The sequence below is a fragment of the Streptococcus sanguinis SK1 = NCTC 7863 genome (assembly GCF_000194945.1).
GTDB classification, from domain to species: domain Bacteria; phylum Bacillota; class Bacilli; order Lactobacillales; family Streptococcaceae; genus Streptococcus; species Streptococcus sanguinis.
The window spans coordinates 230686-344134 of the sequence record NZ_GL878511.1 but is presented as its reverse complement, the minus strand read 5'-3'; the positions used below and the strand labels follow the sequence as shown (position 1 = coordinate 344134).

Annotated in this window: 115 protein-coding genes, 1 tRNA gene and 1 pseudogene (2 of these 117 running past the window's edge); 92 read left to right on the top strand and 25 right to left on the bottom strand. The window is 43.9% G+C overall.

Annotated features, from left to right (window positions below; all coding sequences use genetic code 11):
* The 10 genes from folE to HMPREF9378_RS00285 all read left to right on the top strand — a co-directional run.
* Window positions 1-191: the 3' end of a GTP cyclohydrolase I FolE gene (folE, locus tag HMPREF9378_RS00245; RefSeq protein WP_002901696.1), read on the top strand. The gene continues 364 nt to the left of window position 1, outside the view; only the last 191 of its 555 coding nucleotides appear in the window; its start codon lies off the left edge, out of view; it ends in the stop codon at window positions 189-191.
* Between the two features lie 87 nt (window positions 192-278).
* Window positions 279-1091, top strand: a complete 813-nt coding sequence (gene folK / locus HMPREF9378_RS00250; RefSeq protein WP_002901694.1) for a 2-amino-4-hydroxy-6-hydroxymethyldihydropteridine diphosphokinase — start codon at window positions 279-281, stop codon at window positions 1089-1091.
* A 94-nt stretch (window positions 1092-1185) separates the two neighbouring features.
* A complete protein-coding gene (locus tag HMPREF9378_RS00255) occupies window positions 1186-1893 on the top strand; it encodes an ABC transporter ATP-binding protein (RefSeq protein WP_002914477.1) in 708 nt (235 codons plus the stop codon).
* Between the two features lies 1 nt (window position 1894).
* Window positions 1895-2683: a lantibiotic ABC transporter permease gene (locus tag HMPREF9378_RS00260; RefSeq protein WP_002898614.1), complete on the top strand. Its 789-nt coding sequence runs from the start codon at window positions 1895-1897 to the stop codon at window positions 2681-2683.
* Window positions 2683-3405, top strand: coding sequence for a hypothetical protein (locus HMPREF9378_RS00265; protein ID WP_002914476.1), 723 nt, complete (start codon window positions 2683-2685; stop codon window positions 3403-3405). The genes HMPREF9378_RS00260 and HMPREF9378_RS00265 overlap by 1 nt, the downstream gene beginning before the upstream one ends.
* 12 nt (window positions 3406-3417) lie before the next feature.
* A complete protein-coding gene (locus HMPREF9378_RS00270; protein ID WP_002903588.1) occupies window positions 3418-4116 on the top strand; it encodes a response regulator transcription factor in 699 nt (232 codons plus the stop codon).
* Complete coding sequence (locus tag HMPREF9378_RS00275; protein WP_002903589.1) at window positions 4083-5120, top strand: sensor histidine kinase; 1038 nt, start codon at window positions 4083-4085, stop codon at window positions 5118-5120. The genes HMPREF9378_RS00270 and HMPREF9378_RS00275 overlap by 34 nt, the downstream gene beginning before the upstream one ends.
* A 149-nt stretch (window positions 5121-5269) precedes the next feature.
* Window positions 5270-5473 carry a helix-turn-helix transcriptional regulator gene (locus tag HMPREF9378_RS00280; RefSeq protein ID WP_002901686.1) on the top strand — a complete coding sequence of 68 codons (204 nt, stop codon included), beginning with the start codon at window positions 5270-5272 and terminating at the stop codon, window positions 5471-5473.
* Complete coding sequence (locus HMPREF9378_RS11705; RefSeq protein WP_002901685.1) at window positions 5470-5634, top strand: hypothetical protein; 165 nt, start codon at window positions 5470-5472, stop codon at window positions 5632-5634. Before HMPREF9378_RS00280 ends, HMPREF9378_RS11705 begins: the two co-directional genes overlap by 4 nt.
* A gap of 9 nt (window positions 5635-5643) precedes the next feature.
* Entirely contained in the window at window positions 5644-6078 is a 435-nt protein-coding gene (locus HMPREF9378_RS00285) for a hypothetical protein (protein ID WP_002901684.1), read from the top strand.
* Between the two features lie 54 nt (window positions 6079-6132).
* Here HMPREF9378_RS00285 and HMPREF9378_RS00290 read toward each other — a convergent pair whose 3' ends face one another.
* Window positions 6133-7617: a DUF1846 domain-containing protein gene (locus HMPREF9378_RS00290; protein ID WP_002901683.1), complete on the bottom strand. Its 1485-nt coding sequence runs from the start codon at window positions 7615-7617 to the stop codon at window positions 6133-6135.
* Between the two features lie 119 nt (window positions 7618-7736).
* Window positions 7737-8801 (bottom strand): glutamyl aminopeptidase, encoded by a 1065-nt coding sequence (gene pepA, locus HMPREF9378_RS00295; protein ID WP_002901682.1) that lies wholly within the window; start codon window positions 8799-8801, stop codon window positions 7737-7739.
* A 170-nt stretch (window positions 8802-8971) separates the two neighbouring features.
* Between pepA and HMPREF9378_RS0111005 the strand changes: the two genes are divergently transcribed.
* The 16 genes from HMPREF9378_RS0111005 to HMPREF9378_RS00365 all read left to right on the top strand — a co-directional run bounded on the left by HMPREF9378_RS0111005 (window position 8972) and on the right by HMPREF9378_RS00365 (window position 23325).
* A complete protein-coding gene (locus HMPREF9378_RS0111005) occupies window positions 8972-9259 on the top strand; it encodes a DUF4651 domain-containing protein (protein WP_032910658.1) in 288 nt (95 codons plus the stop codon).
* The gene (locus HMPREF9378_RS00300; RefSeq protein WP_002901680.1) at window positions 9256-9591 is read left to right on the top strand and encodes a thioredoxin family protein; all 336 of its coding nucleotides are present in this window, start codon (window positions 9256-9258) and stop codon (window positions 9589-9591) included. The genes HMPREF9378_RS0111005 and HMPREF9378_RS00300 overlap by 4 nt, the downstream gene beginning before the upstream one ends.
* Complete coding sequence (ytpR, locus tag HMPREF9378_RS00305) at window positions 9588-10214, top strand: YtpR family tRNA-binding protein (protein ID WP_002901679.1); 627 nt, start codon at window positions 9588-9590, stop codon at window positions 10212-10214. The genes HMPREF9378_RS00300 and ytpR overlap by 4 nt, the downstream gene beginning before the upstream one ends.
* A gap of 441 nt (window positions 10215-10655) precedes the next feature.
* On the top strand, window positions 10656-11051 hold the full coding sequence (locus HMPREF9378_RS0111000; protein WP_002896737.1) for a single-stranded DNA-binding protein: 396 nt from the start codon (window positions 10656-10658) through the stop codon (window positions 11049-11051).
* Window positions 11052-11330: 279 nt separating this feature from the next.
* Window positions 11331-12317, top strand: a complete 987-nt coding sequence (locus HMPREF9378_RS00310; RefSeq protein WP_002901675.1) for a substrate-binding domain-containing protein — start codon at window positions 11331-11333, stop codon at window positions 12315-12317.
* Window positions 12317-13630, top strand: a complete 1314-nt coding sequence (locus tag HMPREF9378_RS00315; protein ID WP_002901674.1) for a sensor histidine kinase — start codon at window positions 12317-12319, stop codon at window positions 13628-13630. Before HMPREF9378_RS00310 ends, HMPREF9378_RS00315 begins: the two co-directional genes overlap by 1 nt.
* On the top strand, window positions 13623-14306 hold the full coding sequence (locus HMPREF9378_RS00320; protein WP_002896732.1) for a response regulator transcription factor: 684 nt from the start codon (window positions 13623-13625) through the stop codon (window positions 14304-14306). The genes HMPREF9378_RS00315 and HMPREF9378_RS00320 overlap by 8 nt, the downstream gene beginning before the upstream one ends.
* The gene (locus HMPREF9378_RS00325) at window positions 14303-15586 is read left to right on the top strand and encodes an ABC transporter substrate-binding protein (RefSeq protein ID WP_002901673.1); all 1284 of its coding nucleotides are present in this window, start codon (window positions 14303-14305) and stop codon (window positions 15584-15586) included. Before HMPREF9378_RS00320 ends, HMPREF9378_RS00325 begins: the two co-directional genes overlap by 4 nt.
* Window positions 15587-15805: 219 nt before the next feature.
* The gene (locus tag HMPREF9378_RS00330) at window positions 15806-16243 is read left to right on the top strand and encodes a PTS sugar transporter subunit IIA (protein ID WP_002901672.1); all 438 of its coding nucleotides are present in this window, start codon (window positions 15806-15808) and stop codon (window positions 16241-16243) included.
* A 42-nt stretch (window positions 16244-16285) separates the two neighbouring features.
* A complete protein-coding gene (locus tag HMPREF9378_RS00335; protein WP_002896729.1) occupies window positions 16286-16780 on the top strand; it encodes a PTS system mannose/fructose/N-acetylgalactosamine-transporter subunit IIB in 495 nt (164 codons plus the stop codon).
* 27 nt (window positions 16781-16807) lie between these two features.
* Window positions 16808-17653 carry a PTS mannose/fructose/sorbose/N-acetylgalactosamine transporter subunit IIC gene (locus HMPREF9378_RS00340; RefSeq protein ID WP_002896728.1) on the top strand — a complete coding sequence of 282 codons (846 nt, stop codon included), beginning with the start codon at window positions 16808-16810 and terminating at the stop codon, window positions 17651-17653.
* On the top strand, window positions 17637-18491 hold the full coding sequence (locus HMPREF9378_RS00345; RefSeq protein ID WP_002896727.1) for a PTS system mannose/fructose/sorbose family transporter subunit IID: 855 nt from the start codon (window positions 17637-17639) through the stop codon (window positions 18489-18491). Before HMPREF9378_RS00340 ends, HMPREF9378_RS00345 begins: the two co-directional genes overlap by 17 nt.
* A 94-nt stretch (window positions 18492-18585) precedes the next feature.
* Entirely contained in the window at window positions 18586-18876 is a 291-nt protein-coding gene (locus HMPREF9378_RS00350) for a hypothetical protein (RefSeq protein WP_002914474.1), read from the top strand.
* Between the two features lie 203 nt (window positions 18877-19079).
* Complete coding sequence (gene groES, locus HMPREF9378_RS00355) at window positions 19080-19361, top strand: co-chaperone GroES (protein ID WP_002914473.1); 282 nt, start codon at window positions 19080-19082, stop codon at window positions 19359-19361.
* Window positions 19362-19384: 23 nt separating this feature from the next.
* A complete protein-coding gene (gene groL / locus HMPREF9378_RS00360) occupies window positions 19385-21007 on the top strand; it encodes a chaperonin GroEL (protein WP_002914472.1) in 1623 nt (540 codons plus the stop codon).
* Window positions 21008-21471: 464 nt separating this feature from the next.
* Window positions 21472-23325 (top strand): Cna B-type domain-containing protein, encoded by a 1854-nt coding sequence (locus tag HMPREF9378_RS00365; RefSeq protein ID WP_080555553.1) that lies wholly within the window; start codon window positions 21472-21474, stop codon window positions 23323-23325.
* Window positions 23326-23874: 549 nt separating this feature from the next.
* On the opposite strand, the gene HMPREF9378_RS00370 is transcribed toward HMPREF9378_RS00365, so the two are convergent.
* Window positions 23875-23947, bottom strand: a tRNA-Lys gene (locus HMPREF9378_RS00370).
* A 265-nt stretch (window positions 23948-24212) separates the two neighbouring features.
* On the bottom strand, window positions 24213-25481 hold the full coding sequence (locus HMPREF9378_RS00375) for a replication-associated recombination protein A (protein ID WP_002914470.1): 1269 nt from the start codon (window positions 25479-25481) through the stop codon (window positions 24213-24215).
* A gap of 87 nt (window positions 25482-25568) precedes the next feature.
* Here HMPREF9378_RS00375 and HMPREF9378_RS00380 point away from each other — a divergent pair, with 87 nt between their 5' ends.
* The 5 genes from HMPREF9378_RS00380 to HMPREF9378_RS00400 all read left to right on the top strand — a co-directional run bounded on the left by HMPREF9378_RS00380 (window position 25569) and on the right by HMPREF9378_RS00400 (window position 28817).
* The gene (locus HMPREF9378_RS00380) at window positions 25569-26039 is read left to right on the top strand and encodes a DUF3013 family protein (RefSeq protein ID WP_002903459.1); all 471 of its coding nucleotides are present in this window, start codon (window positions 25569-25571) and stop codon (window positions 26037-26039) included.
* A 9-nt stretch (window positions 26040-26048) separates the two neighbouring features.
* Window positions 26049-26501, top strand: coding sequence for an NUDIX hydrolase (locus HMPREF9378_RS00385; protein ID WP_002914469.1), 453 nt, complete (start codon window positions 26049-26051; stop codon window positions 26499-26501).
* Window positions 26498-26968 carry a GNAT family N-acetyltransferase gene (locus HMPREF9378_RS00390; RefSeq protein WP_002914468.1) on the top strand — a complete coding sequence of 157 codons (471 nt, stop codon included), beginning with the start codon at window positions 26498-26500 and terminating at the stop codon, window positions 26966-26968. The genes HMPREF9378_RS00385 and HMPREF9378_RS00390 overlap by 4 nt, the downstream gene beginning before the upstream one ends.
* Window positions 26969-27110: 142 nt before the next feature.
* Window positions 27111-28064 carry a 50S ribosomal protein L11 methyltransferase gene (gene prmA, locus HMPREF9378_RS00395; protein ID WP_032908271.1) on the top strand — a complete coding sequence of 318 codons (954 nt, stop codon included), beginning with the start codon at window positions 27111-27113 and terminating at the stop codon, window positions 28062-28064.
* Window positions 28065-28817: a 16S rRNA (uracil(1498)-N(3))-methyltransferase gene (locus HMPREF9378_RS00400; RefSeq protein WP_002898556.1), complete on the top strand. Its 753-nt coding sequence runs from the start codon at window positions 28065-28067 to the stop codon at window positions 28815-28817.
* 40 nt (window positions 28818-28857) lie between these two features.
* Here HMPREF9378_RS00400 and HMPREF9378_RS00405 read toward each other — a convergent pair whose 3' ends face one another.
* Window positions 28858-31269: a bifunctional 2',3'-cyclic-nucleotide 2'-phosphodiesterase/3'-nucleotidase gene (locus HMPREF9378_RS00405; protein ID WP_002914466.1), complete on the bottom strand. Its 2412-nt coding sequence runs from the start codon at window positions 31267-31269 to the stop codon at window positions 28858-28860.
* Window positions 31270-31520: 251 nt separating this feature from the next.
* Here HMPREF9378_RS00405 and HMPREF9378_RS00410 point away from each other — a divergent pair, with 251 nt between their 5' ends.
* The 9 genes from HMPREF9378_RS00410 (at window position 31521) to dtd (ending at window position 38415) form a co-directional block, all read left to right on the top strand.
* Window positions 31521-32180: a hypothetical protein gene (locus HMPREF9378_RS00410; RefSeq protein ID WP_002914465.1), complete on the top strand. Its 660-nt coding sequence runs from the start codon at window positions 31521-31523 to the stop codon at window positions 32178-32180.
* Window positions 32181-32445: 265 nt separating this feature from the next.
* Entirely contained in the window at window positions 32446-32574 is a 129-nt protein-coding gene (locus tag HMPREF9378_RS11825) for a hypothetical protein (RefSeq protein ID WP_260468515.1), read from the top strand.
* A 71-nt stretch (window positions 32575-32645) separates the two neighbouring features.
* Window positions 32646-33038 carry a DUF1310 family protein gene (locus tag HMPREF9378_RS00415; RefSeq protein WP_002914464.1) on the top strand — a complete coding sequence of 131 codons (393 nt, stop codon included), beginning with the start codon at window positions 32646-32648 and terminating at the stop codon, window positions 33036-33038.
* 105 nt (window positions 33039-33143) lie between these two features.
* Window positions 33144-33536 carry a DUF1310 family protein gene (locus HMPREF9378_RS00420; protein ID WP_002901647.1) on the top strand — a complete coding sequence of 131 codons (393 nt, stop codon included), beginning with the start codon at window positions 33144-33146 and terminating at the stop codon, window positions 33534-33536.
* A 6-nt stretch (window positions 33537-33542) separates the two neighbouring features.
* Window positions 33543-34904 (top strand): alpha/beta hydrolase family protein, encoded by a 1362-nt coding sequence (locus HMPREF9378_RS00425; protein ID WP_002901645.1) that lies wholly within the window; start codon window positions 33543-33545, stop codon window positions 34902-34904.
* Window positions 34889-35293 (top strand): hypothetical protein, encoded by a 405-nt coding sequence (locus tag HMPREF9378_RS00430; protein ID WP_002901643.1) that lies wholly within the window; start codon window positions 34889-34891, stop codon window positions 35291-35293. The genes HMPREF9378_RS00425 and HMPREF9378_RS00430 overlap by 16 nt, the downstream gene beginning before the upstream one ends.
* Window positions 35280-35564: a hypothetical protein gene (locus HMPREF9378_RS00435; RefSeq protein WP_002901642.1), complete on the top strand. Its 285-nt coding sequence runs from the start codon at window positions 35280-35282 to the stop codon at window positions 35562-35564. The genes HMPREF9378_RS00430 and HMPREF9378_RS00435 overlap by 14 nt, the downstream gene beginning before the upstream one ends.
* A gap of 131 nt (window positions 35565-35695) precedes the next feature.
* Window positions 35696-37915: a RelA/SpoT family protein gene (locus HMPREF9378_RS00440; RefSeq protein WP_002901641.1), complete on the top strand. Its 2220-nt coding sequence runs from the start codon at window positions 35696-35698 to the stop codon at window positions 37913-37915.
* A 56-nt stretch (window positions 37916-37971) separates the two neighbouring features.
* The gene (gene dtd, locus HMPREF9378_RS00445) at window positions 37972-38415 is read left to right on the top strand and encodes a D-aminoacyl-tRNA deacylase (RefSeq protein ID WP_002901639.1); all 444 of its coding nucleotides are present in this window, start codon (window positions 37972-37974) and stop codon (window positions 38413-38415) included.
* Window positions 38416-38507: 92 nt separating this feature from the next.
* On the opposite strand, the gene HMPREF9378_RS00450 is transcribed toward dtd, so the two are convergent.
* On the bottom strand, window positions 38508-39305 hold the full coding sequence (locus HMPREF9378_RS00450; protein WP_002914463.1) for a nucleotidyltransferase domain-containing protein: 798 nt from the start codon (window positions 39303-39305) through the stop codon (window positions 38508-38510).
* 474 nt (window positions 39306-39779) lie between these two features.
* Here HMPREF9378_RS00450 and HMPREF9378_RS00455 point away from each other — a divergent pair, with 474 nt between their 5' ends.
* Window positions 39780-40394, top strand: coding sequence for a CPBP family intramembrane glutamic endopeptidase (locus HMPREF9378_RS00455; RefSeq protein ID WP_002901628.1), 615 nt, complete (start codon window positions 39780-39782; stop codon window positions 40392-40394).
* A 113-nt stretch (window positions 40395-40507) separates the two neighbouring features.
* Here the strand turns inward: HMPREF9378_RS00455 and HMPREF9378_RS00460 are convergent, their stop codons facing one another.
* From HMPREF9378_RS00460 to HMPREF9378_RS00470, 3 genes are all read right to left on the bottom strand, one after another.
* Entirely contained in the window at window positions 40508-40933 is a 426-nt protein-coding gene (locus tag HMPREF9378_RS00460) for an EVE domain-containing protein (RefSeq protein ID WP_002901626.1), read from the bottom strand.
* A complete protein-coding gene (locus HMPREF9378_RS00465; protein ID WP_002901624.1) occupies window positions 40926-41387 on the bottom strand; it encodes a MarR family winged helix-turn-helix transcriptional regulator in 462 nt (153 codons plus the stop codon). The genes HMPREF9378_RS00460 and HMPREF9378_RS00465 overlap by 8 nt, the downstream gene beginning before the upstream one ends.
* 105 nt (window positions 41388-41492) lie before the next feature.
* A complete protein-coding gene (locus HMPREF9378_RS00470; RefSeq protein WP_002914462.1) occupies window positions 41493-42140 on the bottom strand; it encodes a metal-dependent transcriptional regulator in 648 nt (215 codons plus the stop codon).
* A gap of 199 nt (window positions 42141-42339) precedes the next feature.
* On the opposite strand from HMPREF9378_RS00470, the gene HMPREF9378_RS00475 reads away from it, so the two are divergent.
* From HMPREF9378_RS00475 to HMPREF9378_RS00485, 3 genes are all read left to right on the top strand, one after another.
* Window positions 42340-42726, top strand: a complete 387-nt coding sequence (locus tag HMPREF9378_RS00475) for a cysteine peptidase family C39 domain-containing protein (RefSeq protein ID WP_002901619.1) — start codon at window positions 42340-42342, stop codon at window positions 42724-42726.
* A gap of 278 nt (window positions 42727-43004) precedes the next feature.
* The gene (locus tag HMPREF9378_RS00480; protein ID WP_002901617.1) at window positions 43005-45245 is read left to right on the top strand and encodes an SEC10/PgrA surface exclusion domain-containing protein; all 2241 of its coding nucleotides are present in this window, start codon (window positions 43005-43007) and stop codon (window positions 45243-45245) included.
* A gap of 286 nt (window positions 45246-45531) precedes the next feature.
* Window positions 45532-46629, top strand: a complete 1098-nt coding sequence (locus HMPREF9378_RS00485) for a DUF3114 domain-containing protein (protein WP_002914461.1) — start codon at window positions 45532-45534, stop codon at window positions 46627-46629.
* A 20-nt stretch (window positions 46630-46649) separates the two neighbouring features.
* Here the strand turns inward: HMPREF9378_RS00485 and tpx are convergent, their stop codons facing one another.
* The 4 genes from tpx to HMPREF9378_RS00505 all read right to left on the bottom strand — a co-directional run bounded on the left by tpx (window position 46650) and on the right by HMPREF9378_RS00505 (window position 49811).
* Window positions 46650-47141 carry a thiol peroxidase gene (gene tpx / locus HMPREF9378_RS00490; protein WP_002914458.1) on the bottom strand — a complete coding sequence of 164 codons (492 nt, stop codon included), beginning with the start codon at window positions 47139-47141 and terminating at the stop codon, window positions 46650-46652.
* A gap of 151 nt (window positions 47142-47292) precedes the next feature.
* Window positions 47293-48222, bottom strand: coding sequence for a metal ABC transporter substrate-binding lipoprotein/adhesin SsaB (gene ssaB, locus HMPREF9378_RS00495; protein ID WP_002901614.1), 930 nt, complete (start codon window positions 48220-48222; stop codon window positions 47293-47295).
* Window positions 48223-48241: 19 nt separating this feature from the next.
* Window positions 48242-49090, bottom strand: coding sequence for a metal ABC transporter permease (locus HMPREF9378_RS00500; protein WP_032911395.1), 849 nt, complete (start codon window positions 49088-49090; stop codon window positions 48242-48244).
* Between the two features lies 1 nt (window position 49091).
* A complete protein-coding gene (locus tag HMPREF9378_RS00505) occupies window positions 49092-49811 on the bottom strand; it encodes a metal ABC transporter ATP-binding protein (protein WP_032911393.1) in 720 nt (239 codons plus the stop codon).
* A gap of 149 nt (window positions 49812-49960) precedes the next feature.
* Here HMPREF9378_RS00505 and HMPREF9378_RS00510 point away from each other — a divergent pair, with 149 nt between their 5' ends.
* Window positions 49961-51853, top strand: coding sequence for a M13 family metallopeptidase (locus HMPREF9378_RS00510; protein ID WP_002914455.1), 1893 nt, complete (start codon window positions 49961-49963; stop codon window positions 51851-51853).
* Between the two features lie 233 nt (window positions 51854-52086).
* A complete protein-coding gene (locus tag HMPREF9378_RS00515) occupies window positions 52087-52983 on the top strand; it encodes a DUF7916 family protein (RefSeq protein ID WP_002910768.1) in 897 nt (298 codons plus the stop codon).
* Between the two features lie 88 nt (window positions 52984-53071).
* Here HMPREF9378_RS00515 and HMPREF9378_RS00520 read toward each other — a convergent pair whose 3' ends face one another.
* Window positions 53072-54268 carry an ROK family protein gene (locus HMPREF9378_RS00520; RefSeq protein WP_002911134.1) on the bottom strand — a complete coding sequence of 399 codons (1197 nt, stop codon included), beginning with the start codon at window positions 54266-54268 and terminating at the stop codon, window positions 53072-53074.
* 204 nt (window positions 54269-54472) lie between these two features.
* On the opposite strand from HMPREF9378_RS00520, the gene HMPREF9378_RS00525 reads away from it, so the two are divergent.
* The 6 genes from HMPREF9378_RS00525 (at window position 54473) to HMPREF9378_RS00550 (ending at window position 60735) form a co-directional block, all read left to right on the top strand.
* Window positions 54473-54790, top strand: coding sequence for a PTS sugar transporter subunit IIB (locus tag HMPREF9378_RS00525; protein ID WP_011836400.1), 318 nt, complete (start codon window positions 54473-54475; stop codon window positions 54788-54790).
* Window positions 54791-54798: 8 nt separating this feature from the next.
* Window positions 54799-55116 carry a PTS lactose/cellobiose transporter subunit IIA gene (locus tag HMPREF9378_RS00530; protein ID WP_002914454.1) on the top strand — a complete coding sequence of 106 codons (318 nt, stop codon included), beginning with the start codon at window positions 54799-54801 and terminating at the stop codon, window positions 55114-55116.
* A gap of 5 nt (window positions 55117-55121) precedes the next feature.
* Entirely contained in the window at window positions 55122-56483 is a 1362-nt protein-coding gene (locus HMPREF9378_RS00535; RefSeq protein WP_002911136.1) for a PTS sugar transporter subunit IIC, read from the top strand.
* Window positions 56484-58262, top strand: a complete 1779-nt coding sequence (locus HMPREF9378_RS00540) for a glycoside hydrolase family 35 protein (RefSeq protein ID WP_002901602.1) — start codon at window positions 56484-56486, stop codon at window positions 58260-58262.
* Between the two features lie 9 nt (window positions 58263-58271).
* Window positions 58272-59201, top strand: coding sequence for an aldo/keto reductase (locus HMPREF9378_RS00545; RefSeq protein WP_002901601.1), 930 nt, complete (start codon window positions 58272-58274; stop codon window positions 59199-59201).
* Between the two features lie 118 nt (window positions 59202-59319).
* On the top strand, window positions 59320-60735 hold the full coding sequence (locus HMPREF9378_RS00550) for an LPXTG cell wall anchor domain-containing protein (protein WP_002901600.1): 1416 nt from the start codon (window positions 59320-59322) through the stop codon (window positions 60733-60735).
* 48 nt (window positions 60736-60783) lie between these two features.
* On the opposite strand, the gene HMPREF9378_RS00555 is transcribed toward HMPREF9378_RS00550, so the two are convergent.
* Window positions 60784-61755, bottom strand: a complete 972-nt coding sequence (locus HMPREF9378_RS00555) for a nuclease-related domain-containing protein (RefSeq protein ID WP_002901598.1) — start codon at window positions 61753-61755, stop codon at window positions 60784-60786.
* 210 nt (window positions 61756-61965) lie between these two features.
* On the opposite strand from HMPREF9378_RS00555, the gene HMPREF9378_RS00560 reads away from it, so the two are divergent.
* Window positions 61966-62835 carry a glycosyltransferase family 2 protein gene (locus HMPREF9378_RS00560; protein ID WP_002901596.1) on the top strand — a complete coding sequence of 290 codons (870 nt, stop codon included), beginning with the start codon at window positions 61966-61968 and terminating at the stop codon, window positions 62833-62835.
* Window positions 62836-62905: 70 nt separating this feature from the next.
* On the opposite strand, the gene HMPREF9378_RS00565 is transcribed toward HMPREF9378_RS00560, so the two are convergent.
* On the bottom strand, window positions 62906-63682 hold the full coding sequence (locus tag HMPREF9378_RS00565) for a glycyl-radical enzyme activating protein (RefSeq protein WP_032911390.1): 777 nt from the start codon (window positions 63680-63682) through the stop codon (window positions 62906-62908).
* Between the two features lie 124 nt (window positions 63683-63806).
* Here HMPREF9378_RS00565 and HMPREF9378_RS00570 point away from each other — a divergent pair, with 124 nt between their 5' ends.
* The 9 genes from HMPREF9378_RS00570 to HMPREF9378_RS00610 all read left to right on the top strand — a co-directional run bounded on the left by HMPREF9378_RS00570 (window position 63807) and on the right by HMPREF9378_RS00610 (window position 72868).
* Window positions 63807-64550, top strand: a complete 744-nt coding sequence (locus HMPREF9378_RS00570) for a DeoR/GlpR family DNA-binding transcription regulator (protein ID WP_002914451.1) — start codon at window positions 63807-63809, stop codon at window positions 64548-64550.
* Window positions 64551-64566: 16 nt separating this feature from the next.
* Window positions 64567-65538, top strand: a complete 972-nt coding sequence (locus HMPREF9378_RS00575; RefSeq protein WP_002914450.1) for a sugar-binding transcriptional regulator — start codon at window positions 64567-64569, stop codon at window positions 65536-65538.
* A gap of 101 nt (window positions 65539-65639) precedes the next feature.
* Window positions 65640-66131, top strand: a complete 492-nt coding sequence (locus tag HMPREF9378_RS00580) for a hypothetical protein (protein ID WP_002914449.1) — start codon at window positions 65640-65642, stop codon at window positions 66129-66131.
* Between the two features lie 329 nt (window positions 66132-66460).
* A complete protein-coding gene (locus HMPREF9378_RS00585) occupies window positions 66461-66784 on the top strand; it encodes a PTS lactose/cellobiose transporter subunit IIA (RefSeq protein ID WP_002896659.1) in 324 nt (107 codons plus the stop codon).
* 20 nt (window positions 66785-66804) lie between these two features.
* Window positions 66805-67116 (top strand): PTS sugar transporter subunit IIB, encoded by a 312-nt coding sequence (locus HMPREF9378_RS00590; RefSeq protein ID WP_002896658.1) that lies wholly within the window; start codon window positions 66805-66807, stop codon window positions 67114-67116.
* 17 nt (window positions 67117-67133) lie between these two features.
* A complete protein-coding gene (locus HMPREF9378_RS00595; RefSeq protein ID WP_002896657.1) occupies window positions 67134-68435 on the top strand; it encodes a PTS sugar transporter subunit IIC in 1302 nt (433 codons plus the stop codon).
* Between the two features lie 168 nt (window positions 68436-68603).
* The gene (locus HMPREF9378_RS00600) at window positions 68604-71045 is read left to right on the top strand and encodes a glycyl radical protein (RefSeq protein WP_002914448.1); all 2442 of its coding nucleotides are present in this window, start codon (window positions 68604-68606) and stop codon (window positions 71043-71045) included.
* 14 nt (window positions 71046-71059) lie between these two features.
* Window positions 71060-71728, top strand: a complete 669-nt coding sequence (locus tag HMPREF9378_RS00605) for a fructose-6-phosphate aldolase (RefSeq protein ID WP_002914447.1) — start codon at window positions 71060-71062, stop codon at window positions 71726-71728.
* 45 nt (window positions 71729-71773) lie between these two features.
* Window positions 71774-72868, top strand: coding sequence for a glycerol dehydrogenase (locus HMPREF9378_RS00610; RefSeq protein ID WP_002914442.1), 1095 nt, complete (start codon window positions 71774-71776; stop codon window positions 72866-72868).
* Window positions 72869-72935: 67 nt separating this feature from the next.
* On the opposite strand, the gene HMPREF9378_RS00615 is transcribed toward HMPREF9378_RS00610, so the two are convergent.
* Window positions 72936-73499: a methyltransferase family protein gene (locus HMPREF9378_RS00615; protein WP_002901585.1), complete on the bottom strand. Its 564-nt coding sequence runs from the start codon at window positions 73497-73499 to the stop codon at window positions 72936-72938.
* Window positions 73500-73663: 164 nt separating this feature from the next.
* Between HMPREF9378_RS00615 and leuS the strand changes: the two genes are divergently transcribed.
* Entirely contained in the window at window positions 73664-76165 is a 2502-nt protein-coding gene (leuS, locus tag HMPREF9378_RS00620) for a leucine--tRNA ligase (protein ID WP_032911385.1), read from the top strand.
* Between the two features lie 114 nt (window positions 76166-76279).
* On the opposite strand, the gene HMPREF9378_RS00625 is transcribed toward leuS, so the two are convergent.
* The gene (locus tag HMPREF9378_RS00625; RefSeq protein WP_032910654.1) at window positions 76280-77425 is read right to left on the bottom strand and encodes a low temperature requirement protein A; all 1146 of its coding nucleotides are present in this window, start codon (window positions 77423-77425) and stop codon (window positions 76280-76282) included.
* A gap of 182 nt (window positions 77426-77607) precedes the next feature.
* Here HMPREF9378_RS00625 and HMPREF9378_RS00630 point away from each other — a divergent pair, with 182 nt between their 5' ends.
* From HMPREF9378_RS00630 to HMPREF9378_RS00700, 16 genes and pseudogenes are all read left to right on the top strand, one after another.
* Window positions 77608-78435, top strand: coding sequence for an oxidoreductase (locus tag HMPREF9378_RS00630; RefSeq protein ID WP_002901581.1), 828 nt, complete (start codon window positions 77608-77610; stop codon window positions 78433-78435).
* Window positions 78436-78454: 19 nt separating this feature from the next.
* Window positions 78455-79435: a helix-turn-helix domain-containing protein gene (locus HMPREF9378_RS00635; protein WP_002901580.1), complete on the top strand. Its 981-nt coding sequence runs from the start codon at window positions 78455-78457 to the stop codon at window positions 79433-79435.
* Between the two features lie 154 nt (window positions 79436-79589).
* Window positions 79590-80306 carry an ABC transporter ATP-binding protein gene (locus HMPREF9378_RS00640; protein ID WP_002914439.1) on the top strand — a complete coding sequence of 239 codons (717 nt, stop codon included), beginning with the start codon at window positions 79590-79592 and terminating at the stop codon, window positions 80304-80306.
* Between the two features lies 1 nt (window position 80307).
* Window positions 80308-81390: an ABC transporter permease gene (locus tag HMPREF9378_RS00645; RefSeq protein WP_002901578.1), complete on the top strand. Its 1083-nt coding sequence runs from the start codon at window positions 80308-80310 to the stop codon at window positions 81388-81390.
* Between the two features lie 39 nt (window positions 81391-81429).
* Window positions 81430-82053 carry a TetR/AcrR family transcriptional regulator gene (locus HMPREF9378_RS00650; RefSeq protein WP_002901577.1) on the top strand — a complete coding sequence of 208 codons (624 nt, stop codon included), beginning with the start codon at window positions 81430-81432 and terminating at the stop codon, window positions 82051-82053.
* 168 nt (window positions 82054-82221) lie between these two features.
* Window positions 82222-82911, top strand: coding sequence for a VIT1/CCC1 transporter family protein (locus tag HMPREF9378_RS00655; RefSeq protein ID WP_002901576.1), 690 nt, complete (start codon window positions 82222-82224; stop codon window positions 82909-82911).
* A 243-nt stretch (window positions 82912-83154) separates the two neighbouring features.
* Window positions 83155-84351 carry a phosphoglycerate kinase gene (locus HMPREF9378_RS00660; RefSeq protein WP_002901575.1) on the top strand — a complete coding sequence of 399 codons (1197 nt, stop codon included), beginning with the start codon at window positions 83155-83157 and terminating at the stop codon, window positions 84349-84351.
* Window positions 84352-84666: 315 nt separating this feature from the next.
* The gene (locus tag HMPREF9378_RS00665; RefSeq protein ID WP_002914437.1) at window positions 84667-88758 is read left to right on the top strand and encodes an antigen I/II family LPXTG-anchored adhesin; all 4092 of its coding nucleotides are present in this window, start codon (window positions 84667-84669) and stop codon (window positions 88756-88758) included.
* A 171-nt stretch (window positions 88759-88929) separates the two neighbouring features.
* On the top strand, window positions 88930-89595 hold the full coding sequence (locus HMPREF9378_RS00670; RefSeq protein WP_002914436.1) for a COG3942 and LysM peptidoglycan-binding domain-containing protein: 666 nt from the start codon (window positions 88930-88932) through the stop codon (window positions 89593-89595).
* A 176-nt stretch (window positions 89596-89771) separates the two neighbouring features.
* The gene (locus HMPREF9378_RS00675) at window positions 89772-90296 is read left to right on the top strand and encodes an FUSC family protein (protein WP_002896642.1); all 525 of its coding nucleotides are present in this window, start codon (window positions 89772-89774) and stop codon (window positions 90294-90296) included.
* A gap of 80 nt (window positions 90297-90376) precedes the next feature.
* Window positions 90377-90742: a MerR family transcriptional regulator gene (locus HMPREF9378_RS00680; RefSeq protein ID WP_002898467.1), complete on the top strand. Its 366-nt coding sequence runs from the start codon at window positions 90377-90379 to the stop codon at window positions 90740-90742.
* A gap of 31 nt (window positions 90743-90773) precedes the next feature.
* A complete protein-coding gene (gene glnA, locus HMPREF9378_RS00685) occupies window positions 90774-92120 on the top strand; it encodes a type I glutamate--ammonia ligase (protein WP_002896640.1) in 1347 nt (448 codons plus the stop codon).
* 54 nt (window positions 92121-92174) lie between these two features.
* Complete coding sequence (locus HMPREF9378_RS00690; RefSeq protein WP_002914435.1) at window positions 92175-92594, top strand: GNAT family N-acetyltransferase; 420 nt, start codon at window positions 92175-92177, stop codon at window positions 92592-92594.
* A 68-nt stretch (window positions 92595-92662) separates the two neighbouring features.
* The gene (locus HMPREF9378_RS00695; protein ID WP_002914433.1) at window positions 92663-93082 is read left to right on the top strand and encodes a hypothetical protein; all 420 of its coding nucleotides are present in this window, start codon (window positions 92663-92665) and stop codon (window positions 93080-93082) included.
* A gap of 37 nt (window positions 93083-93119) precedes the next feature.
* Window positions 93120-93191 (top strand): annotated as a pseudogene (locus HMPREF9378_RS11590) (TetR/AcrR family transcriptional regulator); the annotation flags it as partial.
* Window positions 93175-93921 carry a DNA alkylation repair protein gene (locus HMPREF9378_RS00700; protein ID WP_002914431.1) on the top strand — a complete coding sequence of 249 codons (747 nt, stop codon included), beginning with the start codon at window positions 93175-93177 and terminating at the stop codon, window positions 93919-93921. The pseudogene HMPREF9378_RS11590 and the gene HMPREF9378_RS00700, both read left to right, overlap by 17 nt.
* Before the next feature lie 28 nt (window positions 93922-93949).
* Here HMPREF9378_RS00700 and rnjA read toward each other — a convergent pair whose 3' ends face one another.
* From rnjA to HMPREF9378_RS00720, 4 genes are all read right to left on the bottom strand, one after another.
* Entirely contained in the window at window positions 93950-95632 is a 1683-nt protein-coding gene (gene rnjA / locus HMPREF9378_RS00705; RefSeq protein WP_002898451.1) for a ribonuclease J1, read from the bottom strand.
* Between the two features lie 3 nt (window positions 95633-95635).
* Window positions 95636-95866, bottom strand: a complete 231-nt coding sequence (locus HMPREF9378_RS00710; protein ID WP_032906349.1) for a DNA-dependent RNA polymerase subunit epsilon — start codon at window positions 95864-95866, stop codon at window positions 95636-95638.
* Between the two features lie 232 nt (window positions 95867-96098).
* Entirely contained in the window at window positions 96099-97136 is a 1038-nt protein-coding gene (locus tag HMPREF9378_RS00715; RefSeq protein ID WP_002914429.1) for an SDR family oxidoreductase, read from the bottom strand.
* A gap of 226 nt (window positions 97137-97362) precedes the next feature.
* A complete protein-coding gene (locus tag HMPREF9378_RS00720) occupies window positions 97363-98415 on the bottom strand; it encodes an SDR family oxidoreductase (protein ID WP_002903702.1) in 1053 nt (350 codons plus the stop codon).
* A gap of 132 nt (window positions 98416-98547) precedes the next feature.
* Between HMPREF9378_RS00720 and HMPREF9378_RS00725 the strand changes: the two genes are divergently transcribed.
* From HMPREF9378_RS00725 to HMPREF9378_RS00760, 8 genes are all read left to right on the top strand, one after another.
* The gene (locus HMPREF9378_RS00725; RefSeq protein WP_000225125.1) at window positions 98548-99012 is read left to right on the top strand and encodes a MarR family winged helix-turn-helix transcriptional regulator; all 465 of its coding nucleotides are present in this window, start codon (window positions 98548-98550) and stop codon (window positions 99010-99012) included.
* Window positions 99013-99021: 9 nt separating this feature from the next.
* On the top strand, window positions 99022-99708 hold the full coding sequence (tsaB, locus tag HMPREF9378_RS00730; protein WP_002914428.1) for a tRNA (adenosine(37)-N6)-threonylcarbamoyltransferase complex dimerization subunit type 1 TsaB: 687 nt from the start codon (window positions 99022-99024) through the stop codon (window positions 99706-99708).
* Window positions 99705-100157 carry a ribosomal protein S18-alanine N-acetyltransferase gene (gene rimI / locus HMPREF9378_RS00735; protein WP_002914427.1) on the top strand — a complete coding sequence of 151 codons (453 nt, stop codon included), beginning with the start codon at window positions 99705-99707 and terminating at the stop codon, window positions 100155-100157. Before tsaB ends, rimI begins: the two co-directional genes overlap by 4 nt.
* Complete coding sequence (gene tsaD, locus HMPREF9378_RS00740) at window positions 100147-101157, top strand: tRNA (adenosine(37)-N6)-threonylcarbamoyltransferase complex transferase subunit TsaD (RefSeq protein WP_002914426.1); 1011 nt, start codon at window positions 100147-100149, stop codon at window positions 101155-101157. The genes rimI and tsaD overlap by 11 nt, the downstream gene beginning before the upstream one ends.
* Before the next feature lie 9 nt (window positions 101158-101166).
* Window positions 101167-101862, top strand: a complete 696-nt coding sequence (locus HMPREF9378_RS00745; protein ID WP_002914425.1) for an AzlC family ABC transporter permease — start codon at window positions 101167-101169, stop codon at window positions 101860-101862.
* Window positions 101852-102190 carry an AzlD domain-containing protein gene (locus tag HMPREF9378_RS00750; RefSeq protein WP_002914424.1) on the top strand — a complete coding sequence of 113 codons (339 nt, stop codon included), beginning with the start codon at window positions 101852-101854 and terminating at the stop codon, window positions 102188-102190. Before HMPREF9378_RS00745 ends, HMPREF9378_RS00750 begins: the two co-directional genes overlap by 11 nt.
* 113 nt (window positions 102191-102303) lie before the next feature.
* Window positions 102304-103050 carry a class I SAM-dependent methyltransferase gene (locus HMPREF9378_RS00755; protein WP_002914423.1) on the top strand — a complete coding sequence of 249 codons (747 nt, stop codon included), beginning with the start codon at window positions 102304-102306 and terminating at the stop codon, window positions 103048-103050.
* Between the two features lie 105 nt (window positions 103051-103155).
* Window positions 103156-103896 (top strand): MerR family transcriptional regulator, encoded by a 741-nt coding sequence (locus HMPREF9378_RS00760; protein WP_032911381.1) that lies wholly within the window; start codon window positions 103156-103158, stop codon window positions 103894-103896.
* Between the two features lie 108 nt (window positions 103897-104004).
* Here the strand turns inward: HMPREF9378_RS00760 and HMPREF9378_RS00765 are convergent, their stop codons facing one another.
* Window positions 104005-105180, bottom strand: a complete 1176-nt coding sequence (locus HMPREF9378_RS00765; protein WP_002914421.1) for a BaiN/RdsA family NAD(P)/FAD-dependent oxidoreductase — start codon at window positions 105178-105180, stop codon at window positions 104005-104007.
* A gap of 301 nt (window positions 105181-105481) precedes the next feature.
* Between HMPREF9378_RS00765 and HMPREF9378_RS00770 the strand changes: the two genes are divergently transcribed.
* Entirely contained in the window at window positions 105482-105976 is a 495-nt protein-coding gene (locus tag HMPREF9378_RS00770; protein ID WP_002896624.1) for a DUF536 domain-containing protein, read from the top strand.
* Window positions 105977-106066: 90 nt separating this feature from the next.
* Window positions 106067-107821: a glycerophosphoryl diester phosphodiesterase membrane domain-containing protein gene (locus tag HMPREF9378_RS00775; RefSeq protein ID WP_002914420.1), complete on the top strand. Its 1755-nt coding sequence runs from the start codon at window positions 106067-106069 to the stop codon at window positions 107819-107821.
* Between the two features lie 116 nt (window positions 107822-107937).
* Here the strand turns inward: HMPREF9378_RS00775 and HMPREF9378_RS00780 are convergent, their stop codons facing one another.
* Window positions 107938-108237, bottom strand: coding sequence for a YbaB/EbfC family nucleoid-associated protein (locus tag HMPREF9378_RS00780; RefSeq protein ID WP_002919734.1), 300 nt, complete (start codon window positions 108235-108237; stop codon window positions 107938-107940).
* Window positions 108238-108406: 169 nt separating this feature from the next.
* Between HMPREF9378_RS00780 and HMPREF9378_RS00785 the strand changes: the two genes are divergently transcribed.
* A complete protein-coding gene (locus HMPREF9378_RS00785) occupies window positions 108407-108820 on the top strand; it encodes a hypothetical protein (RefSeq protein ID WP_002914419.1) in 414 nt (137 codons plus the stop codon).
* Between the two features lie 37 nt (window positions 108821-108857).
* On the opposite strand, the gene HMPREF9378_RS00790 is transcribed toward HMPREF9378_RS00785, so the two are convergent.
* Entirely contained in the window at window positions 108858-111146 is a 2289-nt protein-coding gene (locus HMPREF9378_RS00790) for a Xaa-Pro dipeptidyl-peptidase (protein ID WP_002914418.1), read from the bottom strand.
* A gap of 104 nt (window positions 111147-111250) precedes the next feature.
* Between HMPREF9378_RS00790 and gla the strand changes: the two genes are divergently transcribed.
* Both gla and HMPREF9378_RS00800 read left to right on the top strand, forming a co-directional pair.
* Entirely contained in the window at window positions 111251-112114 is an 864-nt protein-coding gene (gene gla, locus HMPREF9378_RS00795) for an aquaglyceroporin Gla (protein ID WP_002914417.1), read from the top strand.
* Between the two features lie 63 nt (window positions 112115-112177).
* Window positions 112178-113449 carry the 5' portion of a hypothetical protein gene (locus HMPREF9378_RS00800; protein WP_002914416.1) on the top strand. It continues 12 nt past the right edge of the window, so the window shows 1272 of its 1284 coding nt (coding positions 1-1272); it begins with the start codon at window positions 112178-112180; its stop codon lies beyond the right edge, outside the window.

Genomic DNA, 113449 nt, shown 5'->3' with positions numbered 1-113449 from the left:
AGATTGCTGAGGCCTTGATGGACTATCTGGGTGCTCAAGGGGCCCTGGTCTGGGTGGAAGCTGAGCATATGTGTATGAATATGCGAGGAGTCAGAAAGCCTGGCACTGCAACGGTTACTACAGCAGCGCGTGGCGTTTTAGCGACGAATAAGGATCTGAAAAATGAAGCTTACAAGCTGATGGGACATTGATCTTATCAGTGGTGGAGCATGTTAGGAAAGGTTAGATAGTTTTATTAAGGATGAAATGCAGAAACTTGAATCAGAAAGGATAAGAGAATGGATCAGCTACGCATTAAGGATTTGGAAGTGTATGCTTATCACGGTCTGTTTGGAGCGGAGAAGGAATTGGGCCAGCGTTTTGTGCTGGATCTGATTTTGGATTATGATATGACTCGGGCTGCCAAAACAGGCGACCTGACAGCTTCTATCCACTATGGAGAATTGGCTCATGATTTGACCCACTGGTGTCAGGAGAGCAAGGAGGACTTGATTGAGACGCTAGCTTACAAGCTGATTGATCGGATTTTTCTGACTCATCCTTTGGTGCAAAAGGTCAGCTTGGAGGTCAAGAAGCCTTGGGCACCGGTTCCGCTGCCTTTAGAGACCTGCTCAGTCAAGCTAGTGCGTCAAAAGCGGAAAGCCTTTATCGCTCTGGGAAGCAATCAAGGCAACCCGACTGCCAATCTGGATGCTGCTTTGGAAAAAATGGCAGAGCAAAATATAAGAATGTTGCAGGCATCAAGTCGTATCGAGACGGAGCCTTGGGGTGGGGTTGAGCAGGATCCGTTTCTCAATCAAGTTGTTGAAGTTGAGACTTGGCTCAATCCTGAGGAATTAATGCAGACGCTCTTGGCTATCGAAGCGGATTTAGGGCGCGTGCGAGAGATCAAATGGGGACCTCGTGTGATTGATCTGGATATCCTTTACATAGGGCAGGAGGAGATATACAGTCCAGATTTGATTGTTCCTCATCCTTATGTGGCTGAGCGAGCTTTTGTCTTGCAATCTTTGGTGGAAATCGCTCCACACTTTGTCGATCCGGTGCAGAAAAAAAGCATCCGCCAGCTCTGGGATGTGGTTGAAAAATAAGAAAAGAAGCTTGTCGCAAGGCAAGTTTTTTTATTGTCTGAACTTTCTCTGAACTTGCCCCTGTATACTAAAGAAAAATCAAAAGGAGTTCAGTATGGAACATATAGTGAAAATAGAAGGAGTCTGCAAGAAGCATGGCAGCAAGCAGGTTTTAAAAGATATTTCTTTTACAGCTAAAAGCGGTCGGATAACAGCTTTTCTGGGCCCAAATGGCGCAGGGAAAAGTTCGACCTTGAGGATTCTCTTGGGATTGGATCGGGCGACATCTGGGACTGCGACTTTTGATGGGCAAACCTATCAGTCAATGACCTATCCGTTCAGAACGGTAGGTGCAGCCTTTGACGGCATTGGCGGTCTTCCAAATCGAAAGGTCTATGACCACCTGAGGATTATTGCAGCGAGTAATGCTATTTCCAAGTCTCGGATCGATGAGGTTTTGGAGATGACTGGAATCGCTCATAAGAGGAAGGAACTCTTGTCAAGCCTGTCTCTGGGGGAAGGTCAGCGGCTGGGTTTGGCAGCAGCTTTGCTGGGTGATCCTCAGTTTCTCATATTAGATGAGCCGACTAATGGGCTGGATCCAAGTGGGATTAAGTGGTTTAGAAAGTTCATCCGTCAGCAGGCTGATTTAGGGAAAACGGTACTTCTATCCTCCCACATCTTGTCAGAGGTGCAAATGGTGACAGATGATGTAGTCTTGATTCATCATGGGCGAATTATTGAGCAGGGACAATTGGAAGAGGTGTTGCAAGATTCAGAAAGCCTAGAAGATCTCTTCTTTGATTTGACAGAGGAGGTTTAAAATGAAAGAAACGATGTCTTTATTGCATTCAGAATGGTTGAAAATTTGCTCAACCAAGGCTTTCAAAGTGAGTATGGCCTTCATGCTGCTATTGGTGCCTGCCGTATCCTGGCTGGAGGGTCGACAGTATTTATCTGTCGGCTTGGATGCCACGCCTGAGACGGTTCCCGGCCTGGCAGAAGCCATTGACCCGCTGGAATATCTAGGCCTCAATGGGGCTTCTATGGCAGGCATGGTTTTGGTCATCTTAGCTGGAATTTTGGGAGCTATGGAATTTCAGTCTCATAGCTTGAGAACCAGTCTTTTGACCTGTAATAACCGCCTGAAGTTGCTTGTGGGGAAACTCATGACCTTTGCTTGCTTTTCTCTTGCCAGTAGCTTTTTATCAATCTACTTTAGTTATATGGTCATGCACCTGGCTTTAGGAAAGGAAGGGCTTAATCCAATTCTGCTCAATCAAGCAGCTTGGAGTTTGATTTTGTGGAAAACCTTATCTCTAACCTTATTAGGAATCCTTTCATTTTTGTTAGGTTTATTGGCTCGGACCATGCTGGTTCCTCTGCTTTTTCTCGTACCACAGATCTATAATCTGGGAAACTACCTAGCTGCTCACACGAGTTGGGGGGCTTATTTGCCACAGCCAGCAGGAGAGTTGTTTGCTGCAACGCCAACTTCCCAATATGCCAACAATCCCTTGCAAGGACTGTTGATACTTGGTGCATGGTTGCTAGTCATCGGCGGCATGGCCTCTCTGCGCTTTTTGAAGACGGATTTAGGAGGGCGATACTGATGATAATAGCTCTGCTTAAAAGTGAATGGATTAAGTTCCGTTCTTACTATCTCGCTCTTGGTGCAGCCTTGGTGGCTCTGGTAGCTGTTCCATTTTTTCTAATGAATCTTGACTACAGTCAGACAGCAGTTGGCCAAACGAAGGCTCTGAGCGAGGTTTTGCATGCCCTCTATCTGGCGCAGCCTGTCATTGTCATCTTTACTTCCCTCTATTTTGCCCAGGAGTTTGTCAAGTCTGGGATGCGAACGAATTTTCTAACCGTATCAAATAGAAAGACTTGGTTGGCTGGGAAATTCCTTTTTCTGTTCTTGCTGCTCTTGATCCTCTATAGTATCATGATAGGCAGCTGTTTCCTTGTTATGCTGGCTCGTTTTGACCTAGACTTTAGCTGGTCCTTACTGGGGAAATTCCTTTATTACAGCTCTTTTGGTCTTCTCAGCAATCTTTTTCTGGCTTTTTTAACTGCCGGCCTCGCTTTGCTATTTCAATCTTGGGTTGTGCCGGTGTCAGTGCTCTTTCCTCTCTTGATTGGTCTCAGTCGTTTGTTGGCAACGTTCATCAAGGAAGCAAAATACCTGCCCGATCTGGCTACCCTAAATCTCTTTGAGTATGAAGGGCTTCAGCATTCAATAGATTTATCAGGTCTGGGGATACAGCTGTTCTGGCTAGCTTTGGTTTGGAGCTCTGCTATATTCTTAAGCTTGAAACGAGATGTTCGCTAGAGGTATGCTATAATGGAAATTATGAGACAGTATCGTATTTTGGTGGTTGATGACGACCGGAGCATTTTGAAGCTGGTGAAAAACGTCCTAGAGCTCGATGCTTATGATGTGACGACGCTTGATCGGATAGAAGAGCTAGAGCTGACGAATTTTGTCGGATATGACTTGATTTTGCTAGATGTGATGATGGAGCCTGTTAATGGTTTTGAGCTGTGCTCCTACATTCGTCCTCATCTTTCGTGTCCCATCATCTTTCTGACGGCTAAGGAGTTGGAGGCGGACAAGGTGGAAGGGCTCTTTCGTGGGGCAGATGACTATATTGTCAAACCTTTTGGGACCAAAGAATTACTGGCGCGTGTCAGAGCTCATCTTCGTCGGGAGGAAAGACGTGAGGAGCGCTATTCTGAAATTGCTTCTTGTCAATTTTATCCAGAGCGCTATGAAGTTGCCTGTTTTGGTAAAGTCTTGAAATTTTCAGAGCGAGAGTTTAAGTTGCTACATTTACTAGCTAGCAATCCCAAGCAGACCTTTTCAGCTGAACGCCTGCATACCTTGCTTTACCCAGAAAGCTCAGAAACACAGCTTCGCTCTATTTCAGAATACGTATATCAGATTCGCCAAAAATGCAAACAAGAAGGGCTGCAAGCAATCGCAACAGTGAGAGGAGTAGGCTATAGATGGCAATTAGAACCCGAAATTTCAAAAGCCTAGTCTGGACAACCAGTTTAAAAATCGTCTTCTTTCATGTTTTGATTTTTGTACTTATAGGCTATGAATTTACGCAAGGAAGTAATCACGTTCTTTTCACCTTGTTCTTTTGGGCAGGGAGCTTGCTGCTGATTACTTTTTATCATATTTTGAAATTGCTCCGAAAAATCGACAGGGAAATAAAAATGCTAAAGAGCGAGAAGCTTTTAGAAGAAAATCAAAGTCAGCTTTTTCGGATTGAGGAAATGCTAGAAGTCTACAGCGATTTACGGAGCAGCCACCAAGATAATGCTCGTCTTCTAGAAAGAGAGCAGCAGCATAATCAGGAGTTGATTTTACAGCTATCAGCGACATCGCACGATTTGAAGACGCCCCTAACTGTGATTAAGGGGAATGCTGAGCTCTTGGAATTGGCGCAGTTAGGCCAGCCACAGGCAGACTATGCTGCTGAGATTTTGCAGGCCAGTCACAAGATGGAAGAGTATTGTGGCTCTTTGATTGATTACGCTAAGACTTTTCAGATTGATTCTAATCAGTTCAGTCAGCTTTCCTTGGAGGACTTTTTGGCTGATTTACAGGACGACTGGGCACTGTTCAGCAAACAGGAAAACTATCGTTTCTACCTCCAAGAAGATTGTGATCTTAGTCTGATTTTGTCAATTCATTTGGACTATCTCAAGCGAGCTTTGCTCAATATTTTACTGAATGCGCTTGAACATGCTGACCAGGACCAAAAGGAAGTCAAGCTAACGGTATCAGTGCAGCAGGACCAGTTGGTTTTTGCTATCTGGAACAATGGCCCTGCATTTTCAGAGGAGATGCTGCTGGGAGCGGAACAGCTCTTTTATCAGAGTGACCAAAGCCGCAATTCAGCTAATCCCCATCATGGAATCGGCTTAGCCTTTTCTAAGCAGGTAGCTCTCTTGCACGGTGGTCGTCTGACCCTGCTCAATCCAGACCAAGGAGGAGCTTGTGTAGAATTGGCTGTAGCTTTGGAAAGCAAATAACAAAGGAAATCAATAAAGATGATGAAAGGACTGCAATGTTTAAATTTTCAGTCCTTTTTTTGCCGCTTTCTTCTTGACAAAAGATGTAAAGAGAGCTATACTATATTTAAAAAGTAAAGTTTGTTTTACATCATGAAAAGGAGGCAGCCTTGGAAAATCGAATTCAAGAATTACGAAAAAGAAAAAATCTCAGCCAGGAGGAGCTGGCTGAGAAGCTAGAAGTTACGAGACAAACGATTATTTCTTTGGAAAAGGGCCGCTACAATGCCTCGCTGCTTTTGGCTCATAAAATTGCATCCTTTTTCAATTTAAGGATTGAAGAAGTGTTTCTCTTTGAGGAGGATGAATCATGAAATGGACTTATTTGTGTAAATGGCTATTGGCTATTTTGGTTGTTGTTGGCTTATTTTATCTCCATTTGCAAGCCAATTTTATCCCTAAGGAAATTCTGCCTTTTGTAGGAATGTTCCTGATTGTGGTGATGTTAAAAATTCTTCAAGCGTATGAAAAATAGGAGGCTGACATGGAAACATTAACTAAACAAGAATTTCGGAAAAAACTTCAAAGGAAAGTTATCGTGGGGCGTATCTTAACCTTTATCATCTTGCTAGGACTGGCCTGGAGCCACTTTCATTCTCTGGATGATCAGCAGGAAGGAGTCATGGTCGGCATCCTGCTGGGGCTTTCTTTGATGACCATTCGGTATAATCTGGTCCTAAGACGGGAGGAAAATTTTGAGAAGCTCTACATTCAGGTGACTGATGAGCGCAATCGCATGATTGACGAAAAGACTCGCACACTGCTTTTTAATATTCTTTTGCTTCTGGCAGCATGCTTGAGTGTCCTGTCTATGGTTTTCCCAATCATTTTAAATCTCAATCAGTTTCTGACCTTGACCATTATCCTGGTTTTGGGACTTTACTATCTCTTGCGTTTTCTCCTGTCTAGGCGTTATTAACAAAAAAAGCTGGCGTCGCCAGCTTTCTAAACAAGCTTTTAACAGAGCTTGTTTTTATTTTCTATAGAGTCTATCATACTGGTAAACGGGGTCCATTGTAACATGGATGCCTAGTTTGCGCAGGACGTTTTTGTCTTCATCTGTCAGAGTGACAGTGGAGTGGGCCTCACTGCCCTTGAGATTACCGAGTTGTTGCATGGCATTTGCCGCATCTTGATTTTCCATGGCTGTGATTGCCAGAGCCATCAAGATTTCGTTTGAGTGGAGGCGAGGATTGCGGCTGCCCAGATGATTGATTTTCAGGCCTTGGATTGGCTTGACATACTCAGGCTCGATCAGCTTGGTCTCTTTGGCAATATTGGCTAATTTCTTAATAGCATTAATCAATACAGCTGCCGTAGGACCAAAGAGCTCAGAGGTCTTACCAGTTACGATTTCACCGTTTGGCAATTCCAAGGCCAGAGCTGGCTCACCAGTGCTTTCAGCTTTATCGCGTGCAACAACTGTTACTTTACGGTCCAGCGGTGTGATACCCAGATCGTTCATCAAGAGTTCGATTTTCTTGACAGCAGATTCAGAAACGCGCTCCGCCTTGAAGTCCAGAATAGTTTGGTAGTAGCGACGGATAATTTCCTGTTGAGATGCCTCGATAGCAGCATCATTATCTACAATGGCAAAGCCGACCATGTTGACGCCCATATCCGTTGGGGATGCATAAGGTGATTTTCCAAGGATGCGCTCCAGCATACGTTTGAGGACTGGGAAAATTTCAATATCACGATTGTAGTTGACTGTAGTCTTGCCATAAGTTTGTAGGTGGAAAGGATCAATCATGTTGACATCGTCCAGGTCTGCCGTCGCTGCCTCATAAGCTAAATTGACCGGATGGTGTAGGGACAGATTCCAAACGGGGAAGGTTTCAAACTTGGCGTAGCCTGATTTGATGCCATTGATTTGGTCATGATACATGTTGGACAAGCAAGTAGCTAATTTACCAGAACCAGGACCAGGTGCGGTCACAACGACTAAATTACGGCTGGTTTTGATGAAGTCGTTTTTCCCCATACCTTCAGGTGAGATGATATGGTCCATGTCGGTCGGATAGCCCTTGATCGGGTAGTGGATGTAGGAGGCGATGCCATTCTTTTCCAGCTGACTGCGGAAGAGGTCAGCTGCTGGCTGGCCAGAATACTGAGTGATGACCACGGAGCCTACGTAAATATCCAGCTCGTTAAAGGTATCGATTAGTCGCAGCACTTCCTGGTCATAGGAAATGCCCAAATCGCCACGCGCCTTAGAGTGCTCAATATTATTGGCATTAATGGCAATGACAATCTCTACTTGGTCCTTGAGCTCTTTGAGAAGTCTGATTTTATTGTCCGGCTCATAGCCTGGCAGGACACGGGCAGCATGGAAGTCTTCCAGCATTTTACCGCCGAATTCCATGTAAAGTTTGCCCTCAAATTGATTAATGCGCTCCAAGATATGGTCGCGCTGCAGGTTTAAGTATTTCTCAGAATCAAAAGCAATTTTTTTCATGTATATTTTCACCTCTGCTAAGCATTATAACAAAATTTTCTTCAAATTGGAAAGTTGAAAGGGAAAGTATCAGACAAAAGAGATAGCAGCCCGAATGAAGAACGGGCTGCCTTTTGAAATTAATAGTTGGTAATCGTGTCCACCGTTGAGCGATCCAGCTTTTTGACCAAAGCTTGCAGGAAAGCTTGGGCTTGCAAGAAATCGTCCATGGCATAGAGAGTTTGGTGAGAATGGATGTAGCGGGCGCAGACACCAATGGTAGTAGATGGAACGCCGCCGCTTTGGAGATGGGCAGCACCAGCATCCGTTCCGCCCTTGCCGCAGTAATATTGATACTTAATGCCAGCTTCTTCAGCAGTTGTCAAGAGGAAGTCCTTCATAGCTGGCAGCATGAGATGACCAGGGTCAAAGAAGCGAATCAGCGTTCCGTCCCCGATGGCTCCTTGGCCGCCATAGATGTCGCCCGCTGGGGAGCAATCCACAGCCAGAAAGACCTCAGGGGCAAATTTTGTTGTTGAAGCATGAGCACCACGCAGGCCAACCTCTTCTTGAACATTGGCGCCGAGATAGAGTTGGCTGCCTAGTGGTTGATAAGATAAGGCTTGAGCTAATTCGCTGACCATAAGGACGCCGTAGCGATTGTCCCAGGCTTTGGAGATGATATTTTTCCCGTTAGCTGTGAGAATAGCAGAGCTGTCTGGCACAATCGTGTCTCCTGGACGGATGCCGTAGCTTTCAGCTTCCGCCTTATCCGCAAAGCCACCATCAAAGACAATATCTGCAATCTGTGGCATAACTGGTCCGCCAGATCCGCGCGTCAGATGAGGAGGGACAGAGCCTGAGATAAGAGGAATTTCCCGACCTTCACGGGTAAAAAGTTTGAAGCGTTGGCTGCTAACGACTAGCGGATTCCAGCCGCCGATTTCCACTACGCGGAAGGTCCCGTCAGCTTTAATTTCGCTGACCATAAAGCCAACCTCGTCCATGTGGGCCGCTACCAATACACGGGGAGCATTTTCAACTTCTGCATGGCGTACCCCAAAGATACCGCCTAGGCCATCGGTGACGACCTCATCAACATGGGGAGTGATTTTTTCCCGCAAGTAGCTGCGAACAGGTGCCTCGTGACCTGAAATAGCAGAAAGCTCTGTTACTTCCTTGATTTTTGAAAATAATGTTGTCATAAACTTACCTTCTTTCTGTCCCCTATTTTATCACTTTTTGCGGTAAATGAGTAGGGAAATCTTGTAGCTTGCCTGAATCAACAGGACTGCCCATTCAAGAATCCAGCTTCTCCCAGGAAAATCTGGAATATTGTTTGTCGCCTCTGCTCTTTTGTGTTAAAATATTCTACATGAAAGCTAAAAAAATCATTTTAACCACAACCGCCCTTTTGGGGGCTGGAGCGCTGGCTTTCGGGGCAGCCAAAGTCGTACAGGAACAGAAAAGACTGCGTAATCGGGAGGAAATCGTCGAGCTTGTGCGAGATTTCTTTTCCAGTCAGGGTAGTATTTCCTGTCTCTATGTCAAGCTCTACGAGTCCACAGATGACCGCTTGGTTGGCGGTCTGGTCTTAGAGGATGACCGTCATTTTGCTTTTGTCTATGAAAATGGTCAGCTAAGCTACGAGGAAGAAGTATGATTGTTCCTATAAATATAGAGGAATTGGCTTCTTATGTCAATGATGGGGAGAAGACTGTCTTCTTTTTCACGGCTGACTGGTGCGGAGATTGCCGATTTATCAAACCTTTTCTGCCAGAGATAGAAGCGGAAAATCCTGACTATCGCTTTATCCAAGTGGACCGTGATGCCTATTTGGATCTGGCCAAAGAGTGGGACGTATACGGGATTCCCAGCTTAGTAGTGCTGGAAAAGGGACAGGAGATTGGCCGTCTGGTCAATCGTGACCGCAAGACCAAGGGTCAAATCAATGAATTTTTAGCTAGTATAAGAGAAAAAGGGAGCGTAAAATGATTTTTACCTATAATAAAGAATATGTCGGTGACGTGCTGATGATTATTGCTGCGGACAATCAAGGAGCTAAACTGGCGGCTGAGCGCAAGGGACGGGTAGCGCGTGTTTACCGTGAAGACAATGACCAGACTGTAGCTTGGAATATTTTTGAGCAGTCTGACCTTTTTGAAATTGCAGAGCGCGGACAGGTCTTTTTGACAGATGAGCAAGTGGCCATTCTCAATCAGGAGTTGAGCAAGGCAGGCTTCCCAGCGGACTTGGTTAATGACAGCCAACCGAAGTTTGTGGTTGGAGAAATCGTTGATATGGTAGCTCATCCAGATAGTGACCACCTGAATATCTGCCAAGTGCAGGTAGCTGCTGATAAGACTGTTCAAATCGTGGCCGGTGCTCCTAATGCCAAAGTCGGCCTCAAAACGATTGTAGCTCTGCCGGGTGCCATGATGCCTAAAGGAAATTTGATTTTTCCGGGAGAACTTCGAGGAGAAAAGAGTTTTGGTATGATGTGCAGCCCACGGGAACTTCAGTTACCTAATGCGCCTCAAAAACGCGGCATTATTGAATTAGCCGATAGTGAACTAGTTGGAACTGCCTTTGACCCAGCCAAACATTGGCAGGGATAAGGGAGAGGATTCAACATCATAAAAAGCTCAGAAATGGGCGAGGTATCCTACAGCAGCCGAGATATAAAATAGAGCGAAACGATTTGTAGGGTCGTTTCGCTTTATTTTTTGTGGCAATAAATTTAGCGTTATAAATCTATCTCATGCTAATGGTAGAGAAAATAAATAATTAACAGATGAAAAATCAATCTAACACAATGATGAGTATAATGAATCTGCTTCTTACTCATTTTTCTGTCATGGAAAAACCTCCGAACCACAGAGAAATCAGGATAAAAAGAATATTTTTCACAGGCGAATGTTTAATGGTCATCGGAGCCTCCGTTGTACAAATCTAGTAGAAAAGGGGCAGAAACTGCAACTTTCCTTTTTATCTTTACTATACCACATTTTTTTCACTTTTTGCCTCCTTTTACGAATGATAAGTTAGGAGGATATAAAATGTATAATAAAGTAATTGTAATCGGCCGGCTGACGGCTACACCTGAACTGCACAAGACTGCGAATGAAAAATCTGTGGCCCGCGCAACGGTCGCGGTTAATCGCCGTTATAAATCTCAGAGCGGTGAGCGTGAGGCGGATTTTGTAAATGTGGTTGTCTGGGGGCGTCTAGCTGAGACTTTAGCTAGCTATGCGAGTAAGGGCAGCTTGATTTCTCTAGATGGTGAGTTGCGGACTCGTCGCTATGAAAAGGAGGGGGCGACTCATTATGTGACAGAGGTGCTCTGTCATAGCTTCCAGCTCCTAGAAAGTCGGGCTCAGCGCGCTCTGCGTGAAAATAACAGCGGAGCTGATTTGGCAGATTTAGTATTGGAAGAAGAGGAACTTCCCTTTTAAGCAAGAAGCAAAGACTGGGAAATGACCTTGCTCCCAAAAATCATCATTCAGTTTTGCAGGATGCAAGATCTGTTTGACTGAATTCTATTTCTCTTAAGCTTTTAAAAGTTAAATTATGATTGTCGAGGTGGGACTAAGAATCAAAAATCATGGATTTTTTAGATTCTGTCTCGCCTTTTTTATTATAGCCATTTCTGGAAAGATTTTGCTTTTTGGCGGCTTTGTAATATAATAATCCTATATGTTTCATAAAGGCGCTTACGGCATAGGGGGTGAAAAATGGTATCAGCTAAGGTCAAAAAACGGATACAGCATTATCAGAAGAAAGCTCTCTGGCCGCTTTTTATTCTGCTTATCTTGGGTTTGCTTTTTGTTTATTTCAAGGGCGTTTTGCCAGATGAGAAGCAGGTCAAGATTGGGGTGACTTACATGACCATGAACAATGACTTTTACAAGACCTTAAATGCGGAGCTGGAGAAGAAAACCAACCAGCAGGGCAGCAGGCTCTACGTTCGGGATCCTGAGCTGGATGAGGGCAAGCAGAGCCAGCAGATTGACTTTTTTGTCCGAGAAAAGGTTGATGTCATTGTCATCAATCCGGTAAAAAGCAATAGTCCAAGTATTATTTCCTCTCTTCAAAAGGCCAAGAAAGCTGGGATTAAAATTATCGTAGTGGATGCGCCTATCAGTCAGGATGTAAAAGTGGATACGACCATTGTGTCTGATAACTACCAAGCAGGCGTCCTGATTGCCCAGGACATGATGAAGCGTCGGCCTTCTGCCAATATTCTCCTTCTAGAGCACCGCAATGCCGTCTCTGCCATGGACCGGATTCAGGGATTTATTGATACGATTGAAAAACGGCCTAGCTACAGGATTATTTCCCAGAAAGAAACACTGGGCCAGACTGAGGAAACCATGCCGCAGGTCAAAGGGGCTCTAGACGAAGGTTTAGACTTTAATGTAGTTATGGCGCTCAATGATCGAGCAGCTATCGGGGCCTTGGCTGCTATTAAAAATCAAGGTCTTGATAAGAAAATCTCAATCTATGGCGTGGATGGTTCACCAGATATCAAAAACTTTCTGGCTACGACTAGCGATATAGAGGGAACCGTGGCCCAATCGCCCATTCAGATGGGGCGCAAGGTGGCGCAGGTAATTGAGCTGATGCAGGAGGGGAAATCCTACGACAGCCAATACCTGATTCCCGTTCACTTAGTCAACAGGGATAATATCAGTCAATACACAGTTACAGGGTGGCAATAATGAGACCTCAAAAAAGTATATTTTACAGCAAAATAGCCTTGATGGTCATCAATCTGGTTGCCATTGTCTATAATGCGTCCATCTATCTCTTTGCGACCAACTATGTAGCAGCTAAGGGCTTCAGTCACTCGCTTTTGGAGCGTTTGGATGCTATTCCGGGCTCTCCCAGCTTGATTTTCTGGGTATCAATTAGCCTCTATGCCTGTCTGCTTTTGGTCATGTACTACCGGGAGCGCCACCCCAATCAGCTGTCCGTCTATGACAAAGCGACTATTATTGAAATCCTGCTCATGCTGGTCATCTTTTCCGTCCTGCATTCGTCCTACAATGGCTTGATTCTCTTGGTGTTTGCGGATATTTTCTATGGCTCTAAGGAGTTCAATTCTTCCAAGGACAAGAAGTACTGGTTTTCTTTCATTATTTTGAGCTTTAGCATGCTGCTCTTGTCCAACTATGACCTTATGTCGCTCTTTATCAAGCTGCCTTCTTTAGATACCTATATTCGGTTTTACCCAGAGTCCGTCCGGCTGTTACTGCTTTTTGGTAAGAACTTCCTCTATTCCCTCAATATCGTCGTCTTTATGATTTCCTTGCTCTTCTACATCCTGTCAGCCATTACGGAGCGTCATCGGATTGAGGAAGAGCTGCGCATGGCTTCTCAGGCTAATCGCGAGTTGAACTCTTATCTGGCTTTGTCTGAGAAAATAGCAGAAGATCGAGAGCGGAAGCGGATTGCCAGAGAAATTCACGATACATTGGGCCATGCCCTAACGGGAATTTCAGCAGGTATTGATGCGGTCAAGGTCTTGGTTGATATTGATACCAATCGGGCTAAGGAGCAGCTCAATAATGTCTCTGTCGTCGTTCGAGATGGTATCCGTGATGTCCGCGGCTCGCTCAATAAGATGCGACCGGGAGCTCTGGAAAATAACACTTTGAAGGAAGCTCTGATTAAGATTATCCGTGAGTATGAAGCCATCTCCAATTTGGAGATTCATCTCCGCTACGAATGGGATAATATTGACTTGGATATTGCCAAGGAAGACATTGTGTTTCGGGTGATTCAGGAGTCTATTACCAACTCTGTCCGCCATGGGCATGCCAAGACTATCTGGATTGAGTTGCTGGAGGAAGAGTCTTATGTAATGACCATTCAGGATGATGGTATTGGCTTTGATGAACTCCACTATGGCTATGGCCTCAAGCAGATGCAGGAGCGCCTAATGATTATTGGCGGAAGCGTCCGCTTTGAAAATCGGGACGGTTTCTACACGCATATCGAAATCCCAAAAATAGGAGGAAGACATGATTAAGGTTTTAATAGCAGACGATCAGGCCTTGATTCGCGAGTCTCTGCAAATCATCCTGTCTGCCCACGCAGATATTGAGGTGGTCGGGACAGTCGGAGACGGAAAGGAAGTGCTGGAAAAGCTTCATCGGGTACGCCCAGATGTGATTTTGATGGATATTCGCATGCCAGTCATGGACGGTGTTCTCTGTACCAAGGCTGTCAAGGAGCAATATCCGGATGTTAAGATTATCATTCTGACGACCTTTGATGACGATGAATTTATCTTCTCCGCTCTCAAATACGGTGCGTCTGGTTATATTCTCAAAGGGGTTTCGACAGAAGAGCTTCACGAAGCCATTCAGACAGTCTATCGAGGCGGAGCTATGATCAATCCCAATATTGCCACCAAGGTCTTCAAAATCTTTTCACAGATGGCCCAGTCCAACTTTGCTATCACAGTGACGGAGGAAAACATAGAGGACATGAGCCGGACGGAGTGGAAGATCATCCAGCAGATTGGCTTTGGGATTTCTAATAAAGAAATTGCTGCCAAGCTCTTTCTGTCAGAAGGGACAGTCAGAAATTACCTGTCAGGCATCCTAGCCAAGCTCAACTTGCGCGACAGAACCCAGCTGGCTATCTGGGCTGTGCAGACCGGAGTCACCCAGAGAGATTTTAGTAAGGAAAGCGACAAATGAAGTGGAGATTGAGACATTTGGCCCTGCTGGTTGTCCTGATCATATCTGTTGCTCTGGCTTTTGTCTTTTGGGCTTCAGCTCAGGAAAAAGTCCTGCGTATCGGCGTCTATGCTGGCTCCAGCTGGGATGTACCTAACAGCCGCGAAAACAAGGTCTTGGACAGCCTGATTAAAAAATTTGAAAAGACGCATCCTCATGTCAAGGTCGTCTACGAAAGCGGTATTCCCAAGGATGATTACGCTGACTGGCTGGCAGAGCAAGTCTTGAAAGGCGAGCAACCGGATCTCTTTATGGTACCAGAAAACGATTTTAGCATGTTGGCTTCGACAGGTGCGCTTAAATCCTTGGATACCCTCTTAAGGGATGATGAGCGAAAGGCCTTTTATCCGGTGGCTTATGAAGCTGGGCAATATCAGGGAGTCAGCTATGCTCTTCCAGTCGAGAGCAATCCCATCATGATGTGTGTCAATAAAGACTTGCTCGAAAAAGAAGGAATTAGCATTCCTGAGTCAGGCTGGACTTTGGATGATTTCTATGAGATTTGCAAGAAAGTAACCAAGGATACCAATGGCGATGGTGTGGTGGATCAGTACGGTATTACGGATTACACTTGGCAGCAGGCTCTAGTAGCTTACGGCGGTCATCTTACCGATAAATCCGGTATCAATGTAGACAGCTCAGAGATGCACCAAGCCTTGGCCTTTATGAGCAAGCTAGACATGCTCAGCCAGCATTATAAGGTGACTTCTAATGATTTTGATGAGGGGCGGGTGGCCTTCTACCCCATGAGTCTGGCCCAGTATCGGACCTACAAGCCCTACCCATACCATGTTGCCAAGTATTCTAGCTTTTCTTGGACTTGTATCCCGATGCCAACAGCCAATAGCCAGGTGATGGGAACACAGGTCAAGACCTCGCTTTTTGCTATGTCTTCCAATACCAAGCAAGAGAAGCTAGCTTGGGAATTTATGCTCTTGCTGTCACAGGATAAAGAAAGTCAGCAGGCCTTGTTTGAAAAATCGCAGGGGACCTCAGTCTTACCATCTGTGGTGAAAAGTCAACAGGCTAGAGAAATCTTACAAGCTGATGATTTTGGCTTGGATTCCTTGACTTCTGAGAGGCTAGACCACATGATGAATCGCTCCATCATTGACATCAGTCTGGAAGTAGACCATCATACGATGGACCGGATGGACTATCTGATTCAAAATGCTATGCAGAATCAAGAGATTGACAGTGCCCTACCGAGCATTCAAAGAGAAATAGAAAGCGGAAAATAATCTGCTTTCTTTTTTATTGCCAATTAAATCAGAAAAAGCACAGCTGACTAGACCAATATGACAAATGTCATATTTTTCCTAACAAATGTCATCTGGGCAAAGTGACATTTGACAATATGAAACCGGTTCCATATTCTGTACAATAAAATCATCAATAAATCCTTCGTCATCTAAAGCCTGACTTGGCTAAGAAATCGAAGGATAAAGGAGGCAGGAAAGATGAAATACCTTGTACTGGTCAGCCATGGGGGACTGGCTGCAGGCGTGCAGAGTTCCTTGAAGATGTTCGCCGGAGACAAGACGGATCAGGTGATTGCGGTCGGTCTTCAGGAAGGCAAGTCAGTTGATGATTTTGCAGTTGATTTTACTCAGGCCTTGTCTGGCTTAAGCGCTGATGACAGTGTCTTAGTTCTGGCTGATATTGTAGGAGGAAGTCCTCTGACGACAGCAGCTAGCGTCTTATCTGACATGGGCAAGCTCGACTCAGCAGTTATCTTGGGCGGTTTGAACCTGACCATGGGACTGACTGGCTTGGTTATGAAAGACATCTTGGATGGAAAAGAGCTGGCTCAGGCTATCCTTTCTGAGGCCACAGCTGCTTTGCAGGAATTTGAAGTCGTAAGCGATGCAGCTGACGAAGATGAAGACGACATTTAGTGCTTCCGCATACATTATAAAAGATAAAAGGAGATTTTAAAGATGACAGTATCATTTGTACGGATTGACGACCGCATGATCCACGGTCAAACAGTCACTCGCTGGGCTAAGGAATACCCTTGTGATGGCTTGATTGCAGTTAATAATGCAGCCGCAGGAAACAAGGTTTTGATTCAGGCCTACAAGGGAGCTTCTGACAAGAAGACTTTTGTTTGGACCAAGGAAGCCTTCAAGGAAAAATCAGGCAAGGTCACAGAGTCAGACAGCCGTTATTTCCTCATTACGAAAAATCCTGTAGACATGAAGGAAATCCTAGTGGACCAAGGTTTTGTACCTGGGGATGTTAAGGAAATCATCGTAGGTCCTGCTAATGACCGTCCGGGAGCTGTTAAGCTGGGCAACAACCAGTCCATCACCCAGGAAGAAGCAGAAGCGATTGAGGCGATCGAAAAAGCAGGCTACAAAGTCAAATTCCAGCTCTTGCCTGATGTTTCCATCGGTTACTGGAGCGATTTCAAGTCTAAATTTGGTTTTTAATTACAATAATGAAAAGGAGAGTCTATTATGACAATTTCTTGGCTGCAAGCCGCTTTACTGGGTCTTTTTGCTAGTTTAGCTTCTATGCCTGGTATGGGTGGTTCTAGTATTGGTAACTACACTCTGGGACGTCCACTGGTCGGAGGTTTGATTAGTGGGTTGATTCTTGGAGATTTAAAAACAGGGATTATGGTTGGGGTAGCCCTTCAGGTCCTCTATATCGCTCTGGTAACACCAGGTGGTACAGTTTCCGCTGACGTGCGGGCGATCTCTTACATTGGGATTCCTCTCGCAATCTTGTTTGTTCACTCTAAAGGAATCACGTCTGAATCTGCTATCGCTGCAGCAGCTGCACCAATCGGAGCAGCAGTTGGTACTATCGGTACAGTTCTCTTCTATGGAACAGCTACTACAAACTTGCTTTGGCAACATATTGGTTGGAAAGCTGTTGAAAAAGGCGAATTCAAAAAGCTTTACGCTGTTGACTGGGTCTATCCTTGGATTTCCCACTTTGTCTTCTCTTTCCTTCCAACCATGATCATCACGAAGTTTGGTCCGAATATGGTTGAACTGATGAAAACCCACCTGCCAATGGATGGCTTCATCATGAAATCCCTCTTTACAGTCGGAGCTCTTCTCCCATGTGTCGGTATTGCCATTCTCTTGAAACAAATCGTTACCAAGGCTGCTGACTTTATCCCATTCTTTGTGGGCTTCACCTTGGCTAAGTCACTTGGTCTTAATTTGGTTGCCAGTGCAGTTGTTTCATTGATTTTTGCAGTAATTTACTATGAATTGGAAGTAATCAAATCAGCTCGAGTAACCGCGCCGGCTGGTGGAGCTGATTTTGATGACGATGAGGAGGATATCTAAGATGGCTGAAAGAAAGAAAATAACTAAAAAGACTTTAGCGAAATCATTCCACCATTGGTACTATGGTCATTTGACTTGCTTCTCTCAAGAGCACATGCAGACTTTCGGCTACTTGACCTCTATGCTGCCAATCGTGGAAGAACTCTACAAAGACAAAGCTGAGCAGAAAGAAGCTATGCAGACCTATACAGCTTTCTTCAACACAGAACCTCAGCTTGGAGCTTTGGTAGTGGGGATTACAGCTGGTTTGGAAGAAGCGCGTGCCAATGGTGACGCTGTTGACGGCGAAACTATCAATGGTATGCGTGCCGGTCTCATGGGACCTATCGCAGGTATCGGTGACTCTTTGGTTGTTGGAACTTTGATTCCAGTTCTGCTGGGGATTGCCCTTGGACTCTCTAAAGGTGGAAATCCTATCGGCGCTCTCTTCTACATCCTTGTCTGGAATGTTCTCATCTATGGCGGTATGCGCTTTGCCTACTTCAAAGGCTATGAATTAGGGGACAAGGCGGTAGAATTCCTTGTAGGACCTAAAGGACAGGCGCTTCGTAAGGCAATCAGTGTCATTGGCGGTATGGTTATCGGGGCAGTTGCTGCAACTTGGGTATCTGTAACGACTTCATTAGAGCTGAAAAATGCTGATGGCGAAGCTTTCCTGAAGTTGCAAGAAAAGATTGATGGTGTTTATCCAGGTCTCTTAACAGCTGGCTTTATCACCCTTTGTTGGTGGCTGATGGCCAAGAAAAAAGTATCACCAAACCTCGTTATGCTCCTCTTGGTTGTCATTGCTTTGATTGGTGTAGCGCTTGGCATCTTTGACCCTCAACTTAAATACTAATTCTCGCTCAATTTTAGGCTGGCAGTAAGTCCGATTTGCAGCTAGTCTAATACAAATTTGTTTGAGCAGAGTAAAAGAAAGAACGGAGAAGATCATGACAGAACAAGAATTGATTCAAGGCTATGAAACAGAAATTCACTACCAGAAGCATATGATTGAAAATCTAGGACGCTGGTTCAGTCTCTTCTTTGCCATTGCCAGCATCGGTCTTGTTCTGATTTATCTCTTTCATGAGACCAATCTCCTAGCACTGATTGCAGGAATCGTTTTATCTCTACTAGGGATCTTAGCCATGCTCGTATTTGGCTATGGCATCTATAGAGGGCGCCTAAATCTGCAAAAAGTGATTGATGATTTTGAAGCAAAACTAAAACTTGCAAGATAGACATTCCCCCTAAAGACAAGTCTGAGAGGATTTTAGCTCGGACTTGTTTTTTTGAGTTTAGGACCAAGCGAAGAAAAAATAAAATTTTTCTTTCATCTAGCCGGTTTTTTTCTTGACTATTTCTGACCAAGTGATAAAATAATAACTATAGATTAGCACTCGATAGTTTAGAGTGCTAAAAATTCAATCTTTGGAGGAAAACTATGTTAAAACCATTAGGAGACCGTGTGGTCTTAAAAGTAGAAGAAAAAGAGCAGAAAGTTGGCGGATTTGTCATTGCAGGCAACGGCCAAGCAGCGACTAAGACAGCTGAAGTTGTCGCAGTCGGTCAAGGTATTCGTACTTTGAACGGTGAGCTGGTATCCCTGAGTGTCAAGGAAGGAGAGAAGGTTCTCGTAGAAAATCACGCAGGCGTGGAAGTCAAGGACGGAGATGAAGCTTATCTCTTAGTCAGTGAAGCCAATATTCTAGCAGTTGTCGAGTAAGATTAGAAGAGAGGAATAATAAAATGGCAAAAGATATTAAATTTTCAGCAGATGCAAGAAGCAGTATGGTTCGTGGAGTTGACATCTTGGCAAATACTGTCAAGGTGACTTTGGGTCCTAAAGGCCGCAATGTCGTTTTGGAAAAATCATTTGGCTCACCCCTCATCACCAATGACGGTGTAACCATTGCCAAGGAAATCGAACTGGAAGACCATTTTGAAAACATGGGCGCTAAGCTGGTGTCAGAAGTTGCTTCAAAGACCAACGATATCGCTGGTGACGGAACAACAACAGCAACTGTTTTGACACAGGCTATCGTCCGCGAAGGGATTAAAAATGTTACAGCTGGTGCTAATCCAATTGGTATCCGCCGCGGGATTGAAGCAGCCGTTGCGACAGCAGTTGAAGCCCTAAAATCTAACTCAGTGCCAGTTTCTAACAAGGAAGCTATTGCTCAGGTTGCTGCCGTTTCTTCTCGCAGCGAGAAAGTCGGCGAGTACATCTCTGAAGCTATGGAAAAAGTTGGCAATGACGGCGTTATTACCATTGAAGAGTCCAAAGGGATGGAAACTGAGCTGGATGTAGTTGAGGGAATGCAGTTTGACCGTGGCTACTTGTCTCAGTATATGGTAACCGACAATGAAAAAATGGTAGCCGAACTGGACAATCCTTACATCTTGATTACTGACAAGAAAATTTCTAACATTCAAGAGATTCTGCCATTATTGGAAAACATCTTGAAAACCAATCGTCCGCTCTTGATTGTTGCAGATGATGTGGACGGTGAAGCTCTGCCAACGCTGGTTCTTAACAAGATTCGCGGAACCTTTAATGTCGTAGCTGTTAAGGCACCAGGCTTTGGCGATCGTCGTAAGGCTATGTTGGAAGACATCGCTATTTTGACAGGCGGTACAGTGATTACAGATGACCTTGGTCTAGAGCTCAAAGACGCTACGATTGAAGCGCTTGGACAAGCTTCTAAAGTCACTGTTGATAAGGACAGCACTGTGATTGTAGAAGGTTCAGGCAATCCTGAAGCCATTGCTAACCGTGTGGCAGTTATTAAGTCACAGATTGAAAGCAGCACTTCTGAGTTTGACCGTGAAAAACTGCAAGAACGTCTGGCTAAATTGTCTGGTGGTGTAGCTGTGATTAAGGTTGGAGCTGCAACTGAAACAGAACTCAAAGAAATGAAACTCCGCATCGAAGATGCCCTTAACGCAACCCGTGCAGCGGTAGAAGAAGGAATTGTATCAGGTGGTGGTACGGCCTATATCAACGTACTGGACGCTGTTGCAGGTCTTGAGTTGGCAGGGGATGAAGGGACTGGACGTAACATCGTTCTCCGCGCCTTGGAAGAGCCTGTTCGTCAAATCGCTCTGAATGCAGGCTTTGAAGGTTCAATCGTCATTGACCGTCTGAAAAACTCTGAAGTTGGTACAGGCTTTAATGCCGCGACTGGCGAATGGGTTAACATGATTGAGGCTGGAATCATTGATCCAGTTAAGGTGACCCGTTCAGCCTTGCAAAATGCCGCTTCTGTTGCCAGTCTTATCTTGACAACCGAAGCAGTAGTAGCTAATCAACCAGAACCAGCAAGCCCGGCCCCAGCTATGGATCCAGGCATGATGGGCGGTATGATGTAGAAAATAACGGGATTATATATTCGTATAAATTAGATATAATCTTTGTCTTATATTTATCAATTAGAAAACTGAGCAGATTTGTTCAGTTTTTTTACTGTGACTAGTTATGTAACAAGCATTAATAATTATGCTTGTTTTTAAAAACAAATTTATATATATGAATATTTATGGTCATATAATTCATATTTGTTCATTTATTATGTGACAAAATATTACATTTTTGTTTCAAGAAAATACAAGGAGATGACGGAGGAAATGGTTTTCAATTCTTATATGACAAGGTTTTTGGAGAAATAAACTGGTTTACACATTGTCTACAAAAGCTGAACTGGTAAAGGTAAATAGTTGACTTATAGTCAATCGTATGCTAGTCTAATATATGTAGTATATTGGAAATGTAAAAGAATTTTAATATTTTTACATGTTCAATAAAAAGGAAAAAAGGAAAAATGGAGGGATTATTTGTGAAAAGAATATCTCATACTATTGCGCGCTTTTTCTCAGTAGCCTTTGTGCTCCTCTTTAGCCTGTTTTCTAGCAGTCAATCTGCCAGAGCTAACACGGTAGACGATGTTATCACCTCAGTAAATGTTTACAATCAAAAGGGTGAAGAATTGACTGATGGCCTCTCCCCTTGGGAAAAATTCCAAATTGACGCAAACTTTGCCTTTAATTATGGCAAGGTTCAGCCAGGAGATACTACGACCATTGGACTTCCTGCTGAATTTGCCTTGGAGGGAGCTGATTTTGAAGTCAAAGATGATGACGGCAATCTCGTAGCGACAGCTGTTGTTGATGCAAGCTCTAAACAGCTTACACTGACTTATACAGACTATGTCCTGACTCGCTCTCATATTGAAGGAAAAGTTCATCTTTTAGCTCGCGTTGATCATACAGTAGCTAGAGATAAAGGCTCTATTCCTCTGAAACTTATCGTTGGCAAGAAGATTGTTGAATATGGGGAAATTGACTACAAAGGTCTTCCTGGCCAAGCAACTCCTTATACTTTCATAAAATACGGCTGGAATAATGCGGATAATATCAAGAGCATTACTTACAGCCTGAATATCAACCAACAAAATCAAGAATTGGATAATGTTGTTATTTCAGATACTCTGGGCTTTAATACCGGAGAAATTGATCTCAATAGCTTCCAAATTCTTGAAGGCTCATGGGTTGTTGACCCGGCTGATAACTCTTACCGACTAAGCCAGCAGCGCGAGGATGTGACAGCAAATTATACGATTAATCTTGCTGCTGACAAGCGTTCCTTTACCATTAACATGGGGCATATCGGTGCCAACGAAGGCTTCTATGTTCGCTATCGTGTTAACTTCCCTACAGTTCCGACTGATGGAACACTCTTCCCGAACGAAGCAATCATGCGAGCAGATAATATTGAAGAGCAAAAATCTTCGGTTGCTGTCCGCTACCAACGTGCAAACGGCTATGCACATGGGGATGTCTACGGTGTGCAGGTGACTAAAAAAGACGAAGCTGGTAAAGCCTTGGCAGGTGCTGAATTCACATTGTACGATGAAGATGGTGTGACAATTGTTCAAAAAGCAACTAGTGATGCTAACGGGATTGCTTCTTTCAGCAACTTGATTAAGGAGCATTATCTGATTAAGGAAACCAAGGCACCAGAAGGTTACCAACTGTCAGATGAAGAGATTCAGGTTAATGCCGCTCAGCTCAAAAATTATGGTTCTGGTATTATTTACAAAGACTTTACCAACCGTAAGGCATTGATTACCGCTTCAGGTACCAAGACTTGGAATGATGACAATGATAAAGATGGCAAACGTCCAGACAAGATTACCGTTCGTCTCTATGCAAATGGCACTGAAGTTGCTCATAAAGAAGTTGGTCCGAATGATAAGGGTGAGTGGAAGTATGAGTTCACTGACTTGCCAGCGACTGGTGAAGATGGAAAAGATATTGTCTACTCAGTTACTGAAGACCGTGTTTATGGTTATACAGCTACTGTTGATGGTATGAACATTACCAATACACCAGTTCCAGGAGTTCCGCAACCGCCGAAACCTAGCTCGGACAATAGCTCTAAGAGCAGCAGTAGTAGTTCTAGCTCTAGCTCAAGTAGCAGTAGCACGACTTCTAGCTCAAGCAGCACTACAGGAAGCACTGTTGTGATCATCGAATCAGACAATGGTACTGGCGGAGGAAATGCCTCTAATGTTGGAACCAAGAAAGTTCTCCCTAAAGCGGGTGAGAATGCTAGCTGGATCATGATTGCTGCTGGAGTAGCTCTAGTAGGCTTGGTAGGCTTCATTGTCTTCCGTGCTAAGAAGAAATAAATTTCATCTCTGTTCCTTTGAGGGACAGAGATTTTTTACTCCAAACCCGGATTAGCAGTGGTCGCTTTTTAGAAAGAAGAAATAAGAATGTTTTTTACAATCAGTCACTATCTTGTATCCTTTTGTTAATCAAGACTGTGATGTTCCGTAATATAGTTGTTTTAAAATAAAAAGCAACTAAGATGTTTCCTAGAACAAATTAGTTGCTCAGAACTACGGGGAAGACCGCTTTGATGTGCAAGCGTGAGGTACATCAAAACTTGATATATATAATCTTTCTTAATTCCTAAACCAAAAAAATTATAAGACATCCTTAGGAATATGCTCGGTGTGTAACCATCTTTGTCAAGTTTTCGTCAAACTTATTTTACTTCAGTCTTCTCTCGTAGTTTTTGTTATGCAATGCCCCCTCCTTTCTTGTGCCTAAAGGAAGGGGATTTTTCGTGTGGAAAATCTACTTTGAATTTAAGGAGATGATTGAGCTGAAAAAAGCGAAATTAAATAAGCAAAAAAAGCCTTGATTTCAAGGCTTTTTTGCTGTTGTTTAGATGCCCCCTGCAGGGATCGAACCTGCGACCCACGGATTAAGAGTCCGCTGCTCTGCCAGCTGAGCTAAGGAGGCAATAGAAAAAGCTGTATTGGTGCCGGACCTTCACGATTTGTATTGAACCCGCGCAATTAAGCAGGTGGGCAACTCGCTCTAACTGAAGCTGCTTCCGCGTGACACGGCTTGCATGCTGTTAGAAGTCTTTTGTTTCCCTAATAATACAAAAAATAGTCGGTCAACACTTAAGTGTGAAGTCGTACACCACAGCGTTTCTATAATTATAATACCATAATTTTTGAAAAATTCAAGAGAAAAATGTGATTTTTTGCAAACGATGTCATCATTTTTTTAAGTCATCAATCTTATCCTTAGTCATCCCAAGGGCTCGCTCGTATTTGCCATTCTCGTTAGGGATGAAATAATTGGCATCTTTAATCTTGTCAGGCAGATAGTCCTGCTTGACCCAATTGCCAGGATAGGAGTGAGGGTAGAGATAGTCCTGAGCATTACCCAATTCCTTGCTGCCGGCATAGTGGCCGTCTCGTAAGTGGCGGGGAATGGGGAGGTTTCCATTCTTTCTTAGGTCAGCCAAGGCCTTGTCCATGGCTAGATAGGCTGAGTTGGACTTGGGCGAAAGTGCAAGGTCAATAACAATATTGGCAATAAGGATACGGGCTTCAGGAAAGCCAATCCGCTGAGCTGCCTCCAGAGCTGTAACGGTATGAACTTGAGCGTCTGGATTTGCCAAGCCAATATCTTCGTAAGCGATAACGGTCAAACGTCGAGCTAGGCTAGGCAGGTCTCCTGCCTCAATGAGGCGTGCTGCGTAGTGGAGACTGGCATTGACATCGGAGCCACGGATAGACTTCTGTAGGGCAGAGAGGACATCGTAATGGCCATCCCCGTCCTTATCCATGGTGATATAGCTCTTTTGCAGGCTGTTTTCCATGACATCAAGTGTAATATGGCGGATGTCCTTGTCATCTTCTGGGGTAGAGAGTACGGCTAGGTCCAGCGAGTTATAGGCGGAGCGCAGGTCTCCGTTGGTAGAGATGGCGATGAAATCCAGAGCATCATCGTCTAGCTCCACTGAAAAATCAAATCCTCGTTCCTTATCCTTCAAGGCTAGCTGAATGGCTGTCCGGATGTCGTCGTTGCTGAGGGGCTCTAGCTCAAATATCTGAACCCGACTTCGGATAGCAGGAGTGACAGAAAAGAAAGGATTTTCTGTCGTCGCTCCAATCATGATGACTAGACCGCTTTCTAATAGCGGTAGAAGAAAGTCTTGCTTGGTCTTGTCCAAACGGTGAATCTCGTCAAGTAGGAGCACCAGTCCGCCGGAAAATTTAGCTTCCTCGGCGATTTCCTGCAGGCGCTTCTTACTATCTACGGTGGCGTTAAAGGTCCGAAAGGCGAATTTGGTTGTGCCGGCAATAGCCGAGGCGATAGAGGTCTTGCCGATGCCGGGTGGTCCGTAGAGGATCATCGAGGACAGGCGGTTAGCTTCAACCATGCGACGGATGATTTTTCCAGGTCCGACCAGATGCTGCTGGCCGATGATCTGATCAATGTCAGTAGGCCGCATGCGCAGGGCTAGGTTTTCTGGCATAAGATTTCCTTTCTGCAAGTGTTTTTCTTGGCTTTTTGTGTTACTATTGTAGATAGTAATATTTTATCACAATGAAAAGAGGAAATCATGGCTAAGTACGGTTTTTTGGAGATATTGGACGAGGAAATGGGGAAGAGCTTTCCTTTTGACTATGAGATAAACTGGGACAAGAAGAATCACGCGGTGGAAGTAGCCTTTCTCCTTGAGGTGCAAAATTCAGGCGGGATTGAGACGGTTGATGCTGAGGGCAATGCTTCGGCTGAGGATATTTACTTTGAGGAAGCCGTGCTTTTCTACAATCCGGCCAAGTCTCGTTTTGAGGCCGAGGACTATCTGGCTGCCCTGCCCTATGAGCCTAAGAAGGGCCTGTCACGGGAGTTTCTAGCTTATTTCGTGGATTTCCTAACCCAAACGGCTGAGTCTGGTCTCGATGCACTCATGGACTTTTTAGCAGATCCAGAGGCAGCAGAGTTTGAGATGGCTTGGAATGCAGAGGCTTTTGAAAATGGCAGAGCTGAGTTGATTGAGACGGATTTTTATCCTTATCCGAGGTATTAGGAGGCGCTGATGGCGGATGCAGAAGGACTAGATTTGCTGCACAAACAGATGGAATTTTCAGGCTGCAAGATTGCCTTGCTCTGTGATGATAAGCTACTGACTATCTTGCGAGACGATATTTCAACCATTCCTTGGCCCAATATGTGGGAGCTGCCGGGCGGTGGCCGAGAGGACGAGGAGACACCTTTTGAATGCGTCCAACGAGAGGTTTTTGAAGAGCTTGGTTTGAAGCTTGAAGAAGCGGATATTCTCTGGGCCAAGGAATATCAAGGAATGCTTGATCCAGACGAAACTTCTATTTTTATGGTGGGAACCATCACTCAGGAAGATTTTGCCAGTATCGTCTTTGGTGATGAGGGCCAGGCTTATCAGATGATGGATGTGAGCCAGTTTTTAGCAGCTGCCAAGGTTATTCCGCAGCTGCAGAGCAGGTTGAGAGATTATTTGGAGGTGCAAGCATGATTCATATTGAGCGGGCAGGAGCTGAGGATTTGGAAACCATTATTGCCATTCAGCGAGCGAGTTTTAAGGCTGTTTATGAGAAATATCAGGATCAATACGACCCCTATCTGGAGGAGAAAGAGCGGATTCGCTGGAAGCTGGTTGAGCGGCCCAATAGTTTTTATTATTTTGTCAAAGACGACGAGAAGATTCTGGGCTTTATTCGCTTGAATACAAATGACGAACAGACAGCAGGCTGGATTGGAACCGTAGCGATTTTGCCAGAGTACCAGAATAAAGGATATGGTTCTGAAGGCCTTGGTCTGATTGAGGAGAAATTCTCCACCGTTATCAGATGGGATTTGTGTACGGTTTTCCAAGACAAAGGTATGGTAGCTTTTTATGAGAAAAACGGCTATCATCAGACCCATACGGAGCCCGAAAAAGAGGGCATGGATATGCTTTACATGACGAAGACAATGAAATAAACAAAGAAAGGATTGTTCAGTTAAATTTCTAAACTGAACACACCCTAAACACTGTGCAAAAAGATAAGGTTCTCTTAGACGCAAGCGTCATTAGAGAATTTCCTATTTTGGCTTTGTGTTTTACGGGCTTGGTATCTTAATGATGGACAATTGGCAGGAATTAACGATTGAAGTGAAGCGTGAGGCGGAGGAAGCAGCCTCGAATATTCTGATTGAGCTGGGCAGTCAGGGCGTGGCTATCGATGACAGCGCAGATTATCTGGGGCAGGTTGACCAGTATGGTGAGCTTTTTCCAGAAGTGGAGCAGAGCGATCGGGTCAAGATTACCGGCTACTACCCGGATTCGGTGGATATAGAGGCTGTTGCGGCCCAGGCCAATGAGCGTCTGGCTGAGCTGGATGGCTTCGGATTGGAGACGGGAGATATTCAGCTGACTCGGCAGGAACTGGCTGAGGAAGATTGGGCGGACAACTGGAAGAAGTACTTTGAGCCGGCTCGGATCACCCACGACTTGACTATTGTGCCGTCCTGGACGGAGTATGAAGCGACAGCTGTTGAGAAGATTATCAAGCTAGATCCTGGCATGGCTTTTGGTACGGGCACTCACCCGACGACCAAGATGAGCCTCTTTGCGCTGGAGCAGGTCTTGCGAGGCGGAGAAACAGTGTTGGATGTAGGCACAGGCAGCGGCGTCCTCTCCATTGCTAGCTCTCTCTTAGGCGCTAAGGACATCTATGCCTATGATTTAGACGAGGTGGCGGTGCGCGTGGCCCAGGAGAATATTGAGCTCAATCCTGGTATGGAGAACATTCATGTGGCGCCGGGGGATCTTCTCCGAGGCGTAGAAATTGAGGCGGATGTCATTGTTGCCAACATTTTGGCCGATATTCTCATCCATCTGACAGAGGATGCCTACCGTCTGGTCAAGGATGAGGGCTATCTGATTATGAGTGGGATTATTTCTGAGAAGTGGGAAATGGTGCGCGAGTCAGCAGAAACGGCAGGATTTTTCTTGGAAACGCATATGATTCAGGGCGAATGGAATGCCTGTGTCTTTAAGAAAACGCAGGACATTTCAGGTGTGATAGGTGGTTAGATGCAGCAGTATTTTATAAAAGGAAATCCTCAGTCTCCTCTGGTGGTCACAGACAAGGATACGGCCAAACACATGTTTTCGGTCATGCGGCTCAAAGAGGGCGACCAAGTCACACTGGTCTTTGATGATGGCGTGAAACGGCTGGCTCGGGTATTGGACCCCAACCAGCAGAGCTTGGAAATCGTGGAGGAGCTAGCGGACAATACCGAGCTGCCGGTTCAAGTGACCATTGCTTCGGGTTTTCCCAAAGGCGATAAGTTGGAATTTATCACTCAAAAGGCAACGGAGCTAGGAGCCAGTGCTATCTGGGCCTTTCCAGCTGACTGGTCGGTGGCCAAGTGGGATGGTAAAAAGCTAGGCAAAAAGAGTGAAAAACTAGAGAAAATTGCTCAGGGAGCAGCAGAGCAGAGCAAGCGCAATCTGATTCCTGAGGTTCGGCTCTTTGATAAAAAGGCAGCCTTTCTGGCGGTCTTGGCAGACTTTGACCGCATCATCGTGGCCTATGAAGAATCGGCAAAAGAAGGAGAATCTGCAGCTCTATTCCGGGCTCTGTCGGGCTTGGAAGCTGGCGCAAAAGTTCTCTTTATCTTCGGACCGGAGGGCGGTCTCTCACCAGATGAAATAGACGCCTTTGGCCAAGCAGGGGCTGTCTCCGCTGGTCTAGGTCCACGTATCTTGCGAGCTGAAACAGCTCCGCTTTATGCCTTGACCGCAGTCAGTGTTTTGTTGGAATTGAGCAAGGACAGTCTTTAAAAAGCAAAATCAGCAGCCAAAATAGCTGCTGATTTTTTAATTATTGTCTTTCTCGTTTTTTAAAGGCGAAGATTCCTGCAAGTCCGGTCATGACAAGTCCCAAGAGTCCAAGCGAGGATGTCTTTTCTCCAGTTGCTGGGAGGCTTTCTGCTCCTGCCTGTCTGTGGGATGCCTGCTTGTTTGTGCTAGGGTCAACAGCAGTCAAGACAGGGAAGTCTACTCTACTATGCTGCAGATTGGCTGCTTCGACTGCGATAGTCGGAGAGCTTGACTGTTCGATAGGCACCGGTTCAGTTTTCGGTGCGACGTAGACGAATTTGTATTCGCCGAATCCTTCTTGGGCAGATGCCGCTAGATAGACGATGTCTCCGTCAGTACCAATCAAGTTCTTGGCCTTATCAGCTGTCAGGAAGCGCAGGTCCAGTCCCTTGATGGTATCAGCGAAATGCCAGTTCTGATCAGCACTTGGATTGATATTTTTGACAGCCAAGATATAGTTGATGATAGCTTGACGGTTTTCCAGATTGAGGAGACGATTGAGGCTGGCTTCTCGAACACCAGGGAAGTTACCGTTAGACCGGTAGTTGTTGGTCACGACGATAAATTCCTGATTGGGGTCAATCTCCTTGCCTTGGTATTTCAGGTTGCGGACTCGGCTGGCATTTGGATTTGCCAGCTTGCCTTCGCGGTCGTATTTGTTCGGCTGGGTAATGTCAAACTCATAGGTAACACCGTCGATAACATCAAAGTTATAAGTCCGGTAGTCAGTATTGACCAGATTTTGCGGTTGGCTATTATTTGGGTCAATGGTATTGAATTGGCCAGCTGACATTTCCAACCATTCTTTGAGCTGGGCACCGTTGACCTTGAGGATAGCAGTTACATTATCGTAGAGGTAGAGGTCTGCTACGTTCTTGATGGCAATAGGACCAGCTGGAATGTCTGTGTAGGCCGTTGCATCTCCACGAGTTCCTGCCTTGAAAGGCGCTGCTGCAGACAGGATAGGAAGGTTGGCTTCAGGCGTGCCAGCCAGCTCTTGCTTAGCATACCAAAGCTGGGCATTGTTGACGATTTGCACAGATGGATCGTCTTTGACCAGAGAGAAGTAACTTGTAATGGGTGCAGTCGTAGTACCGACTTGCTGGCGGACATAGTTGATAGTCCCTTGGTGGGATTCTTTGGCAATGTCAATGACGCGCTGATCTGCTACATTAGACTTGGTATCTACCTTGCGGATAGAGCCCTTGCTGTCAGTGACTTTCCATTTGCCATCGGTATAGTTTAGCTTGAGGTCAATGACGCCCAGATGGTCGCCATATTTTCCAGCCATGGTTACTGGAGTGCCGTTGATTTTCCCGTTGATACCGTCTACACCAGGATATTTTTCGTAGAATCCAGTTCCATTTCCGCTTGGAAATTCTGCGTGGGAGTGGCCCGTTACAACAGCATCCACACCTGGCAGACTGGCAATTTGATAGCCTTCATTTTCCTCGCCTTTTTCATACTTGTCATCTCCGATACCGGAGTGAGAAAGCACCAAAGTGATGTCTGCACCAGCCTTGCGCATCTCAGGAATGATGTCTCGAATGGCCTCAACAGAATCGCGAACGACCACTTTTCCTTCTAGGTTTGCCTTATCCCAGTTGAGGATCTGTGGCGGTACAATCCCAGTCACACCAATCTTGACGGTCGTCAAGCGTCCCTGAGTATCCGTAAAGGTCTTTTCGATGATTTTGTAAGGCTGATAAATGAATTTACCAGTCGCTGGATCCAGCACATTGGCATTGACAATAGGCAAGCCAGCTGTCTCAATCACGCGGTTGAGATAGTCCAGACCGTAGTTGAACTCATGGTTCCCTAGCGTACCAGCTTCAAAGCCCAGAGCCTGTAGAGCAGCATACATAGGGTGCTGCTCGCCCTTCTCCACAGGATTCACAATGGCCTTGTAGGTTCCAAGCGGCGTTCCTTGGATGGTATCGCCATTGTCAACTAAGAGGACGTTCGGATTTTCTTTCTTGGCCTTCTCGATTAGCACGGCTGTTTTAGCCAGTCCTAAGGTCTCCACCGGCTTGTCCTGATAGTAGTCGTAGTTGACCAAGTTGGTATGGAGGTCGGTCGTTGCCAAGATACGAACATCGACAGTCTGTCCCTCCACGGGTTTAGTGTCCTCAGTAGCCGCGACATTGCGAGCCATAGCCATCAGAGCATCAGCGTTTCCGCTGGCATTTTCTGGGGAAATAGCAGAGCTAGGATCCGTGCTCTCTGGTGTCGCAGTAGCTTCAGTAGGATTTGCAGCAGTCGTTGGTTTTGCTTCCGCTGCGCTGCTTTCTACTGGGGCAGGATTAGCAGTGACTGCTGGAGCATTCTCATCAGCCTGAACAGCATTTACAGCTGCCGCAAGAGCCGCTGCACTCAAAAGCACAACCGTTTTTTGAAGGGATGATTTAGACATAATATCTCCTTTATTAAAATGAATTTCAGACTTATATTATACTATATTAAAGCGCTCTCATCAAGAAGAAATTTCCAGTATAGAGCTTTTATGCTTTCTAATATTGGTTTGAAAATACTGAATGAAGACATCAGCGGATAAGTGAATAATCGGATGGAGGTAGAATAAAATAGAGTTTTAAAAATTTATGGTACACTATAGAGTGACTGAAATAAGTTACTTTGTTAAGTATAATAAACAAGGAGAATATCATGGAAAAGAGAATTTTTCTCAAAATATTACTTTTAGGGGGAGTCATGATAGGATTAATAGGATGTGGAGAAAAGAGGAGCAGCCGAGATTGGATTGAGAATAAGGTAGCTGAAGTGAGTCGCGTCTATCCCACTGAAAATCTATTTGATTTGTTTAAGCAATTTCCGGATGGGTTTAAAGTAGAGCAAGTGTATATCAAACGTGGGACTTATCTTATCGAAATAACTTTACAAGGGGATAGTAGCAATCACACAATTTCTGGAGTGCTAACCAAGACACGGGCTTCTGATGATATTACTGAAAAACCAGAAGAAACAATAAGAGTTGATTATATAGATGGGAAATTTATCTTTTCTGATGAGGGGAAAGCGAAAGAATTATGGCCTTTTGATGGATTCTTATTTCAAAAGTTAACGATTAATCAGTCTTTTCTATCTTCTTTATCTATGAAATCCAAAAGTTATAATAGCAACAACGGGGCGTTTGATATTAATTATTCGGTTCAAAATCAAACTATCAATCAGTATTTTCACAAAAATGAAAGAGAGCAGGCGATTTTAGGTTTTGGAAGCTCAAACCGAAACGATGATTATTACTATTATTCAGTAACTGTCAACTATGATAATGTTTACTCATTTAGAGAAACCGTGTCAAATTAAGAGGAGATAAGATGGTGGAAAAATTTGCTAACATTGGTATTTCTACTTTTGATGCTTCAAATTTAGCATGTTATCTACTTTGATAAAATCATTATTAGTATCAGCTGTCTCACTGCCTTGTATCCGCTTTCGTATTTTGGTATAATAATGATGAATTCACTTGGGTAAGTCGGAAAGGAAAATAAAACGGAAACAATCAGACTGCCTAAGTTGGGAAGCGTATCTGCATTCTTTACCTGATAAGGAGAGGAGGTTCGCCATGACTATGTCTGCCTTATTTGAGTTGTTTGTTGCCCTTTTAGGTGTGGCATCTACTTGCTACCTTGTCTACGCTTATTGTCAATTTATCAAGGAAGAAGTTCATCACTTTCTTCACCACAACCCGCCCGTTTAAGGCGGGTTTTTGCTTTTGGTAAAATAGTTTATACTATATAATGAAACTGATAGAGATTGAGGAGTGTTTATATGTCTAAGAGAAGAAATAGAATTATGGGGCTTATTGGCCTAAGTGTATTGATATTGTTGGGAGTGGGCCTATACCTAGCTCACAAAAACCAAGAATTTCAGAATGAGATGACAAGAATTGTCCACGGTGAGGAAGTAAAGAAATTGATTATGGAGGAATTAAAAGCAATCGATCCTCATGCTTTAACGGAGAAAGGGAAAATCCGTTCCTATAAAATTGATGATTCAACCATTCGTCATAATCCAATGGGAGGCATTATGTTTGATATTATCGTCAATGATAGTATAAGCATGGCTGGGAAAATGGGAATTCAAAAAGATGGCGGAAGTGAGCAACTAAGTTCAGTTGGTATGGATGAATCAGCAGGTTTGCAAGCTTTGGTAGGGGAGTGATGACAAGTGATTCACTATTCTAGTTATAGCGATAATCTCTGGCTTTAATTGAAATTGTAAAACCTATGTTATATAATAGATTATAAGAATAATAGGGGGTGTCCCATGAAGAAAAAGCATAAAATTATACTAATTATAGTCAGTTTGTTTGTGGCTGTTTGTCTAGGAGGAGGAATGTACATGGCTCACAAAAATCAAGAATTTCAGAATGAGATGGTAAAGATTGTCCATAGTGAGGAAGTGAAAAATTTAATAGAAAAGAAATTAAAAAAATTAGACCCTCATGCTTTAACGGATAAGGGGAAGATTCGTTCTTATAAAATAGATGACAAGACCATCCGTCATAATCCTATGGGGGGCATCATGTTTGATATTGTCATTAATGATGACCCTGATATTGTTGGGTCAACAGGGCTTAGAAAATATGGGGAGAATGAGGCGATACGAACTGTAGGTATGGATAGATCGAAAGGTCTTCAGAAGTTACTAGAGGAGTGATGATTAATGATTAGTTATGATGATAGGGAAAAAAATGAAATAGCCTGGAAGCAATACAATGCGGATTCATATAAAATTGGTAAAGAAATCACAATTGAAGCAAGTGACGGTTCGGATATTACCATTGGCTATGTTTCGGATATTTTTAGTGATTCTACTGGAACTAATATAAAGAATGAAGATGGTCTGAACAATGTCTTCAAAAGGATGGACGAGGAACGGTTTGGTTTAGATGGTTATGTTATTACAGATAAAGAGGTGGGAGGAAATATTAAACCTGAGGATGTAAAAGAAATTACCGTGTTATTTCAAGGTTCTGAGTTTGATTTCTCATCTATTAAAGGTGCAAAAGGCACGATAAATGACTGGGGAATTACAGATACTCAGATGGCTGTGAATATTTTGCGTTCTCGGTACCTTGGCACTAATATGGGAGTAGCTAAACAGCAGGAGTTGGCAGCAAAGGGGCTTAAAGAAATGATGGATAAGTATCCGAATGCTCGGGTTAGTCTCTACGCTCACTCTCTGGGGTCAATGGATGGTCAGGTCGCTTTGGCAAGCCTAGAAGACAGCTATCTGCAGCGCATTGATGGGGCCTATCTATATGAGGGGCCCAATACCTATCTAGTTTTAACTGATAAACAGAGGAAGCAAGTTGATAAAATCAAGTACAAAATTTTTAACTATGTTGATCCGAAAGACTTCATTGCTATGCAGTACCCAGAAACGGGGAGCGAGGGAGTTGTTGGGACACTTGTAAAAATTAACAGTAAGGGAAAAGATAACTGGATTCAACAGCATATGTGGGGTGGTTATGAATATGACTCAGGTTATTTAAATGTGAGAGAGTCAGATCTTCAGGATTACCGCCTTGCCCGCGCCAAGCAAGCTATGGAGCAGCTTGATATTAAGAAAAAAGCATTGAGTGAACGCTATCAGAAAATGGTTGCTGCTGGTTATACTAGATCTGAAATGATTTACCTAGATAGTGAGCAAGCTACAACTTTTGCATCCAGTTTGCAAAACTTGGCAGCTATTTCGACTGAAGCAATTATGGCTTTTTGTGATTATGGTGTATCTAAAGTCAGTGGAAGGTGGGATGCTCTGTTAGCTCAAGCTCAGGCGATGCCGAATGTCTCTAGATTGCTAAGTGAAGCAGAGGTGATAGATGCTCTTTCTCAAGTAGGAGCTACAAAGGATACCGTTGAAACTAGCATCATAACTGAGCTGAAAGATATGCGGAACAAAGCCGTCAAGACTAAAGAAGAATTTGATGGACTAAGTTCTAAACTTCTTAATGGAATCCAAGAATTAGTGAAAAAAGATGAGGGGCTTGCTAGGGAGTACAAAAGATGGGGCAACATATAGAGAATAAGAAGGATAAGCTTTATGAACAGTTCAGGAGTACTCAAGAACGCTATAATGCGGAATATGATAAATATTTAGATGAGAAGCGAAATTTCGAAGAAATGATGACTGAAACGGATGACCTCTATCATTCTGCAAGGCAGCAAATACAAGATATGGAAGATTATACAGTTGCTTGCTTGAGACGTTCTACAGAAGGCGCTCAGCTTATCCATGAATTTTATGATAAAGTTTTTCAAGTACAAGATAATCTTGAGATAGAGTATCGTAGAGAGCGCGAAGGGGTTGAAGAGGAATGTTTACTTTTGGATAAACGATTTCGTAAAAAGTCAGATAAATATGATGAAGATTTAGCTCATATAAGGAGAGATATCTATGGGGAAAAGTAAAATAGCTGCTAAACTTGATATAGACGCTTACCTTAAAACTTTGGCTTTAGGGACGATTAAGACATTAGGTAAGGCAGCATTGGCGGAAGTTCAGAAGGAAAGAGATGATGTCAAAAAAAACGTCTCTACTATTGCGACAGACTGGGATCGATCTGTGGGTCAGATTATAGGTGGCTTAAATCAAGTTTTGGTCGGTCAATTTTCTAATCAAGTCAAAGAAAGTGCCCAGCAAAAGAGAAGTGGCATTCAGGAATTGCAGCATAATAAGTAAGGCTTTGTTTTTACCAGCCTCATACCGGATAACTCCCGCCCGTTTAAGGCGGGTTTTTATATGAACCGTCTTCTAGGTTTTCATATCGGGCTAAAAGTGATAAAATAGTAGGCAGGAATTGGAGAGACGAGATGCCAAAAGAAGTGAATTTGACGGGCGATCAGGTATTGGCCCTTACGAGAAAATATCTGGCTGCGGAGGATGTGGCCTTTATACAGAAAGCTTTGATCTATGCGATTGACTGTCACAGTGGGCAGTTTCGCAGGTCAGGTGAGCCTTATATCGTGCATCCTATTCAGGTGGCAGGGATTTTGGCCAAGCTCAAGCTGGACGCGGTAACGGTTGCTTGCGGCTTTCTACATGATGTGGTCGAGGATACCCGTGCGACGCTGGATGATTTGGAAAGAGAGTTTGGAACTGATGTGCGCGTGATCGTAGATGGGGTTACCAAGCTGGGTAAGGTCAAGTACAAATCCCACGAGGAGCAGCTGGCAGAAAATCACCGTAAGATGCTGATGGCCATGTCGGAGGATATCCGGGTTATTTTGGTCAAACTGGCAGACCGTCTCCACAATATGCGGACGCTCAAGCATCTGCGCAAGGATAAGCAGGAGCGGATTTCTCGAGAAACAATGGAAATTTACGCACCCTTGGCTCATCGCCTGGGGATTTCCAGTGTCAAGTGGGAGCTGGAAGATTTGTCTTTCCGTTATCTCAATGAAGTGGAATTTTACAAAATTTCCCACATGATGAAGGAGAAGCGTCGGGAGCGTGAAGCTCTGGTAGAAGAGGTGGTTCAGAAGATTGAGACCTATGCTGGCGAGCGCAATCTGCACGGTAAGATTTATGGCCGGCCCAAGCATATCTACTCGATCTATCGCAAGATGCAGGACAAGAAGAAGCGTTTTGATGAGATTTATGATTTAATCGCCATTCGCTGTATCTTGGATACTCAAAGTGATGTTTATGCTATGCTGGGCTACATTCATGAGCTTTGGCGGCCGATGCCGGGGCGGTTCAAGGATTATATTGCCAACCGCAAGGCCAATGGTTACCAGTCTATTCATACGACCGTTTATGGACCCAAAGGTCCGATTGAGTTTCAGATTCGGACTAAGGAAATGCATGAGGTCGCTGAGTATGGGGTTGCGGCTCACTGGGCTTACAAGAAAGGTGTCAAGGGACAGGTAGACAGCAAAGAATCAGCCATCGGGATGAACTGGATCAAGGAGTTGATGGAGCTGCAAGACCAGTCTAACAATGCTAAGGATTTCGTTGACTCAGTTAAGGAGAGCTATCTGGCTGAGGAAATTTACGTTTTCACACCAGATGGAGCGGTGCGTTCTCTGCCTAAGGACTCGGGTCCCATTGACTTTGCCTATGAGATCCATACCAAGGTCGGTGAGAAAGCCACAGGAGCCAAGGTCAATGGCCGCATGGTGCCCCTGACAACCAAGCTCAGGACAGGGGATCAGGTGGAAATCATCACCAATGCTAACTCCTTCGGACCGAGCCGCGACTGGCTCAATATTGTCAAGACCAGCAAGGCCAGAAATAAAATCCGTCAGTTCTTTAAGAATCAAGACAAGGAGCTGTCTATTTCCAAAGGCCGAGAGCTCTTGCAGGCTCAATTTCAGGAGCATGGCTATGTAGCTAATAAGTACATGGACAAGAAGCACATGGAAGAAGTGCTGCAGAAGACCAGCTATAAGACTGAAGAGGCGCTTTTTGCAGCGATTGGCTTCGGTGAGATTGGTGCCATTAGTATTTTCAACCGTTTGACAGAAAAAGAGCGCCGTGAGGAAGAACGGGCCAAGGCCAGAGCAGAAGCGGAGGAATTGGTTAAGGGCGGCGAGGTCAAGGTCGAAAACAAAAAAGACACCCTCAAGGTTAAGCACGAAGGTGGTGTGGTTATTCAGGGGGCGTCTGGTCTCCTCATCCGGATTGCCAAATGCTGTAACCCTGTACCGGGTGATGATATTGTTGGCTATATTACCAAAGGACGCGGTGTAGCCATTCACCGGCAGGACTGCATGAATCTCAAGGCTCAGGAAAATTACGAGCAGCGACTGATTGATGTGGAATGGGAAGACAACAACACGACCAAAGAGTACACGGCTCACATTGATATATACGGTCTCAACCGCTCTGGCCTCCTCAACGATGTGTTGCAGGTTCTGTCCAATACCACCAAAAATATCTCAACAGTCAATGCTCAGCCAACCAAGGATATGAAATTTGCTAATATCCACGTTTCTTTTGGTATTGCTAATCTGTCCATGCTGACGACGGTGGTGGATAAGATCAAGAGCGTGCCGGAGGTCTACTCGGTCAAGCGGACTAATGGCTGATTCTTTTCGGAAATCATTATCGAGCTGTAAGTTACCGTTAAATCAAAGGAAAAGATATGAAAATAGTGATTCAGCGCGTGAAGCGTGCTCAGGTCAGCATTGACCAGCAGCTGTACAGCAGTATTGGACAAGGTCTCCTGCTCCTAGTAGGCGTAGGGCCTGACGATAGTCAGGAGGATATGGATTATGCAGTCAGGAAGATTGTCAATATGCGGATTTTTTCCGATGCTGAGGGTAAAATGAACCTGTCTATCAAGGACATTGGCGGAGAGATTTTGTCGATTTCCCAGTTCACTCTGCATGCAGATACCAAAAAAGGTAATCGGCCAGCCTTTGTCAAGGCTGCTCCGCCAGAGATGGCTAGCAATTTTTATGATGCCTTTAATCTTGCCTTGCAGCAGGAGGTGGCAACTCGGACGGGGATTTTTGGGGCAGACATGCAGGTAGAACTAATCAATGATGGTCCAGTGACTATTATCTTGGATACAAAGAATCGCTGATAAAAAGCATGAAAAGGAGTTTGAACACTAGTGTTCAAACTCCTAATTTTTTTGCTTCTGTAGCAATGAATAGATAGTTTCCGACAACATTACTAAAAATCGCCAATAATTTCTTGAGGAATGACTTCTTTGATGGTCGTCACTAGCTGATTGATAAGCTTTATGGCTTCAGCGGGCTCAGTGTAGAGTTTTTGAAAATAGGTCTGTATATTTTCTTCGAAATGCTGAGGCAATAGCGAGCAGTTTGTTTTTGCAAACTCCAGCATTCTCTTTTCTCCAGGGTGCGTCTGTTCGTTTAGAGCGAAGAGCAAGTCAAAATAGGAAGCAAAAAATTCACTGCTGCGGTGATTGATGCTGAGCAAGTCCTGACGCTTGAGCGCTTTTTCTATTTGTTTGGAGAAAGCTGGCATGGCTTGATCGAGTAAGAGGAGCTGCTTCTTAATAATATTCTTTTTCAGCTCAGCTGGATAAGGTAGTCTGTACTTGTTCTGAAGTGTCTCGTAGCGACCATTTCGGTCGTAGATGATTTTGCTGTGAAGCAGATTGTGCCACATACAGGTAGTATAGGCATTCTGAGCTTGGTGATCTAGGACGACAGTCTGCAGATCTTTATCAAAGCTATCCAGTGTACGGTAAATGAGCTCAATTTCGATCTTGTTCTTTAACACACAGTCATCCTCTAGTTCCCAAAACTGATTGCCAATTTCCATGTAGGAGCAGTACTTGCTGAGGATATCGCGTCGAGTCGTGGGAGCAATGGAACCTGTCAAGTAGATATAAACATCATAGTCTGAGTCTTTGTCAAAATGCTGTCCAGCACGAGAGCCACCGAGAACGATAGCTTCCACTTGATCTAGCTGGGCAAATTCTTTAAAAAGTTGTTGTGGCATAATTTTTCCTTACTGATTTTTGACATCATTGTAGCAAAATGTAAGCGGGTTGGCAAGAAGGGAAAAACAGCTTTTGGCATGGTACTAAGCCTGCAAAATTGAACCCCCGAGGGGTAGGAAGTGGATAAGCAGGAGCTGGAAGAATTTGACTAAAAAGAAAATTATCTAGGATAGATAGGTTGAAAATTTGATTTTGTGTGATAAAATTTTAGGACTTTTTTCTTTCTTTAATCTCATAGCCTTATTTTTATCTGCAACTTTTCTTATATTTTTGAGATAAGTTTTTAAAGGATTTTTGGCATCATTTAGTCCAAAAATGAGAAGCATAGTAAGCAAGTGGAAGCGGCGATAACCGTTGAATTGTTTATGTTTATGATTCCTATCATTCTTTAGAAATATTTTAGAATTACTTTATAAATTCTTGAAGTTTGTCTTGTATAATCATATTAAAGAAAAGAAAGGAGTCTCTTTACCATGGGAAATCTAGTTCAACAGATGCTGAATGCTCTGATTCAAATTGCTTTGTTTGCTTTTCTTCCTTTTGTTTGGTGGTTGATAAGGGCTAGAAGAAAAAGTCCATTTTTAGAATGGCTTGGCTTAAAACCGCTAAAAGATACTGGCAACCGGAAGATCTGGCTGTGGATTTTGTTGGGTTCGCTATCTTTCTTGCTTCTTTCGTTTTTGCTAGTATATCCTGCTGTAAAAAATCTGGATACAGCGACTTCGAATTTCTCAGGCCTTGGCTTTCAAGCCTTGCCAGCTGTTTTGATTTATGGTATTTTTCAAACTTCTCTGTCGGAAGAACTGCTATTCAGAGGTTTTCTTTTAAAGAGATTGGCTAGCCGCTTATCCTTTGTAGTGGCCAACACCATACAAGCTGCTCTTTTTGGTCTGCTCCATGGCTTGATGTTTATAACAGTGCTCTCTTGGCAGCAAACCCTGCTCATCATTTTGTGTACGGGTGGCATCGCGGCCTATATGGGCTTTGTCAATGAAAAGAAATCTGATGGCTCCGTTTTAGCCAGCTGGATCATACATGCCTTAGCAAATGTGATTACGGGTACTTTATCGGCTTTTATGCTGATTTGATAAATCGATAATTTCACTGCAAATCAAAAAGTTCCGATTTTCCTTGAGAATCGGAACTTTAGATTTGATGACAGGTGAGTAAAGGTTTAGGTGTAAGTCAAACGAAGCTGCTTCTACTGATTTGCAGGGTTGTCCAGTTTCATTTGCTCAAAAACATAAAGGAAGAAGTCTTTTGAAACTTCGAAATGTCCGTATCTTATCTGAGAAGCATATTGGCGCCACTGAGGATGCTGTCGGACTTGCTCAATAGGGCAGTCTTTGACAGGCTGGTAGTAGCTGACATCTCGCCGAAATGGGACAAAGCCTTCAAACATCTCTACTTGGTAAGCAGTGTCATCTAGAATCTTGCCAACTGCTGTAAAGGCCTGCAGCTTTTCCTGACCATTCAGCTGATACTTGGGACTGTAGTACAGAAGATAGTCCCCCTTTTTCATTCGGTTCAATGGTGCTTTCTTTCCATGGCAAACTTGGCAAAATCCACCTTCTACACCTCTTAGTACATGTTCTTTTGATACGACACCCACCCAAAATCTAGTCATTTTCTGCCTCCAGTTCCATTAAGAGTTGATTCAATATTTCTGTTTTATTTCCTAATTTTCCAAAGAACGCCTGATCAATGCCTTCTACTAGAGGGAGGGCTTGGTTGACCTTTTGCAGCCCCGTATCCGTTAGAAGTATGATGTTGGCACGGCTGTCCTTGGGATGGACTTCCCGCATGATCAAACCTTTCTTGACCAAGAGGCGGATGATTTGGGATATGGTCATAACATCCATGTCAGAAAATCGGGCAATATCGGTTTGACTCACCCATTCTTGCTGACGCAGGAGTGCAGCAAGAGTGGTCAGAACGACAAACTGGGGATGGGTCAAATCAATCGTTCTCAGTTTGTTTTTTATCAGCCCATGCCACTTGTGGTAGGTACGGATAAAGAGCAGACCGGTTGATTTTTTGTATTCATCCTTGTAGATGGAGTTAAACTGCGATTTTTCCATTAGCTTTCCCTCTAGATATTTTATAAGTACACTTATTGTAATCTGACATCTTATTTTTGTCAATAAAAACCCAGTTTAGACTAAAAAGTCCGAACTGGGTTCTGTTTATAGTTTTTCCACATAAATCTGCTGGGCAATCATAGGATTGATTTGGATTTCTTGGGTTTCTGTCTTGAGAAGATAGACCTGAGCGAAAGAATCGTATTGGATGAAGGTGATGGTTTGGCCGATTTGCAGGTTATATTTTTCCAAGTATTTGAGCAAGTCAAAGTCGTCGTGTACGCGTTTGATAATATAGTCACCAGGGGCAGAAGCCTCTTCCAGAGTCAGTTGATTTTCTTCGTCCAGAAGCTCTCCCTTGGCTGGGATGGTACCCCCGTGAGGACAGATCTTGGGGTACTGGAGCATGGAATCCAGACGCTCAACAAAGCGCTCAGAAACAGTGTGCTCTAGGACTTCGGCTTCCTCATGAATTTCATCAGTCGAGTAGCCGAGATGGTTGACCAGAAAGACTTCAATCAGTCGGTGCTTACGGTAGAGGTCAGAAACTAGCCTTAGTCCCAAATCAGTCAGCAAGTAGCCGGCTTTTTTATCCTTGACCAGAAGTTCTTCCGCCAGCATTTTTTTCATCATTTCCGTCACAGCCGGAGGTGAAACCTGCATGAGCTGGGCGATTTCTTTATTGGTGATTTTTTTGTGGCGGCTGCCAATCTCATAGATACACTTGAGATAGTCTTCTTTATTTGGGGGCATCTTGCATCCTCGCTGAACTTTCTATCCCTAGTATAACAAAAATCACTGCAAGAATACAGTGTCTAAGCCTTTCTTTGATGTTTAGATTTTCTTCATTGTGATGGTCGCTGGGGCGGCAAGAAGTATGGTCCTTACAGCATGGATGCGACAGGATGCGTGCCGACAACGCTAGCCATGGTTATGGATTACTGGTACAGAAGTGCTTCCGACAACCGTTGCGGATTACCTATATAACCATACCAATGAATTTAATAAAGATGGATTTGGCACCAGCAGCCGTGGTATTGTCCGATCTGCCCAGCACTGGGATCTGACGACTGAGACCCTGTTTACAGCTTCTGCAGTCAAAGAAGTGCTTTTGCAAGGGCATCATGTCCTAGGTGCCGTTGGTACTAGCATCTTTGCTCATTATCCAGTAACTCATGAGCTGGTTCTCAAAGGCTATGACAATGGAAAAACCTATGTCCGTGACCCTTATAATGCAGCTAATAATGGCTGGTATCCAGTAGACTATCTCTTTGGAGTCAAGAGTGTAGATCCGACGGATAATACAGAGGGATCACCCTTCATTGCTATCAAAGGATAAGAAATTCGTGAATAAGAAGACCGCTCGTTGCTTGACGGGCGGTTTTCTGCATTCTATGACTATTATGTTTGTAATCGGTTAAGAGTTTATCATCGGCAAGATTAGTAAGAGTCAAATTCATTTTACAATTATAGCTAGAGACACAGTTTTTTTGGAAGCGATGGAGATGAGATTCTATTTTTGGACATATTTGCGATAAATGTTCTCAAAAAAACATGTAAATAGTTTGACAAACAAAGTTTTTCTCATTATACTGTTAACATATCAGGAGGAAACCCATGAAAAAAATCCAAAAACATGTCATTCTAGGTGCAGCAATTCTTGCTGGTACTGGCATTGCTCACACTGTAGCTGCAGATACAACTCCAGTGGATGCAAATGCATCTGCAAACCAAGATAAGGCTCTATCTGCAAGCCCAGAAGCTCTTAAACAGCAAACGGAGCAGGTCAATCAAGCGAAAGCGTCTGTTGACCAAGCCAAAGAACAGGTTACAGCAGCTGAGACTAAGGTTGAAACAGCTAAGAAAGATAATGCTGATACAAGTGCACAAAAAATTGCGGAAGCCCAAGCAGCTGTGACAGAAGCTGAGAAGAAAGTTGCTCCAGCAGAAAACGCAGCCAATCAAGCTCAAGCAGCTCTTGATACAGCTAAAAAAGCAGAAAACACACAGGCGACTGTAGCTCAGGATGCTCAAGCTCAAGCAGCTAAGGCACAAACTGAAACCCAAGCAGCTCAGGATGCTGTGAATGCAGCTCAAAAAGATGTGGACAGCAAACTGGTAAGTGAAAAGGTAACAAAGGCAAAGACAGAGCTTGACAAGGAACAAAAGAACCTGGATTCTTACGAAGATCAGTTGAAGACAGCTGAATCCGAAGATGCGAAACGACAAGCGTCGATTGATCAAGCCCAAGCAGACATTAAAGCAGCTCAAGCAGAAATCAAAGAAAAAGAAGCGAAACTTTCGTCTCAAGATCAGGTTCACAATACTTTTACCCTATCGCAAGATTACATCAGGGCAGCAAGAACTATTGATAAAAAAGGATCGGGTCAGTTAACTCCTGAAGCGAAAGAAATGCTTGCAAAAGAGGCAGCGATTCTAAAATCAAGTAATAACTTCATTAGCAGTCAAAAGGATGTTCGACGTATAGTAGATATTAATAATATTCCTAAGGAGATCCTTTTGGAAATTAACTACTATGCTCAAGATTTAATCAACCAAATCCGTAAGCAAGTAGGCAATGCTCCTGTAACATTAACGCAAAATAGTATAGATTATGCGGCGGCCCTAAGCCAAGCAGCCCGTGAGCAAAAATATAGAGCCCAAGCAAAAGATCCTATAACTTCACAAGTGAATGTTCCAAAAGATGTGGTTGCTAAATTTGGGCTTGATCAGTTTGGATATAGAGTTACTGGTTTAAATGAGCTTGGTTTTTATCCTACGTTGGCCAGTCAAGAAAAAGTGTCCGTTGATTATTTGAAGAAGACTATCTATGACAATATTAAATTCCAATTATTTGACCTTGGAGATAGCTTTAGAGACCCCATTAGAACAACAATCTATGCTCAAAAAATAGCTGGCAGCCTAGATAGGCAGAAAAAGGGAGATTATGTAGCTGTTAACTTTAGCAACAACGGCATTATTAACCGAATTAACTTCCTTCTCTTCGCGAATGATGACGGTGATATTAAGGACCCTTCCAAAATCACACCAGCCTTGATCAATCCAAATGCCAATAATCAAGAGGCAGACGCTGCTCGTAAAGATTTAGCGGCTTCGCAAGCTAAGTTGGACGCTGCTCAACGTACGTTGACAAATGCTCAGAACAAGCAGGAGACAGCCCCATTACTGCGTGAGGTTGTGAAAACTGCTAAGGACAAGTTGGCTAAGGCGGAACGTACTTACCAAGCTGAACTCGAAAATAGCAAGAATTCGGCTTCTGAAGAAACCAAGGCTAAGCTTGCAGTTTTAGCTAAAGCTCAAGCAAGCTTGAAAGAAAAAGAAACAGCCCAAGCAACTGCGCAAAAAACAGCTGAGGAAGCTAATGCCAAACTTGCCGAATTGAAAGCAGCTACAGCAAACGCTCAAGAAAAGGCAACTGCTGCGGCTACAGCTCTGGAAGAGGCTCAACGCGCTGTTCAAGCTGCTAAAGACTATGTTACTAGCTTGCAAAATGCCCCTGCTCTTCTAAAAGAAGCAGAAGCGGCTCTCAATGATGCTAAAGCAAATTTGGCAAGTAAGGAAGAAACCTATAGAGTCGAAAATGCAAAACTTGAAGCTTTGAAAGCAGCTCTTGCGGCCCTTGAGACAGACGATCCAACCAACCTCGTTTCTAAGAATGAGCGAAAGGTTCTGAAAGTCACTACAACGGGAGTGAAGAACGGAAAGAAACCAGTTCAGACCTATCAGGCTCCGGCAGCTCTTCCAAAAACAGGTTCTGCTGAATCTTCTCTAGCACTGGCAGGATTGGGATTACTCTCTATGCTGGGACTGGCTTTTGCAAAACGACGTAAAGCTTAAAAGCATTTATCGACAAAATCAAATTCTAGAAGAATTGTCCAGTCGTGAAAAGTTGGACGACTCATTTCAATAAAACTCATACTGAGAGAGGACCAGTTTGGTCTTCTCTTTATTTATTGAGTGATTTGTTAAGAACATCTTTATTGTTAGCACTCCAAGGGTTCATATTTTGTTCTTTGTTATCATGTGAGTTTGTGATAAAATCTAATTGTTCTATGTAGATTAGATTTTTTATTATAATCTAGACAGTATTGAACTATTATAGCTAACAGAAAGGAGGGAAGCCATGTATCCGAAAGAAGGGAAAGAACATCTCTTTCAGCAATTGCAATCAATCGGCTGGTCTCAGGTAGCACTGGAACAAGTTTTTGCAGAGATTAGTGTGCAAGGGAAAACAGTGCTAGAAGAAGGATATTACCTGCAGGAGGCTCAGCTTTTTGGCAGTCCCTTTTTTCAAGATCTTTGGCTGGCTGAGGAGACTCAAATCAGCAGGTTAGGAGCTCAGGAATTGCTGGTTCTGGCTATGAATCTTGTTAATATGCCTGAGGAGCTGAGTGGAGATAAGGCAGAGACGGATCTTTTACTGGCTCGGATTGCTCCAAACCTAACACCTCATGATGGCTTTTGGAAGATTTTTTCAAGGACCTTGCGCCAGGCTTTTCCAGCAGATGATTTCAGCCAAAGGGATGGCAGTCAAAAGCTTAAAAGGCAGCTGCATCAGTTTCGCTATGTCATTTCCTGCCAGCAGGCCCAGTGGGTCAGAGATCACTACCGTCAGACTGGTATGACAGATGCAGAAGCCTTGGCCTCCTATCTAAAGGATTGGTCTGCGCTGCCTTATAGCTTTCAAGAATCCTCTCGCTTGCACAATAAAGCCTATATTGATAAGAGATCAGAGCAAGCTATCTATCCGGATGGTCAAGCAAGTCAGGCTAATATAAAAATCCTGATTGATTTTCATACAGAGTTTATTCTGGATCAGACAGGTCGTTTTCTCAATATCATAGATCCAGAGGGGGCTAGTCAAAATGGTATTGTGAACGGAGCCAGCTTTAACTATGGTGAGCGCAACCGTCCGGGCAATCAGGCTTCTCATACTCGCTATGATGTCAAAACGCCTGCAGTTTGGGATCCTCGCTTTCGCAGGCTTGTCATTGAAAATAGCAGCCGCAAGTTCAAATCACCTCAGAATAATCGTGGTCCGCTGGGCTATCGCTCGGCTAAGAGCCCTTATGCTCGAAAGGGACGGAGTGCTTATAAACAGGTAAAGGCAGAGATTGCTCAATTCAAGAAATTACTGGATCGACCATCCTTTCTCTTGCGTTCTTGGGCTTGGTTTCGTCAGTTTTGGCAGAAGTTTTTCGCACAAAAAAATACGGACTAGCAAATCCGTATTTTTATCTCTTATAAACTCTTAACTGCTGCAATCGCCGCATCATAGTCTGGCTCGGTGTTGATATTGTCGACATATTCAGCGTAGGTCACAGTGTTGTTTTCGTCTAGAACTAGAACTGCGCGGGCCAAAAGGTGCCATTCATTGATGAGGACAGCATAGTCACGGCCGAAAGAATGGTCAAAGTAGTCAGAGAGCATGACAGCATTCTCAATGCCTTCAGTAGCACACCACTTGCCTTGTGCAAAAGGCAAATCAACTGAAACCGTGATAACAACGGTATTATCTAAGTCAGAGAGTTCTTGATTGAAACGGCGGGTCTGAGTTGAGCAGACACCAGTATCGATAGATGGGATGATGCTCAGGACTTTCTTTTTGCCAGCAAAGTCAGCCAGAGTTTTCTTTGAAAGATCAGTTGCTGTCAAGCTAAAATCGTGGGCAGTGTCGCCGACTTGCAGTTGCTTTCCAGTAAAGGTTACAGGGTTTCCGAGAAAAGTTGTCATAGGAAGTCTCCATTCATGTTTGATAGCTTCATTGTACAGCGAATAGTGATTTTTTTCGAATAATTTGACCGGAAATTTGAGAGCGACTCCAGGTGAAGCTCCTTCTCCAAAAATAAAGAGGTTAGGATTTTGTCTTCCTAACCTTTTATCATTATTTGGCCAATCCTTCAGAAATTTTATCCAGATTGTATTTCATCATGCTATAGTAGCTGTCTCCTTCTTCTCCCTTTTCAGCGATTGAGTCTGTGAAGATTTTAGCGTGGATTGGGATGTTGGTGTCTTTAGAAACAGTCTTCATCGGACGGTCGTCTACACTTGATTCGACAAAGAGAGATGGCACTTTGGTCTTGCGTAGTTTTTCAACCAAGCTTTTGATTTGGTCTGGAGTTCCTTCTTCTTCAGTGTTGATTTCCCAAATGTAGGCTGATGGTACATTGTAGGCTTTAGAGAAGTACTTGAAGCAGCCTTCGCTAGTCACAATCATTTTCTTTTCTTCTGGTATATTGTTGAATTTCTCCTTGGCTTCCTTATCCAAAGCGGTCAGTTTTTCTACATAGGCTTTGAGATTTTTCTCGTAAGTGGCCTTATTGTCAGGGTCTTTTTCAATCAAACGTTTGGCAATATTTTGCGCATAGATAATACCATTTTCCAAGTTAAGCCAAGCATGGGGGTCTTCTTTGCCCTTTTCACTTTGCCCTTCAAGGTAAATGACGTCAACGCCATCGCTGACAGCATAGTAGTCCTTATTTTCGTCCTTATTGGCATTTTTGACTAACTTGGTGAACCAAGCATTACCGCCAGTTTCCAGATTGATACCGTTGTAGAAGATGAGGTCTGCTTGAGAAGTCTTTTTGACGTCTTCAGGCAGGGGCTCGTATTCGTGGGGGTCTTTGCCGACTGGTACAATGCTGTGCAGGTCAATCTTATCGCCAGCTATATTTTTGGTAATATCAGCGATAATTGAGTTGGTCGCAACAACCTTGAGTTTGGACGAGTCACTGGACGCCTTCTTCTGACCGGAGCAGGCAAAGAGAGTGCAGACTGCTAGCAAAAGCAGGGATAAAAAACCTAATTTTTTCATGGGAGTCCTCCATCAAATTTTATTTTAGTTTAGGTCGGTTTTTAAGTTTTAAATAGCGTTGCTTAGGGGCGATAAAGAAAGAGATGAGAAAGATGAGGGCCGAGGTCAGGACAATGCTGGATCCTGCAGCGACATTAAAGCTATAGCCGATAAAGAGCCCCAGTACAGAAGCCAGAGCGCCCAAACCCGAGGACAGCAGAATCATAGTTTTCAGACTGTTGGCATAGAGGTAGGCCGTTGTTGCCGGTGTAATCAAGAGAGCGACAATCAGAATGGTTCCCACACTCTGCATGGCTGTCACAGAGACCAAGGTCAAAAGAATCATCAGCAGATAGTGATAGAAGCTGACCGGCATGCCCATGGCTTGAGCCAGCAGTGGGTCAAAGGAAGTAATCAATAGCTGCTTGAAAAAGAGGATGATGATTAAGAGCACAGCTATTCCGACTCCGATACTGATCCACATATCAATATCCTGCACAGCCAAGATATTCCCAAAGAGAATATGAAAGAGGTCAGTGGAGCTATTGGCAACCCCAATCAGGATCACACCTAGAGCTAGGAAGGAAGAAAAGGTAATCCCAATGGCCGTATCGCTTTTGATAATGGAATTGCCCTTGATGTAGGTGATAATAATCGAGGCCAAAAGTCCGAAAGTGATTGCTCCGATAAAGAAATTAATCCCTAAAATGTAGGACAGGGCCACACCGGGCAGAACCGCATGAGAGATAGCATCCCCCATGAGCGACATGCCGCGCAGAATGATAAAGCAGCCGACAGCTCCAGCAACAATCCCAATGACGATGGCTGTGATGAGGGCATTTTGCAGGAAGTGAAAGTCCCGCAGCCCTTGGAAAAATTCTAAAATCATCCTAGGCACCTCCATTCATAAAGATCTGGGAGCCGTAAGTCTTTTTCATATTGTCCTTAGTAAAGCTAGTCTCAGTAGGACCGAAAGCAATCAGCTTACGATTAAGCAGGATAACTTGGTCGAAATAATCAACAACCTTGCTCAGGTCATGATGGACAATCAGGATAATCTTGCCTGCGGCTTTGAGACTGCGCAGGGTAGACATGATAATCTCTTCGCTGACAGAGTCAATCCCGACGAAGGGCTCGTCCAAAAAGATACAATCCGCCTCTTGAACCAAGCAGCGAGCAATCAAGACCCGCTGGAATTGACCGCCGGATAGCTGGCTAATCTGCCGCTCTGCCAAGTCTTCTAAACCGACAATTTTCAATGCCTCAGCCACCTTGTCCCAATGGGAATTCTTTAGCCCCTGAAAAAGTTTAAGCTGCGGGTAAAGTCCCAAAGAGACGCACTCTTTGACTTTGATAGGAAAATGATAATCAATATTGATCTTTTGCTCTACATAGGCAACCCGTTGGAGAGAATGTTGCAAGGGCTTTTGATCCAGCAGAGTCTGGCCTTGGTGGTCAATAATCCCTAGCATGCCCTTGAGCAGGGTGGATTTTCCGGCTCCGTTAGGACCGATAATCCCAGTAATGGTTGGCTCCTTAATGGTTAATGAAAGGGGCTCAAGAGCCAGCATATCCTGATAGCTGACAGTCAAATCTTTAATCGTAATCATCTCATACACCTCTATAGTTTTAATATACATTAAAATAAAAATTAAGTCAAGTTAATTTTTAACAAATTTCTAAAATTAATATAAGAAATGTTTGAAAAAACAAGTAGATTTTGATAAGGTTATATCAAAAGCATGAAAGTGAGAAGAAGATGACACGACTACAAGATGATTTCTATGATGCAGTTAATGGTGAGTGGGCCAAGACGGCGGTCATTCCTGATGATAAGCCAGTGACGGGTGGCTTCATGGATTTGGCAGATGAGATTGAAGATCTTATGCTTGCCACGACAGACAAATGGCTGGCTGGCGATGGAGTGCCAGAAGATATCATTCTGCAGAACTTTGTTGCTTACCATCGCTTGGCAGCGGATTATGACAAGCGGGAAGCGGCAGGGATTGAGCCTGCGCGTGCCTACATTGATGAGATTCGCAACCTAGCGTCTTTTGAAGACTATGCTTCTAAGATTGCTGATTTTGAGCTGGCTGGCAAGCCGACTTATTTCCCCTTTGGTGTGGCACCTGACTTTATGGATGCTCGTATCAATGTCCTTTGGGCAGACGGACCGGGAACGATTTTGCCAGACACGACCTACTATGCGGAGGATCATCCGCAGAAGGCAGACCTGCTTGCAAAATGGCGCAAGACACAGGAAGATTTGCTGGCAAAATTTGACTTTGCAGAAGAGGAAATCAAGGATCTTTTGGATAAGGTCTTAGAACTGGATGCTGTTTTTGCTCAGTATGTTCTGTCTAGTGAAGAAAGCTCTGAGTATGCTAAGCTCTACCATCCTTATAAGTGGGACGATTTCAAAGCCTTGGTACCGGAGTTGCCTTTGGCGGATATTTTCACCAAGTTGATCGGTCAAGAACCCGACCAGGTTATTGTTCCTGAGGAACGCTTCTGGAAAGCAGCTAAGGATATCTATACAGCCGCTAACTGGGACAAACTCCATGCTCTGCTGATTCTCTCTGCGGTCCGCAATACAACCCCTTATCTAACGGATGATATCCGTGTCTTGGCAGGAGCTTATCATCGTGCTCTATCAGGGACTCCTCAGGCTCAGGACAAGAAAAAAGCAGCCTTTTACCTAGCCCAAGGTCCCTTTAATCAAGCTGTCGGTCTTTGGTATGCTGGTCAAAAGTTCTCACCAGAAGCCAAGGCTGATGTGGAGCAGAAAGTGGCGACGATGATTGAAGTTTACAAAAACCGCCTGGCCCAGAATGACTGGCTGACACCAGAAACTCGGGACAAGGCTATTGTCAAACTCAATGTCATCAAGCCTTATATTGGCTATCCGGACGAGCTGCCTGAACGCTATTCCCGCAAGGTTGTGGATGAAAATCTGACTCTCTTTGAAAATGCTCAGAAGCTGAGCCAGATTGATATTGCTTATAGCTGGAGCAAGTGGAATCAACCAGTGGACTACAAGGAATGGGGAATGCCAGCCCATATGGTCAATGCCTACTATAATCCACAGAAAAACCTGATTGTCTTTCCAGCGGCTATCCTGCAGGCACCTTTCTATGACCTGCATCAATCCTCGTCAGCCAATTACGGTGGTATCGGAGCGGTCATTGCCCATGAGATTTCTCATGCTTTTGATACTAATGGTGCTTCCTTTGATGAAAATGGTAGCCTAAACAATTGGTGGACGGAGCACGACTACCAAGCCTTCACCGAACGGACTCAGAAAGTTATTGACCAGTTTGAAGGTCAAGATTCCTATGGTGCTAAGGTCAATGGCAAGCTGACCGTTTCAGAAAATGTGGCAGATCTGGGCGGCATTGCAGCAGCTCTAGAAGCAGCCAAGAAAGAAGCGGATTTCTCTACGGAGGAATTCTTTACCAACTTTGCCCGCATCTGGCGGATGAAGGGCCGAGAGGAATATATGAAGCTCCTGGCAAGCGTGGATGTCCATGCGCCAGCCAAGCTTCGGACGAATGTACAGCTGCCTAACTTTGACGACTTCTTTACGACCTTTGATGTGCAAGAGGGAGACGGCATGTGGCGGAGCCCAGAAGAGCGGGTGGTCATCTGGTGATGCAGAGATAAGAGTACTTATCGCATCTTTCTCAAATCAAAAATAATCGAGTGCATTTCAATAGTCTGCTTTTGGTTTTGAAAGCAGGCTATTTTGTCAAAAAAATTATAAAGCGTTTACATTTGTCTAGCCTTGTGCTATACTGTAGTTGATAACAAAAAACAAACAAAATATCCAAATAGAATAGATTTCAAAGTGTTTATTAATGAATAATAAAGAAAAGAGATGTTCTTATGGTAAAACGATTCATTAGTTCAAATGCTTCAGAAATTTTAAATATGACTGCGCCGGAGCTGAAACAGAGCATCAAGGCTAGTGAGGGCCGCGTTATCCTGTCTGAAAACGTAGCTTTTAAAGAATCTTATATCGGTGATGTGACCAATGCAGAGATTGCTCGGTCTTTTGGTGCTGACTTGATTCTGCTGAATGGGATTGATATCTTCCAGCCTTTTGTGGCTGGTCTGGACGCCAAGGAAGATTTTGTTGAGGAGCTACACCGCTTGGTGGGTCGTCCTATCGGTATCAATCTAGAGCCGGTGGACAGTCAGGCCCAGATGGCAGGAGAACGCCTGATCATCGATGAGGGGCGTCAGGCTAGTCTAGCGACCATTCAGCGAGCAGAAGAGCTGGGCGTTGACTTTATCTGTCTGACAGGTAATCCAGGGACTGGTGTCACCAATCAGGCCATTATCGACACCATTCGAGTGGTCAAGGAGAATTTTTCAGGCCTGCTGATTGCGGGTAAAATGCATGCTTCAGGTGTGGATGAGCCGGTAGCAGACCTAGAAGCAATCGCTCAATTTATCGAAGCAGGTGTCGATATTGTCCTAGCACCGGCAGTCGGCAGTGTGCCAGGCTTTGATGAGCAGGACTTGAAGCAGATTGTCCGGCTGGCCCATCAAAAAGGGGCTCTGGTTATGAGTGCTATCGGTACCAGTCAGGAGAGTGCTGATGAGGATATTGTCAAGCAAATGGCTATCCGCAACAAAATCTGCGGTGTAGATATCCAGCATATCGGAGATTCAGGCTACGGCTGTCTGGCTCCGGTTGAAAATATCTTTGCCATGAGCAAGGCTCTCAGAGGGCAGCGCCACACCATTTCTATGATTTCACGCTCGATTAATAGATAGTAAAATGAGACAGGCTTTTAGGGGTAAGCTCCTAGAAAGCCTGTCTCTTTTTTTGTAAAAAAAAAGACCGAGATTCTTGTCTCGGCCTTTATAGGTTTCCTTTTTTATCTAAAAATTCATGATAGACACAGAGGCTGACTGCAGAGCGGGCAATGCTGTATTTAGAGTAGGGGATAATAACAATCTCTGCTTGTTTTTGTTTTGGAAAGAGAGGTACTTCCTGCTCTAACTGAGCCAGAACCTGCTCGGCAATCACCGGATAAGAGAAGAGCTGGCCGTCTAGATAAATCCTTTCGCTATCAATAAGCTGGCAGAGGTTGGAAATGGAAATGGCCAGGTAGCGGCAGGCAGTATGAATCAACTCAATGCTGCCCAAGTCTCCTAAGCGATAGGCGGTCATCAGACTTGTCAAATCAATGTCATTGACGTCCTCTACAAGGGTCTTTAAGAGTGAGGTCTGGGAAGCCTGATACAGGATAGCTGCTTTATCAATCAGAGCACTCTCGCTGGCATAGACCTGCAGGCATCCGTGTTTGCCGCAAGGACAGCGCTCGCCTTCAGGATTGATGACGGTATGCCCTACCTCCCCGATAAGATAATTATCCTGACTGTAAATGCTGCCCTTGTACATGTAGGAGCAATGAATACCTCTGGCGACATGATAGACGATAAAATTACTGTCTGTCGGATGATAGCTAAAGAGGCGTTCAGCCAGTGTCAAGCAGTGGGACTTATTGGCAAAGTAGACAGGAAGGTCAAATACTTCTTGAATAGTTCGCAGGTTAATCTGTCCCCAGTGGGGGTTTTTAGAAATGATAAAATCACTCTCAGAGAGATTCACATGTCCCGGTAGTCCGAGGGCAATCGCTGAGATGGAGTATTTGCTGTTCTTTTTCAGAAAATCTTGAATCAGCCGGATAATTTCCTGGTCAGACGGGCCGCCTGTCACCTCGACCTGATAAGGCCGAATATTACTTTCTACAATCTCACCGGTATTATCAGCGATGACCATGGCCAGCTGTTTTTCAGAAATCTCAAAGCCCAGATAGTAGCGGCTACGAGGCGCAATATCTAGCAGGGTTTTCTTGCGGCCTACGCTCTCGTCATTGAGCTCGCCCAGCTCCAGTACCAATCCTTCCTTGATCAGTTCATTGATGATACTGCCGGTCGTGGCTGGTGTAATCTGAGTTTCTTTTGAAATATCAATCCGAGAAATCGGTCGTTTGGCGTAGAGCTGATCCAGAACAGTTGCCCTTAGCTCGTTTTGTTTTCTAGTTCGTGTCATCTTGTTTCCTCTGCTGCTATACTATCAAAAAAAGCTAGAAATCTCAAATGTAAGCGTTGACATAGTACAGAAAAATAGTTATAATGTTTATAGAATATTAATAACATAGTGAAAAATATTCTGTTTTTGGATTTTTGTTTATATATTGAAAACAAATAGCAAGCGTCGTTGCAGGCTAGGTCAGATTCATTAAGGAGGATGCCGATGGAAACAAAACAAATTATGTTAGTCTGTGCGGCTGGGATGAGTACCAGTCTCATGGTCAATAAAATGCAGAAAGCTGCAGAGGAGCGAGGCTTAGCTGCGACGATATTTGCGGTGCCAGTATCAGAAGCAGAAGACTATCTAAGCGAGAAAAAGGTTGATGTCCTTTTGCTGGGGCCTCAGGTCCGCTATCTGCTGGAGGATTTACAGGAAAAACTAGCTTCAAAAGGCATTCCGGTGGATGTCATTCCTATGACGGACTACGGAATGATGAAGGGGGATAAGGTCCTGGAGCTGGCAGAGTCGCTCATGAAGTAGGTACTCCTATGGAAAATAAAGATTCCTTAGAGGTCGCTATGACCCTCATTATGTATGGCGGAGAGGCCAAGTCTTGTGCTATTGAAGCCATTGCAGCAGCTAAAAAGCAGGACTTTGACCGAGCTCAGGAGAGGCTGAGTCAGGCTCAGAAGGCCCTGCTGCAAGCCCATCACGCTCAAGCTGAAATGCTGACCAAGGAGGCACAAGGAGAAAAGACAGAACTTAGTTTATTTATGGTACATGGGCAGGATCATCTCATGACCAGTATCGCCTTTGTTGATTTGGCAAAGGAGATTGTTGATTTGCATAAAAAATTTGATGAATAGGAGAAATGCAGATGAGTAGTTTGGTTGATAAATGGCAAGCGCGTCTCATGCCTATTGCCAATAAAATCGGCAACCAAAAATTTCTGGTTGCCCTGCGGGATTCCTTTATTGGGACCATGCCTGTGATTATGACGGGCTCTTTCGCCCTCATGGTAAATGCCTTTCTATCTGACTTGCCAGGACAGTTCGGCTGGACCTGGATTTCCTCTACCTTCCAGTGGCTGATTGATATTAACTGGCTGGTATTTAAGGGCAGTATTCCTATCGTTACCCTCTTGTTCCTCTTTACCTTCGGGGTCAATATCGCTAAGATTTACAATACTGATAAGGTGTCTGCCGGTCTGGTAGCTGTTGCTTCCTATATCATTACCATTGGTGGATCAGTTACTAAAACCTTTGAGTTGGCTGGCAAAACACCAGGGCTGAGCAAGGCGATTTCAAAACTTCCAGAGCTAAAACTTGACGGCAGTAACCTGTCTGTGACGATTAACAGTGTCATTCCAGGTGACCAAATCAGTGCGCGTGGTTACTTTACTGCCATTCTGATTGGTTTTGTATCTGTTATCATCTTTTGTAAGGTCATGAATCGTAACTGGACTATCAAACTTCCAGATTCTGTTCCGCCAGCTATCATGAAGCCCTTCCTGTCTATCATTCCGGCTGCGATTGCCATGTATGTCGTGGGGATTGCAACCTACCTCTTTAATCTGGTGACAGGCGAGCTGTTGATTGACTGGATTTATAAGATTCTTCAGGCACCGCTTCTCAGCTTGTCTCAAAGTTTTTGGGCTGTACTGCTCATTGTCTTTCTCAATAAGATTTTCTGGTTCTTCGGACTGCACGGCGGTAATGTGCTGGCGCCGGTTATGGCCAGTCTCTTTGGTGTGACCATGCTGGCCAATCTGGAAGCTTATCAGGCTGGGCATGCGATTCCTTACATGTGGACGGATAATTCTTTCGGTGCTTTTGTCTGGTTTGATGCGATTGGGGTTGCCATTGCCATTCTCTGGCAATCTCGGAACAAGCACTATCGCGAAGTGGCCAAGTTGGGAATTTTCCCAATGGTCTTCAACATCGGTGAGCCAGTCATGTACGGTCTGCCAATCGTTTTGAATCCAATTATGTTTATTCCATACGTCCTGACGCCAATGGTCATGGTAACAGTAGCCTACTTTACAACCTCTCTGGGCTTGGTTGCGCCGGTTACTCAAAACGTTACTTGGGTCATGCCGCCGATTCTCTATGGTTTCTTTGCGACAGCCTTCGACTGGCGGGCAATTATTCTTTCGCTGGTTAATATCGCTATTTCAACCGCTATATATCTGCCCTTTGTCAAGATGGCAGATAAACAGGAGGAGCTTGGATAGATGGCAAAATTTGAAATTAAAGAAGAATTTTACTTGGATGGCAAGCCTTTTAAGATTTTATCGGGAGCTATTCAGTATTTCCGGCTCCATCCAGACCAGTGGCGAGATACCCTTTACAATCTTAAAGCTTTAGGCTTTAATACGGTAGAAACTTATATTCCTTGGGCATTGCATGAGCCTCAGGAAGGTCAGTTTAAGGCAGAGGGCATGCTGGATTTTGAAGCATACTTCAAGTTGGTTAAGGAGACGGGGCTTTATCTCATTGTCCGTCCGACACCTTACATCTGTGCAGAGTTTGACTTTGGCGGCCTGCCGGCTTGGCTCTTGAGATATCCTTCGATGCGCCTGCGGGTCAATCATCCGCTTTTTCTGGAGAAGGTCAGTCATTTCTATGACTGGCTCTTTCCCAAGCTTTTGCCCTATCAAAGTGATCAAGGCGGCCCCATCCTCATGATGCAGGTGGAAAATGAATATGGTTCTTACGCCGAGGACAAGGCCTACATGCGCAGCATTGCGCAGATGATGAAAGTTCGTGGCGTTACGGTTCCCCTCTTTACTTCTGATGGGACATGGATAGAGGCTTTGGAGTCTGGGACCTTGATTGAGGATGATATTTTTGTGACGGGGAATTTTGGCTCCCAACCCAAGGAAAATACAGACAATCTACGAGCTTTCATGGAGCGCTATGGCAAGAAATGGCCGCTTATGTGTACTGAGTTTTGGGACGGCTGGTTCAGCCGCTGGAGCGAGGAAATCGTTCGGCGAGAAGCCGAAGATTTGGCCCAGGATGTCAAAGAAATGCTGCAGCTGGGCAGTATGAACCTCTTTCTACTGAGAGGTGGGACCAATTTTGGCTTTATCAGCGGCTGTTCAGCCCGCAAGACCAAGGATTTGCCACAGATTACCTCCTATGATTTTGACGCTCCTATTACTGAGTGGGGGCAGCCGACCGAGAAATACTACGCTGTTCAGCGGGTGACCCACGAGGTCTTCCCAGAGCTTGAGCAGATGGAGCCGATTAGCCGACAGGCTAAGGCTTATGGCAGTTTTCCGCTGCTTGGGACTGCAAACCTGCTGGATGTGGCAGCGGACATCACAGAGGAAATTCTGCTGGATTATCCGCAGCCTATGGAGCAGATTGGGCAGAATCATGGCTATATCCTCTACCGTTCCGATATCAAAAATCAATACCATGATGAAAGGCTCAAGGCATTGGAGACTCATGACCGCTGTCATTTCTATGTTAATCTGGAGCACCTGGCTACTCAGTATCGGGAAGAAATCGGTGATGAGATGCTCTTCTCGGCTGACACCGAGCGGATTCAGATTGATGTGCTGGTGGAAAATATGGGGCGAGTCAACTATGGTTACAAGCTGGGCGCACCCAGTCAATCCAAGGGAGTCAAGGGGGGTATCATGATTAACCACCAGTTCCGCAAGGGCTGGAAGCATTATGCGCTTAAGTTTGACCAGGAAATGCTGGCCAAGTTAGACTGCTACTCAGATCCACCGGAAAAAGTCAAAGCACCGACCTTCTATCGCTTTGAAGCAGAGTTGGATGATATCGCTGATACCTTCATCGACTGCTCTAAGTATGGGAAGGGCTGTATTTCGGTCAACGGCTTCAACCTAGGCCGCTACTGGAATGAAGGGCCGATTCACTATCTCTATGTGCCGTCTGGCCTGCTTAAGGAAAAGAATGAATTTATCGTCTTTGAAACTGAAAATGTCAAGATTGAAGAGTTGACCTTGCTTGACCATCCAGTCTATAAGAAATGAGGTGTTGCGATGAAATATATGACAGTCGGAAATGAACTGGAAGGAGCCAGTCAGCTGGTTTTGGGCTGTATGCGTCTGGCAGAGCATGCTCCTGAAGAGGTCGTTTCCGTTCTTGAAACGGCATTAGAAGTGGGAATTAATTTCTTTGACCACTCAGATGTTTATGCTGGCGGCCAGTCTGAAGCCAAGTTTGCGCAGGCTCTTCGCTCGGCTAAGATTCCCCGGGACCGAGTTCTCATCCAGTCCAAGTGCGGACTGCGGGATGTTCACACCAACTACCATTTTGACTTTTCTAAGGATTATATCATCAGCTCGGTTGAAGGCAGCTTGGAGCGTTTGCAGACAGACTATCTGGATGTGCTCCTCCTGCACCGGCCAGATGCTCTTGCGGAGCCGGAAGAGGTGGCTGAAGCTTTCTCACAGCTGCACCAAGCTGGGAAGGTCCGCTATTTCGGAGTCAGCAATCAAAACCCTTATCAGATCGAGCTGCTGCAGAAAAGTGTGGAGCAGCCCTTGATTGCCAATCAACTACAGTTTGGTCCAGCCCATACTCCGATGCTGGACGCTGGGCTCAATGCCAATATGCTCAATCCTTTGGCAATCGTTCGGGATGGTAGTGTACTGGACTATTGTCGATTGCATCATATCACGATTCAGCCTTGGTCACCATTTCAGGTCGACTTGAATCAGGGACTTTTTATGGAGCATCCTAAATATGCTCAGCTTACAGAAACTCTGCATGCCTTTGCATCAGACTATCAAGTTTCTTTTGAAGCCTTAGTTCTCGCCTGGATTTTGCGCCATCCGGCTCAGATGCAGCCGATTGTTGGCTCCATGAATCCGCAGCGAATTCGCTCAATGGTGGCTGCTTTTGATATTGAGCTCTCTCGGGCTGACTGGTATAAGATATACAAGAGCGCGGGGAATCCTCTGCCCTAAACTTGTTTTTGCAGGGAGATTATTTGTTATTCAGAATCAATGAAGCCTAAGAGCAGCGAATCGGTCTGCATATTTCATTGATTAAGCTCGACTCTGCACCTTATGAAAGGAGAATGATATGAATAATAAGTTTTCTTGGCAAGTCCTAGCAAAATCTGCTTCTGCTGCCAAGTATGGAAGTGGCTTGCTGCTATGCGCTTCCCTCTTGTCCTTTGCAGCTTTTACAGCTGTCTCAAGAGTTAAAGCAGAAGATGTTGCGCCTGCCTCTGCCGCAGTGGCTGAAACGCCGGCTTCTCCAGCACCGCAAGCAAGTCCTGAGGCTGAAAATCCAGCTGTGGCTGAACCCCAAGCAGTTCCTGCAAATCAGGTTGAATCGGCTACAGCCGCTAGCGAGTTGCCAGCCAGTCAGGTCATGTCCGATGAGCAGAAGCAGCGCGCCATTGCTCAGATGGGAGCCAATCAAGGGGATGTCTGGGTTTGGTCGGAGGAAAATGTCGTTGAAGAAAATGGGGAGCGTCAAAAGCGCGGTCCTAATGGCGGTCCTGGCCAATTTAATGGTGGAGCTGTCGTGTTAGGCGGTCGTCCGACTTATGACCCAGCGGCTGATTGGTACTACCTTGCTTATAAAGGCGAAGGGATGACCGACGAAGAAGCGAAGGCTGTCTTTGACAAGGAACGCGGCAAATGGATGAACGAATTTGATCCTTGGGGCGTTGTGATGGAAATGACGGACAATAAGGCCAGCAATGCTTGGGCGGATATTCGTAACATGCAGGCTTTCGTCCTTCGGAAGGACTCCAATGTTTGGGAGAAAATTGTGGATCACCCTCAAGGGGTTCAATGGGTTTCTCAATTCAAGGGCAATATGTCCAGCTATGTAGGAGATGCACGGCAGGAAGCCTTGGCTGGCGGGGGAACAGCTATTGAGGTGTTACCTAAGCAGGATCGGGTTGCCCACTGGGGCTCTGATCAAGCCCGTGATATTCCGAATCCTCAAACCATTCGGGCTGTTTTAGTTTCCGTAGAAGCTCGTATTTCTGAAAAATCTGATCCAGATGCCAAGCTTGGTATTCAAGTTGGCGGTGACTGGAAATTTGCTGAGGAAGTGAGTAAGCCGCTCTGGTATCCAGGAGCTGGTCTGGCTGGTATTCAGCGACTGACCAAGGATTGGGCGCGTTACTATTTTGTCAGCCTTACTGGTATTCAGGATGCAGTCGAAGAAAGGGCCATTTCACAAGATGTATTTATGAAGAGTATCGTGCCGCTGGCCGATATGGAGCAGGTCGCCCAAAATCAAGCCCAGCAGCAAACTCCTGCAAGCCCTGATCCAAAGAGTAGCCAAGCAGAAAATCTGACCTACAAAACAAGCGGCCAGACGGATCCTCAAGAAGCGTCTCAAGAGTCAACTCTTCAACAAGCTTCTTCCAAACAACTGCCTAAGACCGGCAGCCAAAGCAGTCTATTGACGAATCTGCTTGGACTCGGGATCTTAGGACTGGGAGCTGGCTTCCTTGGCCTGAAGAAAAAATCTTAGTTTTGCAAGCTAGAGGGAAAATAATCTACAAAAAAGCAACAGCAGATTCTAGCTGTTGCTTTGTGTTTGGTTTAGGTTTTGCACGGCAGGCTGTCCAAGGTTAGGTGCTTGCGCAGCGGGCGGACTGCAGACAGGCTCTTGGTATTTTTGAGTAAAGCGGCATCTTGGGAAGTTGGAGCAGCCCCAAAATTGCTGACCAGCCCTAGAACCCTTGGATGCTGTACGGAGCACCAATCCATGCTGGCAGTGAGGACAGATCTTTTCTGCTTCTCTACGTTGTTTATTCTGAGCAATGCTGTTAATATGGCGCTCTTTGACGACCTGCTTTCGCTTGGTCAAGGGCAGGAGCATACGATAGAGGTCGTCAATCTGCTCGGGCGACAGGTAGACTTGACTTTGGCAGGCCTGCCGGTCAATTGCTCCTATCACTTGCCAGGTCTGAATAACCTTATGCCTGTCACTGTTTAGATGGATTTCCTTAAGCTGACAGTCATTGCCAAAGATGATATAGGAATATAGATTTGGCGTGTATTGGTTGAGATAGTAGCTGAGCCATCTGAGATGGACTTTATTTTGAATAATGGGATTGAAAAAAGAATGCTTGTAAGATTTTCCGCGGCCACCAGAAAGAACCTGAGTCCAGTATTGCTGATTTTCTGAGCCGAAAATCCAGCCCTTGTAGTTTTTTGACTCAAAAATGTAAATCCCAGATGGATGAATCAGCAAGGCATCAATCTCAGTGGTAGTGCCATCTTCTTTGAAGATATAGAGATTGTACAAGATCTTTTTATAGCCATAGAGCTGGTTCAGGACCTGACCAAGCTGGTACTCTCCCTGTTTTCCCTTGTTGTATTTGAGTTCCCAAGGGGCAGTCTGGGTTTGCTGGAAATAGTCAGGCTCTGGGCTTTGGCTGGACGACCAATCCGAGTCCGTATCTTCCCTGTCTTCGAGTAGCTTATAACTGATAAAAAAGACGATGCCAAAGACAGCCACAAATGCAACGAAAAAGAATCCAAACATTTCCTAATCTCCCTTAAAATCCCTAATTCGAGTATAGCACAAAATAAAGGACGGAAGATTTTTATAAGTGTAAAAATAAAACAATTGAACAATGAATCAAAATATGTCTAAAAAACGGAAACTACCCTTTAAAAACTTATTTTCCAAAAATACCTCACAAACCTAAAAAATCATGTATAATAAAAAGACAGGAAAAGAATAGGAGTTATCATGTCTCAGGAATTAATCAGTGTTATCATCCCTGTTTACAATGTTGAGCAGTATTTAGCAGAATGTGTGAACAGCGTCTGTCGTCAGACCTATCAAAATCTGGAAATTATTCTAGTCAATGATGGTTCAACAGATGCTTCTGGTCAGATTTGCCAAGAGCTGGCTGACCAGGATACGAGGATTCGTCTTATTCATCAGGACAATCAAGGCTTGTCCGGTGCCCGCAACACAGGGATTGAGCACTCTAGTGCAGACTATTTGATTTTTGTGGATTCGGATGACTGGCTGCCTGAGCAGCATGTTGCCCGCCTCTATGAAAAGCTCAAGGAGTATGATGCGGACATTGCTATTGGTCACCACTGTAGCTTTCGTGCTGAGGATTCAGCCTTCCTCTACTATTCGACAGAGCATTTTGAAACCCTCTATACGCGAGAAGAGATAATCGAGGAGTACCCTAGACGTCGCATGGTAGACGGTGTCTTTCTCTGTGCCTGGGCTAAGCTCTATAAGCGTGAGCTCTTTGATACAGTGCGCTATCCAGTCGGCCGAGTGGCCGAAGATGCCTTCACAACTTATAAGCTGTACCTTCAGTCAGAGAAGATTATCTACCTCAATGAACCGCTCTATTACTATCGCTTGCGGCCAAATAGCATCTCCATGACTTGGAATGAGCAGTGGTTCCGAGACTTGATTGTAGGTTTTGAGGAGCAGCTAGCCATTTTGGGTAAGCTGGGCTATGACCTGAGCTTCTACTACAAATACTACACTTTCCTGCTCCAGTATTGTCGCGACAGCGCTGCAGCTGTCGGTATGCAGTCCAGTCTGGTCTATCAGGAAATTGAAAGCAAACTCAAACTATTTGGAGAATAAACAAAACAAGCCACCTTTCAACCGCAGGGCTGAGAGTGTGGCTTGTTTTTTGGTGTTTGAAAATTAAAGACTAAAAATAACAATTAATGTCATGCTTCAAAAAGACATCTTGGTATTCAAATAAGTCTTCAGGGTGCAAGGCCTTGACATCTTTCATGGCATACTTTCGGCCAAGTAATTTGTATTTATTTTCGCCAAATTGATGGAAAGGCAACAGCTGGACTTGATTGATGGATAGTTCATTAAACAAAGTCGCAAACCGCTCTGCATCTTCTAAGGAGTCGTTAAAATCTGGAATGACAGGAATGCGGAGAACAATCGTCTTTTGATGAGTAAAGGCGTAGTGGATATTCTGAACAATTAATTCGTTTTTTACTCCAGTCACCTTGCGGTGGTTGACAGAGTTATAATGTTTCAGGTCGGTATAAATAAAATCAACGTACTGGATGAGATCCACGAATTTTTCATGTTCTACAAAGGCAGTTGTTTCAATAGCGGTATGAATCCCTTTTTCCTTAGCCGCTTTGAGAATGGCCTTGGCAAATTCAAACTGGGCGAAAATCTCTCCGCCAGATAAGGTTAGGCCACCGCCAGATTCTTCATAAAAATCTCTGTCCTTTAGGACTTCGTTGATAATCTCCTCGACACTTCTTTCCTCCCCCATAGTGATGCTTTTTTTGGTAGTAGCATCCAGCATAGGCTCGGGTCTGAATTGCTGTGATTCTGGATTGGAGCACCAAGGGCAGCGCAGAGGACAGCCCTTGAGGAAAACCGTTGTACGAATCCCTGGTCCATCATGAATACTGAAATGTTGGATGTTGAAAATAATTCCTTTTGTTGTTTCCATACTCAGGCCTCCTTTGGATACAATCATTATAACTTATTTTAGAAAGAAAAACAATTACGAATGAAAGTTATTTTTATTTTATTTTTAAGGCGTCTTTTGTTACAATAATAGCAGAGGTGATAGAATGGAACGTTTAGATGAAATTGTTAGATTAGTATCTGAATTTGAACGAATCGATGTCAATACTTTGTCTGACCGCTTAAAAGTGTCCAAAGTAACGATTCGCAAGGACTTGGATAAGCTGGAAACCAAAGGTCTGCTGCGCAGAGAGCATGGCTATGCTGTTTTAAATAGCGGCGATGATCTGAATGTCAGACTTTCCTTTCATTATGATACCAAGCGCCGAATTGCCCAGGAAGCAGCAAAAATCGTTCAGGATAATGAAACCATTATGATCGAATCAGGTTCGACCTGTGCCTTGCTAGCTGAGGAAATCTGCCGGACGAAGAAGAATGTCAAGATTATTACCAATTCTTATTTTATTGCGGATTATATAAAACAAACTGATTCTTGTAAAATTATCTTACTGGGCGGAGAATTTCAGAAAGATTCTCAAGTGACAGTAGGGCCTCTTCTCAAGGAAATGATTCGGTTTTTCCACGTAGAACATGCTTTTGTCGGAACAGATGGCTATGATGAAAATCTAGGCTTTACAGGCAAGGATTTGATGCGGAGTGAGGTTGTGCAGTATATGTCAGAGGCATCTGACCGGATGATTGTCTTGACGGACTCAAGTAAGTTTACCAGAAAAGGTACGGTAAAGAGATTTGGCTTCAAACAGATTGCCCAAGTGGTGACTGACAAGGCGATTCCGAAAGAAGCTGTTGAGCGCTTGAAAGCTGCGGATATCAAACTGACTCTGATCTAGCAGAGAAGGAGATAAGATGAAAAATGAAAGAAAAAAACTATTGGCAAAAATTGCTTATCTCTACTATATCGAAGAAAGAAGCCAGTCTGACATTGCGGCTGAGACAGGGATTTATCGTACCACTATCAGCCGAATGTTGGCAGAAGCGAAAAAAGAGGGCATTGTAAAGATTGAGATTGAAGACTTTGATACTCGCTTGTTCCATTTGGAAAACTATGTAAAAGAAAAATACGGGCTCAAGGGAATCGAAATTGTCAGTAATTTAGTGGATGAATCTCCAGCAGACCTGGAAGAGAGGTTGGCTCAAGCTGCTGCAGGTATGCTACGCAGCCTGATTAAAGACAATGATAAAGTGGGATTTTCTTGGGGCAAGAGCTTGAGCCTTTTAGTAGAGCACTCCAGCAGCAAGCATTTGACAAATGTCCATTTCTTTCCTTTGGCAGGTGGACCGAGTCATATCCATGCACGCTATCATGTGAACACCCTCATCTATAGCATGGCTGGAAAATACCATGGGGACTGCCGTTTTATGAATTCCACGATTATTCAGGAAGATGAGCAGCTGACAAATGGAATATTGGCTTCTAAATATTTTGAAGATCTGAAAAGTAGCTGGCAGGAGCTGGATGTGGCTGTGGTTGGTATTGGAGGGCAGGTTGACACGAGAAATCGTCAATGGTTGGACATGCTGACCTCGGAGGATTTTCTTGCTCTAGAGAGTCAGGATGCTGTTGGAGAAATCTGCTGCCGCTTCTTTAATAAAAAAGGGGAGATGGTCTACCAGCATTTGCAAAATCGAACGATTGCCATCTCTTTGGAAAATTTGAAAAAGGTGCCGCTTAGTTTGGCCTTTGCCTATGGCAGTCAAAAATCTGCTGCCATCTTAGCAGTGTTGCGAGCTGGCTATGTTAATCATTTGGTGACAGATGAAGCGACGATTCTAAAAATGCTAGACTTGGATGGAGATAGGAGTTTCTTCACTTCTTGATGTCAGTGGAATCTCAGGTGCAAGAGATTTCCAAGACGGAATTTAGGGATTCTATTTTTTAATAGTGGATTAGCAGCTATGTATGGAGGTGGATTCTTGATTTGAAAAAGCCAATGAAACGAAAATTGACTAGTTTAGCCACAGGGGAGCTAGTCGCTGTGCTAGTATTTTGGATGAATTTTTTCCTTCTCAAAAAATGGATTCTTACTACTGGAGCTTTGATTTCTATTTCTTTCTCCTTGTTTGTACTGAGTTTTATTTTGATACAGGGCTCTGTTTTCTGGTGGATTTTGATAAAAAGGATTTCCAATCCAAGATTTGCTGAAAGATATACAGGCAAGATTTACAGAATACTAAAGATCTTAGACCTTATTTTACTAGGTGTAGGGGCCCTGATAATTATTTTAAATTACAGTGAATTTCCCACATCCATAATCTCTTTAGCAATTTGGTTTTTTGCTGTCATCGAGTGGATGAATTATTTTAAATGGCAATTATCCTACAGTCTGAATCCTGCTGTTTTATTGAAATACATCCTCCAGAGGAAATTGCGGAAAAGTAAAATGGCAAAGGAAATTGAGAAGGCCGTATAAAAAGATAAGTTTCGGTTTCTTAAAATAGCATATATGAGGAAGTAGAAGCAAATAGCTGCTGCTTCTTTTTTGTGCCGAATCTGCTTATCGTTCTTATCTAATAGAGTGCCTTTGAATCGCAGATGAATACAGCTGTACAGAACTGTCCTTTATGGGGGAGTTTTTATTCTGCACAAATGTGCAAAATAATTTAAATAAGCTAATTTGTTCTATAATATATTGACGGACTGAGATAAAGGTGATACATTCTAGTTACAAACAAAAATAAATCACTTTCAAACAAAAGAACAAGTTTTTGTTAATCATAAAGATAGGAGCGATTGTAACATATGGAAATGATTGTAGCAGATCAAATTATCATGGGTCTTATCTTAGACGCTGGTGATGCCAAGCAGCATATTTATCAAGCTTTATCACTAGCTAAAGATGGTAAGTTTTCAGAATGTGATGAGCAGATTGAGCTTGCAGATAAGGCGCTGTTAGAGGCCCATAACTTGCAGACCAAGTTCCTAGCTCAGGAAGCTGGAGGAACGAAAACAGAGATTACAGCGCTGTTTGTTCATTCTCAAGATCATTTGATGACTAGCATTACAGAGATTAACCTCATCAAAGAAATCATCGACTTGAGAAGAGAATTACAAGGGGAAAAATAAATCATCAGGAGGATGAAAAGATGGTTAAGATTGGTTTGTTTTGCGCGGCAGGTTTTTCAACAGGAATGTTGGTCAACAATATGAAGATAGCTGCAGCTGAAAAAGGGCTGGAAGCTGAGATTGAAGCCTACTCTCAGGCTAAGTTGGCTGATTATGCAGCGGATCTGGATGTCGCTTTATTAGGCCCGCAGGTAGCCTATACACTAGACAAATCTACAGCTATTTGCGACAGCTGCCATACTCCGATTGCAGTTATTCCGATGGCTGATTACGGTATGCTAGATGGCGAAAAAGTGTTAAATCTCGCTTTGAGTTTGTTGGATAAACATTAAAATCAAGGAGCTTCGTTATGTCTAAAGTGGATACTCAAAAAATCATTGCGCCGATTATGAAGTTTGTCAATATGCGCGGGATTATCGCCTTAAAAGACGGTATGTTGGCAATTTTGCCTCTTACAGTTGTGGGAAGTCTATTCTTGATTGTAGGGCAATTGCCGTTTGAAGGTCTAAATCAAGCCATTGCTGGTGTGTTTGGGGCTGACTGGACAGAACCGTTTATGCAGGTTTATTCAGGAACCTTTGCCATTATGGGGCTGATTTCCTGTTTTTCAATCGGCTATTCTTATGCCAAGAACAGCGGTGTAGAGCCTCTGCCGGCAGGGGTGCTGTCTCTTTCTTCTTTCTTTATCCTTTTGAAATCCTCCTACATACCAGAAAAGGGTGAGGCGATTGCAGATGCGATTGCCAAGGTCTGGTTTGGCGGACAAGGAATCATTGGAGCCATTCTCATTGGTCTGGCAGTTGGCAGTATCTATACGATTTTCATTCAAAAGCATATTGTCATCAAAATGCCAGAGCAGGTTCCTCAAGCGATTGCCAAGCAGTTTGAAGCCATGATTCCTGCTTTCGTTATTTTCTTGCTGTCAATGCTTGTTTACATTATTGCCAAGATAGTGACAGGTGGCGGTACCTTTATTGAGATGATTTACGATGTCATTCAGGTGCCTCTGCAAGGTCTGACAGGCTCTCTGTATGGAGCTATCGGTATTGCTTTCTTCATTTCTTTCTTGTGGTGGTTCGGCGTCCATGGGCAGTCCGTTGTCAATGGTGTCGTAACAGCCTTGCTGTTATCAAATCTGGATGCCAATAAAGCCCTGCTTGCTGCAGATAAGCTGTCTGTCAGTCAAGGCGCTCATATTGTGACCCAGCAGTTTTTGGATAGTTTTCTTATCTTATCGGGATCCGGTATCACTTTTGGAGTGGTCGTAGCCATGCTCTTTGCTGCCAAGTCCAAGCAGTATAAGGCCCTGGGGAAAGTTGCTGCTTTCCCGGCAATCTTTAATGTCAACGAGCCAGTTGTCTTTGGCTTTCCGATTGTGATGAATCCGGTCATGTTCCTGCCCTTTGTTTTGGTACCGGTTCTAGCCGCTTTGATTGTCTACATGGCGATTGCGGTCGGCTTTATGCAGCCATTCGCAGGTGTGACTTTGCCTTGGAGTACACCGGCTATCATTTCTGGCTTTATGGTCGCTGGCTGGCAAGGGGCAGTCATTCAAATTGTCATCTTAGCCATGTCCGCCTTTGTCTATTTCCCATTTGTGAAGTTTCAGGATAAGATTGCCTACAATAACGAATTGAAAAATGAAGAATAATCTGATTTTGATGGATAAAAACACAAAAGTTTCTTGGCTCAGATGGCACAAATGTGCAAAAAATCTTTAATTCAGTAATCGCCTATAAATGATTGAATTCTAAGATTTTGCATGTTACAATAGTTACGAAAGAAATAAATTAAATTTCATAAGAAAGGTTATGGCCAAATGATCCAAGTAAAAGAAGTAGAAAAAACAACAATAAAAACAGCCTATTTTGGCAGCTTAACAGAGCGGATGGATAAGTATCGGGAAGATGTTTTAAATAAAAAGCCCTATATTGATGCAGAACGCGCTGTCTTAGCTACCAAGGCTTATGATAAGCATAAGGAAAAGCCAAATGTGTTGAAGCGTGCTTACATGCTCAAAGAGATTTTGGAAAATATGACGCTTTATATCGAAGATGAAACGATGATCGTCGGTAATCAGGCTTCATCTAATAAAGACGCGCCTATTTTCCCAGAGTATACTTTAGAGTTTGTACTCAATGAACTAGATCTTTTTGAGAAGCGGGACGGAGACGTCTTCTACATCACAGAGGAAACCAAAGAGCAGCTCCGCAGTATTGCTCCTTTCTGGGAAAACAATAACCTCCGTGCGAGAGCTGGAGCTTTACTTCCAGAAGAAGTTCAGGTTTATATGGAAACAGGTTTCTTTGGCATGGAAGGAAAGATGAACTCTGGGGATGCCCACTTGGCGGTCAACTATCAAAAACTCTTGGCCTATGGACTGAAAGGTTTTGAAGAAAAAGCTCGCGCAGCTAAGGAAGCCTTGGATTTGACCGATCCGGCTAGTATTGACAAATACCACTTCTATGATTCCATTTTCATCGTAGTAGATGCTGTGAAAGCTTATGCGGAGCGTTTTGTGGCCTTGGCCAATCAGCTTGCTGAAAAAGCAGAGCCTAAGCGCCGTCAAGAGCTCTTAGAAATCGCTAGAATCTGTTCTAAAGTGCCGTACGAGCCAGCATCAACCTTTGCTGAAGCTGTTCAGTCTGTTTGGTTTATCCAGTGTATCCTTCAGATTGAGTCCAACGGACATTCACTCTCTTATGGACGCTTTGACCAGTACATGTATCCTTATGTCAAGGCAGATTTGGAAGCTGGACGTGAGACAGAGGCTAGTATTGTGGAACGCTTAACCAATCTTTGGATTAAGACGATTACCATTAATAAAGTGCGCAGCCAGGCCCACACATTCTCATCTGCGGGCAGTCCCCTTTATCAAAATGTGACAATCGGTGGCCAAACGAGAGATAAGAGAGATGCAGTCAACCCGCTTTCCTACCTTGTCTTGAAATCTGTAGCTCAAACTCATCTTCCTCAGCCGAATCTGACTGTTCGTTATCATGCAGGCTTAGATGCTCGCTTTATGAATGAGTGTATCGAAGTCATGAAGCTTGGTTTCGGTATGCCGGCCTTCAATAATGATGAAATCATCATTCCGTCCTTTATCGCAAAAGGCGTTTTGGAAGAAGATGCTTACGACTACAGTGCTATCGGCTGTGTGGAAACTGCTGTGCCTGGTAAATGGGGCTACCGTTGTACAGGTATGAGCTACATGAACTTCCCTAAGGTGCTCCTCATCACTATGAACGATGGAATTGATCCGGCATCTGGTAAGCGCTTTGCACCAAGCTTCGGTCATTTTAAAGATATGAAGAGCTTTGCTGAGCTGCAAACGGCTTGGGACAAGACCTTGCGCCACTTGACCCGCATGAGTGTCATCGTGGAAAATTCTATCGACCTGTCTCTTGAAAGAGAAGTGCCGGATATCCTCTGCTCAGCTTTGACAGATGACTGTATCGGACGCGGTAAGCATTTGAAAGAGGGCGGAGCTGTCTATGACTATATTTCCGGTCTTCAAGTCGGTATTGCCAATCTATCAGACTCATTGGCAGCTATCAAAAAGCTGGTCTTTGAGGAAGGCAGGCTGACTCCGGCTGAACTCTGGCATGCACTTGAAACGGACTATGCAGGTGAGCGTGGTAAAGAAATTCAAGAGATGCTGATTCATGATGCACCAAAATATGGTAATGATGATGATTACGCAGATAAGCTAGTGACAGATGCTTATGATGTTTATGTTGATGAAATCGCTAAATATCCAAATACCCGTTATGGCCGTGGTCCAATTGGCGGTATCCGATACTCTGGAACATCTTCTATTTCAGCCAATGTAGGTCAAGGTCGCGGTACTTTGGCGACACCAGATGGCCGCAATGCCGGAACACCACTCGCTGAAGGTTGCTCTCCATCCCACAATATGGACAAGAACGGCCCGACCTCTGTATTGAAATCTGTTTCTAAATTACCGACAGACGAAATCGTTGGTGGCGTTCTGCTCAATCAAAAAGTCAATCCTCAGACCCTGTCTAAGGAAGAAGATAAAGTGAAACTTATTGCTTTGCTTCGTACATTCTTTAACCGTCTGCATGGCTATCATATCCAATACAATGTCGTTTCTCGGGAAACATTGATTGATGCTCAGAAGCATCCTGAAAAACACCGCGATTTGATTGTTCGTGTTGCAGGGTACTCTGCTTTCTTCAATGTGCTTTCCAAGGCGACGCAAGATGATATTATTGGACGTACGGAGCACACATTGTAAAAGAGGTCCAATTTATGGAATTCATGCTTGATACCTTAAATTTAGAGGAGATAAAAAAATGGTCGGAAGTCCTCCCTTTGGCGGGAGTGACTTCCAATCCGACCATCGCAAAAAAAGAAGGAAAAATAGATTTCTTTGAACGGATTCGCGCTGTTCGGGAAATCATAGGAGAAGGTCCATCTATCCATGTGCAGGTTGTTGCCAAGGATTATGAGGGAATCTTGAAAGATGCTGCTGAAATTCGAAAAAAATGCGGCGATGCTGTCTACATTAAAGTTCCGGTCACACCGGCTGGGCTAGCAGCTATCAAAACTCTCAAAGCAGAGGGCTACAAGATTACAGCGACAGCCATTTATACAACCTTTCAAGGTCTATTAGCTATTGAAGCGGGGGCTGACTATCTTGCTCCTTACTATAACCGCATGGAAAATCTCAATATTGATTCAGATGCTGTCATCAGCCAGCTGGCTCAGGAGATTGAGCGGGATCATTCCGCCAGCAAAATATTGGCAGCTTCCTTTAAGAATGTTGGACAAATCAATCGTGCTTTTGCTGATGGGGCTCAAGCCATTACAGCTGGACCAGATATCTTTGCAGCAGCCTTTGCCATGCCGTCTATCGCTAAGGCAGTAGATGACTTTGCTACTGACTGGTCAGCAATTCACAATCAGGAATACATTTAAAAGGTATATATAATGCTCTATCTATAAAAAAGAAAGAGGTGTTCTATGAGAATTTTTGCAAGCCCGTCTCGTTATATTCAGGGAGAAAATGCCCTGTTTGAAAATGCAAAACAGATTCTTCAGTTAGGAAGCCATCCAGTCTTGCTTTGTGATGATGTGGTTTACCAGATTGTTGGGGAGAAGTTCCATGACTATCTTACTCGTTATGGTTTTCATGTGCTGCATGTCGCTTTTAACGGAGAAGCTTCTGACGCTGAAATAGAACGGGTCGTTGCTCTGGCTGAAAAAGACGGAGCAGACTTAGTTATTGGTCTAGGCGGTGGGAAAACGATTGACAGTGCGAAGGCGATTGCAGACATACTAGGACGTCCTGTGGTCATTGCGCCAACCATTGCCTCTACAGATGCCCCAACTTCAGCACTTTCTGTTATCTATACAGAAGATGGCGCCTTTGAAAAGTACATTTTCTATAGTAAAAACCCCGAACTAGTCTTGGTGGATACGAAAGTGATTGCTGGAGCGCCAAAACGACTTCTGGCTTCTGGGATTGCAGATGGTTTAGCGACTTGGGTAGAGGCGCGTGCCGTCCAGCAAAAAAATGGCACTACCATGCTGGGACAAAGACAGAGCTTAGCTGGTGTAGCAATTGCGAAGAAGTGTGAAGAAACCCTGTTTGCAGATGGCCTGCAGGCTATTGCAGCCTGTGAAGCAAAAGTCGTGACCCCAGCTCTGGAAAATATCATTGAAGCTAATACCCTTCTCAGTGGCGTCGGCTTTGAGAGCGGCGGTTTAGCAGCAGCCCATGCTATCCACAACGGCTTTACAGCTCTTACAGGCGATATTCATCACTTGACCCACGGCGAAAAAGTAGCCTATGGAACCTTGACCCAGCTCTTCTTAGAAAACCGTTCTAAAGAAGAATTGGAAAAATATATTCGCTTCTATCAAAAGATTGGTATGCCGACAACTCTGAAAGAAATGCATTTAGAAAATGCCAGCTATGAAGATTTGCTCAAAGTTGGTCAGCAAGCGACGATTGAGGGCGAAACCATCCATCAGATGCCATTTGAGATCTCAGCTTCTGACATTGCAGGTGCCATCCTAGCGGTTGACCAATATGTCAGGGATTTGGATAAATAAAAGCAAAATATAAAACAAGCCACCTTTCAACCATAAGGCTGACGAGGCGGCTTGTTTTTTAATGAGATTACCAGATATAAGGAAAAACTCGGTATCTAACCTTTTGGCAATAAGCTTCGTAATTTTTCCCAAAGTGATTGCCTAAAGCTTTTTCTTCTACTCTAAGTCGAATGCTATATCCTACCACCAGTAAAATAAGACTGATAATGATTGTCAGAGGATTTAGTGATGTAATCGATAGACCAAGGATAGACAAGATACTGCCAGTATAAGCAGGATTTCTCACAATAGCATAAGGACCATGGTCTACTAATTGTTGACTATCGGTTGTCTGAACGGCCAGTGTGAAGTTTTTTCCGAGATAATTGACTGCATAGATTCGCAATGCGAACCCTGCTAGGGAGATGAGAATTCCAAGATAGATAGTGAGGCTGGGTAAGTGGGGGACAAAGTCGAGAAATTGTCCGTTTATCAAAAATAAGCAGCAGATAACACTGCCGATAATGATGTAGCGGCTCCCTTTATCTGCAGAGTCGTTTACATTGTTTGACTTAGTTTTATTTTTAATCCACATTTCTGTGCTAATAAAAATAACAAAGAAAACATAAGTGAAAATAGTTTGTAAATTCATGATTATTCCTCCAGTCAGAATTATACAACTTTTAATTTTAGAGGTCAATCAGAGACTAACGCTTTAGAGATGAGTTATAGTTTTTGTCAGTGAAAACTGGATTCCGTCTTTCAAAATCCCTTGAAAATGGTATAATAGAAACAGTACAAAAAATGGAGAAAAGAATGGCTTATTATAATCACAAAGAAATCGAACCCAAGTGGCAGAAATATTGGGCAGAGCACCATACATTTAAGACAGGTACGGACAAGGACAAATCTAACTTTTATGCGCTGGACATGTTTCCTTATCCATCAGGAGCGGGACTCCATGTAGGGCATCCGGAGGGCTACACGGCGACAGATATCCTCAGCCGCTATAAGCGGGCTCAGGGCTATAATGTCCTGCATCCTATGGGCTGGGATGCCTTTGGTCTGCCAGCTGAGCAATACGCTATGGATACAGGCAATGACCCAGCTGACTTTACAGCAGAAAATATTGCCAATTTTAAGCGTCAAATCAATGCTCTAGGATTTTCGTATGACTGGGACCGAGAAATCAATACAACTGACCCTAACTACTACAAGTGGACCCAGTGGATTTTCACAAAGCTTTACGAAAAAGGCTTGGCTTATGAAGCTGAAGTGCCAGTAAACTGGGTTGAAGAGCTGGGAACGGCTATCGCCAATGAGGAAGTCCTGCCAGACGGAACATCTGAGCGCGGTGGTTATCCAGTTGTCCGAAAGCCTATGCGTCAGTGGATGCTGAAAATCACGGCCTATGCAGAACGTTTGCTCAATGACTTGGAGGAGCTGGACTGGCCAGAGTCTATCAAGGATATGCAGCGCAACTGGATCGGTAAATCAACTGGTGCTAATGTAACCTTCAAGATTAAGGACACAGACAAGGACTTCACTGTCTTTACGACTCGCCCAGACACCCTTTTTGGTGCGACCTATGCTGTTTTGGCTCCAGAGCATGCTCTCGTCGATGCCATTACAAGTGCAGAACAAGCCCAAGCAGTAGCAGACTACAAACATGCAGCCAGTCTCAAATCTGACCTTGCTCGGACTGATTTGGCTAAGGATAAGACTGGTGTCTGGACAGGAGCTTATGCCATCAATCCTGTCAATGGCAAGGAAATCCCCATCTGGATTGCCGACTATGTGCTTGCAAGCTACGGAACAGGTGCTATCATGGCTGTTCCTGCGCATGATGAGCGCGACTGGGAGTTTGCTAAGCAGTTTAACTTGGAGATTATTCCGGTTCTAGAGGGTGGCAATGTTGCTGATGCTGCTTACACAGAAGACGGTCCGCATATTAACTCGGGCTTCCTAGATGGCTTGGACAAGGCTGCCGCTATTGAAAAGATGGTTGCTTGGCTGGAAGCGGAAGGTGTCGGAAATGAAAAAGTCACCTATCGCCTGCGCGACTGGCTCTTTAGCCGTCAACGCTACTGGGGTGAGCCGATTCCAATCATTCATTGGGAAGATGGGACCTCAACGGCTGTCCCTGAAAATGAACTTCCACTTGTCCTGCCTGTAACCAAGGATATCCGCCCTTCTGGTACCGGTGAAAGCCCTCTGGCCAATCTGACTGACTGGCTGGAAGTGACTCGGGAAGATGGTGTCAAAGGACGCCGCGAAACCAACACCATGCCTCAATGGGCTGGTTCCAGCTGGTATTACCTGCGTTACATTGACCCGCACAACAATGAGAAATTAGCAGACGAAGAACTGCTCAAGGCTTGGCTGCCAGTCGATATTTACATCGGTGGCGCAGAGCACGCTGTGCTCCACCTCCTCTACGCTCGCTTCTGGCATAAATTCCTCTATGATATCGGAGTGGTACCTACCAAAGAGCCTTTCCAAAAACTCTTTAACCAAGGGATGATTTTGGGGACTAGCTACCGTGATCACCGTGGAGCACTTGTGGCAACTGACAAGGTGGAAAAACGCGATGGTTCTTTCTTCAATATCGAAACTGGAGAAGAACTGGAGCAAGCGCCTGCTAAGATGTCTAAGTCTCTGAAGAATGTAGTCAACCCAGACGATGTAGTAGAGCAATACGGTGCTGATACCCTTCGTGTCTATGAAATGTTCATGGGGCCGCTGGATGCATCTATCGCTTGGAGCGAAGAAGGGTTAGAAGGCAGCCGTAAGTTCCTTGATCGGGTTTATCGTCTCCTTAACTCTAAGGAGCTGGTCACTGAAAATAGCGGAGCTTTGGACAAGGTCTACCATGAAACGGTCAAGTCTGTCACAGAGCAGATTGAGGAGCTCAAGTTTAACACAGCCATTGCCCACCTCATGATCTTTGTCAATGTAGCCAACAAGGAAGAAAAGCTCTATGTCGAATATGCCAAAGGCTTTATCCAATTGCTGGCGCCTTTTGCACCGCACTTGGCTGAAGAACTCTGGCAGGCAGTCGCTCAAACTGGCGAGAGCATTTCCTATGTAACTTGGCCAACTTATGACGAAAGCAAACTGGTCGAAGCAGAGGTCGAAATCGTTGTTCAAATCAAGGGTAAAGTTCGTGCTAAGCTAGTCGTAACTAAGGACTTGAGCCGTGAGGAACTGCAGGAAATCGCTCTGTCAGATGAAAAAATCAAGTCTGAAATCGCCGACAAAGAAGTTGTAAAAGTCATTAGCGTACCAAATAAACTTGTTAATATCGTTGTGAAATAATTAGTTTGTTTATTGCATTTGCAGGAGATTTCAATCAAGTCTGCATCAGACAATAAAATGCTATTGTTATCAAATACAAAGAAGACCTTGAGTAAATTTTCTCAAGGTCTTTTGTTAGAACAATTCCCAATTAGGTGTTGAGAATTTCTTGGTCTGTGCCATATAAAAATGAGTAAAATGAATTTCCATTGCTAAGGTCATCAAGGTTGCGATGGAAATGACAACAGTTGGATAGGCTGAGAAAAGAAGGGAAAGAATTAGTCCGACAAGGAAGATTCCTGCTTGGAACCCATAAAAGAACTTGTTATAGCGGAGGTAACTCTTGTTGAAGCGACCATTTGACAAGACCGCAGATTGGAAGAGTCCGATACCAGCATAGAAGAAGCTAGTCGCAAAGAGGTGATGGGCTTCAGGGTTTACCAAGAAACTCATAGACACAGTGATCATAATCAAGCCGATGAAAATCGGATAGTGGCTATAAATTAGGAAAATTCCTTTATTCTCCCCTTTCTCATCAATGGCATGGTCAAACTGACCGAAATAGTTCATAAAGAGGTTGACCATGATGATAAAGTATAGGATAGAATGAATGGAAAAATGTTCCAGTGTAAAGAAATCTGCTAGACCCATAATCATCTCACCAAAGGTAATAATGACCAGCAGTGAAATGCGTTCGATGAGATGGGGCAGATTGATTTGAAAATGGGAAACTTTTCGAGTCAATAGGACGGGCATGATAAAGGTTAGGAGAATCCCAGTCATGTAGACATGAATCCCAAGATGAATTGGTAAGAGAGCAGCTAGGTAGACCAGGACAGTTCTGAGACCAGTCATCCAAAGAAACCCCTTGATGCTTTTACGATTGGCCGGCGTGGTAGATTTTCGAAGATATTCAACCAGATATTGGGAAAATAAGGTCAAGGTCAGTGTCCCAATCGTCCAGCAGAAGGCATGGAAATAGGACTGCCAGTCATTAGTAATCATGTTTGATATCAAGAGCAGCATGGCCATATTGACGAACATGACGACCATATTAAAAAGAGAATTTTTCCCATAGCGATTAGTATAGACGGTCTGAATCATCCAACAATTGACCAGAACCAGAAGTGTCATAAGGAAGCCAAAGATAGCATCTAGAGATAGAACCCCATGGTGAAGGTGATGAATGAGGGCAGTCGTTTTGGAAATCGCGTAGACAAAAACCAAGTCATAAAAAAGCTCACTAAATTCCACCCGTTTGTGTTTGATAAGATTTGACATAAGAAGACCTTTCATAGAAATTTCTAACAGTTTATTATAACAGAAAATGGATAGAATGAGGCAGATTGTTTTTTACCAGAATTTTTGGCGTAAATTGTCATTGGCGTGTCAGAATCTGTCATTTTCTTGTCGGATTCTGTATCGTATAATAGTCTCATCAATCAAATGAAACAAAAGAGGAAATGAACATGTCAAACAAAAAAGTTATCTTAGTCACAGGCGCTTCATCAGGTATCGGTTACCAAACTGCTGAACAACTTGCTAAAGAAGGTCATATTGTCTATGGCGCTGCCCGCCGTGTGGATGCCATGAAACCACTTGAAGCCTTTGGCGTGACACCAGTTAGTTTGGATATTACAGATGAAGCTAGCATTAAAGAAGCTCTTAATCTCATCATCAAGAAAGAAAATCGTATCGATGTCTTAGTCAATAATGCTGGCTACGGATCCTATGGTGCAGTTGAAAATGTAACGATTGAAGAAGCTAAGATGCAGTTCGAAGTCAATATCTTTGGTCTAGCTCGCTTGACACAACTCGTTCTTCCTTATATGCGTAACCAAAAATCAGGTCGCATTATTAATGTGGGCTCAATGGGTGGTCGTTTGACATCCTACTTTGGTGCTTGGTATCATGCGACCAAATATGCTCTCGAAGCTTTTTCAGATGGTCTTCGTATGGAAGTGTCTGATTATGGCATTGATGTCTCTATCATCGAACCAGGCGGTATTAAAACGGACTGGGGCTTCATCGCTGCTGACAAACTGGCCGAATCAGCTAAAGGTGGTGCTTATGAAGTAGCAGCCACCAAGGCAGCAGAAGGGATGCGTAAGCAATACTCTGGCAATATGATGTCAAATCCTAAAGTTATTTCAAACGCTATTTCAAAAGCAGTCAACAGCCATCGCCCTAAAACCCGCTACTTAGTAGGTATGGGAGCTAAACCTTTGGTATTCTTGCATGCTATCTTGCCAGATCGTTGGTTTGATGCCCTCATGAAGCGGGCTTCTTAAGAGAAAAAGGAGAAACCCTATGCGTCTGAATCTCAGTCAGCAATATATTGACAATTTAAAACTGATCGGGCTAGATCTGAACATGATTCTGGAACTAGCCAATCTTCCAGATACCACATGGAAGGAAGAGATGAACCTCTCAACTCTGGACTATTACCATCTTTTGATGGCTTTTGATAAGGTAGCCAATGATGAGCAGATTATCGCTATGAGCCGCATCAAGGATATTCAAATGTTCATGCCACCTTTCTTTGCGGCACTTTCGTCAAAAAATGGCCTCGCAGCGATTGAACATTTTGCCAAATATAAGAAAATCACAGGTCCTATTGTTGTCTGTATTGAGACCTTTGATGACTTAGTCCGTGTGAGCTATCGCTATGATTATCCAGGGTTTGACTTGCCTCGTTTCGCTCTCCTCAACGAACAGCTGTTATTGGTCGATTTGGTTCGGACAGGGACAGGAGAAAACATCACTCCAGCACACGTTGGGACTCCATATGTCTATGAAGAAGCGAGTATTGCGGTATTTGGTTGTCACGTGGAAAAAATGGAAGGCAATGAAGTCGTCTTTAAAAAGTCAGATTTGGAGAAACCATTTTTAACTGCCAATAATGTCATGCTAGACTACCTAGAGCCTCAACTCAAAGAGCGCTTGGCAGAAGCCGTGACTAGTGAAAGTTTTACCGGTATCGTTCAGCAAAAACTCTATCAGGCTATCCCAAGTGGGGTCTTTGGTATCGAAGATATCGCAGCGACGCTAGGGATTAGTAGCCGAACCTTGCAACGAAATCTGACGGCAGAAGGCACTAAGTTTAACCAAGAATTGCAAAATGTGCAGAAGCTCCTAGCCTTTGGTTACTTCAAGAATCCTGACATGACAACGGATGATGTAGCCTATCTGCTGGGCTATTCCGAAGTGTCCTCCTTCTCGCGGGCCTTTAAAAAGTGGACAGGAAAGACCATTTCAGAGTATCGAGAAGAGATTCAGAAACACTCCTAAAATTAGAGATATCGATTATAAGCATCAGATAATATCATCTGGTGTTTTTATTTTTTAAAGAATTTCAACTTTTTTCTTGACAAGTGAGTATACACTCACTATAATAGCTCTTGTGATTTAAAAAGTGAGTATACACTCACCTAGGAGGAAGTAAATGAAAACATTACTACATTTACAAGATTTAGTAAAATCTTTTGACCATCAAATAGTTCTGAATCATGTCAGCTTTGAATTGCAGACAGGAGAAATTATAGGATTAATTGGTCCGTCTGGTGCTGGTAAATCAACTATGATTAAGACTACGTTAGGAATGGAAAAGGCTGATGGAGGCGTAGCTTTAGTGTTAAATCACACTATGCCCAATCGCCATATTTTAGGAGATATTGGTTATATGGCCCAGTCAGATGCCTTATATGAGGCTTTGTCAGGTCAAGAAAATCTAGAATTTTTTGGTCAGCTAAAAGGGCTATCCAAAAGAGATCTGACAGCTGAAATTTCCCATGTGGCTCAAGTTGTGGATTTGACAGAGCATTTGAATAAAACGGTATTCGGTTATTCTGGAGGAATGAAACGGCGTTTATCTCTGGCCATCGCACTTCTGGGGAATCCTCAGCTCTTGATTTTGGACGAACCGACAGTTGGAATCGACCCTTCTCTTCGAAAGAAAATCTGGAAAGAATTATTCGCGCTTAGAGATAATGGGGTTGGGATATTAGTTACTACCCATGTTATGGATGAAGCAGAGTTGACGGATAAGGTCGGTTTATTATTAGGCGGAAAAATCATTGCTTTTGATACACCGCAACACTTAAAAGAAAGTTATCAAGTTTCAAGTATTGAAGAAGTATTTTTAAAAGCAGAAGGTGAGTAAAATGAGAACAATAGCGATTGCAAAAAAAGTCATCAAAGAATTACTTCGTGACAAACGAACTCTAGCCCTGATGTTTATAGCACCTGTTTTTATCATGTGGTTGATGAACCTCATGTTTTCAGCTAGTACAACCGTGAATGTCAAGTTGGCAACACAAGATCTACCAACTGGTTTGGTAACGAAAATGGATGAGCTCGATCATGTGGACGTCGAGATTTATCAAGGCTTAGATCAAGCCAAAGAAGCGCTAGTAAATGAAAAAGTCGATGCTGTGATTTCTTATAAAGACGGTGAGTATCAGGTCGACTACGCAAACACAGATGCCTCCAAGACATCTATGATACGACAAGTGTTACGAACAAGTATCGTCAATGAAGGCACCAATCAGTTATTATCTCGTGTCAAACAAGCTCTTCCACAATTGAAATTAGATGCAAAGGCGCCTGAAATCAAAGAATCTTACCAATATGGAGATAAAAATACTGGATTCTTTGCACGTATGATTCCAATTTTAATTGGCTTTGTGGTCTTCTTCTTTGTCTTTTTGATTTCTGGTATGGCGCTTTTGAAAGAACGCACCAGTGGAACACTAGAACGTTTGTTAGCAACACCAGTGAAACGATCTGAAATCGTCTATGGCTATATGTTGTCTTACGGTATTATTGCGATTTTTCAAACGGCAGTTGTCGTCTTAGCAGCAATTTGGCTACTAGATGTAGAAGTTGTAGGAAGTATTTTAAATGTTATAATAGTTAATGTGGTACTGGCTCTTGTAGCACTGGCATTTGGAATTCTCTTGTCTACTCTAGCAAAATCAGAATTCCAAATGATGCAATTTATTCCTCTCGTGATTATGCCCCAACTTTTTTTCTCAGGAATTATTCCATTGTCATCCATGGGAGAATGGGCTCCAACTGTGGGGAAATTTTTGCCATTAACCTATTCTGGTGATGCAATAAGCCAGATTATTCTTTACGGGCACAATCTTGGTGATATTTTGTCAAATCTTAGTGTTTTAATGGTTTTCTTGATCATTTTAACAATTCTTAATATTGTTGGATTGCGTCGTTATCGTAAAGTTTAGAAATCAACATAAATAATGCTAAAAAGGTGTGAAGATTAGATGGATAAGACTGTTTTTGAATCGTTTGAAGATTACTTAGAAGAAGCGAATTACCCTCAAGGAAAGAAAAAAATCATGCAGGCAGCAGTGGATCTCATATCAACCAGGAGTTACCATGGGACCTCAACTCTTCACATAGCTGAGCGTGCTGGACTAAGCCAGGCAACTTTGTTTAAGTATTTTAAGACGAAGGATGATTTACTGACGGCTATTTTACATCCTGTAGTCCCAGGCATTTTCGGTAGTTTTTTTGAGGAACTCTTAGCTTTTGAAACGACAGAAGAGAGGGTTCGTTATCTCGTCCACGATCGTATGAGCTATCTCAAAAAAAATCGTGCTTTGATGAAAATCATTCTGCAGGAGAGTTTTTCAAATAAAAAACTAAAAAATGAACAGATTTTTATCTGGAATGCTATTCAAGATAAACTTCGAGTACTTCATAAGGAATTGCTAGCAGATCCACGTGTAAATCCAGAGTTAACGATTCCTCAAATGGTTCGTATTTGTGTTGGTCCATTGTTGGCTTACTTCGCTCAGCTTTATATCGTTAGCGACAATGGAGAAATAAAAGAGGAAGACTTAGACTTATTAGAAAAACAGATCTTAGGTGGCTTGTGGAGATAATGCTTGCATTGTATTAATGAAGTTCAAGATTTAGCTTTGAGAAATATTTTAATAATCTCTTTCTTCTATTAAATAGTAGAACTTTTCTCATTTTCCTATTTTTCCTTGTATTAGTTTGAAGTTTTATTTATAATGATTATAAATAAAGAATGAGGGAGAATAATAGAGATGGAAGAGCATAAAATTGATAAGAACTTTAGTGGTCGGCTGAATATCTTGCGAGCTGGGGTTTTAGGAGCCAACGATGGTATTATTTCCATCGCAGGAGTAGTAATCGGGGTGGCCAGTGCGACGGACAATGTTTGGATAATCTTTCTGTCTGGTTTGGCAGCTGTCTTTGCTGGGGCCTTTTCTATGGCAGGCGGAGAGTATGTGTCTGTTTCTACTCAAAAAGATACTGAGGAGGCTGCTGTTGCCAGAGAGCGGGAGCTTTTAGAGAAGAATCCAGATATTGCAAGGCAGTCTCTCTATGCTGCCTATGTCCAAAATGGTGAGTGTGAGACTTCTGCTCAGCTTATGACCAATCGGGCTTTTCTCCAAGATCCGTTGGAGGCTTTGGTTCAGGAAAAATATGGAATCGAGATTGAGGAGTTCACTAATCCTTGGCATGCTGCCGTATCAAGCTTTTTAGCCTTTGCTGTTGGTGCGCTTTTTCCTATGATTACCATTATCCTGCTTCCTGCCAGCGTCCGTATCTGGGCAACCGTTCTAATCGTGGCCTTGGCCCTTTTGGGAACAGGCTATACCAGCGCTAGATTGGGCAAAGCACCGCTCAAAAATGCTATGATTCGCAACCTCGTGATCGGTCTTTTAACCATGGCGGTCACCTATGTAGTAGGGCAGGCTTTTGCAATTTAGTAATGAGAAGAGTTGAAGTCAGTAGTTTTACTGGCTTTTTGAGTTGTCAAATCTAGAGAAAAATCCAGCTTTAACTATTGTCTGAATGAGTTCAGAGCCCTTTTCCTATTCTCTAATTTCAAAGTTCGAGAGAAAGAAGTGCTATGCGCTTCTTTTTTGTGAAAATTTTCTTTATATCAAGAAAACTTTTGTAAAATATGATATAATAGTTGCGTATAAAATATGAAAAGGAGTTTTTGTAACATGGCAAAACTTACTGTTAAAGACGTTGATTTGAAAGGTAAAAAAGTCCTCGTTCGCGTAGACTTTAACGTACCATTGAAAGATGGAGTGATTACAAATGACAACCGTATCACTGCAGCTCTTCCAACTATTAAATACATCATCGAGCAAGGCGGTCGCGCAATTCTCTTCTCTCACCTTGGACGTGTTAAAGAAGAAGCAGACAAAGAAGGTAAATCTCTTGCACCAGTAGCTGCAGACTTAGCTGCTAAATTGGGTCAAGACGTTGTTTTCCCAGGTGTCACTCGTGGTGCTGAATTGGAAGCAGCTATCAATGCTCTTGAAGATGGACAAGTTCTTTTGGTTGAAAACACTCGTTTTGAAGATGTTGACGGCAAGAAAGAATCTAAAAACGATCCTGAACTTGGTAAATACTGGGCATCTCTTGGAGACGGTATCTTCGTAAATGATGCATTCGGTACAGCTCACCGTGCACACGCATCAAATGTTGGTATCTCAGCAAACGTTGAAAAAGCTGTTGCTGGCTTCCTTCTTGAAAACGAAATTGCCTATATCCAAGAAGCGGTTGAAACTCCAGAACGTCCATTCGTAGCTATTCTTGGTGGTTCAAAAGTTTCAGACAAGATCGGTGTTATCGAAAACTTGCTTGAGAAAGCTGATAAAGTTCTTATCGGTGGTGGGATGACTTACACATTCTACAAAGCACAAGGTATCGAAATCGGTAACTCACTTGTAGAAGAAGACAAATTGGATGTTGCCAAAGCTCTTCTTGAAAAAGCAAACGGCAAATTGATCTTGCCAGTTGACTCTAAAGAAGCAAATGCTTTTGCTGACTACACTGAAGTAAAAGATACTGAAGGTGAAGCAGTGGATCCAGGCTTTCTTGGTTTGGACATCGGTCCTAAATCTATCGCTAAATTTGATGAAGCCTTGACTGGTGCGAAGACTGTTGTCTGGAATGGCCCTATGGGTGTATTTGAAAACCCAGACTTCCAAGCTGGTACAATCAGTGTTATGGACGCTATCGTGAAACAACCTGGCGTAAAATCAATCATCGGTGGTGGTGACTCAGCTGCTGCAGCCATCAACCTTGGCCGTGCAGACAAGTTCTCATGGATTTCTACTGGTGGTGGTGCATCAATGGAACTCCTTGAAGGTAAAGTATTGCCAGGACTTGCAGCATTGACTGAAAAATAAGCAGTAAGTTTGGAATTTTTAATCTTGTAGAGAACAAGTACAAAACTGTAATAAGGAAAGACTAGCGAAAGCTGGTCTTTTTCTTGTATTCTCATTGTTCATTTGAAGGAAGAGAGAGCAAGGAAGAATAAAAATAGACAATATGAGTATTTATGTATAAATTTGTTCCGAGGTAAATAAAAGGAGCAAAAAATGCTTGCAAAACGAGGCAAAACTTGTTAGGATTAAGATATATATTCTGATGCTTAAAGAGGATCAAAATAAGAATGGAGCTTCTGACAGGAGGTTCCCATTACTTTTTGATTTTCTGAAGGCATGAGAAAACTGCTGACTGTAAAAGTTAGCAGAGGGAGGAGAAAAATGAAGAAAAAAGAAGTTTTTGGTTTTCGGAAAAATAAGGCTGTTAAAACTTTATGCGGTGCTGTTCTGGGTGCGGCTTTTTTAACGTCAACGATGCAAGTAAGAGCAGATGAAGTGGTATCTGATACCAATAGTCCTATCAATACTGAAATGGTAGGTACTGGAAATGCAGCGACCAATCTACCTCAAGCTCAAGGGCCAGCCAGTCAGGCATCTCAAGAGAGTCAGGCGCGAGCAGGTCAGGCAGATGGCGGTGTGATAGTGACTGTTCCAACAGCTGGTTTAGATGAAAGCGTCAAAAAGGCTCAAGAAGCTGGGCTGACAGTGGTCAAAGACCCAGCTGTTGACAAAGGAGTAGCCCAGACTGCTCAAGAAACTGCAGACAAAAAAGCGGAGATTGCAGAAGATTATGAAGCGCAAGTAACCGATATTGATGCCAAGGTCAAGGAGTACAAAGAAAAAGTATCAGCCTACGAGGCGGAAGTGGCTCGGATTACAGCAGAAAACAAAGCGACAGCGGAACAATACGCTAAAGATTTGGCTGCTCATCAAGCAGTAGTAGCTCGGATCACAGCAGAAAATGCTCAGCTGAAAGCAGATTATGAAGCGGCACTTAGTAAATACAAAACAGATTTAGCAGCGGTTCAAAAGACGAATGCGGATAACGCGGCGGCTTACCAAGCGGCAAAAGCGGCCTATGATGCAGAATTAGCCCGTGTCCAAAAGGAAAATCAAGATAAAAAAGCTCAATATGAAGCAGATTTAGCAGCTTATGAAGCTAAAAAGACTCAAATTGAAGCTGAAAATGCAGCAGCTCAAAAAGAATATGAGCAAAAGCTAGCAGAGAACCAAGCTAAGAATGCCACTATAGCAGCTGAAAATGAAGAAATCAAGAAGCGTAATGCCCAAGCCCAAGCAAACTATCAAACTCAGCTAGCCCAGTATAATGCTGATTTGGCTGCCTATAAAACAAAATTAGCCAAGTATCAGCAAGATAAGGCTAAATATGATGCTGAACAGGCCAAGATTAAGGCTGGTCTGGCTATTGCAGAAACAAAGAAGACTGAAGACGGGCATTTGAGCCGTCCAATTGCGCAAAGCCTGGTTTTCAAATCAGAACCTAATGCTAATTTGTCACTGACTACAACTGGTGAGTTTGTCAGCTATGCTGGTATGGAAGCCGCTGTAAAGAATACTGCAGAGTTTTCTAAGAAATTCTTCCAACTGGACAACTTCAAAGTAACAGATATTCAAAATGCTAACTATCAGACCAACCAGCAGGAAAGCTTTGGTACAGTTGGCAAGTATGCAGGCTACAGTTCTAACGTAACAAGCGGTAAAGGGCCAACTGAATGGTCTTCTGTCTTGTTGCGTCGTGGTGAGTCTGCTACAGCAACCTATACAAATCTCCAGGGGACTTATTATCGAGGGAAAAAAGTTTCTAAAATTGTCTATACTTATACCCTTGATCCAAGCTCTCAATTCCGCAATGATAAGGCCTGGTTAGGTATTTTTAAAGACCCGACAATGGGAGTTTTTGCTTCAGCTTATACAGGAAATTTTGAAGATGCAACCTCTCTCTTTGTGAAGACGGAATTTGTCTTTTATGATGATAAAGGCCAACCTATTAATTTTGATCAGGCTTTGATGTCCGTGGCTTCCCTCAACCGTGAAGCTAATTCTATCGAAATGGCCAAAGATTATACCGGAACTTTCAACAAGATTTCGGGTTCATCAGTTGGTGAAAAGAACGGCCAAATCTATGCGACTGAGTCTGAAAACTTCAAAAAAGATGTTGGCGGATCTCGCTTCACCATGTATAAGAATAGTCAGCCGGACTCAGGCTGGGACACTACAGATGCTCCGAATTCATGGTATGGAGCAGGAGCGGTAGAAATTTCTGGCACGACCAACAGTATGACGATTGGAACAATTTCCTCTTCTGAAGTGTTAGGCCAGCCAGAGGCTACTGATCCACGTAGGGCTGATAAGTTAGCTCCTAAGAAACCAAATATTTGGTTTGCGATTAATGGTGATATCCGAGCGACTGATCTGCCAATTATTACAGTAGAAGAACCGGAAGCGCCCGTAGCTCCTACAGCTCCTGCAGTGCCAAGTGAAGAAGCGCTTAAGCCTTTGGTTCCAGCTCCAACTGCACCAACACCGAAGGCTCTTCCAACACCTCCGGCAGCACCGACTTATGATAAGGAGCCGGAAGCGCCAACTCGTACACCAGAAACACCGGAGCCTAATAAACCGGTAGAACCAACTTATAGCCCGCTACCAACCTCATCAACAGAGCCTGTTTATCAAAAAGAGCCAGCAGCGCCTGTAGCTCCGACTGTGCACTATCATTATCATCTCTTGCGATCTCAGCCGCAGATTCATAAAGAGATTCAAAATGACCAAGGCACCAATATTGATAAGACTCTGGTGGCTAAGCAGTCCGTTGTTCAGTTTGCTCTAAAGACAGAAGCTCTTCCAGCTGGACGCAGTGAGACGACTTCCTTTGTCATTGCTGATCCGTTGCCAAGTGGTTATGAAGTTGACTTAGAAGCAACAAAAGCTGCTAGTGCAGGTTTTGACGTCAGCTATGATAAGGCTGGTCACACAGTGACATTTAAAGCAACTGCAGCAACGCTAGCTACTTATAACGCTGATAGGACCAAAGAAGTTGCTACGCTCTTTCCAACAGTGGTTGGCCGAGTACTCAATGATGGCGCAACTTATACTAATAATTTCACCCTGACAGTCAATGATGCCTATGGTGTTCGCTCAAACGTAGTACGCGTGACCACGCCAGGCAAGCCTGATGATTCAGACAATCCTAGCAATAATTACATCAAACCAACCAAGGTCAATAAAAACAAGGCAGGATTGGTGATTGATGGCAAGGAAGTCTTGGCTGGTTCGACCAATTACTACGAGCTGACTTGGGATTTGGATCAGTATAAGGGTGACAAGTCATCTAAGAGCACGATTCAAAAAGGTTTCTACTATGTAGATGACTATCCGGAAGAAGCACTTGAACTTCGTCCGGAATTAGTCAAGCTAGTAGATGCAGATGGCAAGGCTGTGGCAGGTGTGACAGTGACCCACTACGAGAGCCTTGAAAAAGCCCCTGCAGCAGTTCGAGAGCTCCTTCAAAAGGCGAATGTCACTGTTAAAGGTTCTTTCCAACTCTTTGCAGCAGACGATGACCAAGCCTTTTATGACCACTATGTCGTAACAGGTAAGTCTTTGACGATAACAAGTCCTATGGCAGTCAAAGAAGGAATGGGCCGCACAGGTGGTAAATTCGAGAACAAGGCTTATCAAATTGACTTTGGAAATGGTTATGCGACAGACGTAGTCGTCAACAATGTTCCTAAAATCAGTCCTGAAAAAGATATTACCCTGAGCCTTGATCCGACAAGTGCAGAAAACTTGGATGGCAAGGAACTGACTTTGGGACGGCACTTTAACTACCGTCTCATCGGAGGCTTGATCCCTGCTAACCACTCTGAAGGTTTGACAGACTATAGCTTTGTGGATGATTATGACCAACGAGGAGATGAGTACATGGGTGCTTACAAAACCTTTGCCAAAGTGGACATCACGCTCAAAGATGGTAAGGTGATAAAGGCTGGTACAGATTTGACTGAGTATACAGCTGCGAATATTGATCTTGAGAAAGGCTTGATTTCTATTCGTTTCAAGGAAGAATTCTTAGAGACTATTTCTCTGGATTCAGCTTTTCAGGCTGAAACCTATCTACAGATGAAGCGGATTGCTGCGGGTACTTTTGAAAATACCTACATTAATACTGTCAATCATGTAGTCTATGCTTCAAATACGGTTACAACAGTCACTCCTAAGGCACAGCATCTGCTTGTTTCAGATGTAAACGATCCAAGAAGAGCCAATCCAACTTCAGCAGCTAAAAAGATTCCTGTTTCTCTTCTGCCAGAAACGGGAGCCAAAGATACAGTCTATCTGCCATATCTAGGTTTAGCAGCCATTATTGGTGCTTTAGGTCTAGGAAAATTGAAGGGTAAAGAAGACTGATAATAGATGAGGCTAGGGAATCCCTAGCCTTTTATCTTTAAAAATACTGCTAAATCTCATGTAGCAAAAGTCTAAATCATTTGTAACATGACAAAAACATAACTCTAAAAAAACTGACATGTAAATATTGTATGATTTTTTTATCATCAAATTATACGGAGAAACACATTTATGAAAAAAACATTTGCTAAAGCGACTCTTGGTTTAACTTCCACAGCTTTTTTGGCGACAATCGGCGCTCAAGCTGTTCATGCAGATTCTTATGTTGTCCAGCAAGGGGACTCTTTTTTTGCCATTGCTAGTGCAAATGGAATGAATCCTTACGAACTTGCTGCCAATAATGGAAAGACAATTTTTGATACGATTAACCCAGGGGATGTGTTGCAAGTAAATGGCACTGCTTTGGCTCAGACTTACAATCCTTACAGCGCTCCAGCTTATAAAGCGACAAGTGATGCTGCTTTGGTATCTGATACTGAAGATGTTGTCTTAAATACGCCAACTGACTATGGCAATTCTTACCCAATCGGCCAATGTACCTGGGGCGTGAAAGAAATGGCTCCCTGGGCAAGCAACTGGTGGGGGAATGCTAATACTTGGGCAATCAATGCTGGTGCTCAGGGTTATGCAACAGGAAATGTTCCAGTACCAGGCGCTATTGCAGTTTGGGATGGTGGCGAATACGGACATGTTGCTTATGTGACAGATGTGCAAAGCGACAGCTCTATTCAAGTCTTGGAAGCCAACTACAATCGCCAAAAGCAAATTAACAACTATCGTGGCTACTTTAATCCGAATGAATTTATGGGTGGAGTTACCTACATTTATCCAAACTAAAGAAATAAAAACGCGGCTGGGACAGATAATGTCTCAGCTTTTAAATAGTCGATAGCTCTTGATGCGCTAGCTGATAGAGCTTTTTCTTTGTGCGAGAAAAGTCCTGAGCAGAAAGAGTTTTTTTGAGACGAAATATGTTAAAATGAAGAGAGGGAGGATTTCCTGGAAGGAGACTAATGAGTTATTTCAATAAGTACAAGTTTGATAAATCGAAATTTCGTCTGGGCATGCGTACCTTTAAAACCGGTCTGGCTGTTTTCATCATTCTACTGCTCTTTGGGCTTTTTGGTTGGAAAGGGCTGCAAATCGGTGCTTTGACGGCAGTCTTTAGTCTTCGTGAGGATTTTGATAAGAGTGTCCACTTCGGGACATCGCGAATCTTAGGAAACAGCATCGGTGGTTTTTACGCTCTGCTCTTTTTCATTGCCAATAGTGTCTTTAAGGAGCAGTATTGGGTCACCCTCCTTTTGGTACCGGTCTGTACTATGCTGACAATCATGACCAATGTCGCTATGAACAACAAGGCGGGAGTCATTGGCGGAGTATCTGCCATGCTGATTATTACCCTGTCTATTCGGCCGGAAGATACCATCTTGTATGTCTTTGCCAGAATCTTTGAAACCTTTATGGGAGTCTTTGTTGCGATTCTGGTAAATTCTGATATAGATCGGCTGCGAACCATCTTTGAAAAGAAAAAATAAAATCTGTGTAAGAAAATCTAACATTATTTCTTGACATAAGATTTATTTCGTCCTATAATAGTGCGTAGAGAGGAATTTGAATGAAGGAAAAAGAGTTTCGCCGAAACATGGCAGTCTTTCCCATCGGCAGTGTTATGAAACTGACGGACCTATCTGCCCGTCAGATCCGTTATTATGAAGATCAGAATCTGATTACCCCTGCTCGGAATGAGGGCAATCGTCGGATGTATTCTTTGAATGATATGGACCGCCTTTTAGAAATTAAAGATTATATTTCAGAAGGTTATAATATCGCTGCAATTAAGAGGAAATATGCTGAGCGTGAAGCCAAGTCCCATAAGACCATTAGTGAAAAAGATGTCCGCCGTGCTCTGCATCATGACATCTTGCAGCAAGGCCGTTTTGCTTCTTCTCTGCCAACCTTTGGTCAGATGCGTCGACCATAGCTATTTTGTTTGAATTACAAGGAGAAATTTAATGTCTATTACAGCAGCTGATATCCGTCGCGAAGTAAAAGAGAAAAATGTTACCTTTATTCGTCTTATGTTCTCTGATATTTTAGGGACTATGAAGAATGTGGAAATTCCTGCCACGGATGAACAGCTTGACAAGGTCTTATCCAATAAAGCCATGTTTGATGGTTCTTCCATCGAAGGTTTTGTCCGTATCAATGAATCAGATATGTATCTTTATCCTGATTTGGATACTTGGACAGTCTTTCCTTGGGGAGATGAAAACGGCAGTGTAGCGGGTTTGATTTGCGATGTTTATACGACAGATCATGTACCGTTTCTAGGGGATCCTCGCAGTAACCTCAAGCGCGCCCTCAAGCATATGGAAGAGCTGGGCTTCAAATCCTTTAACCTCGGACCAGAGCCAGAGTTTTTCCTCTTTAAGTTGGATGAAAATGGGGACCCGACGCTGGAAGTAAATGACAAGGGTGGTTATTTTGACTTGGCGCCGACAGACTTGGCAGATAATACCCGTCGGGAAATCGTCAATGTCCTGACCAAGATGGGCTTTGAAGTAGAAGCTAGTCACCATGAGGTAGCAGTCGGCCAGCACGAGATTGACTTTAAGTATGACGAAGTGCTTCGTGCTTGTGATAAGATTCAGATTTTTAAGCTGGTTGTGAAAACTATTGCTCGTAAGCACGGCCTTTATGCGACCTTTATGGCTAAGCCTAAGTTTGGCATTGCGGGATCTGGTATGCACTGTAACATGTCCCTCTTTGATCAAGACGGAAATAATGCCTTCTTCGATCCAGAAGATCCAAAGGGTATGCAGCTGTCAGAAACAGCCTACCATTTCTTGGGTGGTTTGATTAACCATGCTTATAACTACACAGCTATCATGAATCCAACGGTTAACTCATACAAACGTCTGGTTCCTGGCTATGAAGCGCCAGTTTATATTGCTTGGGCAGGACGCAATCGTTCACCGTTGGTGCGCGTGCCAGCTTCTCGTGGTATGGGTACTCGCTTGGAGCTGCGTTCGGTTGATCCGATGGCCAATCCATATATCGCTATGGCTGTTCTCTTGGAAGTTGGCCTGCACGGTGTTGAGAATAAAATCGAAGCTCCAGCCCCAATCGAAGAGAATATCTACATCATGACTCCAGAAGAGCGTAAGGAAGCAGGAATTACAGACCTGCCATCAACTCTTCACAATGCCTTGAAGGCCTTGACAGAAGACGAAGTTGTGAAAGCAGCACTTGGCGAGCATATCTATACGAGCTTCTTAGAAGCTAAGCGTATCGAGTGGGCTAGCTATGCAACCTTTGTCTCCCAATGGGAAGTGGATAATTATCTGGATTTATACTAAACTTAGAGCAGGAGGATTGGCATATCCCCTGCTTTTTCGTGGAGGAGGAGAAAGATGGAAAAATTTCATGATTTTATAAAGCGGGTTTTTGATGAGCAATATGAGGCTAGTTTTGGTTCAGGTATGCTTGAAAAACTTGAACCCCAAGATTATTATCTAAGGCGAGAGGAGGGTGGCCGGTTGATTGCCTTGCTCCATGCCCAACAGGTGCTGGGAAACATTCATATCAAGGCTTTGGTGGTGGATAAAGAACATCAGAAAAAAGGTTTGGGAGCCAGCCTGCTGGCAGAATTAGAAGAAAAGGCTGCAGAAGTTGGAGCTACTAATATTACCTTGTCCACTAAATCTTATCAGGCCAAGGATTTTTACATCAAGCAAGGTTATGAAATCTACGCCAGTCTAACAGATGTCCCGCAAAAGGGCATTACCAAATATCATTTTATCAAGCGATTAAACGAAACCATTCTCAAATAGACGGAAGCCAATTTGGCTTCTGTTTTTTATGCTATAATAATGATAATGACTGTTAAAAGGAATAAGAAATGAAAATGCAGAAAACAATAGCCATAGCTTTAGTAAGTTTAGGAATTATCGGTGGAGCTTTTTTGCTTGGAAATCAGGAGAGTTTAAATAAAATTATAACCAAAAAGCCAGACTTGCAAACGATAAAAGAAAAGCAGTTGGATGAACTGAAAAAACATGAGGAAGAAATCAAAGATTTTGTCAAGTCACAAAATTCTAAGATTGAATCTGTTCAGGTAGATTGGAACCAGACAAACTGGGAAGAAGTAGGCAATGGTACTCCGTGGGGCGCTGGAGAAATTGTTAATGTATATGGGAGATTCAATCATATTGAAGATTCTTCTTGGAATGTCACCTTTTTAGTAAAAGATAATGAGGTAGTCCCAAATTCAATGTCTTTAGCAAATGATTTATATGTAGGAGGTAGGATTTTTGAGTAATAGTAATTTAAAATCCTTTGATAATTTTTATGTAGATTTAGCAGAGAAAGAGGAAGAAGCAGTGAGAAGTCTGTTAAGGGGATTTAGAAATTATGGCGAAAAAGGTTAAAGATTATTATGATTTGGTTTATGCGGAGGACTTGAGCCGTCGTTTGCAAGAAGCCACAGATAAATTTGATGCTCAGCATTTTATGTCTCTAGTTGAAAGCGACCTAGAGGCTTTGGAATTTACTCAGCGTCAGGAGCTGCTGGCAAGGAGTATCAAAGAATGCTTGCTGCTTTCTTATGCTGATTCTCTGAAGGTTTTTGAGCAGATACTTGGTCCGGAGTTAGAGGGCGGCTTGGGTATGTTCTCAGAAGGGTACTGGTTGTGGCCGATTGGCAAATACGTAGAACTTTATGGAAGTCAGGAATTCGATCTGAGTGCCGCCTTCAGCAAGGAATTAACCAAGCGATTTACTGGAGAATTTTCCATGCGGCCCTTGCTGGCTAATTATCCTAAAGCTACGATGGATTTACTGTTAGAGTGGAGCCGAGATGAGAATATGCGCGTCCGCAGATTAGCAAGCGAGTGCATGCGCATCCGTCTGCCCTGGGCTAAGAAGCAGACAGTGGCCTTAGATTATTTTGATGAGTTTACTACTATTTTGACAAATCTAAAGGATGACACAGATAAATCCATCCAAAAAAGTGTCGCTAATAATCTGAATGATTTATATAAAGAAGATCCTGAAAAGTTTGAGAGGGTGATTGGATCTTGGCAAGAGGAAAAATTGAGTCCGAGTTGCGCTTGGATTATCAAGCATGCTTCGCGAACAAAAAATAAAGCAGAAAAATAAGCTTTGCTAGTCTAGCAAAGCTTATCTTTTAGTTGTCTTCGTCTGGTGTAAGCACCATCGGAATAATAATAGGTTCGCGCTCGGTACTTTCGTAGAGGAAAGGACGTAAGGCGTTGACGATAGCGCCGCTGACAGATTGGACGCTGGCGTCTTTATTCTTGAGTGCAATGCGAATGGCATTGAAGAGGATACGCTGGCTTTGGCGAATGAGGTCACCTGATTCGCGCATGTAGATAAAGCCACGGCTGAGAATATCTGGACCGGCTAAAATCATCTTGGACTCAAAATCAACCGTTGCGACAGCCAGAACAACACCGTCCTCTGACAGGTCTTTACGGTCGCGCAGGACTGCAGCTCCGATTTCACCAATGCGGTTCCCATCAACATAAATATCCTGAGCATTGAAGCTGCCGGCAATACGAGCTGAGTCAGCTGTCAGAGCCAGCACATCACCATTGCTCATGATGAAGATATTGTCTTTTGGTACTCCAGTATCAACGGCTAGGCCTGCATGGACTTTCTGCATACGGTATTCACCATGGACTGGCATGAAATATTTAGGCTTGATCAAGCGAAGCATGAGCTTCTGCTCTTGTTGGCCACCGTGTCCAGAGGTGTGGATGTTGTTAATCTTACCGTGAATCACTTCTACACCAGCCTCGGAAATGATGTTAATCAGCTTGTTAACGCTGGTCGTATTACCAGGGATAGGACTGGATGAGAAGATGACTGTATCTCCAGGTTGCAGCTGAACCTGACGGTGGGTACCATTGGCAATCCGAGATAGTGCTGCCATCGGCTCACCCTGACTTCCAGTACACATAATCAGCACTTCGCCAGCTGGATAGTCCTTGAGTTCATTTGGCTCGATGAAGGTATCTTTAGGAACCTTGATATAGCCCAGCTCAATACCGTTAACAATAGCCTTTTCCATGGATCGGCCAAAGACCGCAATCTTACGACCGGTCTTAACGGCAGCATCGGCTGCCTGCTGGAGCCGGAAGATATTGGAAGCAAAAGAGGCGAAAATAATCCGTCCATGAATGCCTTCGATAATCTTCATGATAGACTGTCCGACCACTTTTTCGGAATTGGTAAAGGTTGGAACTTCAGCATTGGTCGAGTCAGATAGGAGGCAGAGAACGCCTTCCTCGCCAAGAGCAGCCATGCGGTGCAGGTCTGCCGGCTCACCAACTGGTGTAAAGTCAAACTTGAAGTCACCTGTACAGACAATCTTACCTTGCGGCGTATGGATGACAATTCCCAAGGGCTCAGGAATAGAGTGGGTTGTCCGGAAGAAAGTAGCTTTCAGATGCTTGAACTGCAGTTCTGTGTTTTGATTGATTTCATAGAGCTTGGCATCGCGCAAAAGTCCATGCTCTTCTAGCTTGCCGCGAATGAGGGCCAAGGCCAAAGGACCAGCATAGATAGGAACATTGGCTTGCTTGAGCAGGAAAGGAATACCGCCGATATGGTCCTCGTGCCCGTGGGTGATGAGGACAGCTTTTACGCGGTCAATATTTTCTACGATATATGAGTAGTCAGGAATGACATAGTCAATTCCTAGCAGGTCGTCTTCTGGGAACTTGATGCCGGCGTCTACGATGATAATTTCATTTTGGTATTCAATCCCGTAGGTGTTTTTACCGATTTCGCCTAACCCACCAATCGCAAAAACGCCAACTTCTTTGGGTTTTAAGGTATATGCCATGGGTTAGAACTCCGTCAATTCAAAAGTGCCTGACTCTTTTTCGTATTCGAGGTGTTTGTCAGACAAGAGCTCGATAAATTCAATATTGTAAGGGGTATTTTCTTCGACTAACTTACGAGCCTGAATGCGGCCTTCCAATTCATTAGCTGCTTCGACATCTAAATAAAGGGCACGTGTCTTTTCACGGCGCGGACTGCGCTCTTTTGTTTCTTGATAAAAAACTTTGTAAATCATTACATTTCCTTTCATATTTTCATGATTAACCTGCAGAAAACAACAGCTGATTAGCTGTTTTCTTTTATTCAATTCTGAGTAGTAGATTAATCCTGATTCGTTACAATTATAATGATTATAACATAAAATAAGGGAATAGTAAAAGGTGGAGATAAGAAAATGTAAGAGTGATTTAGTCTGAAAGCATTCGGATTCCATATTCCTGAAATGCCTGTTCTGGATACTTTTAATCTTATGATAGGTAGCCGTGCTCTTTGTACCAAGCTATGACATTTTTGAGAGTTTCTTCAAAGGGACGGAAATGGGCTCCCAACTCATTTTGAGATTTTGCAGAATTGAAATGTGTTCGGAGATATTCCTCTTCAGTAGAGGTCACAGCAGCCTTACTCAACAGAATAGGACGTTTTGTTAGACGATGATATAGTTCATTGTATTGAGCAATTATCTTTAGAAGAAAAAGAGGAATCCGTCTAGTTGGAGCGGCAACTCCGCTGACCGCTTCTAGGTTCTTCAATAATTCTTCCATCGTCATATGCCTACCAGCTGCTAAATATCGTTCTCCTTGTCGGCCATACTGCATAGCTAGGATTTCGCAGTCTGCGACGTCTCGGGCATCTACGACGCTGTAGCTGCCGGGAATGATTCCAGGCAGTTTTTTATGAACGAAGTCGAAAATCAACTGTCCCGCAGAGGTAGGACCGATATCGCCTGGGCCAAACATAAATCCAGGCAGGACAAAACTAACAAAAAAATCAGGATGTTTTTTTGAAAAATCTAAGAGAACCTCTTCGCTTAATATCTTACTGCGGTAGTAGTCATTGCTTGTATTCCTGCTGCGTAACATGCTTTCATCAATCAGTTGATTTTGCTCACCATAGAGAACTGCAATCGATGAGGTATGGACCGCCTGACGAATGCCAGCTTTATAAGCGGCTTCAAAAAGTTCCAAACTACCCTTCACATTGGTATTATACAGTTCTTGCCAGTGCTGACCGCCTTTCAAACTATCTCGAAAGAAAGCAGCTGTGTGAAAAAGACTATCACAATCTTGCATATGATTTTGATAGCTGTCTGGCTGGCAAATATCTCCTTCAATGAAATGGATCGGCAGATTGCCAAACTGCTCTAAGGCTTTCTGTCGAGAGCGTACTAAAGCAGTCACCTGAATTCCTTTTTTTAGAAGGGATCGCACTAGATTATTTCCTAGTAAACCTGTTGCGCCAGTAACGAAGGCGTGGTGAATACTTCGGCTTTGGTGTTTTGGGGGCATGGCTCTTCTCCTTAAATTATATTTAGATGACATGTCATCTATTCTCTTATTTTATATTTTGCAAGATTAATTGTCAACAATTAAGGGAATTAGTGTAAAATAGATACAGAAGAAATTTGCAAAGGACGGGAATAGAATGTCATCTTTAGGAGACCGTTTTAGATATTTATTCAGAAGTGCGGAAAATCTAGCGATGAACATTTGGTCACTTGATTTTGAGGGCTGCTTATTTGGCGAAATAGCCGTGCTTGCGGTACCAATCTACCACGTCAGCTAAGCTTTCTTCGAGAGGGCGATGCTGTCCGCCTAGCTCGCTCTCGGTTTTGGCAAAGCTAAAATTACTTTTGAGATATTCTTCGGCCATGAGATGAGCGAGCTCATTGGTAACCAAAATTGGTTTTTTGGTGAGCCGGTGGTAGAGCTCACTTGCTTGGGCATAGATTTTGACGAAAAGAGGGGAGATCTTGCGCTTGGGGGCGGGAACGCCAGTGATTTTTTCCAGTATTTGGTACAATTCTGTCATGGTCACTTGCCGTCCAACTGCCAGATAGCGCTCCTTTGAGCGTCCGTATTTCATGGCGCGGAGATGAATATCTGCTACATCTCTAGCATCCACCATATTATAGCTAGCCTTTAAGATACCTGGAAGTTTTTGCTCTACAAAATTGATAATCAGCTGCCCACTGGAGGTCGGACCAAGGTCTCTAGGACCCAACATTACACTCGGCAAGATAAAGCAACCGAAAACATCTGAATGCTTGTCCAAGAAATCACGAACGGCCTCTTCACTCAAAATCTTGCTGCGATAGTAATCAAAAGGAGTATCTTTTGAGCGAGACATGCTTTCATCGATTAGCTGATTGGCCTCACCTTCCAGTACGACACAGGAGGAAGTATGGACAAATTGGCGGATACCAGCCTCGTAAGCAGCTTCTAGGAGGTTATTTGTGCCTATAATATTAGTGTCGTAGAGCTCCTGCCAGTGCTTGCCGCCTTTATAATTATCGCGGAAAAAAGCAGCGGTATGAAAGAGGCTGTCACAGCCTGCTAGATAGTCACGATAGCTTTCGGGCTCTAAAATATCCCCCTTGACAATCTGGATAGGCAGGTCGGCAAATTGTTTGCGCGCTTTTTCCTCGGAGCGAACGAGAGCGGTCACTTGAATGTTTTCTTTTAGCAGAGCACGCACGAGATTATTTCCTAAAAGACCGGTCGCACCAGTCACAAAAGCGTGGGTCATTGTTCTAGCTGGTTTTTGATTTGTAGGGTTTGGGGTCATCCGTTTTTCCTCCTTTTGCAAATAGATGATATATCATCTATTTAAGATTTTATATTTTTTAACTAAAATTGTCAACAATTTACCTAATCTAGTGTAAAATAGTATAGAAGTGATTTTTGAAAGGAGAGCAGCGTGGTAGCAGAAGGAATTCGATTTGGCTATTTGTTTAGAAGTGCAGAGAGCTTAGCGACGAGAGAATATGGGAAGTTGCTAGAGCCTTTGGGAATTACGCCCAATCAAAGCGAGGTCTTGCTCGTTTTGGGCGAACATGCTCCGCTGTCTCTCAAGGGCTTGGGGGAATCCCTGATTTGTGAGGAAAAAAGCCCTAGTCGCTTGGTGCAGGCTTTGATTAAAAAAGGCTTGGTCAAGAAGGAAATTTCTAGCAAGGACAAGCGCAGTTCTCGCTTGAGCTTGACTGCTGCTGGAGCGGATTTGCTGCCCAAGATTGCTGAGCAAGAAGCGATTTTTGGAAAACACTTGGCGCAGCAAGTGCCTAATTTGGAGGCTTTTAGCCAGATTTTAGAGGAATTTTTGGTAGATAGTTTCTACGAAGACAAATTAAAACGCCGCTCACTTTGGCGGCAAGAGGAAAAATAGAGGATAAGCATGAAGATTGCAGCTTTTGATACGTCAAGTAAGGCGCTGACGCTCGCGATTTTAGAGGACGAGACCTTGCTGGCGCAGATGACTTTAAATATAAAGAAAAACCATAGCATTACCCTTATGCCAGCTATCGATTTTCTGATGAATAGTCTGGATATGAAGCCAACAGATTTGGATCGTATCGTAGTTGCTCAGGGTCCGGGCAGCTACACAGGTCTGCGAATGGCGGTGGCGACAGCCAAGACTCTGGCTCATACCCTCAAGATTGAGCTGGTCGGTGTGTCTAGTTTGCTGGCTTTAGTCCCAGAGCAGGTGGAAGGTTTGGTCATTCCTGTCATGGATGCCCGCCGCAATAATGTCTATGCTGGCTTTTATCAGTCTGGTCAGTCTGTACGGCCGGAGGCTCATCTGCCATTGGCAGAGGTTTTGGAAATAGCTGGCGCTGCTAACCAGCCAGTCACCTTTGTCGGAGAAACAACAGCTTTTGCGGAGCAAATTGAAGCTGCTCTTCCTCAGGCTGCCATTCAGCCGACCTTACCAGATGCGGCAGCTATTGGTCGTCTCGGTTTAGACCTGCCAGCCCAGTCCATTCATGATTTTATTCCTAACTACCTCAAACGGGTAGAGGCTGAGGAAAATTGGCTCAAGACCCATCAGGAATCCAGTGATTCTTACATTCAGCGCCTATGATTAAGATGAGAAAATGGAGCGATAGCTCAGATATGGACGCGGCAACTCTCGCAGAAGAGCTGGAACAGCTCTTATTTGCTGTCTATGAGGTCAGCCCTTGGACTGTGGGTCAATTGGAAGAGGTTCTGCATTCGGATGTGAACAGTTGTGCGCTGGCAGAAGATGAGAATCGGCTTGTCGGCTTTTTAGTCTGGCAGGAGACAGACTTTGAAGCGGAAGTCCTGCAGATTGCTGTATTGCCTAGCTATCAGGGACAGAAAATCGCGACAGCCTTGTTTGACTTTTTGCCTGCCGACAAGGAAATATTCCTCGAAGTGAGAGAGTCGAACAGGCCAGCTCTGCTATTTTACAAAAAAGAAAAATTTGAAGAAATTGCGCGGCGGAAGGCCTACTACCATGCGCCGGTAGAAGATGCGATTGTCATGAAAAGAGAGGACCATGAAAGATAGATATATTTTAGCTTTTGAGACGTCTTGTGACGAGACCAGTGTGGCGGTTCTGAAGAATGAGACTGAGCTTTTGAGCAATGTCATTGCCAGCCAGATTGAGAGCCACAAGCGCTTTGGCGGAGTGGTGCCGGAAGTGGCCAGTCGCCACCATGTGGAGGTCATTACGGTTTGCATTGAGGAGGCCTTGGCAGAAGCAGGGATTAGCGAGGAGCAAGTCACAGCAGTGGCCGTTACCTATGGTCCTGGTCTGGTTGGAGCGCTTCTTGTCGGCTTGGCGGCGGCCAAGTCCTTTGCCTGGGCTCATGATATTCCCTTGATTCCAGTCAATCATATGGCCGGACATCTGATGGCAGCCCAGAGCGTGGAGCCCTTAGAGTTTCCTTTGCTGGCTCTTTTGGTCAGTGGCGGCCATACTGAGCTGGTCTATGTTAGTCAGGCTGGTGACTATAAGATTGTGGGGGAAACTCGCGATGATGCGGTCGGTGAAGCCTATGACAAGGTCGGTCGAGTTATGGGGCTGACCTATCCAGCAGGTCGAGAGATTGACCAGCTGGCTCATCAAGGACAGGATATTTATGATTTTCCGCGAGCAATGATCAAGGAAGACAATCTGGAATTTTCTTTTTCCGGTCTCAAGTCAGCCTTTATCAATCTGCACCACAATTCCCAACAAAAAGGAGAGGTTTTGTCTAATCAAGACTTGTCTGCTAGCTTTCAGGCAGCGGTTATGGATATTCTCATGGTCAAGACTAAGAAAGCCTTGGAAAAATATCCAGTCAAGACTCTAGTCGTGGCGGGCGGTGTTGCGGCTAATCAAGGCTTGAGAGAACGCTTGTCTGCTGAGATTCAGGATGTTAAGGTGATCATTCCGCCTCTGCGGCTCTGCGGTGACAATGCTGGTATGATTGCTTATGCTAGTGTCAGTGAGTGGAATAAGAAGAATTTTGCCAGTTTGGACCTCAATGCTAAGCCAAGTCTGGCTTTTGAAACGATGGAGTAAAGGAGAAGAATGCGCGGGCAGACATTTAAACAGGGGGCACAGGCGGCAGTGCCAACGGCTCTGGGCTATATTGGGATTGGCCTAGCCTGTGGCATCATGGCGGCACCCTATATGAATCCCTTGGAGATGGGGCTGATGAGTATTTTGGTTTATGCCGGCAGTGCTCAGTTTGCCATGATTGGTTTATTTGCCCAGCAGGCGCCGGTCTTGGCCATCGCACTCACTGTTTTTCTTATTAATATCCGGCATCTTTTGCTCTGCCTGCATGCATCAACTTTTTTTCGTAAGTCTAGCTTGATGCAGAATATTGTCATTGGCTCTTTTTTGACGGATGAATCTTATGGAGTCTTGATGGGAGAGCGGGCACATATAGAGGAAATCGCTGCTAGCTGGATGATGGGTAACAATTTCATGAGTTATACTGCTTGGATTTTGGGTACTATTTTAGGAACTGCCCTCGGTGCCCTTCTGACCAATCCTGAGAACTTCGGCCTGGACTTTGCCCTAGTCGCCATGTTTATTGGCATTTTCTCTTCTCAGTTTACAATCATGCTGCGCCGGGTCAAGATAAAGAAACTCTTTTTGGTCTTGGGCGTGGTGGGTCTTGCCTACTTGCTCCTGACCATGCTGCTTCAAAATTCGCTAGCGGTGCTTTTTGCAACCTTGCTAGGCTGTATGGTGGGGGTGATCTTGGATGATAAGTAAGTATATTTTGCTGGCCATTCTTTTGTCAGCCCTGGTCACTTGGATTCCGCGGATTTTGCCCTTTATCCTAGTTAAATACAAGGGGCTTCCGCCCATGGTAGAGCGTTTTCTCAAATATCTGCCAGTTTCCATTATCTTTGCCCTTATCCTGTCTAGTGTTACCAATGCTAAAACAGGTCAGCTGCCGAGCTTTAAATGGCTGGATTTAATAGCCGTTTTTCCGACTAGCTATGTAGCTTTTAAGTATAAAAACTTAATTGCAACTGTTGTATTTGGTGTAGTCTTGGTGGCCTTGCTGCGCTATCTGGCTGGATTTCTTGGGCTGTAAAGAGATACAAGACAGATTGAATCGGTCTGTTTTTTTGTTAAATTCTAAGAATTATCTGAAAATATAATATTTTATGCTATAATGGAAGCAATAAAAATCATGGAGGTTCGGAAATGGCAGAAGCAGGTCATAAATTTTTAGCAAAATTAGGAAAGAAACGCCTTCGTCCCGGTGGCAAGCTGGCAACGGACTGGCTGATTGAGCAGGGGCATTTTTCCAGCGATAAGAAAGTTCTAGAGGTTGCCTGCAATATGGGGACCACAACAATCGAGCTAGCTAAAAAATATGGCTGCCAAATTACTGCAGTTGATTTGGATAAGGCTGCGCTGGCTCAGGCTAAGCTTAATGGAGACAAGGCTGGTGTGAGTGAACTCGTCACATTTGAGCAGGCTAATGCTATGAAGCTGCCTTATGATGACAATTCTTTTGATATCGTTATCAATGAAGCCATGCTGACCATGCAGACGGATAAGGGGAAGGCCAAATGTATGGATGAGTACTACCGGGTGCTGAAGCCAGGTGGAGTGCTCCTCACCCACGACGTCATGCTCAAGCAAAAAGATGAGAATGTCCGAGAAGAGCTATCTCGTGCGATTAATGTCAATGTGGGGCCTCTAACCGAGGGCTCTTGGATTCAGCTGGCACGTTCTCATGCTTTTGACCGTGTGGACACCTTTGTCGGCGAAATGACCTTGATGAGCCTTCAAGGGATGATATATGACGAAGGGCTGGGTGGCACTCTGAAAATCTGCTTCAATGCCCTTAAAAAAGAGAACTACGGCCAGTTTATGAAGATGTTTAAGATGTTCCAAAAAAATCAGGAAAAACTGGGCTTTATTGCTATGGTTTCTCGCAAATAAATACTAGCCGCTTTGGAAACTCTAAGGCGGTTAAAAAAATTTCTAAAAAAACTTGACCCTCCCCTTAGGTCATGGTATATACTAGTTAGGCAAGGAGGCAATTACATGTACCACATCAAAGAAGCGGCACAACTGTCAGGTGTTTCTGTAAAAACCCTGCACCATTATGACAAAATAGGACTTTTAGTGCCCGCCAAATCAGAAAATGGCTATCGGATATACAGCCAAGCTGATTTAGAGAGGCTGCAGGTCATCCTTTACTATAAGTATCTGGGGTTTTCTTTGGAGAAAATAGCAGAGCTGCTGAGTCAGGATGAACAGGCCTTATTGCCGCATCTGGTTAGGCAATTAGAGTATTTGAAGCAGGAAAGAGACCGCTTGGATACCTTGATTTCCACCTTGCAAAAAACCATCCAAGATGAAAAGGGAGAAAGAAAGATGACAATGAAAGAAAAATTCGCAGGTTTTACCTACGAAGACAATCAAAAATACCATCAAGAAGCCGTCGAAGAATACGGTCAAGAAGTGATGTCAGAAGCATTGGCTCGTCAAAATGGACGGGAAGAAGAATCTGCCGCAGCTTTCAATCAAGTTTTTCAAAGTCTGGCAGAGAATATGCAACAAGGCTTGCCGATTGAAGCAGCAGAAAATCAGGAGCAGGCAGCGCGTCTCTTACAAGCCATTCGCACTTACGGTTTTGACTGCTCGCTGCAAGTCTTTGCTCACATCGGTCAAGGCTATGTCCACAATCCAGAATTCAAGAAGAATATCGATCAATTTGGACCAGGCACTGCCCAGTATACAGCAGATGTGATTGCTGCTTATGTTCGGACAAATGCAGAATAAAAACTGGTGAGAATATTCTGCACTGCACCCCAAAAGTTAGTTAACTTTTAGGGTGCAGTGCAATGTTCCTCGACCAGTTTTTTCAATTACTTTAAAATATTTTTCTAATCACTCATACTGCAAGCTCCCTGCCACCCAGCCGGTGCAGAGGGCAGATGTGATGTTGAAGCCACCCGTGTGGGCATTGATGTCTAGGACCTCTCCAGCAAAGTGGAGGCCGGGAACGAGCTTGCTTTCCAGAGTTTTGGGATTGATTTCTTTGAGGCTGACGCCGCCCTTGGTTACAAAGGACTTGGCCAGGGACATTTTGCCAGTGACAGGGATTGCTAGTTCTTTGATTTGCTTGATGAGCGCATCTTTTTCGCTGATATGAAGTTGTTTGCCTTTCTCGGGAAAGGGCTGGGCAAAAAAGTCTGCCATTCGCTCGGGTAGGAGGATTTTCAGGCAGTTCTTCAGCGATTTTTCCCGATGTTCTTCTAAAAAATCTGCCAAATCCTGCTGACTCATCTGTGGCAAAAGATCCAGATAGATGGTTTCACCGCCTTTGACAAAGCTAGACAAGCGCAGGGCTGCCGGACCTGATAGGCCAAAGTGGGTAAAGAGCAGGTCGTGGGTAATGACATGCTTTCCGTAGCTCAGGGTCACATCGTCCCGCGAAATCCCCTGAAGCGCTTTGTGAGGAAAGTCAGTCATAAGAGGACTTTCGGCAGCCTCTAGGTCGGTTACTGTATGCTTGAAGTGTCGGGCGATATCATGACCGAAGCCTGTCGAGCCTGTTGAAGGGTAGGACTTGCCGCCAGTCGTCACAATCAATTTCTGGCAGGTCCAAGTCTGGTCGCTGGATCTGATAGTAAAAAGCTCATCAGTTTTTTTGACGGAGACGATTTCGGTATTGGTGATGACAGTGCCACCCAGCTCTGCAATTTTCTTTTCCAAAGCTTCGATAATGGTGCGGGACTTGTCTGTCGCTGGGAAAACACGGCCGTGGTCTTCAACCTTCAGTTTGACACCATTCTCTGTAAAGAAGTTGATGATATCATGGTTGTCAAACTGGGAAAAGACGCTGTAAAGAAAGCGCCCGTTGCCCGGAATACCGGCCATGAGGTCATCTAGGTTTCCGTTATTGGTCACATTGCAGCGGCCACCACCCGTTCCGGCTAGTTTCTTGCCCAATCGTTTATTTTTCTCAAGGAGCAGGGTCTTCTGTCCGTAGAAAGAACTGGAAATGGCAGCCATCATGCCAGCCGGTCCTCCTCCGATGATGATTGTGTCGAAATACTTCATTGGTCTTTTCCTTTCGTGGAGAGTGGTTTCTATCAGTTAGTCAGAAATCTTGTGCTTCCTTGGTGAGCAGGTTTTTGTTGTCTTGCAGATCCTCTTGGAAGGCTGTAGCTGAACATCTCTAGGTTTCTAAATTCATTCAATTTTTTCATTTCTCTTACTAGACTAATCTGTTTCATTGTATCATAAAAAAGTGCTAAAAAGATAGGAGTCAGGCTCAAAAAATATTGTGAAATTTGACAGTTAAGGCTTGATATGATAAGATTTAGGTATCTACAAACTAGAAAAAGTTTTTGAGGAAATTATGGCAATTGAAAAGACAGTCAGCGAGTTAGCCGAGATTCTTGGAGTTAGCCGCCAGGCGATTAACAATCGTGTCAAGGCACTGCCGCCAGAAGATACGGAAAAGAACGAAAAAGGAGTCACGGTGGTGACCCGCAGCGGCTTGATTAAGCTGGAAGAGATTTATAAGAAAACTATTTTTGAAGATGAACCTGTTAGCGAAGATGTGAAGCAACGCGAGCTGATGGAAATCTTGGTGGACGAAAAAAATGCTGAGATTGTGCGTCTCTATGAACAGCTTAAAGCCAAGGATAGCCAGCTGGCTAAGAAAGATGAGCAGTTGCGCATCAAGGATGTCCAGATTGCTGAAAAGGACAAGCAGCTGGACCAGCAGCAGCAGCTGACAGCCAAGGCTATGAATGAGCGTGAAACCTTGCTGTTGGAGTTGGATGAAGCCAAGGAAAAGGTGCAGGAGCAGGAAAGCAAGGGCTTCTGGGCACGTTTATTTGGAAAATAAAAATAAGGTTGGGACATCTGTCTCAACCTTGTTTTAAATAAGAATTGCTTTTTAGCAAGTTTTGTATCGTTCACAATATAAAGGAGGAAAATGAAATCACAAAGACTGGGACTTTTACGTCTCTATCGCAATCTTGATAAAATTTTGTTGCTCTTTTTCACAGTCTTTATGCTCATGGAGCTGGCCTGGGTGCCTTTCAACTCCTTTGCAGCAGAGACTCTGCTCAAGCAGACAGGCTACCTCTTCTTATCTTATACGAATGCCTTTAAAGTTCTGACTTCAAATGTCTGGGTTGGCTTAGCCTTTCTAGCGCTTTTTGCGGCCAATCTCTTTATCGCTTATTTTCAGATTGGACTGATATTTATGGGGCTCCGCAATCTTCTGGACGAGGAAGAACGAAGCGCCTTTCAGTTCATTAAGAAAAGTTTCAAAGACAGCGGCTCGCTGATTCGCTACGCCCGGCCCAGTAAGATCCTCTTTATTGCACTGTATATGGGCTTTATCTTTCCCTTTCTGCGGCAAATTCTCAAAATCTACTATTTGAATAAAATTTTGATTCCAGAATTTATCGTGACCTATCTCAAGACAGCCTTATGGATGAAATTATCAATCTATGCTTTAGGTTTTCTGCTTTTTTTGATAGCTGTCCGTCTGATGTTTGCCCTGCCCAAGCTCTTTTTTGAGCATTTCCGCCTACGAGACGCGATTAGGTATAGTTTGGAGAAGACCAAGGGGCACTTGATTCGCTATACTTGGCAGCTCTTTTGGATACTGGCCAAGAGCTTTCTCTTCTTTCTTTTAAGCAGCATTCCGATTTTAGTGTTGCAGCAGTATGCGGATGGCCAGTCCAATCAGATAGCCTTGACAGCAGCGGTTGTCAATTACTGCCTCATAAAGCTGGCTTATTACTTCATGGTAGCCTACTTTCTGATTAAGTTTGTGGCTTTTCTGACAGACAGTAAGCTGTCTGAATACCGCTACAGGAAAGGCCTGCCTCTCATGCGCTGGTTTATCCTTTTGGTCACTAGCTCTGTCTTTGCCCTTGAAGGCTTTGTCTATCTCAATCTGCCCTTGGAAAATGTCCCTCTGACCATCTCGCATCGTGGGGTTTCGCAGGGAAATGGTGTCCAGAATACAGTTGAGTCGCTAGAGAAAACCGCCCTGCTCAAGCCAGACTATATCGAAATGGATGTTCAGGAGACTAAGGATGGTCAGTTTGTCATGATGCACGATGCCAATCTAAAAGCCTTGGCTGGCGTTGATGCCAGACCGCAAGAGCTGACTCTGCAAGAGCTGACGGCTTTAGATATTTCAGAAAATGGACACACTGCCAAAATTTCCAGTTTTGATGCTTATCTCAAACGAGCCAATCAGATGGGGCAGAGACTCTTGATAGAAATCAAGACCAGCAGCTTGGACTCAGCTGATATGATGGACCGTTTCCTGAGCCAATACGGAGCCAATATCAAGGTTTATGGCCACCAGATTCAGTCTTTGGACTATCAGGTTATTGACAAGACAGTCCAGTATGATAAGAGCATACCGACCTTCTTTATCCTGCCCTACAATACTATTTTCCCACGGACACAGGCTTCTGGCTATACGATGGAGTACTCGACCCTCGATGAAAACTTTGTCGATAAGCTATGGACGACGGATAAGCAGCTTTATGACTGGACCATTAATGATGCAGATAGTATCGGCAAATCCTTCCGCTTGGGTGTTGATGGCATGATAACTGATGATTTAGAGCTGGTTCAGAGCTCCATTAAGGAACTGCAAAACAAACCTGACTATGCCCTGCTTTTGATGAGCAAGGCAGCGGATTTGCTTAATTTTGTGTAGTGGACTAGTGAGAAAATGACTATAAATCAAAAAAGACTGAGATTCTTCAGTCTTTTTTGCTGGTTCGAGTATTGCTTGACTTATGTTTAGTCAAGTTGGAAGGTTATTTATCTTGCTTAAAATGGCAATTTGCCTGCGAAAGCGCCCATTTTCTTCTGAGTAGCATCATCAATCTGAGCCAGCGCGTGATTCAGGGCCTGCGCAGTCATCTCTGACAGAGTTTCCAAATCTTCAGGATCCACAACGGCTGGATTGAAGTCAATGCTGACTACCTTTTTATCGCCTGTCAGTTTAGCGACGACTAAATCTTGGGCTGATTTGCCGGTGAATTCTGTTGCAGCTAGTTCTGCCTGTCCTTTTTCCATTTGTTTTTGAAGCTTTTGTGCTTGCTTCATCATGCTTTGCATGTTCATCATAAGATTTTCTTTCCTTTCTCTCGCAAGGGCTGAGCCCTTGGTAATCTTCACTCTTCAAATTATATCATTTTTTGGAAAAGTGGCAAGAAGAAGATTTCTAAGAGGTTTGACAAAAATTTAGCCTTTATAGTAGAATGGTCATGAATCTATATACCAAGGAGAAGACAACTTGAAAAACAAGAAGATAAAAGCTTTGCTGTTAGTAGTGCTCTCATCCCTCTTCATCCTAATTGGCTGCAGTAGCAGTCCCAAAATTCAGGGAAAATGGAATGTACAGGATGCTAGCGGTGAACAAAAGACCATTGAAATAAAAGACAAGACCATTATTGTCAACGAAGAAGAGTATGAGTATACTCAAAATGCAGTTGGTTTTAAGAATGGAGTGAGTTATTACGGCCTGACTCGGAAAGATAATGGCGGAACATTTTCTATCGTCTTTCCTGAGAAAGATAAAAACATTGCTATTATGCTAATTCCTGATTCAGACGATGACTATCTCACAGGCAGTATGCTCTTTGCTATGAACCGCAAGGAAAAGCCAGATTATAAAAAATATGCAGAGGAATATCTCAATCTACGATAAAAGAAAAGGCGCTGAATTTCAGCGCCTTTTTCTTTTATTAATGTGATGTCATGGTTGGCAAATCCAGACTAGATTGCTTCAAATCTACAGTCAGCTTATAGTCGGTCTTATCACGGACGGTATGTTCAAAGTCTGTAGTGTAGAGGACGAGGCGCAGTTGGTCTCCTTTTTTCATCTTATAGATAGTTGGTTGCAGTTCAAAGGAAAATTCCAGCCATTGGTCAGGAGTGACTTCTTCGACTGTCAGTAGATTGGTTCGATTTTGCAGATTGAGAAAACCTTTGGTGATGACGCGATGAGGCGTTTCAGTATGGGGGAGTTCAACCAGATTGTCCAGCATATAGTAGCGGCCGTTGTCCATGACTCTAGGTTCAATAGGCGTAGGAATTGGTGTGTGTCGTTTAGCTAGTCCGAAGTCCAGCAATTGAGCAGAAATCAATCCCTTATCGGTGCTGGATTTGAGGCGAAGATTGAGCTGGGTCGCTCCGTTGAGAAAGAGGTCCTTTTCCAAGGTCCAGTCCAGAGTAATCTGGTTGACCTTACCTTCAAAAAGCTCAGTCTTAAAGCTTTGGTAATTTTTAGCAAAACGATTATAGTCTTCTTCTGGATATTGATTTTGGATAGATTGGCAGTCTTGGCCTAGTTGGAGCTGAAGTTTCTGCTCTTGTCCGCCGAAGTCTTCCAAGGTCAGCCAGTTTTGAGTTTGACTGTTGTCCTGCCAGATGACTGTTGGCAGCTCGAAGTCTGATTCACAACCCAGCAGTTTTTTGCTCAGCAGAGCATTGATAGACTCACGAAAGTCAACGGACTGCCAGTTGTTCATGTAAACATGGGCGCCGTTATGGAAGAAGAGATGTTTTTTGATGTGGGGCGGTAAGGCTCGAAACATATTATAGACATGAAGGGGCTTGACATTCCAGTCTTGAGAACCATGGGTGAAGACGACTTCAGCCTTGACCTTATCTGCATGGAGCAGGTAGTTGCGGTCATGCCAAAATTGATTGTAATCTCCGGTTTGCCGGTCTAGGTCTTTGCGCTGTTGCTCTAGGCTTCGCTGATAAGTATCATTATGACGCAGGTAGTCACCAGCCCTCAGGTTGCGGGAGTAGGTCAGTTCGGTCAGGGATTCAAAATCCTCTCCTGGATAGCCGCCAGGGCTTGTGACAAGGCCGTTTTCGCGGTAGTAGTTGTACCAAGAAGAAATCCCAGCTTCGGCGATAATGACTTCCAATCCGTCTACGCCAGTCGTAGCCAGCCCGTTGGACATAGTGCCTAGATAGGAGATACCGGTCGTAGCCACTTTTCCGTTGGACCAACTAGCCTTGATTTCCCGCTGGCGTGTGTGGTCGGTGAAGGCTCTGCAGCGGCCGTTGAGCCAATCAATAACGTTCTTATAGGCTTCGATCTGCTGATAGTCGCCGCTGGTCATCAGTCCTTCAGAGTCTTTAGTTCCTACGCCAGACACATAGAGATTGGCAAAGCCACGGGGCAGCAAGTAATCATTGAGCGTGTAGGTGCCGATATGACCTAATTTTTCCTCGGCTTCAGAGACTTCTTGGGCAGGAGCTGGCGAATCCAGCTGGAGCAATTTGAGCTTAGGATCTTGTACTGTGATTTGATGGGGCTCTTTTTTTGCTAAGTCCACATTCATATCATGGAGAGCCTTGTCGCTGGCAGGGTCATTGGTTCCTTGATGATAAGGAGAAGCAGTCATGACAGCAGGGACTTGTCCTTGATAGCGGGGTCGGATAATGCTGACCTTGATGAGATCCGGACGACCGTCTCGATCAGTGTCCACACGTGATTCCACATAAACCACTTCACGGATGGCATCATGGCTGGAAAAGGTTGCCAGACTCTTGCCGTTGAAGTAGTGGTGGGTATTGTCCTCAGGAATTAACCCCTCGCTGACTAGCTTATCAACTAAGAGGTTACCATTTTTTGTCCGAGTGTTGAGCAGCTGGTAGAGATTTTCCAACAAGTCTCCAAAGGTAATGGGAAAGCCCGTTTCTTTGCGAAAGGCCTCAACATCTGTAAAATCAATAAAGGGCGAGAACTCAAGTAGCTGAAAGGCTACAGTGTAAAAGACAGACGCCGTTAGTTCTCTGTCAGACTGGAAAAAGCTCAGCAGGTCTGTTTGGCTGTCAGCAGCCCAGGATTTCAAGGGATAATCTGTATTTTTATAAGTGAAAAAGCTGGTGCGAAGAAAATCTTCAAGATTTTCCTTATCAGAGCGATTGCTGTCATAAAAAAAGCCTAATTCAGCTAATTCTATCAACATATTTTCCCGTTTCGTTTTTGCATAACTATACTGATTAAAACGCATATTCTTCCCTCTTTTTCTTATTTTTATAAAAAATGACCTTTACATTATCCATTATACTTGATAAAATAGACTTTGTCTAAAAAATATTTAAGGAGTATCACTAAATGGATTTCGAATGGGTCGTTAAATACGCCACAGAATTTTTAGGAACAGCTATCCTCATTGTCTTGGGGAACGGAGCTGTTGCCAACGTTGAATTAAAAGGAACTAAGGGACATCAGAGCGGTTGGTTAGTCATCGCTGTCGGTTACGGTATGGGGGTTATGATTCCAGCTTTGATGTTTGGTAATGTGTCCGGTAACCATATCAACCCTGCCTTTACTTTGGGACTTGCTGTCAGCGGGTATTTCCCTTGGGCACAGGTTGCGCCATACATTGCAGCGCAGATTTTGGGAGCTATCTTCGGACAGGCCTTGGTCGTTGCGACCCACCGTCCTTACTATCTGAAAACAGAAAATCCTAACAATATCTTAGGTACTTTCTCTACTATCTCTAGCCTAGATCATGGCACACCTGAATCACGTAAAGCTGCCTTGTTCAATGGTTTTATCAATGAATTTGTTGGTTCTTTTGTTCTTTTCTTTGCCGCTCTAGGCTTGACAAAGAATTTCTTTGGGGCAGAAGCGTTACAATATTTGAAACCATTTATTGAGCAATCTGGTCAGCAGTTGACTGATGCAGCTGTGAAAGCACAAGTGGCTCCGCATACTGCAGCTGGTCTTTCAGTCGCTCACTTGGCACTTGGTTTCTTAGTAATGGCTTTGGTAACCTCTCTAGGAGGCCCTACTGGACCAGGACTGAACCCAGCTCGTGACCTTGGACCTCGTATCCTCCACTTCATCCTGCCAGAATCTGTTTTGGGCAAACACAAGGGTGATTCAAAATGGTGGTATTCTTGGGTTCCAGTTGTGGCACCGATTCTTGCAGGTATCACAGCGGTCCTCTTGTTTAAAACAATCTATGGATAAGCACATAAGATTAGAGTTGGGGGATTTCCTCAACTCTTTTTTCGAACGATAGAGAAGGTAAAGATGGAGATGCATGTATCAAAATATCATAAGATTAGTGGCCGCAGAACCTTACTCTTTGGTCTTTTAGCCCTTGTCTTAGGCCTGATTATCATTGTCAATGGCTTCAGATTTACCAAGCTGGCCTTCGATTTTATTTCGTTTTATCTGACGGTTGTTGGCTTGGTAAATATTGTTCTTCATGTTTTTACGCATAAGAAAGAAGGGGCTGTCTGGCATAGTCTGCTTCAGATTGCAGTCGCTATGGGTATCAGCTGGCTCAACCGAATCAGTGATGTGCCTGTCAATATTGTGATTATCAGTTTGGGTAGCTACCAGATCTTGACTGCCACTATTTACGGAGTGACCTATCTGCTTTATCGGCAAAATCATGTCAAGGGCGGCTTGCGCTATCTATTTGATACCGTTCTCTATGGTGGAATTGGGCTGACCAGTATTCTTTCGCCTGCGACTGACGGACACTTGCAGTTTTTGATTTTGGGAATCTATTTGATGATGCTGGGAATGTCCAATATCCGGGATGGTCTCTTTTTTGACAATGACCGTGAAAAACATCGGCTGCGTAGGCAAATTCGTATTAACCTCCCTATTATTTTTGCAGCCTTTATTCCGGTAGAAAATCTGGAACACTTTAATCGACTGATTCAGGGGGATGCAGCTTCTGATCGTAAAAATGTTTATAGTCTTGTTAAGAGTGGAGAGAAAAAGTCGGACTTAGAGGTTTTGGTTCATACTTCAAAGACAAGTTTATTAGGGGCCATTGGTCATGTAGATATTTGCTATCAGGGACAAGTGATTTCTTATGGCAGCTATGATGTTTTTTCTGAGCGATGCAAGGGTATGATTGGAGATGGTGTGCTCTTCAAGGTTCCTAAAGACGCTTATATTGAGCTTTGCAAAAAAGAAAGCAAGAAAACACTCTTTGGTTATTCTTTGGCTTTGACGGATAAGGAGAAGGAAGCAGTTGAGAAGCGCCTGGCTGAAATTGATCAGCTGTTGGTGGAATGGGAGCCGCCAGCAGAACTGAAAAATGGGCAGCCAACATACTCCTACAAGTTGAAGCATGAACTAGGAGCGCAGCTATATAAGTTTAAAACCAGTCGTTTCAAGACGTATTTTGTCCTGTCGACCAACTGTTGCCTGCTAGCAGATTCGATTATTGGACAGGCTGGGACAGATATTCTGGATATTCGTGGTATTATCGCGCCCGGTACCTACCAGTCCTATCTGCAGTACGAGTTTGAGTCCGCTAGGGGTTTGGTCATTGCTCAGACC

Bases quoted from the DNA above. Each gene is read 5' to 3' on its own strand.
- HMPREF9378_RS00320 (WP_002896732.1), top strand. From the start codon at position 13,623: ATGATTAAGGTTTTAATAGCAGACGATCAGGCCTTGATTCGCGAGTCT.
- HMPREF9378_RS00520 (WP_002911134.1), bottom strand. From the start codon at position 54,268: ATGACACGAACTAGAAAACAAAACGAGCTAAGGGCAACTGTTCTGGAT.
- HMPREF9378_RS00500 (WP_032911395.1), bottom strand. From the start codon at position 49,090: ATGATTTTAGAATTTTTCCAAGGGCTGCGGGACTTTCACTTCCTGCAA.
- HMPREF9378_RS00425 (WP_002901645.1), top strand. From the start codon at position 33,543: ATGATTAGTTATGATGATAGGGAAAAAAATGAAATAGCCTGGAAGCAA.
- HMPREF9378_RS00655 (WP_002901576.1), top strand. From the start codon at position 82,222: ATGGAAGAGCATAAAATTGATAAGAACTTTAGTGGTCGGCTGAATATC.
- HMPREF9378_RS00525 (WP_011836400.1), top strand. From the start codon at position 54,473: ATGGAAACAAAACAAATTATGTTAGTCTGTGCGGCTGGGATGAGTACC.
- HMPREF9378_RS00710 (WP_032906349.1), bottom strand. From the start codon at position 95,866: ATGATTTACAAAGTTTTTTATCAAGAAACAAAAGAGCGCAGTCCGCGC.
- HMPREF9378_RS00300 (WP_002901680.1), top strand. From the start codon at position 9,256: ATGATTGTTCCTATAAATATAGAGGAATTGGCTTCTTATGTCAATGAT.
- HMPREF9378_RS00610 (WP_002914442.1), top strand. From the start codon at position 71,774: ATGAGAATTTTTGCAAGCCCGTCTCGTTATATTCAGGGAGAAAATGCC.
- HMPREF9378_RS00750 (WP_002914424.1), top strand. From the start codon at position 101,852: ATGATAAGTAAGTATATTTTGCTGGCCATTCTTTTGTCAGCCCTGGTC.
- HMPREF9378_RS00455 (WP_002901628.1), top strand. From the start codon at position 39,780: ATGGGAAATCTAGTTCAACAGATGCTGAATGCTCTGATTCAAATTGCT.
- HMPREF9378_RS00325 (WP_002901673.1), top strand. From the start codon at position 14,303: ATGAAGTGGAGATTGAGACATTTGGCCCTGCTGGTTGTCCTGATCATA.
- tsaD (WP_002914426.1), top strand. From the start codon at position 100,147: ATGAAAGATAGATATATTTTAGCTTTTGAGACGTCTTGTGACGAGACC.
- HMPREF9378_RS00540 (WP_002901602.1), top strand. From the start codon at position 56,484: ATGGCAAAATTTGAAATTAAAGAAGAATTTTACTTGGATGGCAAGCCT.
- HMPREF9378_RS00515 (WP_002910768.1), top strand. From the start codon at position 52,087: ATGGTAAAACGATTCATTAGTTCAAATGCTTCAGAAATTTTAAATATG.
- HMPREF9378_RS00270 (WP_002903588.1), top strand. From the start codon at position 3,418: ATGGAAATTATGAGACAGTATCGTATTTTGGTGGTTGATGACGACCGG.
- HMPREF9378_RS00675 (WP_002896642.1), top strand. From the start codon at position 89,772: ATGAGTTATTTCAATAAGTACAAGTTTGATAAATCGAAATTTCGTCTG.
- HMPREF9378_RS00615 (WP_002901585.1), bottom strand. From the start codon at position 73,499: ATGAATTTACAAACTATTTTCACTTATGTTTTCTTTGTTATTTTTATT.
- HMPREF9378_RS00775 (WP_002914420.1), top strand. From the start codon at position 106,067: ATGAAATCACAAAGACTGGGACTTTTACGTCTCTATCGCAATCTTGAT.
- glnA (WP_002896640.1), top strand. From the start codon at position 90,774: ATGTCTATTACAGCAGCTGATATCCGTCGCGAAGTAAAAGAGAAAAAT.
- HMPREF9378_RS00570 (WP_002914451.1), top strand. From the start codon at position 63,807: ATGGAACGTTTAGATGAAATTGTTAGATTAGTATCTGAATTTGAACGA.
- HMPREF9378_RS00680 (WP_002898467.1), top strand. From the start codon at position 90,377: ATGAAGGAAAAAGAGTTTCGCCGAAACATGGCAGTCTTTCCCATCGGC.
- HMPREF9378_RS00460 (WP_002901626.1), bottom strand. From the start codon at position 40,933: ATGACTAGATTTTGGGTGGGTGTCGTATCAAAAGAACATGTACTAAGA.
- HMPREF9378_RS00755 (WP_002914423.1), top strand. From the start codon at position 102,304: ATGGCAGAAGCAGGTCATAAATTTTTAGCAAAATTAGGAAAGAAACGC.
- HMPREF9378_RS00485 (WP_002914461.1), top strand. From the start codon at position 45,532: ATGTATCCGAAAGAAGGGAAAGAACATCTCTTTCAGCAATTGCAATCA.
- HMPREF9378_RS00605 (WP_002914447.1), top strand. From the start codon at position 71,060: ATGGAATTCATGCTTGATACCTTAAATTTAGAGGAGATAAAAAAATGG.
- HMPREF9378_RS00415 (WP_002914464.1), top strand. From the start codon at position 32,646: ATGTCTAAGAGAAGAAATAGAATTATGGGGCTTATTGGCCTAAGTGTA.
- HMPREF9378_RS00590 (WP_002896658.1), top strand. From the start codon at position 66,805: ATGGTTAAGATTGGTTTGTTTTGCGCGGCAGGTTTTTCAACAGGAATG.
- HMPREF9378_RS00635 (WP_002901580.1), top strand. From the start codon at position 78,455: ATGCGTCTGAATCTCAGTCAGCAATATATTGACAATTTAAAACTGATC.
- pepA (WP_002901682.1), bottom strand. From the start codon at position 8,801: ATGACAACATTATTTTCAAAAATCAAGGAAGTAACAGAGCTTTCTGCT.
- HMPREF9378_RS00410 (WP_002914465.1), top strand. From the start codon at position 31,521: ATGGAAAAGAGAATTTTTCTCAAAATATTACTTTTAGGGGGAGTCATG.
- HMPREF9378_RS00765 (WP_002914421.1), bottom strand. From the start codon at position 105,180: ATGAAGTATTTCGACACAATCATCATCGGAGGAGGACCGGCTGGCATG.
- HMPREF9378_RS00465 (WP_002901624.1), bottom strand. From the start codon at position 41,387: ATGGAAAAATCGCAGTTTAACTCCATCTACAAGGATGAATACAAAAAA.
- HMPREF9378_RS00255 (WP_002914477.1), top strand. From the start codon at position 1,186: ATGGAACATATAGTGAAAATAGAAGGAGTCTGCAAGAAGCATGGCAGC.
- HMPREF9378_RS00650 (WP_002901577.1), top strand. From the start codon at position 81,430: ATGGATAAGACTGTTTTTGAATCGTTTGAAGATTACTTAGAAGAAGCG.
- HMPREF9378_RS00695 (WP_002914433.1), top strand. From the start codon at position 92,663: ATGAAAATGCAGAAAACAATAGCCATAGCTTTAGTAAGTTTAGGAATT.
- HMPREF9378_RS00555 (WP_002901598.1), bottom strand. From the start codon at position 61,755: ATGTTTGGATTCTTTTTCGTTGCATTTGTGGCTGTCTTTGGCATCGTC.
- HMPREF9378_RS00760 (WP_032911381.1), top strand. From the start codon at position 103,156: ATGTACCACATCAAAGAAGCGGCACAACTGTCAGGTGTTTCTGTAAAA.
- HMPREF9378_RS00380 (WP_002903459.1), top strand. From the start codon at position 25,569: ATGGCTAAGTACGGTTTTTTGGAGATATTGGACGAGGAAATGGGGAAG.
- HMPREF9378_RS00390 (WP_002914468.1), top strand. From the start codon at position 26,498: ATGATTCATATTGAGCGGGCAGGAGCTGAGGATTTGGAAACCATTATT.
- dtd (WP_002901639.1), top strand. From the start codon at position 37,972: ATGAAAATAGTGATTCAGCGCGTGAAGCGTGCTCAGGTCAGCATTGAC.
- HMPREF9378_RS11825 (WP_260468515.1), top strand. From the start codon at position 32,446: ATGTCTGCCTTATTTGAGTTGTTTGTTGCCCTTTTAGGTGTGGCATCT.
- prmA (WP_032908271.1), top strand. From the start codon at position 27,111: ATGGACAATTGGCAGGAATTAACGATTGAAGTGAAGCGTGAGGCGGAG.
- HMPREF9378_RS00780 (WP_002919734.1), bottom strand. From the start codon at position 108,237: ATGATGAACATGCAAAGCATGATGAAGCAAGCACAAAAGCTTCAAAAA.
- HMPREF9378_RS00745 (WP_002914425.1), top strand. From the start codon at position 101,167: ATGCGCGGGCAGACATTTAAACAGGGGGCACAGGCGGCAGTGCCAACG.
- HMPREF9378_RS00690 (WP_002914435.1), top strand. From the start codon at position 92,175: ATGGAAAAATTTCATGATTTTATAAAGCGGGTTTTTGATGAGCAATAT.
- HMPREF9378_RS00315 (WP_002901674.1), top strand. From the start codon at position 12,317: ATGAGACCTCAAAAAAGTATATTTTACAGCAAAATAGCCTTGATGGTC.
- HMPREF9378_RS00285 (WP_002901684.1), top strand. From the start codon at position 5,644: ATGGAAACATTAACTAAACAAGAATTTCGGAAAAAACTTCAAAGGAAA.
- HMPREF9378_RS00385 (WP_002914469.1), top strand. From the start codon at position 26,049: ATGGCGGATGCAGAAGGACTAGATTTGCTGCACAAACAGATGGAATTT.
- HMPREF9378_RS00480 (WP_002901617.1), top strand. From the start codon at position 43,005: ATGAAAAAAATCCAAAAACATGTCATTCTAGGTGCAGCAATTCTTGCT.
- HMPREF9378_RS00535 (WP_002911136.1), top strand. From the start codon at position 55,122: ATGCAGATGAGTAGTTTGGTTGATAAATGGCAAGCGCGTCTCATGCCT.
- ssaB (WP_002901614.1), bottom strand. From the start codon at position 48,222: ATGAAAAAATTAGGTTTTTTATCCCTGCTTTTGCTAGCAGTCTGCACT.
- rimI (WP_002914427.1), top strand. From the start codon at position 99,705: ATGATTAAGATGAGAAAATGGAGCGATAGCTCAGATATGGACGCGGCA.
- HMPREF9378_RS00630 (WP_002901581.1), top strand. From the start codon at position 77,608: ATGAACATGTCAAACAAAAAAGTTATCTTAGTCACAGGCGCTTCATCA.
- HMPREF9378_RS00350 (WP_002914474.1), top strand. From the start codon at position 18,586: ATGACAGAACAAGAATTGATTCAAGGCTATGAAACAGAAATTCACTAC.
- tpx (WP_002914458.1), bottom strand. From the start codon at position 47,141: ATGACAACTTTTCTCGGAAACCCTGTAACCTTTACTGGAAAGCAACTG.
- HMPREF9378_RS00660 (WP_002901575.1), top strand. From the start codon at position 83,155: ATGGCAAAACTTACTGTTAAAGACGTTGATTTGAAAGGTAAAAAAGTC.
- HMPREF9378_RS00665 (WP_002914437.1), top strand. From the start codon at position 84,667: ATGAGAAAACTGCTGACTGTAAAAGTTAGCAGAGGGAGGAGAAAAATG.
- HMPREF9378_RS0111000 (WP_002896737.1), top strand. From the start codon at position 10,656: ATGTATAATAAAGTAATTGTAATCGGCCGGCTGACGGCTACACCTGAA.
- HMPREF9378_RS00400 (WP_002898556.1), top strand. From the start codon at position 28,065: ATGCAGCAGTATTTTATAAAAGGAAATCCTCAGTCTCCTCTGGTGGTC.
- HMPREF9378_RS00550 (WP_002901600.1), top strand. From the start codon at position 59,320: ATGAATAATAAGTTTTCTTGGCAAGTCCTAGCAAAATCTGCTTCTGCT.
- HMPREF9378_RS0111005 (WP_032910658.1), top strand. From the start codon at position 8,972: ATGAAAGCTAAAAAAATCATTTTAACCACAACCGCCCTTTTGGGGGCT.
- gla (WP_002914417.1), top strand. From the start codon at position 111,251: ATGGATTTCGAATGGGTCGTTAAATACGCCACAGAATTTTTAGGAACA.
- HMPREF9378_RS00645 (WP_002901578.1), top strand. From the start codon at position 80,308: ATGAGAACAATAGCGATTGCAAAAAAAGTCATCAAAGAATTACTTCGT.
- HMPREF9378_RS00265 (WP_002914476.1), top strand. From the start codon at position 2,683: ATGATAATAGCTCTGCTTAAAAGTGAATGGATTAAGTTCCGTTCTTAC.
- leuS (WP_032911385.1), top strand. From the start codon at position 73,664: ATGGCTTATTATAATCACAAAGAAATCGAACCCAAGTGGCAGAAATAT.
- HMPREF9378_RS00770 (WP_002896624.1), top strand. From the start codon at position 105,482: ATGGCAATTGAAAAGACAGTCAGCGAGTTAGCCGAGATTCTTGGAGTT.
- HMPREF9378_RS00575 (WP_002914450.1), top strand. From the start codon at position 64,567: ATGAAAAATGAAAGAAAAAAACTATTGGCAAAAATTGCTTATCTCTAC.
- HMPREF9378_RS00585 (WP_002896659.1), top strand. From the start codon at position 66,461: ATGGAAATGATTGTAGCAGATCAAATTATCATGGGTCTTATCTTAGAC.
- HMPREF9378_RS00290 (WP_002901683.1), bottom strand. From the start codon at position 7,617: ATGAAAAAAATTGCTTTTGATTCTGAGAAATACTTAAACCTGCAGCGC.
- tsaB (WP_002914428.1), top strand. From the start codon at position 99,022: ATGAAGATTGCAGCTTTTGATACGTCAAGTAAGGCGCTGACGCTCGCG.
- HMPREF9378_RS00375 (WP_002914470.1), bottom strand. From the start codon at position 25,481: ATGCCAGAAAACCTAGCCCTGCGCATGCGGCCTACTGACATTGATCAG.
- groES (WP_002914473.1), top strand. From the start codon at position 19,080: ATGTTAAAACCATTAGGAGACCGTGTGGTCTTAAAAGTAGAAGAAAAA.
- HMPREF9378_RS11705 (WP_002901685.1), top strand. From the start codon at position 5,470: ATGAAATGGACTTATTTGTGTAAATGGCTATTGGCTATTTTGGTTGTT.
- HMPREF9378_RS00530 (WP_002914454.1), top strand. From the start codon at position 54,799: ATGGAAAATAAAGATTCCTTAGAGGTCGCTATGACCCTCATTATGTAT.
- HMPREF9378_RS00565 (WP_032911390.1), bottom strand. From the start codon at position 63,682: ATGGAAACAACAAAAGGAATTATTTTCAACATCCAACATTTCAGTATT.
- HMPREF9378_RS00625 (WP_032910654.1), bottom strand. From the start codon at position 77,425: ATGTCAAATCTTATCAAACACAAACGGGTGGAATTTAGTGAGCTTTTT.
- HMPREF9378_RS00435 (WP_002901642.1), top strand. From the start codon at position 35,280: ATGGGGAAAAGTAAAATAGCTGCTAAACTTGATATAGACGCTTACCTT.
- HMPREF9378_RS00670 (WP_002914436.1), top strand. From the start codon at position 88,930: ATGAAAAAAACATTTGCTAAAGCGACTCTTGGTTTAACTTCCACAGCT.
- ytpR (WP_002901679.1), top strand. From the start codon at position 9,588: ATGATTTTTACCTATAATAAAGAATATGTCGGTGACGTGCTGATGATT.
- HMPREF9378_RS00720 (WP_002903702.1), bottom strand. From the start codon at position 98,415: ATGACCCCAAACCCTACAAATCAAAAACCAGCTAGAACAATGACCCAC.
- HMPREF9378_RS00790 (WP_002914418.1), bottom strand. From the start codon at position 111,146: ATGCGTTTTAATCAGTATAGTTATGCAAAAACGAAACGGGAAAATATG.
- HMPREF9378_RS00510 (WP_002914455.1), top strand. From the start codon at position 49,961: ATGACACGACTACAAGATGATTTCTATGATGCAGTTAATGGTGAGTGG.
- HMPREF9378_RS00335 (WP_002896729.1), top strand. From the start codon at position 16,286: ATGACAGTATCATTTGTACGGATTGACGACCGCATGATCCACGGTCAA.
- HMPREF9378_RS00420 (WP_002901647.1), top strand. From the start codon at position 33,144: ATGAAGAAAAAGCATAAAATTATACTAATTATAGTCAGTTTGTTTGTG.
- HMPREF9378_RS00505 (WP_032911393.1), bottom strand. From the start codon at position 49,811: ATGATTACGATTAAAGATTTGACTGTCAGCTATCAGGATATGCTGGCT.
- HMPREF9378_RS00600 (WP_002914448.1), top strand. From the start codon at position 68,604: ATGATCCAAGTAAAAGAAGTAGAAAAAACAACAATAAAAACAGCCTAT.
- HMPREF9378_RS00595 (WP_002896657.1), top strand. From the start codon at position 67,134: ATGTCTAAAGTGGATACTCAAAAAATCATTGCGCCGATTATGAAGTTT.
- HMPREF9378_RS00330 (WP_002901672.1), top strand. From the start codon at position 15,806: ATGAAATACCTTGTACTGGTCAGCCATGGGGGACTGGCTGCAGGCGTG.
- HMPREF9378_RS00430 (WP_002901643.1), top strand. From the start codon at position 34,889: ATGGGGCAACATATAGAGAATAAGAAGGATAAGCTTTATGAACAGTTC.
- folK (WP_002901694.1), top strand. From the start codon at position 279: ATGGATCAGCTACGCATTAAGGATTTGGAAGTGTATGCTTATCACGGT.
- HMPREF9378_RS00700 (WP_002914431.1), top strand. From the start codon at position 93,175: ATGGCGAAAAAGGTTAAAGATTATTATGATTTGGTTTATGCGGAGGAC.
- HMPREF9378_RS00345 (WP_002896727.1), top strand. From the start codon at position 17,637: ATGAGGAGGATATCTAAGATGGCTGAAAGAAAGAAAATAACTAAAAAG.
- HMPREF9378_RS00560 (WP_002901596.1), top strand. From the start codon at position 61,966: ATGTCTCAGGAATTAATCAGTGTTATCATCCCTGTTTACAATGTTGAG.
- HMPREF9378_RS00470 (WP_002914462.1), bottom strand. From the start codon at position 42,140: ATGCCCCCAAATAAAGAAGACTATCTCAAGTGTATCTATGAGATTGGC.
- HMPREF9378_RS00275 (WP_002903589.1), top strand. From the start codon at position 4,083: ATGGCAATTAGAACCCGAAATTTCAAAAGCCTAGTCTGGACAACCAGT.
- HMPREF9378_RS00405 (WP_002914466.1), bottom strand. From the start codon at position 31,269: ATGTCTAAATCATCCCTTCAAAAAACGGTTGTGCTTTTGAGTGCAGCG.
- HMPREF9378_RS00440 (WP_002901641.1), top strand. From the start codon at position 35,696: ATGCCAAAAGAAGTGAATTTGACGGGCGATCAGGTATTGGCCCTTACG.
- HMPREF9378_RS00260 (WP_002898614.1), top strand. From the start codon at position 1,895: ATGAAAGAAACGATGTCTTTATTGCATTCAGAATGGTTGAAAATTTGC.
- HMPREF9378_RS00715 (WP_002914429.1), bottom strand. From the start codon at position 97,136: ATGCCCCCAAAACACCAAAGCCGAAGTATTCACCACGCCTTCGTTACT.
- groL (WP_002914472.1), top strand. From the start codon at position 19,385: ATGGCAAAAGATATTAAATTTTCAGCAGATGCAAGAAGCAGTATGGTT.
- HMPREF9378_RS00640 (WP_002914439.1), top strand. From the start codon at position 79,590: ATGAAAACATTACTACATTTACAAGATTTAGTAAAATCTTTTGACCAT.
- rnjA (WP_002898451.1), bottom strand. From the start codon at position 95,632: ATGGCATATACCTTAAAACCCAAAGAAGTTGGCGTTTTTGCGATTGGT.
- HMPREF9378_RS00450 (WP_002914463.1), bottom strand. From the start codon at position 39,305: ATGCCACAACAACTTTTTAAAGAATTTGCCCAGCTAGATCAAGTGGAA.
- HMPREF9378_RS00340 (WP_002896728.1), top strand. From the start codon at position 16,808: ATGACAATTTCTTGGCTGCAAGCCGCTTTACTGGGTCTTTTTGCTAGT.
- HMPREF9378_RS00310 (WP_002901675.1), top strand. From the start codon at position 11,331: ATGGTATCAGCTAAGGTCAAAAAACGGATACAGCATTATCAGAAGAAA.
- HMPREF9378_RS00545 (WP_002901601.1), top strand. From the start codon at position 58,272: ATGAAATATATGACAGTCGGAAATGAACTGGAAGGAGCCAGTCAGCTG.